Source organism: Tritonibacter scottomollicae (genome assembly GCF_003003215.1).
GTDB lineage: Bacteria > Pseudomonadota > Alphaproteobacteria > Rhodobacterales > Rhodobacteraceae > Epibacterium > Epibacterium scottomollicae.
This window is the reverse complement of sequence record NZ_PVUF01000005.1, coordinates 114,363-226,683: the sequence shown is the minus strand read 5'-3', so window position 1 is coordinate 226,683 and position 112,321 is coordinate 114,363. Positions and strand designations below refer to the sequence as shown.

Here is a 112,321-nt window from a genome sequence, read left to right as displayed (position 1 = left end):
TTCGGTACGGCTTGATTGTGCGACGAGCTCTCCAGTGTTTGCACGAATGCGCCCTTGTGCCGCTACCGCTTTCTTCGGCATTGCGTATTTGCAAGATTTGGCTGCCGGTCTTAACGAAGGTTACCACGCGTCACCCGATGTCGAGTGTACTCGGTCTGACTCGTTCACACCTGCCTTCATAATTTAGAACAGCCATGGCCTGTTTCCGCGTGATGATCGGAGCGTCAACAAAGGCCAATCCCCGCAAAACAAAGGGGCTTGCATTTCTGCAAGCCCCGATTTGCACTTTTGATGGACGTTAACGATTAAAAGAACGCCTGCAGGCCGGTTTGCGCACGCCCCAGGATCAATGCATGCACGTCATGCGTCCCCTCGTAAGTGTTCACCGTCTCCAGGTTCATCATGTGACGGATGACCTGGAACTCCAGGCTGATCCCGTTGCCGCCATGCATGTCACGCGCGTGACGGGCAATCTCAAGCGCCTTGCCGCAGTTGTTGCGTTTGACGATCGAAATCATCTCTGGCGCAGCATTGGCTTCGTCCATCAGGCGCCCGACACGCAGCGACGCCTGCAGCCCAAGCGCGATCTCGGTTTGCATATTTGCGAGCTTCAGCTGGAACAGCTGCGTGTTGGCCAGCGGGCGACCAAATTGCTGCCGGTCCAGGCCATATTGACGGGCCGCGTGCCAGCATGCCTCTGCGGCGCCCATTACGCCCCAGCTGATGCCATAGCGTGCGCGATTCAGACAGCCGAACGGGCCTTTCAGGCCTTCGACATGCGGCAGCAAGGCATCTTCGCCAACTTCCACGCCATCCATCACGATCTCGCCGGTGATCGATGCACGCAGCGACATCTTCTTTTCGATCTTCGGTGCGGACAGCCCCTTGGTGCCCTTTTCCAGAACAAAGCCCCGGATCTTGCCGCCATGGGCTTCGGATTTGGCCCAGACCACAAAGACATCCGCGATCGGCGAATTGGAGATCCACATCTTGGAGCCGGTGAGCTTGTAGCCATCAGCGGTCTTCTCGGCGCGGGTTTTCATGCCGGCCGGATCGGAGCCTGCGTCCGGTTCGGTGAGGCCAAAGCAGCCAATCCACTCGCCCGAGGACAATTTGGGAAGATATTTCTGTCGCTGCTCTTCGCTGCCATAGGCGTAGATCGGGTACATGACCAAAGAGCTTTGCACCGACATCATGGAGCGATAGCCGCTGTCGACACGCTCCACTTCACGCGCGACCAGACCATAGGACACGTAACCGCCACCAAGGCCGCCGTATTCTTCAGGAATAGTGGTGCCCAGCAGGCCCATCTCGCCCATCTCGCGAAAGATCTCGGGATCGGTGTGTTCGGTCTGATAGGCCTCGGTCACGCGGCTTTGCAGTTTTTCCTGTGCATAGGCGCGGGCGGACGCTTCAATCATGCGCTCATCTTCGCTGAGCTGGTCGGAGAGCCGCAGCGGATCCTCCCAGTTGAAGCGGCCTAGATCGGGCGCGTCTTTGGCGCGCAGGGTCGGTTTGTCGTCCAGCATGGGGAGCCTCCTCGGATATATGTTGCCGAGAGGTTAAGCGCTCCAGAGGGCGAAAAACAGCGAGACTTTGGAAAGTACCTATGACAAAAGATCATACATGACAGTCCCTCGACGATTTCTGCCTTCGATTGCTTCACTCCGCGCGCTTGAGGCGCTTGATCGCCTTGGCAGCGCCTCTGCTGCGGCGGGTGAATTGGCGCTGACACAGGGTGCCGTCAGTCGGCAACTGCAGGCGTTGGAACGACAAATCGGGGTGGAGCTGATCCTGCGTGATGGCAAGGCTCTGTCGTTGACACCCGAGGCCTCTGCCTATGCGGATGACATCCGCCAGGCGCTTGACCGCGTTGCACAGGCGACGTTGAAATTGCAGTCCGCTCCGCTCGCGGGCAGTTTGAATCTCGCCATCCTGCCTGCCTTTGGAATGCGATGGCTGATGCCGCGTTTGCCAGAATTCTCGCGCCGGTACCCAGATGTGACGATCAATATGTCGACGCGGCTTGCCCCATTCAATTTTGCATCCGAAGCGTTTGATGCAGCGATACATTTTGGACATTCGGATTGGCCTGGAACCGATGCACTCCTTCTCAAACATGAGCAACTTCTACCAGTCTGTGCGCCGGGCTTGTTGGGGCGGACACAGGTCAAGACACCGGCGGATTTATTGGAGTTGCCGCTTCTGCATATCCAGACGCGACCCAAAGCCTGGGCGGACTGGTTCGCGCGCCAAGCCGTGCCAGTGGACGGCAATTTGACAGGCACGACCTATGATCAATTCTCCACCATCAACCAGGCCGCACTACATGGGCTTGGTGTGGCGTTGATGCCGGATTATCTGGTGGAGCAGGATCTGGCGACCGGGAGGCTGATGTCTCTGCATCACCAGGCCGAGGATATTGGCGGCGCCTATTATCTGGTGTGGCCAAGGTCAAAGGCCCGAAACGCAGGTTTGATGCAGTTTCGTGAATGGCTGTCCGGGCAGGCACAACCAGAAGATCCCCTGCCCCGCTAACGACAACGGCCCCGGAAAAACCGGAGCCGTCTCAATCTCTTACAGGTGATTATTCAACCAAGCGCGTATCCGGCGCCGCGGACCGTGCGAACCGGGTCCTGACCGCCGTGCTGTGTCAAAGCTTTGCGCAGCCGTCCGATGTGGACGTCGACCGTACGTGTGTCGACATAGATGTCTCGTCCCCACACACGATCAAGCAGTTGCTCACGGCTCCAGACCCGACCCGGCTTTTCCATGAACGTGGACAGCAAGCGGAATTCAGTCGGGCCCAGCTTCAGGGCATGTTCAGCGCGGCTGACTTTGTGGGTTTCCGAATCCAGAATGATGTCGTCGAACTCCAGTCGCATACCAACCGTCGCAGGACGCACCCGGCGCAGCTGCGTGCGGACCCGCGCCATCAGCTCGATGACCGAATAGGGTTTGACCACATAGTCATCGGCACCGGTCTCGAGTCCGCGGACCTTGTCCACTTCCTCTGACCGGGCTGACAGCATGATGATGGGAATGCCACGGGTTTCAGTGCGCGATTTCAAACGGCGGCAAACCTCGATACCCGTCAGATTGGGCATCATCCAGTCCAATACGATGATATCGGGCATGTCCTCGTCCACGAGGAGCAATGCTTCTTCACCGTTTTCTGCCTTGATGACCCGGAAGCCGTCGGCCTCCAGATTATAGGCCAGCACTTCACGCTGGGCCAGTTCGTCCTCGACGACCAGTACAGTGGGCTGATCGGCTGCCATATCTTAGACCTCCTGGGTCGACACCGAAGTGGTATCGGCCTTCGTACGTTCTTCTTCCGGCTTGTTGCCGGTCACCAAATACACGACCTGCTCCGCCATCGCAGTGACATGGTCGCCCATGCGCTCAACGTTCTTGGCGATGAAATGCAGGTGCATGCAGGACGTGATGTTGCGCGGATCTTCCATCATGTGGGTCAGGAACTCGCGGAACAGCGCGTTGTACATCTGGTCCACGTCGCGATCGCGGTCGATGACATCGCGGGCCAGTTCGTGATCGCGCTGGATGTAGCTGTCCAGCGCATCCTTCAGCATCAGTTCGACTTCGCGGGCCATGCGGCGCAGGGCTGCGGCGCTGTCTGCAACGGCCGGGCTCTGGGCGAGAACGCTGGTACGCTTGGCCATGTTCTTGGCATAGTCGCCGATCCGCTCAAGGTGACCAGAGATTTTCATCACGCTGAGGACGACGCGCAGGTCAACTGCGGCCGGGGCGCGGATTGCGATCACCCGTGCGGCATCTTCGTTGATCAGCTCTTCAAGGCCATCGATCGCGGCGTCTTCCTTAACGACCTTCGCCGCAAGCTCCTCGTCGCGGGTTTCCAATGCGCGGGCGGCTTCCATGATGGCGGCCTCCACGAGGCCACCCATTTTCATGATCCGGGCCTGGATTGCCTCGAGGTCCCGATCAAATGCGGATGCAATGTGTTGCTCTTCCATCAGACTGTCTCTCTACCTTAGCCTATGCGGCCGGTGATGTAGCTTTCGGTGCGAGGATCTTCGGGGTTGGTAAAGATCTGACCGGTCGGACCGAATTCCACGAGGTTGCCAAGGTGGAAGAAGGCGGTTTTCTGGCTCACCCGAGCGGCCTGCTGCATGGAGTGTGTCACGATCACAACAGAGTAGCTTTCGCGCAGCTCGTCGATCAGCTCCTCGACCTGTGCGGTGGCGATCGGGTCCAGGGCCGAGCAGGGTTCGTCCATCAACAGGACCTCTGGCTCAGTGGCCACCGCGCGGGCGATGCACAGACGCTGCTGCTGGCCGCCTGAAAGGCCGGTGCCGGGGGACTGCAGACGGTCCTTCACCTCGTCCCAGATGGCACCGCGGCGCAGGGATCTCTCGACGATCTCGTCCAGGTCTGCCTTGTTCTTGGCAAGACCGTGGATTCGGGGACCATAGGCCACATTATCGTAGATCGATTTTGGAAACGGGTTTGGCTTTTGAAACACCATGCCCACCTGTGCCCGCAGCTGCACCGGATCGACGCGCTTGTCATAGATATCCTCGCCCTCAAGCAGGATGTCCCCGGTGACCCGGCAAATGTCGATCGTGTCGTTCATGCGGTTGAGGCACCGCAGGAAGGTCGACTTGCCACAACCGGACGGGCCGATAAAGGCCGTGACGGTCTTGTCTTCGATCTCCACATTGACGTCTTTGATGGCGTGGGTGTCGCCGTAGTAAACATTGACGTTCTGAGCGGCCATCTTGGTGCGTTGGGCTTCCACGGTACTATCCATTACTGTCATATCGTTCATTTGAGATGCTCCCCTTACCAGCGGCGCTCGAAGCGACGGCGCAGGATGATTGCGATGATATTCATGGTCAGGAGGAACGCCAACAGGATGATGATGCCGCCCCAGGCCTTTTCGTAAAAGCTCGCATCAGCGCGGGCCGCCCAAGTGTAGATCTGCGCCGGCATTGCCGAGTTCGGCTCGGTGAAGCCTGCGACGAACCCATCCGGATAGCCACGCGCGACAAAGCCGACCATGCCGATCAGCAACAGCGGTGCGGTTTCCCCCAGCGCCTGTGCCAGACCGATGATGGTGCCGGTCAAGATGCCCGGTGCCGCCAGCGGCAGTACATGATGGAATACGGCTTGCATCTTGGATGCCCCTACTCCCAAGGCCGCGTCCCGGATCGAAGGTGGTACCGCCTTCAGCGAGGCACGGGTGGAAATGATGATGGTCGGCAGCGTCATCAGCGACAGCACCAGACCACCCACCAGCGGCGCAGATTGCGGCAGATGCATGAACTGGATGAACACCGCGAGGCCAAGGATACCAAACACGATCGACGGAACCGCCGCGAGATTGGAGATGTTCACCTCGATCAGGTCGGTGAACCGGTTCTGCGGCGCGAATTCCTCCAGGTAGATGGACGCGGCCACGCCAATGGGCAGCGACAGCACCAGAACCACCAGCATCATGAAGAAGGAGCCCACAACGGCTGCGCCGATACCGGCCCCGCCTGGGTTGTCCACGCCGGAGTCGGCGCCAGTGATGAAGGTCCAGCTGAAGGCCTGCTTGATGATCTGGGCCTCTTCCAGCGCATCCACCAGATCCAGATCGCTGAGCTGCAGGAACCGGCTGTCCTGCAGGGTCTCGCGGTTCACGCGGCCCTTGTAGTAGCCGTCGACGCGACTGGAGGCGGCCAGCTCGAAGGGAACCGGCTTGCCCACATCGTCCGGAAATTCCTTGTAGTGCGCGCGCAGAGTGCCGCCGACCTTGCCGAGCAGCCGCTCGATCGCGGCTTCGTCAAACTCGACCGACATGCCGCGCTCTTCAAGTTTGCCCTGCAGGGCAGCGATGAAGAGGTTGGAATAGGCCTTGGTCTTGAACAGTTCGCTCTCGGCGGCGTCCATCTGGTCTTGGGTCAGGGTGAATTCGACATTGACCACGGTACGGGTAAAGGCCGGAGCGCCCGAGCGAATGATCGACACGAAGAGCACTGTCAGGAAAAACAGGCCGGTCAGGATCGCCACCATCCCGTAGGCGCGAAAGCGCTTTTCGGCGGCGTTGCGGCGTCGGGTGTTGGCGTCGGCTTGGCGCAGCGACCTGGCGCGCGCAGGGGGCGGGTTGTCCATGCTGGCATCGGTCATTCGTACTGCTCCCGGTATTTACGGACAATGTAGAGGGCGATGATGTTGAGACACAGGGTCAGCACAAAGAGTGTCATGCCGAGCGCGAAGGCGACGAGCGCTTCGGGGCTGGCGAAATCTGCGTCACCTGTCAGCTGGCTGACAATCTTGGCCGTTACCGTGGTCATCGCTTCAAACGGGTTGAGACTGAGTCGGGCCGCGGCCCCTGCCCCAAGTACCACGATCATGGTTTCGCCAATGGCACGCGAGGCGGCCAGCAGAATGGCGCCGACGATGCCCGGAAGTGCTGCTGGGATAACCACCTGGCGGATGGTTTCCGACTGGGTTGCGCCCAGGCCATAGGACCCATCGCGCATCGCCTGCGGCACGGCATTGATGATGTCGTCCGACAGTGAAGAAACAAAGGGGATGAGCATGATGCCCATCACCAACCCCGCAGTCATCACCGCGGTGCCGGCTTGCATCCAGCCCAGCCCCTCGTTGCCAAAGACCTTCAGCAGAAGCGGCCCCACGGTCAGCAGCGCAAAGAGACCGTAGACGATGGTCGGGATGCCTGCGAGGATCTCCAGCAGCGGCTTGGCGATCGACCGGATCCGCGGGCTGGCGTATTCGGACAGGTAGATCGCAGCAAAAAGCCCGATCGGAACCGCCACTGCAAGCGCCACGATGGAAATGTAGAAGGTCCCCCACAGGAGCGGCAGCACGCCCAGATCAGAAGAGCCGCCACGACCGGAAAAGCTCGGCGCCCAGTTTAGACCGAAGAAGAAATCGGATGCCGGATAGAGCTTAAAGAATTCCCATGTGTTGAAGACCAGCGACAACAGGATACCGACGGTGGTGAGAACGGCGATCGAGGCCGCGCCGACCAGCAGGGCGTGAATGCCGAGTTCAACCACATTACGGGCGCGAAACAGGGCGCGCGTCTCGCGCAGGGCAAACAGCGTTCCGGCCAGCGCCAGCACCACTGCAACAATCGACATGATCTGGTAGCCGGTCGCGTTCACGATCCGGTAGCGCTGGGCTGCGCGCAGAACCGGCTGTGTGACCTCCGTGGTCACGATCTGGCCGGCATCCTTGAGCACTTGGGACACATCGGTGAAATCCGCGCGGGCGTTGCGGGCAAACTCTTCGTCCATCACGCCCTGCGCCACGGCGTTGTCGAGCCCGTTTGCGGCGCGGCGGACCTCTGCCATGACCAGCCCACGCGATGAGCCATCGTCGATCACGTTCGCAGGGATCATGCCCGAGATGACGGAGTTAACATAGAGCGGCTGCACCAGGAGCCAGACGATCAACAGGACGAATGTCGGCACCATGGCTTTGAGCGCCACGTTCCAGCCGTAGTAGGACGGCAGCGAATGCAGCTCTCTGCTGTCGCCTCCCGCATTGGCCAGCGCCCGCGACCGGCCGAGCATATAGCCCACCGCCGCGATCACGAGCACGATCAAGATCAGCCAGAATAACGGCATCGTAACCCCCGAGGTCATGTTGTCTTTGAATAGATCCAGAAAGGGATCCGGGGCGGCGTTAAACACCGCCCCGGTCGTCAGTCAGCTGCTGAAATCAGCTGCCGGAGCCCATGGTGGTCGCATTGGCGACAGCTTCTTGGGTCTTTGCCAGTTCTGGGTCAGCCACCAGGCCGTAGTTGGCCAGCGGGCCGGAGGGGCCAGCGATCTCGTCAGCCACGAAGAACTGAGCGTATTCCTGCAGGCCGGGGATCACGCCGATGTGGGCTTTCTTCACGTAGAAGAACAGCGGGCGGGACACGGGGTATTCACCGGTGGAGATGGTCTCGGTGGACGGGGCCACGTCGGACATGGTCGCCACTTTCAGCTTGTCGGTGTTGTTCTCGTAGAACGCCAGACCGAACACGCCGATGCCGTTGGTGTTGGCGTCGATACGCGCCAGAGTTTCGGTGTAGTCGCCGTCGATGTCCACGGACTTGCCGTCCTGGCGCACGTCGAGGCAGGCATCTTCTGCTGCATCTTCGTCCATGCCGCCGTCGAGCATCGCCTGCATGGCGCCGGTTGCTTCACAGCCCTTCAGCAGGACCTTGTCTTCGAAGACTTCGCGGGTGCCGTGCTTGGTGCCGGGGATGAACATTGCGATTTCTGCGTCGGGCAGATCCGCGTTGAATTCGGCCCAGGAGTTGAAGCTGTTTTCAACCAATGCGCCGTCTTTCATCACCTGTGCGCCGATGGCGTTGTAGATGTCGGACGGTTCAAAAGCGGAGAACTCGGGACCGGACTGCTGGGAAGCAAACACGATGCCGTCATAGCCGATGCGGACTTCGATGATGTCGGTCACGCCAGCTTCGGCGCAAGCCTTGATCTCTTTTTCGCGAATTTGGCGCGACGCGTTGGCGACGTCGATGGTGTTTTCGCCAACACCTTCGCAGAAGCGCTTCAGGCCAGCGGAGGAGCCACCGGATTCAACGACCGGGGTCGGGAAATCGGTGTTTTCACCGAACACTTCTGCAACGATCGAAGCATATGGCAGAACGGTGGAGGAGCCAGCGACCTGCACCTGGTCACGCGCAGCGGCTGCGGTGGCCGATACAGCTGCGATTGCCAGGGTGGATGCGGTCAGTTTCACAAAGGACATCTACGTCTCCATGAGTTTAAGAAATTTACGATCACCCCCAAGATGATCTTGAGCCCCTCCTAGAAGGCTCAGGTGTGGCTTTTGTGACAGCTATGTAACAGTTACATGACGACCCGGGCCCTACCCTGAAAAAAAATCGAAATACTCACGAGAAATAGGGATTTGCCGCGCCGCACGTAGGGCACGCCTCGGGGAATGCGACGATGCAAAGATTAATCGGCTGTCACACAAGCCCCAGATTACGCCCGGTGATGCGACGCAGATGGGCCTGAAAGGCTTCGTTTGGGGTCAGATTCGCGCGTGTGACGCTGTTATTGCGGCAGGATGACCGTGAAGGTCGCACCCTTTCCAAGATCGCTTTCCACCCGCAACCGGCCACGGTGCCTGTTGATGATGTGTTTCACGATCGCCAGGCCAAGCCCCGTGCCACCCAGCTCTCGTGATCTGTGGTTGTCAGCACGATAGAAGCGTTCAGTGAGACGGGGCAGATGCACCGGGTTGATGCCGGGGCCGTCATCAATGACCTGCACCCGCACAGCCGGGCATCGCAGCGCCGGGTCGCGTTCCAGCACGGTCAGGGTCACGGAGACGTTTTCGCCGCCGTATTTCAAACCGTTTTCGATCAGGTTGGTGAAAACCTGCTGAATTTGATCGGCGTCCGCCGGAATGTCCACCGGCGTGTCCGGCGCCTCCAGCGTCAGGGACGTCCCGCCGGATGTGGCAAGCGGTTCCAGGGACTTGATGGTGGACTTCAAATGCTCCACCAGATCGATGCGCTCCTTGGGGCGCACGCGTTCCTCGCTCTCCACCCGGTTCAGCGACAGCAGATCCCCCACCAACCGGTTCATGCGGCTGGCCTCGCCTTCCATGATGCCGAGAAACCGATCCCGGGCGTTGGGGTCATCCCGTGCAGCCCCGCGCAGGGTTTCGATAAACCCCATGAGCGCGGTCAGCGGCGTGCGCAGTTCATGGCTGACGTTGGCCACAAAGTCCCGGCGCATCTGGCCAACGGTTTCCCGGTCGGTGATATCTGCAAAACAGACCAATACAGCACCGCCTTTGACCGCGCCGACGCCAGGAACATACCGCAGAGTGACCTCGAAAGTCGTGTCCTGTGCGCCATCGTTAGACAGGTGGCGCGCGGTGCGTGGCTGGCGGTCCAAAAGGCAGGTCTCGATCGCCGTGGTGACGCCCGGTTGACGCAGGATCGTGGCAAAGTGCCGCCCGACGATCTGCGGACCCAGAAGCGTTATACCCTCGACATTGGCCGCGATGAACCGCTCGGTCTGGTCGACCAAGACGGCTGGCATCGGTATCGCGGCCAGCAGACCGTCGATTAACTCTTGCGACATGAGACTCTGCCTCGTTGTTTTTGTCGTGGCGATCTGTTTAGCCGGGAAATGTAACTATGACGTGGCAGCCGTGATCGCGTCTTCGAAGATGCGGCAGAGCGTGTCTGGATCCTCCAGCCCGACCGAAACGCGAAAGAACCCCTCGTGCAAACCCAGCTCGGCGCGGTTCTCAGGCGACAGCGCCCGATGTGACGAGGAGGCGGGGTGCGACAGCGTGGTGCCCACATCCCCCAGCGTCGGCGCAAAGGACAGCCCCTCCGCGGCACGGGTGAAGGCATTGGCGGCGGCGCGCCCGCCATCGAGCTCAAAGCTGACCATGTTACAGCCCCTGCCCTTCAGCAGCGTTTCTGCACGCCCGTGATCGGGGTGGTCGTGACGCGTCGGATACAGCACACGCTTGACACCCGGCAGCCCTGCAATGTGGTCGGCCAGACGGGCGGCTGTGGCTTCGGCACGGTCAAAGCGCAGGTCAAACGACAGCAAACCGCGCTCCGCCAGCCAGCAGTCAAAGGGGCTTGGCGTCATGCCGGTGGTGACGGAAAACACCCGCATCCGGTCATTGAGCGCGGCATCCTTGGCGACCACATAGCCCAGCATCACGTCGGAATGCCCCGCCAGCAGCTTGGTCACCGAGTGAATCACGATGTCGGCACCATGATCAAACGGCTTGAACCCGCGCGGCGTGGTAAAGGTATTGTCGACGACCAGCAGGAGGCCGTGTTCGCGGCACAGCGCGGCAATCCCGTCGATATCCGCCACCGCCAGCGTTGGATTGGACACAGCCTCCACTAAGATGAGCTTGGTCTCGGGACGGATGGCGGCGCGGATGGCCTCCACATCGCCGGGGTTGGCCAATGTCGTCGCGATGCCGAGACGCGGCAGGTCTTCCTTCATCAATCGCAGGGAGCGGCCATATAGCTGATCGCCGCCGATGACGTGGTCGCCTGTCTGCAACAGCCCCATGAGCACGGCAGAGACCGCCGCCATGCCGGAACCGGTCACCACACCACCCGTTGCCCCCTCCATATCATCAAGACGGCGCGCGATCACATCGGCGTTTGGGTGCCCCTCACGTGAGTAAGTATAACCGTGTACGCGGCCCTCATACTGATCGTCCAGCGCATCCGGGGTCTCGGATGCGTAGACAACAGAGGGACTGAGCGGGGTGACCACGGGATGGCTGGCGCTCTCGGGCAGACCATGCGGACGCATGACGGAGGGGCGGGAATTCTTCACGGTCAAATCTCCTTCAGCTCCGCTTTGAAGCGGCGCATATTCTCCTGATAATGCAGGGCACTGTCGGTCAGCTTGGCGGCGAGGGCGGCGTCCACTTCGCGCACCACTTTGCCCGGTGCGCCCATGACCAGAGAATTATCAGGAATTTCCTTGTTCTCCGTGATCAGAGCGCCCGCGCCTATCAGACAGTTCTTACCGATCTTGGCACCGTTGAGAATGGTGGCCCCCATGCCGATCAGGGAGTTGTCGCCAATGATGCAGCCATGCAGCATGACCTTGTGACCAATGGTGCAGTTCTCACCAATGCTGAGGGGATAGCCCGCATCAATATGCATAACCACGTTTTCCTGCACGTTGGAGCCACGGCCAACGCGGATTTCCTCGTGATCGGCGCGGATGGTGACGCCGAACCAGACCGAGGCCCCATCCTCCAGCACCACCTGCCCGATCAGGTTGGCATCCGGGGCGATCCAGGTGTCGGGGTGGATCTGCGGCTGATGGGCTCCAAGGGCATAAAGGGTCATGACAGCTCCTCGAATTCCTGTTGCAGGGTGCGCGCGTGGTCGATCAGCGATGGTTGCTGCAGGCGGCGCAGACGTGTGGCCTTGATGATCGTCTTGAGGTTCTCTTCGGTCTCGTCGAGATCCTCGTTGATCAGCACATGGTCATAAGAACCCCAGTGCGAAATCTCGTCCCAGCTTTTCTGCATCCGGCGCTGGATGGTCTCGTCATCGTCCTGCGCCCGGTTTTCCAGCCGGCGCCGCAGCTCGGTGATCGAGGGCGGCAGCAGGAAAATCGACAGCGTGTGCTTGCCGAGATCGGAGTTGGTGATCTGCTGCGCGCCCTGCCAGTCGATATCAAACAGCACGTCCTGACCGTCGTTAATGGCGTGCTGCACGGGCCCTTTGGGCGAACCGTAGAAATTGCCGAACACATGCGCGTGCTCCAGCATCTCGCCATCGGCCACGTCATGTTTGAACGAGTCGACCGAGACGAAATGGTAATCCTGCCCGTCCACCTCGCCGGGGCGCGGTTTGCGCGTGGTGGCAGAGACGGAAAAGCTGATGTCGCTGTCCCAGGCCCGTAGCCGCTTTGCCAATGTCGATTTGCCCGCGCCGGAGGGCGACGACAGGATGATGAGAAGGCCCCGCCGCTGTGCCTGTTTCTGTGCCATGAGAGGGGTCGCTCCTTATTCTATGTTCTGGACTTGCTCGCGCATCTGGTCGATCACGGTTTTGAGTTCCAAACCCACTTCGGTCAAGGCCGCGTTCTGCGCTTTTGAACAGAGCGTGTTGGCCTCTCGGTTGAACTCCTGCATCAGGAAGTCCAGCTTTCGCCCGATCAGGCCTCCCTTGTCGAGCAGAGCGCGCGCGGCAGTGACATGGGCCGCGAGCCGGTCCAGCTCCTCTGTCACATCCGACTTCACCGCGATCAGCGCCAGCTCCTGCGCGACACGATCCGGATCGGCGCCTTCACTGTTCTGAATCACCCGGGCAAGGTTCGCTTTCAGCGCGTCCTCAATCTGCAGCTGACGATCCGCAGCGCGCTGGGCGGCTTGGTTGCAAAGCGTTTCAATACGGGACAGCTGATCTGTGAGCACCTGAGACAGTGCGGCGCCCTCGGTCGCGCGCATGTTAACAAAGTCATTCAGAAGTGAGTCGAATTCGGATAGGAGCATCTTTACCAGATGTTCGGTATTTTGCTCTGCGGAGGCCTGCTCCAACACGCCACGCATCTGAAGGATATCCGTTGCGCGAACGGGTGCGAGCACCAGACCGACCTGCTCGGCCTGTGCTTGCGTCGTGCGGACGGATGCAAGGGCGCTCTCCAATGCGGCGGTGTTGATCTGCATCTGTCCCTTGCCGTCCTCGGCTCGGCTCAGACGCAGGTTGATCGACACATTGCCACGGCCAAGCCTCTTGGATGCGCGCTTTTTCAGTTCATTTTCAAGACCTTCAAGCCAATCCGGCACCCGTGCGCGCAGGTCCAGCCCCTTGGCGTTGACCGATCTGATATCCCAGACCCAAGTATACCCGTCCTGTGCGCCCTGCCCGGATGCAAAGCCTGTCATGGAATGCAATGTCATCTGTGACCCTCCTTGATCCTGAATACAGGTGCAGGGCACCGGGTCAATGCCAGCCGCATAGCAGAACGCGCGAAGGCGGAGGGGTGCTATCCTAAAGTGTTAACCATTGATTAAACTATTGGTCCAAACTTTAGCTATATTGTGTCATGTTAACTCCAAGGTAACCAATTTGACGTTAACCCTTGGGCATGGGTCTCTTGCCAGGGTTCGATGTCGAAACCGGATGCAGAGGACATGAAAATGATTTTTCGCGGTCACGACGGCGCAGACAAGAAGACGGGGTTGGACAAGGTGGTAGCAATGGATCGCTTTCGCGCACGCTCTAACGTGTCGCCGCTGCGTCAGGCTGAGGCATACTGGTCCGCACTGCGTCGAGGCGATGAGATTCCCAGCCGCTCACAGGTTGATCCGCGTGGGCTGGAAAACATCCTGAGCCAGACTTTTATTCTGGAACGGGTCGCTCCGGGAATCGCCCGGTTCCGTCTGGCCGGCCAGCGCGTCAATGAACTCGCCGGGATGGAAGTGCGCGGCATGCCGCTGACGGCTTTCTTCACGGTAGATGCACGCAAGACCATCAGCGCCGCTCTGGAGCATATGTTCGAAGACCCCTCCATTCTGGAATTCGACCTAAAGACCGAAGCAACCCGCATGCGGGGCAGCCGCACAGCGCGTATGATACTGCTACCGCTGCGCAGCGATCTTGGCGATGTCAGCCGTGCGCTGGGCGTTCTGGTGTCCGAGGGTGCCGCAAGCCGTGTGTCGCAGCGCTTCAGCGTCGAAAGCTATGACGTGCGCAAAGTTGGCAAGGCCTCGGGTGACGCGCTGGACAAGCCTGAATTCAAGGCGACCCCGCGCGTATCCGAGCCAGGTTTACAAGACCGTCCGCGGCGCGACCTGTCGACCGGCAAGACGTCCGAGACGACGGGCTTTTCTGAGCCGCGCACGTCCTTTGAACGCAAGTCCACCAGCTTGATGGATGAGGCGAGATCACTGCTGGATCGGGCACGCCGTGAGAATGACGAGGCGTTGAAATCGACACGCACCCCGGTCAGAAGTGATACCGAAACCACCAGCTCCGTGACGCTGGAAACGGTATCGACAACCGAGGTGGAAAAACTGGTGTCCCGACCGCCGCGCGGTGGCAAGCTGCGCAAAGACGCATCACATCTGCGTCTGGTGGTTTCGCGGGACTGATTGCTAAAATTCTAGTCAAAATCGCGACTAATACGTATAAGTTTCAACCTACTGGACATAGACGTTGAAGCATTGACGCCCGGACACAGAATGTGTTCCGGGCGTTCTTTTTTTGTCGATTGTCTGGCCTTGCGGCGTCGGTAATCCCCACAAAAAAAAACGGCCCGCATCTCCATGCGGGCCGTCAATGCAACGATAAATCGGTTCTTATATCGCAGCGCGGCTTTCGCCCGGTGTCCGCAGGCGCGACAGTTCCTCGGCGACGAGGAAGGCCAGCTCCAGCGACTGATCCGCGTTGAGGCGCGGGTCACAAGCGGTGTGATAGCGATCACTGAGGTTTTCCTCCGTCACGTCCCGCACCCCGCCGGTGCATTCGGTGACGTCCTGGCCGGTCATCTCGAAATGCACACCACCGGGGATGGTGCCCTCGGCCTGGTGCACCCCGAAGAAGTCGCGCACTTCGCGCAGTACAGAATCGAAGGGCCGTGTCTTGTAGCCCGTGGCGGATTTGATGGTGTTGCCATGCATCGGATCGCAGACCCAGGTCACCTTGGCGCCCTCTTCCTTGACCGCCTGCACCAGACGCGGCAGGTGCTCACCCGCCTTGCCAGCACCGAAGCGTGCGATCAGGGTCAGCTTGCCCTCCTCGTTCTCCGGGTTGAGCTTCTGCATCAGGACCTTGAGATCCTCGGCGGTGGTGGTCGGACCACATTTCAAACCGATCGGATTCAGCACACCGCTGCAGAATTCCACATGCGCGCCGTCCGGCTGGCGGGTGCGGTCGCCGATCCAGATCATGTGACCGGAGCCTGCCAGCCATTTTCCGGAGGTCGAATCAAGACGGGTCAGCGCCTCTTCATATTCCAGTAGCAGCCCTTCATGGCTGGTGTAGAATTCCACCGTCTGCAGCGTATGCGCAGTGTCCTTGGTGACGCCTGCCGCCTTCATGAAGTCCAGCGTATCGGTGATCCGGTTCGCCATGTCGCGATAGGCCTCGGCCTTTTCACCTTCGGTAAAGCCAAGCGTCCAGGCGTGTACCTGATGCACATCTGCGTAGCCGCCGGTGGAGAAGGCGCGGATCAGGTTCAGCGTCGCCGCGGCCTGAGTATAGGCCTGCAGCATCTTTTTCGGATCCGGAATGCGCGCGTCGGACGTAAAGGCCAGCTCGTTGATGATGTCACCGCGATAGCTCGGCAGCTCAACACCGTCGATGGTCTCGGTTGGGGCGGAACGCGGCTTTGCGAATTGCCCGGCCATACGCCCAACCTTCACCACCGGCACCTTGGCGCCGTAGGTCAGCACCATGGCCATCTGCAACATCACCTTGAAGGTGTCGCGAATGCCATCGGCGCTGAATTGCTCAAAGCTCTCGGCGCAGTCACCGCCCTGCAGCAGGAAGGCCTCGCCACGTCCCGCTGCCCCAAGCTGGGACTTCAGGCGGCGCGCTTCACCGGCAAAAACCAGCGGCGGATATTTCCCCAATTGCGCTTCGACGGAGTGCAGCGCGTCCTGATCCAGATAGTCCGGCATCTGGACTCGCGGCTTGTTGCGCCAGTTCGTTTTTTGCCAATCGCTCATGGCTCATACTCCGAAAATAACTTTGGAACCCGGTTTTACGAAAGAAGCGTATATAGAAGAGCGCTAACAGTGGCCAGTTTAGAATTTCCACGTCTTGACCCCGGTGCTATCCTGTGAGCAGGTTTTTGAATTCGCGACGTTACGTCGCGCGGCTTTCCCAGCACCGTCTATGAAGACCCGTTTTGTAAGGACCCGAGCCATGCAAGCCAAGCCAGAGGCGCCACCTGAACTGACTTCAGATGGCAAACATCGCCGGTTTACGTTTGTTCTTCTGGATCAGTTCACGCTCCTGTGTTTTTCCGCCGCGATGGAATCGCTTCGGATCGCCAATCGCATGGCTGGTCAGGAGTTATATTCCTGGAACGTCCTAGGCGAAGGCGGGGAAACCGTAACCTGCTCTGCTGGAACGGTCTTTCAGGTCGAATCTGATCTGAATGAGCTGCAACGTGATGACACGATCATGCTCTGCGGCGGCATCGAGGTGCAAAAAGCCACCACAAAGCGGGTCCTGTCCTGGTTGCGGCGCGAGTCCCGCAAGGGGTTGACCATCGCTGGGCTCTGCACGGCCTCCTACACGCTGGCCAAGGCCGGCTTGCTGGATGGCAAGCGTGCGACCATCCATTGGGAGAACTCCGACAGTTTTGCCGAAGAGTTCGAGGAGGTCGATCTGACGAAATCGGTCTTCGTCATTGATGGCAACCGTATGTCAACCGCTGGCGGCACCTCTTCCATCGACTTGATGCTGAAGATCATCGCCGAAGATCATGGTGAGGAACTGGCCAACATGGTGGCGGATCAGCTGATCTATTCCTCTATCCGGACCGATCAGGACGTGCAGCGCCTGTCCATTCCGACCCGCATCGGGGTGCGTCATCCCAAGCTGTCGATGGTAATCCAGATGATGGAGAAACACATCGAAGAACCGATCAGCCCGTCCATCCTCGCCGAGGATGTCGGCATGTCGACGCGCCAGCTGGAGCGATTGTTCCGCCGTTATCTCAACCGCAGCCCCAAACGCTATTACATGGAGCTGCGTCTGCAGAAAGCGCGCAACCTGTTGATGCAAACCGATATGAGCGTGATCAACGTCGCGCTGGCCTGTGGCTTTGCCTCACCGTCGCATTTCTCCAAATGCTATCGCGCCCATTACGATACCACGCCGTATCGTGAGCGTGGCAGCAAGGGCGCGCGTCAGGTCACCTGAGCGTCATTCCGGGGTGATCCGGTAGAGGGCGCCCTCATACTCGGAGATAAACCATATCGACCCGTCCGGGGCCTCTCGCAGGTCGCGGACGCGGCCGGTCTGCGGCGCTTTCAACTTCTCGACCTCTTGCAGATTCGACCCAGAGAGCCTTGAAATGTAATCGAACTTCAAAGACCCTACGAAGATATCACCACGCCATTGCGGCCAGAGGGCGCCGGAGTAGATCATCATGCCGGAGGGCGCGATGGAGGGATCCCAATACCATTCCGGCTGCTTCAGTCCCGGCTTCTCAGCCCCCTCGCCGATCTTGCGACCCGAGTAATGCCGCCCATAGGAAATCACGGGCCAGCCGTAATTCTGTCCTCTCTCGATCAGGTTGACCTCGTCGCCACCTTTTGCCCCGTGCTCGACGCCCCAGAGCTGTCCGCGGTCGTCCATCGCCAAGCCCTGCGGATTACGATGGCCATAGGACCAGATCGCCGGGCGTGCGCCTTCAACGTTCACAAACGGGTTGTCGCCCGGAATGCGACCGTCGGGCAGGATCCGGATAATGGACCCCTGCTCGCGCGACAGATCCTGTGCGCTGGGGCGATCACCGCGCTCCCCCAGCGTCACAAACAGGCTGCCGTCTTTCGCTTCAACCAGCCGCGACCCGAAATGTCGCCCGCCGCGGGCTCCGGCTCGTGCCTCAAATATCACTTTCAAGTCAGTGACTTCTGAAAGGTCGTTGCTGAGTGTTCCGACGGCGACCGCGGTTCCCGCTCCTCGCCCCTGTGATTTTGCGAAGGTAAAGTAGACGCGTCGGCTCTGGGCGAAATCGCGTGCGGCAACGACATCCAAAAGACCGCCTTGCCCATCTGCGGCAACCTCCGGCGCGCCACGGACCTGCTGTTTGCTCCCCTCCTTGACGTACCACAGCGCGCCGTTGCGTTCCGTCAGAAGGACGCCGCCCTCAGACAGGAAGGTGAACCCCCAGGGAACGTTGAAGCCATCGGCGATCTTTTGAACGCGTAACGTTCCCTGACTGCTTTCCATCGCGCGCGCGCCGAAAGGTGCAAGCACCCCGGCGCCCAGGGCAAGAGTGATGATCAAGGCGAGACATCGAAACATCGGCTTTCTCCTTTGAAAGGCGGGTGTTAGCGCCCACATGTGAGGGCAGAAAAAAGCGGGTCTGATCGCTCTTCCCTTTCCTGCGGGGCTTGCATAGGGTTCCTGACGAACAACATTGTTCCAACAAGGGAGTTTTCAAATGAAAAAACTGCTGACTGCGACGGCGGCCATTGCGCTGAGCGCCGGCACCGCGTTTGCCGATGGCCATGCCAAAGAAGTTAAGCTTGGCGTTCTGTTTGGTTTCACTGGCCCGATCGAGTCCCTGGCACCGACCATGGCGGCTGGTGCCGAGCTGGCGATGGCTGAAGTCACCGAATCCGGCAAGCTGCTGGATGCTGCCAAAGTAACCCCGCTGCGCGCCGAAACAGGCTGCATCGACAATGGTCTGGCCACTGCCAACGCAGAAAAACTGATCGCGGATGGCGCCAACGGCATCGTCGGTGGCGACTGCTCCGGCGTGACGGGCGCGATCCTGCAGAACGTCGCCATTCCAAACGGCATGGTGATGATTTCGCCGTCTGCCAGCTCGCCGGGTCTGACCGCGATGGAGGACAACGGCCTGTTCTTCCGCACCACCCCGTCTGACGCGCGTCAGGGCGAGATCATGGCGTCGATTCTCGCGGATCGTGATGTCGACAGCATCGCCATCACCTACACCAACAACGACTACGGCAAGGGCCTGGCGGATTCGATCCAAGCCGCGTTTGAGGCCGGTGGTGGTGACGTCACGATCGTGACCTCGCACGAAGACGGCAAAGGCGACTATTCTGCCGAAGTGGCGGCACTGGCATCTGCGGGTGGCGATATCCTGGTTGTTGCCGGGTATCTCGACCAAGGTGGTCTGGGCATCATCCAGAGCGCACTCGATACCGGTGCATTCGATACCTTTGGTCTGCCCGATGGCATGATCGGTGATTCGCTGCCCGAAAACATCGGCTCGGACCTGAATGGCTCGTTTGGTCAGATCGCCGGCTCCGACAGCGAAGGCGCAGAGATCTTTGCCGAGATGGCGAATGAAGCCGGGTTCGACGGAACCTCTGCCTACTCGCCCGAAAGCTATGATGCGGCTGCACTTTTCCTGCTGGCCATGCAGGCCTCCGGCTCTGTGGATCCAAAGGATTACGTGTCCAAGATCACCGAAGTTGCCAATGCACCGGGCGAGAAAATCAACCCCGGCGAACTTGGTAAGGCGCTTGAGATCCTCGCCAATGGCGGCGAGATCGACTATGAGGGCGCCACTGGCGTCAACCTCATCGGCCCCGGTGAGAGCGCAGGCTCCTACCGCGAGATCGAAGTGCAGGACGGCAAGAACACGACGGTCAAGTTCCGCTAAGTCGGATCTCGTCGCGATATAGAAATCTGATCAGCCCGGGAGCCATATGCGCCTCGGGCTGTTCCAAATAATAGGGCCGCAGTAACTGACGGCAGGGGAAAAATGACATGATCGTCGTCGAGGATTTGCATAAGCACTTCGGCGGGTTCCACGCGGTTGACGGCGCTTCGCTGGAGATTGCAAAGGGCTCCATTACCGGTTTGATCGGGCCAAACGGCGCCGGAAAAACCACTCTTTTCAATGTTGTGGCAGGTGTATTGCCGCCAACCTCAGGCCGGGTCCTGATGGATGGCGAGGACATCACGGGCTTGCCGCCACATGAGCTGTTCCACAAGGGATTGCTGCGCACCTTCCAGATCGCGCATGAATTTTCCTCGATGACCTGCCGCGAGAACCTGATGATGGTTCCCGGCGATCAGTCGGGTGAGACGCTGTGGAACACCTGGTTTGGTCGCAAGCGCATCGCGGATGAGGAACGCGCCCTGCGGGCCAAGGCGGATGAGGTGCTGGAGTTCCTCACCATCAGCCATATCGCGGACCTGAAGGCGGGCGAGATTTCTGGCGGTCAGAAAAAGCTGCTGGAACTGGGCCGCACCATGATGGTCAACGCCAAGATTGTCTTTCTTGACGAGGTCGGCGCAGGGGTGAACCGGACGCTGCTGTATACCATCGCCGATGCGATCAAGCGCCTCAACGAAGAACGCGGCTACACCTTCGTGGTGATCGAACATGACATGGAATTCATCGGCCGTCTGTGTGACCCGGTGATCGTCATGGCGGAGGGCAAGAAACTGGCCCAAGGCGCCCTGGACGAGATTAAGGCCAACGAGCAGGTGATCGAAGCGTACCTGGGCACGGGTTTGAAAAATAAAGATAAATTGCAGGGGGCGGACGCATGAGCGAACCCTTTCTGATCGGCGACAGCATGACGGGAGGCTACGGCAAGGGGCCGGACATCCTGCATGACTGCACCATCGCGGTGAACTCCGGCGAAATCGCCGTCATCGTCGGTCCCAATGGCGCTGGTAAATCCACCGGCATGAAGGCTGTCTTTGGCATGTTGAACGTGCGCTCCGGCGCGGTTCGGCTCGCGGGCGAGGATATCACTCACCTCAGCCCGCAGGAACGCGTGGTCAAGGGCATGGGGTTTGTGCCGCAGACCAGCAATATTTTCACCTCGATGACGGTAGAAGAGAATCTGGAAATGGGCGCGTTCATCCGCACGGATGATTTCTCCGACACGATGGAGCAGGTCTATCACCTGTTTCCGATCTTGAAGGACAAGCGCTATCAGGCAGCGGGCGAGCTGTCAGGTGGGCAACGTCAGCAGGTGGCCGTGGGTCGCGCGCTGATGACCAAACCCAAGGTCCTGATGCTCGATGAGCCCACGGCGGGTGTCTCACCCATCGTGATGGACGAGCTGTTCGACCGTATCATCGAGGTCGCGCGCACTGGTTTGCCGATCTTGATGGTGGAACAGAACGCCAAGCAAGCGCTTGAAATTGCGGACAAAGGCTATGTTCTGGTGCAAGGCGCAAATGCCTATACCGGCACCGGGCAAGAGCTTCTGGCCGATCCCGAAGTGCGCAAATCTTTTCTGGGAGGCTAAGAGATGGATTTCCTCAACGCCTTCGTGGCGCTTTCAAACTTCGTGCTCATTCCCGGCATCGCCTATGGCAGCCAACTGGCGCTTGGCGCGCTCGGGGTGACGCTGATCTACGGGATTTTGCGGTTCTCAAACTTTGCCCATGGGGACACCATGGCATTTGGGACCATGGTCACGATCCTGTTCACCTGGCTGTTTCAGTCCTGGGGGATCTCTGCGGGGCCCCTGCCGACGGCGCTGCTCGCCCTGCCCATCGGGATTGTTTTCACCATGGCGCTTGTGGTGGTCACGGACCGGGCCGTGTTCAAATTCTATCGCGAGCAAAAGGCCAAGCCCGTGGTGTTCGTCATGGTCTCGCTTGGGGTGATGTTCATGATGAACGGGCTCGTGCGCTTTATCATCGGCCCCGGCGATCAGCGGTTCGGCGATGGCGAGCGTTTCATCATCAAGGCCCGGGCGTTCAAGAATATGACCGGCCTCGATGAGGGGCTTGCGATCAAGACTTCACAAGGCATTACAGTCATCACTGCAATCATCGTGGTGGCGCTGTTGTTCTGGTTCCTGAACAAGACCCGTACCGGTAAATCCATGCGCGCCTACTCCGACAACGAAGATCTGGCGCTGCTGTCAGGCATCAATCCGGAGCGTGTGGTGATCATCACTTGGCTGATCGTGGCGGCACTGGCGACGATCGCAGGCACGCTTTACGGGCTTGATAAGTCTTTCAAACCGTTCACTTACTTCCAGTTGCTCCTGCCGATCTTTGCGGCGGCCATCGTTGGGGGGCTTGGTAGCCCGCTCGGCGCGATCGCCGGCGGTTTTGTCATCGCCATGAGCGAGGTCATGATCACCTACGCCTGGAAAAAGGTCGGCGGGTACATCCTGCCCGAAAGCCTGGCGCCGGACGGGCTCGCGCAGCTCCTGAGCACCGATTATAAATTCGCGGTGTCCTTCGCGATCCTTGTCATCGTGCTGCTGTTCAAACCCACAGGTATCTTCAAGGGGAAAGCAGTATGAGCGATACTTTGAAACATACGCTTCTGTTCGTCGGCGTCGGCCTGCTGCTGGTGCTGGAAGGGACAACCACTGCCTTTGGTGTTTTCTCCGGCTCGTGGAATTCATCGCTGACGATCCTCAATATGGGTCTGATCTCCGCGATCATGGCGCTTGGGGTGAACCTGCAATGGGGCTTCGCCGGTCTGTTCAACGTCGGCATCATGGGCTTCACTGCGCTCGGCGGGCTTGCCGTGGTTCTCACCTCCATGTCGCCCACGCCGGGCGCATGGGAGGCGGGCGGCCAGCAGATCCTGCTGGCTCTGGTGCTTGGCGCCGCGACCATCGGCCTTGCGATCCTTGCCTACCAGAAAATGACCGCCGGGCTGGCACGCACTGCGGCCATGCTGGCCATTCTGATTGTCGGCTTTGTGATCTACCGTGCGGTTCTTGATCCGGGGGTTGAGGCCGTCGAGGGGATCAACGCCGCCCTTGAAGGCAATATTGGCGGTCTTGGGCTGCCGGTTCTGATGGCCTGGCCCTTGGGCGGTCTGCTGGCGGCGGGCGTCGCCTGGCTGATCGGCAAGACCGCGCTGGGACTGCGCTCTGACTACCTCGCGATTGCCACGCTGGGGATTGCAGAGATCATCATTGCAGTTCTCAAGAACGAGGACTGGTTGTCACGTGGCGTCAAGAATGTGGTCGGCCTGCCCCGCCCACTGCCCTACGAGGTCGATTTGCAAGCTGATCCGGCCTTTGTCGAAAAGGCGGCGTCCTGGGGTCTCGATGCAACCACCGCGTCAACGATCTATGTGAAACTGGGGTATTCGGCTCTCTTCGCGATCGTTCTGCTGGTGCTGCTGTGGATGGCGCAAATGGCGCTCAAGAGCCCATGGGGTCGGATGATGCGTGCGATCCGCGACAATGAGGTGGCCGCAAACGCAATGGGTAAGCACGTCACCCGCCGTCACCTGCAGATCTTCATTCTCGGATCTGCCATCTGTGGTGTGGCGGGCGCGATGATGACCACGCTCGACAGTCAGCTGACGCCGGGCACCTATAACCCCCTGCGGTTCACCTTCCTGATCTGGGTCATGGTGATTGTTGGTGGTTCGGGCAATAACTTTGGCGCGGTACTGGGCGGGCTTCTGGTCTGGTTCCTGTGGATCAAGGTCGAGCCGCTTGGCGTTCTGGTGATCGAAATGATCACCTCTGGCATGGCCGAAGACAGCGGGCTTCGCGCCCATCTTCTGGAAAGCGCGGCGCATATGCGACTGTTTACGATGGGCTTGATATTGCTCCTGGTTCTCAGGTTTAGCCCACGCGGTTTGATCCCTGAAAAGTAACAAAAAACGCCGCCCTCTGTGGGCGGCGTTTTCCGTTTTCCGCGTGCTTGCGCCCGGTCAGCGCCCCTTAAACAACCCGCCAAGGATGCCGCGCACGATGCGCCGTCCGGTTGTGCCTTTCAGCTCCTTGATCACTGCTTCTGACATGGCAGAAGCGATCGTATCTGCGCCCCCGATGCGGCGCGATGTGGACCGTCCAACCCGGCTGCCGCTGTAGCGACGGGCGGCGCTGAATTCTCGGACCATCGGGTCCGGAGCAGTCTCTGCCTGTTCTTCCGCCGCAGCCGCCTCGCGTGCCGCTGTTTCGGCGCGGGCCTTCAAAATCTCATATGCGGACTCACGGTCAACACTCGCATCATACTTGCCCGCCATGACCGAGGCCTGCATCACCGCCCTGCGTTCCGATGGTGTGATGGGCCCCAGTTGACTGGAGGGCGGCCGGATCAACGTGCGCTCGACCACGCCGGGCACGGCTTTTTTCTCCAGCATTGAGGTGACCGCCTCGCCCACGCCCACATCGCGGATGGCGCCCTCGGTCGAGAATCTGGGGTTTTCGCGGTATGTTTCTGCCGCCAGTTTCAGTTTTTTGCGGTCTCGGGCGGTGAATGCACGCAGCGCATGCTGGACCCGATTGCCCAGCTGACCAAGGATGTCCTCGGGAATGTCATCCGGGGATTGGGTGACGAAATACACGCCGACCCCTTTGGAGCGGATGAGGCGAGCCACCTGCTCGACCTTGTCTATCAAAGCCTTGGGCGCGTCGTCGAACAATAGATGGGCCTCATCAAAGAAGAACACCAACTTTGGTTTGTCCGGATCACCGACCTCTGGCAACGTCTCGAACAGTTCGCTCAGCAACCACAGCAGGAACGTTGCATAGAGTTTGGGCGAGGCCATGAGCTTGTCTGCGGCAAGCACGTTAACCATACCGCGTCCAAGATCATCACCTCGCATCAGATCCTGAAGGTCCAGCGCCGGTTCCCCGAACATGCTTGCCCCGCCCTGGTTTTCCAGAACCAGCAGCCGACGCAGGATCGCCCCGATCGAGGCGGTCGACACATTTCCATATCGCAACGACAGGCTATCGCGGTTCTCACCGACCCAAACCAGCAAGGCTTGCAGGTCCTTGAGATCCAGCAGCGGCAGCCCTTGTTCGTCGGCCAGACGGAAGGCAATGTTCAGGATACCCTCTTGCGCGTCGCTTAATTCCAGCAAGCGTGACAGCAGCAGCGGCCCCATTTCAGCGACGGTTGTGCGCATGGGATGCCCCTGGTCTCCGAAGAGATCCCAGAAGGTGACGGGCACCGAATGGTAGTCAAACGAGGTAAATCCTATTTTTTTCGCTCTTTTAACGAAGGGGTCGTGAAGCGCGGCATCCGCACTGCCCGATTTTGCCAAACCGGAGAGATCTCCTTTGACATCCGCCAGGATTACCGGCACGCCTTCGCTCGAGAAACTCTCCGCAAGGATTTGAAGTGTAACCGTTTTACCGGTTCCCGTCGCACCGGCAATCAGCCCATGCCGATTGGCATACTTTAGGCTGAGGTACTGTGGCGTTGCATAGCTTTCGCCCCCTCCGCCGATGAAAACTTCCTTTGGCATGCCTGCTGAACTCCTCAAGGCGCGTATTCACCCAAATACATTGTTAACCTTTGTCTGCCAGCGTTAAGAGGTCCGATGGTTCGAATGCGGTTGGATCAACGGACACTTCCTCCCTGTCAGACTGGCCGTGCCTTAGTGCACGGCCTTTTTTTGTCTCGACGCGAGGGTGCGACACAATCTGTCATAATTCCATAGTAGAACACCGCCAAAAGGGTGCTTTGGCTGTAATATCATTTTTTTTCTATTGGATGTTGACCGATACGATTTTCGCTCGTAACGTTCTGAACAATAACTAAGTCGGCCAGTCCGACGGGGAGATATCTACGTAAAAGGGGGCTTCGGCCCCCTTTTTCGATGTCTGGCCTGTCAGCGCTGTCTTTTGGAAGGTTGATTGAGTATCCAAGCTGTAGAACATCGGCGGAAATCAGTCATTTGCCCCATTTACTGCTGTTATTCCCCTGACACTTGCAGGATGCCATGTTAAATGGCGAAGATAGATTCAAACAAAAGAGGCATTCATGTTGAAATCCCTCAGCTCGGTCTCCCTTGCCCTCCTCCTCGCGGCGTCGCCGCTGGTTGCGCAAGAGACGACGGATCAGGACACAACCGATCAGACTGCAGAAACTGCAGAGCAAGATGCAGAAGCGCCCGCGCCGAATGCAGACCAGCTGCTGGATCTTGGCACACCCGCCGATGCGGCACTGCGCGTCGGGCAGCGGTACTCAAAGGAGAAATTCGGCGATTGGGATCTGGCTTGCGTCAACACCCAGTCGGATGAAGATCCTTGCTCGCTGCTCCAGGTTCTTGTCGACGAAGAAGGCGGCCCCGTGGCAGAAGTCTCGCTGTTCCGCATCGACACGTCCGGTGGCGGCCAAGCGGTGGCTGGCGCGACTGTGATCGCTCCGCTGGAAACCCTGCTGCCGGCAGGTCTGACCGTCTCTGTGGATGGCGCGCCGGGCAAGCGCTACAACTTCTCCTTCTGCAATAAAGCCGGCTGTGTCGCACAGATTGGCCTGACAGAAGCAGATATCAATGCGTTCAAACAAGGCAGCGAAGCGGTCTTCAGCCTGCGCCCTGCTCCTTCGCCGGAAACCACGGTCTCTGTGCCGATGTCGCTGAAGGGCTTCACCGCGGGCTTCAATGCTGTGGATGTCGTGAAGCAGTAAGAACCGGGTCCTGAAACAAAAACGCCCGCCCGAGGATCAAACCTCAGGTGGGCGTTTTTTGTTCTGAGTAGAGGGTCAGACTCGCTTCAGCGCCAGGACAGCGTTCAATCCCCCAAAGGCAAACGCATTGGAGAGCGCAACATCAATCGTTGCTTCCCGCGCCTCGTTCGGCACCACATCAAGCGCGCATTCCGGATCGGGCTCTTCATAGCCGATGGTCGGGGCGACAACACCGTCGCGCAACGCCATGATGCAGGCCAGCAGCTCCACCGCACCGGTGCCGCCGATCAGATGGCCATGCATTGATTTCGTCGAAGAGATCATCAGATTGTCGGCATGCGGGCCAAACACATCGGCCACGGCGGCGCATTCAGTCTTGTCATTGGCCGCGGTGCCAGTACCATGGGCGTTGATATAGCCCACGTCCTGCGCATTGATCTGCGCATCCTTCAGCGCGCCGGAGATTGCACGCGCGGCGCCCTGTTTGCTGGGCATCACGATATCGGCGGCGTCAGAGCTCATGGCGTAGCCGACGATTTCGCAGAGGATTTCTGCCCCGCGGGCCTTTGCATGTTCGTATTCCTCGAACACAAAGACCCCGGCGCCTTCGCCCTGAACCATGCCGTTGCGATTTGCGCTGAACGGGCGGCAGGCGTCCTTCGACATGACGCGTAGCCCTTCCCAGGCCTTCACCCCGCCAAAACAGAGCATCGATTCCGACCCGCCGGTCACCATCGCGGGGCTCATGCCGCTGCGGACCATCTGGAAAGCCTGCGCCATGGCATGGTTGGAGGACGCACAGGCGGTCGAGACCGTAAAGCTGGGCCCTTTGAGGTTATATTCCATGGACACATGGCTGGCCGCCGCGTTGTTCATCAGCTTGGGGACAACAAAGGGATGAACCCGGTTCTTTCCGTCTTCGTAGACGGAACGATAGTTGTCATCCCAAGTGGACACTCCACCCCCGGCGGTGCCAAGAACAACACCTGATTTCGCGGCCAGCTCGCCCGTGAACTCGAGGCCCGATTGACGGATCGCTTCACCCGCTGCAACCAGCGTAAATTGGGTAAAGCGATCATAGAGAACCATCTGTTGCCGGTTGAAGCGGCCTTCTGCCTCGAAATCGCGGACCTGACCGCCAATCTTGATGGCAAGCCGATCAACGTCACGAAAATCCAGGTCGCCAATGCCACATCGGCCTTCGCGCATGGATTCCATGGTTTTGGCAACCGTATGTCCGAGCGCATTGATGGTTCCGGCGCCGGTGATCACAACGCGTTTCATGGCAAGTCCTCTTGTCCGATGACACCCAGTGCGATCAGCTGTTCTTTTCGGCGACCAGTTTGTCGATCCCGGCGATGATGGCGGCGACAGTCGAGATATCGAAATCGCTCTGCTCAGGCTCGTTGGCGTTGAAGGGGATGGTAATGTCGAATTCTTCTTCGATCGCAAAGATGCTTTCAACGAGGCCCAGGCTGTCGATGCCGAGATCTTCCAGCGTGCTGTCGAGGGTTACATCCGAGGGCTCCAATACCGCCTGCTCAGCGATGATTGCGATGACCTTATCCTGCGTGCTCATGAGCGGCTCCTGCGGGAGATGAGATTGCCTGAGGTTTACTGACTGAAAGGTTATTTGAAAACAGCCTTTTTCAATGCGTCGAGATCGCGCATCAGCCGTGGCAGCCGGCGCTGTGCTTTGTACATTTCCGTATGGGTGTCCATCTTCACAGAAGGGTAGCCCATTACGACACGGCCCGCGGGCACATTCGACAGGATCTTGGTGCCGCCGCCGGCAATCACCCGGTCGCCGATAAAGAGGTTGTCAGCGACGCCGCATTGGCCACCCAGCACCACATTGTTGCCGACGTCGACCGACCCGGACAGACCCGTCTGTCCGCAGAGCAGGCAATCATCACCGATGCGGCAGTTGTGGCCGATGTGCACCTGGTTGTCGAGCTTGGTACCATTGCCGATCACCGTGTCGCGGATCGTGCCGTTGTCGATCGTGCAGTTGGCGCCGATTTCAACGTCATTTCCGATCCTTACAGACCCAAGTGAATGTATGCGAAGCCAGGGCTGTGTCTCTGTTTCGCCCTGATCGCCCATAGTCTTGCGCGCGTTCTCGACGCCAGAGGTCTCGGCCGTCACATAGGAAAAACCATCCGCGGCCACACGCGCTCCGGGCTGGGCACGAAACCGGTCCCCGATGGTGACCCGCGCCCCGATCGAGACCATTTCGCGAAGGTTGGCGTCCACGCCGATGGTCACATCCGCACCGATGAAACAATGCGCGCCGATCAGGCTCCCTGCGCCGATGACGGCGTTGGGGCCGACCACAGCAAGTGGGCCGATGGTGACATTCTGTTCGATCACGGCGGTCGGGTCGATGACCGCGGAGGGATGAATGCCTGGCGTTTCACGCTGCCCAGGGTCGAGCATACGCGTGACACCGCCCATGGCGAGGCGCGGACGGACGACAAAGATCGCGGCGTCCAGCCCCATGCCTTGCCAGTCGGCCCCCTCCCAGACGAGTGCAGCGCGGGCTGTGCCTGCAGACAGCGCCTCGGCGTATTTGGGTGACATCGCCATGGCGAGCGCATCAGGACCGGCGTCCTGTGGCTCTGCGGCTTCGGTGATGGTCAGATCAACTGCACCAGCGGCCTCGGCCCCAAGGGCATCGGCGATCTCACGAACGGTGTACATCGGGCCATTCCTCCAAAAGCGGATCCTGGCCCGAGACTTAGCCCTGAACGCCGGGAAGCGCCACCCCTGCCCGCTCCATCGCGGACCAGATCTTGGCGTCACGACCATAGATGTCACGGCGGAATTCTGCGCGCCCATCTTCAGACACAAAGGCGGTGCGATAGATCATGTGCACGGGCACCTTGGTCTCAAGCGTGACCTTGGTCTCCTTGCCGCTGTTCAGCACCTGGTGGAAGTACTGCTTCGGCGTGTCGGATTGCCGTGCCAGAAGCGCATACGCGAACTCGAACGGTTTCTGCAAGCGGATGCAACCATGCGAGAAGGCGCGCACTTCGCGCCCGAACAGGCTCTTTTGAGGCGTGTCGTGCAGGTAGATGTTGTATTTGTTCGGGAACATGAACTTGACCAGACCAAGCGCGTTGCGGCTGCTCGGCGGTTGGCGCATCGCGAACGGAAAGCTGCGCGCGGTGAACTGGCTGAAATCCACGTTGTTGCGATTCACAACCCGCCCCCGGTTATCGGTGATCTCGATGTAGCTGTGGGCGTTGGGGTTGTTTTTCAGCTTCGGCAGATATTCCTTGGTGATGATCGAACGCGGCACATACCAGCTTGGATTGATCACCATATGATCCATCACGTCAGAGAATTCTGGCGTGCGGCGATCACTACGATTGCTGCCGATGACGGACCGCGTTTCAAATGTGATCTCGCCGTCGTCGATGATCTTGGCTGCAAAATCGGTCAGATTCACCAGAATATGGCGGTCTCCGCGATCCGGAGTCAGCCAGCGCTCCCGCTCCATCGCCACCAGCACAGATTTGATACGATCCGTCACCGGGCGATTGATCTCATTCAGGGTGCCCTCACCCGCGACGCCGTCTACCGCAAGCCCGTGTTCATCCTGAAAACGGCGCACCGCATCCTCAAGCGCGAGGTCATAGCTGCGCGTCGCCGTGGGATTCAGATACCCCATGGCAACGAGCCGATTGCGCAGGGCGATCACTGTGGGGCCAGTGTCGCCGGGCTCCATCTTGCGGACGGGGACGATTGCCCCCCAGCCACCGGCGCTAAGAAGGGCCTCAAGCCGCATCTTCTCACGCATCAGCGCACGGTATTGGGGTGAGGCCGGCACAAGGTTCTGCAGAAACGCATAGGGGCGCTCGCTCGATATACCGCTCAGGAACCCTGTGGCGTCTACCTTATGCTTGCTCCGGACGATCCCTTCGTCGATCGAGGAGGGCGTATTCACCAGACCGGTTTGCAGGTCGGTTGCATAGTCGACCAGCGCCCGGCTCAGGGCCACTTCGACCGCGCCCAAATCGCGGGTCGAGCGAACATTTCGCATTTGCGCCACCAGTTCGGAGGCGCGGAGCGACATATCCGGAAGCCCATGCATTGAGGCCTCTTCCAGCGCCTGCATAAAGGCCTGTCGCCGCGCTTTGGCTTCGGGCGTGTCCGCAGTCCAAAGCGGCGCATAGCCGGTCTCGCGGTAGAAAGAGGCAACAGCCTCATCCTCCCAAGCCATTTCTGCCACGGCCTGACGGAACCCCGTGGACGACGCAGCCGCGTCGTCGGCGAAGAATACAGAGGCGCCCAGCACTGCAGCCAGAAGGCCACCGGTGATGAGGGAAGAGAACTTTGGTGCGCAGGCCAGCAACATCTTTCAATAAACTCCAAGATACAACGCAAGAGGTGCGGATAGACGTTATCCGAGTGTAGGTAAACGGGCCCCTTGCAAGTCCACTCACATTTGCATCAGGCGTACCGAAGGTGTGGCGATGATGCCGTCAGGCCCCAATAACCGCGAATTGTTCCATGCGATGAGGGGGAAAATGACCTCTCACCTCCCCTGTTGCGCAAGTTTCTGCCGAAAAAACGCCACATTCGGATGGCCCGCCATTCATTTGTTGGCAGCTGATTCCTGCTGTGCCATACAACAGCTGCGCAACAAAGGCGCGAAAAAGGTACCCGAAATATCGGGACCTGTGACCACAAAAGCGTATGGGACAACGCTCATCACAATGGCAGAAAAAAATACCGGGTTTTCCCGTCGAGCACTCTTGAAGGCATTTGCGGCCACAACAGTCGCAGCAGCCCCAACATACTCTCAGGCCGCCGGCTTCCTTCGCGGAGGCGGCGACATCCGTAGAATTCGCATGTATTCAGGCCGTACAGGCGAGCGTTTGGATATGATCTACTGGATTGATGGCAAGTATATCAAAGATGCCGTCAAGGAAGTTAATCACTTCATGCGCGATTGGCGGACCGATCAGGTCAAGTCGATCGATCTGCGCACGATTGACATCATGTCAGCGTCTCTGAACCTCCTCGAGGTCAACGAGCCCTACCTCCTGCTGTCTGGTTATAGAAGCCCGCAAACCAACGCGATGCTTCGCAGCCGGTCACGCGGTGTGGCCAAGAAATCGCTGCACATGTCGGGTCAGGCCGCCGATCTGCGTCTTGCCTCGCGCTCTGTTGGTCAGATGGCGCAGGCTGCTCAGGCGTGCAAAGCAGGCGGCGTTGGTCGCTACTACGGCTCCAATTTCGTGCATATGGATTGCGGCGTTGTCCGCACGTGGCGCGGCTGAACGTCAAGACTGCTGTCCTGTATTGGGATCGCGCGCTGTCATCTTACAGCGCGCCGTTTGTCGTTTTGGCGTGTGCGCCGCGTATTGAGGCCGGCTTGTTGTCGTAGAGATGAGCGTAACGAATTCGCGGATAACGCGTTTTTTTCATTGCAGACTTTTCGACATCCGCGTATATCCGCCCTCACAGACGCACCTGTAGCTCAGCTGGATAGAGCGCTGCCCTCCGAAGGCAGAGGCCAGAGGTTCGAATCCTCTCAGGTGCGCCATTACATCAAAACATTGACGGTTTTCGAAGCGCGCAGCCTTTGCTACCTCTTGGCAAGATGCTGTTAGTCTTGCGCGCGATACGTTCCATACAGCGCTGACAGACTGCGGTCGGCGACATTCTCAAAGTCGCAGGTCAAACTAAAACAGCGCCGCGAAGGGTGATGCAGCCCGACGTGATCCCTGTGCCGTGTACAGGCTGACACACGAGGGACTTGGGCACGATTTGTGCTACGTCAATGCGCGCAAGGCCTTCGCCATGTCTGCATAGCCTTCGTAGGCGTAGTGTGTATGCATCTGTTCATACCACTGCGCCCATGGCTCTCGCTGGTCCTCGGGGAAAACATCGGTCCATGTGCCCTTGTTGACGAGGATTTTTCCATCGTCCGTGCGGCTCACTTCGATCTTGTTTCCCTTCATGGTCCCTCGCCTTTTGCAGCCCATTTGTTTCCGTTTTCCTACAACGGCAGAGCGGCGGCGCCAAGTGTCGTATCCCCGTGTCAGCCCGCCATGCGCGGTGTGGTCTGATCCTGCGATAGCGTTGCGTCCAAGAGATCTTCGATCCGATTGATCGTGCCAGCACGCAATTCAAATTTGATCCGCGCGAAAGCCTCTGCAGGCAGAGCCGCGAGTTTACGTGCCTCCTTCAGTGCATAGCCGTGCAGGTCCTCCAAATCGTCAGCGATCACTTCGATGATTTGGGCATTGCGCGCCGCAATCGGACCGAGACGTTGCCCCGTCAACATCAGGCGCCTTTGCGTGTTGCTGTCCAGCGACGCCCGCGCAATCTCCATAAGCGCAATCGGATATTCGGAGCCAAGCTGAACCTCAGTCATCTCGAAACCTGCACGCGCGTGCGCGACACGCACATCGCTGGCAAGAACAAAGAACATGCCGGCGCCGGAGCAGAGACCGACAGAGGCGATCACCACCGGTTTCGGACATGCGTAAAGTGCAAGAAAGGCCGCGTTCAGATCCGCTCCAACCGCACTTGCATCAGGTGCAACGCCGGTTGAGAAATCCTTGAACGGGCTGCTGAGGAGAATGGACTTCACATCAGGATCGACGGACAGCTCTTTGATTTGAAGTGTGAAATCCCGCAGAAAATCCTGTGTTAGTTGGTTTTCCGGTGCGTGTCCAAGCTGCAGTTCAACCACCCCATCACCATGTAGCCGGCGGTTGAGCCATTCGTCGCGTTCCATATTGCCCCCAAAATTCCCGATTCAACGGCGTATGCAGAAAAAAGCTGTACGCCCACCACGTCCGACTCTGGACCTTGAGGTTTGCCAATGTGTTACCAACGCAGGGGAAGACGCGTTCAATTGTATGGGTTTGCGGCCCTAAAGATCCGGTTTCTCGAGCGCATCCAGCCCGGCGCGCGCGAACTGCGGAACATAACTGCCAAGCTTCTGCGCCTGTTCTGGATTGGACGCATTACCGTCCATAGCGCGTTTCAAAACCCCTTGCAGGATCGCCCCCATGCGAAAGAAACTGAACGCGAGATAGAAACCAAAATCGGGAATTCCCGTCAGGCCCCGCCGGTCGCAGTACGCCTGAACGAAGGCCGTGTCAGTGACCAGCCCCTCAGCGGCACGATCCACGCCGGCAAGCCCACGGCCGTCGCTGCCGGGCGGCATTTGCCACTGCATGATCACACCGGCGAGATCCGCATAGGGATGGCCAAGCGTAGAAAGCTCCCAATCAAGCAGGGCGCGGCACTGTCGCCCGTCCGGGCTGAAGATCATATTGTCGATCCGAAAATCCCCGTGTACCAGCGTTCGCTGACCATCATCTTCTGGCAGAGTGGCTTCCAATTCTCTGATCAGCGCGTTCATCGCATCGATGCGAACAGTCTGCGAGCTGTGGTACTGCTTGGACCAGCGGGCCAACTGCCGCGCGAAATAATTGCCGGGCGGCCCATAATCAGAAAGCCCGACGTCATCCACATCGATCATATGCAATTCTGCAAGAACGCGATTCATCTCATCCAGCGTTGCAGCTCTGTCAGCTCTGGGCAATTCAAGCAGCCGGGGTTCGCCGAACGTCCTGCCCTCGACATGATCCATGATGTAGAAGACAGAGCCAATCATGTCCTCGTCTTCACACAGGAGATGCACGGTTGGAACTGGAACCGCAGTCCCGCGCAGCGCTGTGAGGACGCGGAACTCCCGGTCCACAGCATGCGCTGATTTCAAAAGCGTTCCCAAAGGCTTGCGCCTCAGAACATATCTGTGGTCACCGGCCTGTAAGAGGTAGGTCGGATTCGACTGCCCCATTGCAAACTTTTGCGCAGTCACAGCCTCTGTGAACCCCGGCAATCTTCCCGAGACAAAGCGCGCGACGGCTTCGGTGTCGAGCTGCGCCGTGGAGGTACTCATGCGAAAACTCCTGCATCAACTGTCACTTGCAAGTGACCAGAAACAAACGAAACTCTCCAGATACCACGGCGTTACACGACACAAGTGCAGGGTTGGCTGCGATGGTGTTCTGCTCAATGCGAGCTCCCCGATACCCGATGATCCCCTGCTGGAACCTGACGCGCGCGGCGGACATCTGATGACGAGGATGTCAGCCGGACGGCCCCGGTACAACGTAGGGGGTGGAATGGCGACGTCACGTCATACCAGATCACACCCTCTGTCAGGATACGAGGTGCCCCCGTGCAGATGCCTCATGACTGACAGCCTTTCGCGCGTATTTCCCCCTCGACTCTCGCGTTTGGGTGGATCAAAATATTCGTGAAACTGGCTCTTCCTTTGCCAGCATGGCATTTTATGAAAAACATTAGCATGTTTCTAACGCCTTCAACCGGTTCGCGGTCTGGAGCAGAAGTGCAGAATACGTTCGTTGTGCCTGTGTTCGCAGGAGCTACGATCAACGGGTAAAGAAGAACACGATGGGCGATCACGCTGATACTGGTCGATGCCCTGAAAGGACAGAAAATGACGCGCGTATTGATCCTCAACGGCCCGAACCTGAACCTGCTGGGGACCCGTCAGCCGGAGGTCTATGGGTCCGAGACGTTGGAGATGATCGAGGATCAATGCCGACGCCACGGCACCACACTCGGGGTTGAGGTCAGCTGCTTTCAATCAAACCATGAGGGTGCGTTGCTGGATCAGATCCATGCAGCCAAAGGGACGCACGCCGGGATCATCCTCAATGCGGGCGCTTATACCCATACGTCCGTTGCATTGATGGACGCGATCTACTCGGTTGAGCTGCCCACGATCGAGGTGCATCTGTCGAACATTCATGCGCGTGAAGCCTTCCGGCAGACCTCCTACATCTCCAAGGCGGTGATCGGGCAGATCTGTGGTTTTGGGGCGTTCGGCTATCTGTTGGCCTTGGATGCGCTTGTTCAGCACTGTTCGGGCAAACAAGATCCATGATCACGTCCGAATATCTTCACTACGTTACGCAGTGCAATTCGATCGAAGAACTGTGGCATGGCCACGTCCGTCAAATGAGCCGGTTCGGGTTTGATCGGTTGATCTATGGCTATACCCTTTTCAAGACAAAGACGTCTCTCGGCGACCCTGATGACTTCGTCGTCCTATCGAACCACAGCCCCGAATACCTGAGCGGATTTTTGGGTGATGGCCTCTACTCTCACGCGCCGATGCTGACTTGGGCGCTGCAAAACGAAGGCTTTGCCAGCTGGGGGATTGCGCATGAGTTGGCCGCGCAAGGACGTCTTGATTGCAAGGCGCAGGCGGTTCACGATTTCAACCAGAAGATGGGCGTGCATGCGGGCTACACCATCAGCTTCAACTCCGCGACGGATCGGTTCAAAGGCGCCATCGCCCTGGCGGCACGCCGCGAATTGCGTCAGGCGGACGTGGATCAGATCTGGGCCGAGCATGGGCAGGACATCGTGTTGATGAACAATGTCGCCCATCTCAAGATCCTCACCCTGCCCTATAACGCCCCCAATCGTGGGTTGACGCGGCGCCAACGCGAAGTTCTGCAGTGGGTGGGTGATGGGAAGACGACCCAGGACATCGCGTTGTTGATGGGGCTGACCACCGCGACCATTGAAAAGCACCTGCGTCTTGCGCGGGAAGCCCTATCGGTCGAAACGACTGCTCAGGCGATCCTGAAGGCAGCTCTGCACAATCAGATGTACGCGATCGAATACTAAGCGCGCGGCTGTCGTCTATTGAAACGATCTGGTGACAGTTCGGCGAATATTTCATGCGATAAGCCTTTCACAAGGTAAGGAAAACAGCACTTCACCTACGGGTGTTTATGCGGCATTATACAACTGTTCCGTGAGTGGTGGCTTAGCCTAGGGACTTCGGGAAACGAACCTTGCTATTTCAAGGCTCTCTGACCTGTCTGGTTGTTGGCGTGTATTCTTCCGCGCCAACAGCCGGAGACCACTCCCTCCCTATTTCATCTCAGATCAGGTACTTGATAGCGCGCGCTTCGGTCGGCTGTCATTTCGAGCCGCTGTTAGCGTTCCGGCAGAAGGCCATCAATCGCACATAGAAAAACCCCGGCGCGACACGCGCACCGGGGTCAAATCAGCTCAATGCTGCGGCCTAGGCTTAGCCTTTTGCGGCTTTGGCCACCTCAGCTGCGAAGTCTTCTTTCTCGACTTCGATGCCTTCGCCAACTTCCACACGAACAAAGCCGGTGATGGTCGCGCCTGCTTCCTTCGCTGCCGCTTCCACGGTCAGGTCCGGGTTCACCACGAACTGCTGGTTCAGCAGGGTGGATTCAGCAACGAATTTCTTCATGCGACCGTCGATCATCTTCTCGATGACCTGCTCCGGCTTGCCGGATTCGCGCGCGATGTCGATCTGAACCTGACGCTCTTTTTCGACGATCGCCGGATCCATGTCTGCCTCGGACAGAGCCGCCGGGTTCACAGCTGCGATATGCATCGCGACCTGCTTGCCGATCGCCTCGTCGCCGCCGGTCAGTGCAACCAGAACGCCGATTTTGCCCATGCCGTCGGTGGCCGCGTTGTGCACGTAGGACACGACGGTTTCACCTTCCAGCTTCGCCATCCGGCGCAGCGCCATGTTCTCGCCGATGGTGGCGATCTTGTCGGTCACGGTGGTGGCGACAGTTTTGCCGTCCAGATCCGCTTCTGCCAGTTCTTCAACCGTGGACACGGTCAGGGCGGCTTTGGCAATGCCAGACACCATGGCCTGGAAATCGGCGTTTTTCGCAACGAAGTCGGTTTCGGAGTTCACCTCGACAGCAACACCGGTGCCACCGTCGACGACCACGGCCACCAGGCCTTCTGCGGCGGTACGGCCGGATTTCTTGGCCGCTTTGGCAAGGCCCTTGGTGCGCAGCCAGTCAACAGCGGCTTCCATGTCGCCGTCGTTTTCGACCAGTGCTTTCTTCGCGTCCATCATGCCTGCGCCGGTGGATTCGCGCAGTTTTTTCACCATTGCTGCAGTGATTGCCATCTTGGCCTCTCCTCAAGTCAAATGCGGTTTGGGGCAGGTCTAACCTGCCCCACATGTCAAATCGATGACACGCTGTCGGGTTAGGCGCTGGCTTCTTCTGCCACCGCTTCCTCGACCGGTGCTTCTTCCAGTGCGCCGAGGTCAACACCGGCAGCGCCCATCTGAGCGGTCATGCCGTCCAGAGCTGCACGAGCAACCAGATCGCAGTAAAGCGTGATCGCGCGGGCCGCGTCGTCGTTGCCCGGAATGATGTAGTCTACGCCATCGGGGGAGCAGTTGGTGTCGACGATGGCCACAACCGGGATACCCAGTTTGTTGGCTTCGGCGATGGCCAGTGCTTCTTTTTTGACGTCGATGACGAACAGCAGGTCAGGAACACCGCCCATGTCGCGGATACCGCCGAGAGAGGCTTGCAGCTTCTCCAGGTCACGCTCCATGTGCAGGCGCTCTTTCTTGGTCAGGCCGTCGGCGCCGGCTGCCATACGCTCATCGATTTCCTTCAGACGGTTGATCGACTGGGAAACGGTTTTCCAGTTGGTCAGCGTGCCGCCGAGCCAGCGGTGGTTCATGTAGTACTGTGCGGATTTCTCAGCAGCTTCGGCGATCGGCGCTGCGGCCTGACGCTTGGTACCAACGAAGAGAACGCGGCCGCCTTTTGCAACGGTGTCACGGATCGCGGTCAGTGCCTGGTCCAGCATCGGAACAGTCTGCGTCAGGTCCATGATGTGGATGCCGTTGCGCGCGCCGTAGATGAACGGACCCATACGGGGGTTCCAACGCTGCGTCTGGTGACCAAAGTGTACGCCAGCTTCCAGCAGCTGACGCATGGAGAACTCGGGAAGAGCCATGCTATTCTATCCTTTTCCGGTTTTATCCTCAGCGGGGGTTCAGACGCTTTCGCGGCCAACCGGCGGTCTGTCAGGGATGTCTCCCCCGATCAGGCCAAACCCCGCTTGTGGGTTCGATGGCGCGCGTATAAGCCAGCTTGGACAGGTGCGCAAGCGCAAAACCAACGTCTCAGCGCTGTTCCGGCAGCTGCTTGCGCATTTGCATGTGCCCCTTGCGCACTGTCTCCTCGCAATAAGCAGCAAGCGCCTTGCGATCCTGAAACGCCTGCACGGCAACAGGGGCGTGGTAGGTGAGCTCCACCCTGCCCTGCGGCTGGGTCGCGAGCACCTTCAGCAGGTGGCTGCCAAAATCCATATCTCCCCACCAGCCGTAAAACCGGCGCTCGGCGCCCTTTGGGGCATGAAACACCACCGAAACCGGCTGCACATACAGGATATCACGCAACTCTGGCTCAAACAGTGAAGCAAACAGGGTCGTCTTGAACGGTAGCACCCGCAGACCGTCGGTTGAGGTGCCTTCCGGGAAGAACAGCAACTTATGTCCTGCTTTCAGACGCTGTGCGAACAGCGCCTTCTGCTCGTTGGATTTCTTGCGATCACGTTCGATGAATACCGTGCCGGTGGCGCGCGCCAGCCAGCCAATGCCGGGCCATGCCGCCACTTCGGACTTGGACACGAAATAGATCCGTTTGCGTGCGTTGAGGGCAAAAATATCGAGCCATGACGTATGGTTCGCGACAATGATACCGGGGTGATGCATCCGCGCGCCCTTGGTGTCAAAGCGCAAGCTCAGGATGCGAAATGCATTGCGGCAGACAAACATGGTGATGAAGGGCGTGACCGGCCGCTGCACCCCACAAATGGGACGTTCAATCAGACGCACCAATAGCAAGAGCAACAGGCAACCAAAGACCAGTATCGCCAACGCGGTGCCACGCAGACCGACCCGCAGCCATCCCATCGGCGTAATCCGAACCTGTTCCGGCGGTGTCTCACTCTTCCAGCTGACGGTCATTCAGCGGCGGTCCCGCGCGTATAGAGGCGGCTTTGACGTTCGTTCATCCGCGCAGTGTCGAGGATCAGGCAGACGTCAGTGGTGTTGAACGCGTGATCCACATAGGCCCCATCCCCCACAAATCCACCGAGCCGCAGGTAGGCCTTGATCAACGCGGGTGTGTCCACCATCGCGGCGCGGCGATCAATCTGATCCCCGTCCACCAGGTTCATCGGCTGGTAGGCTCTTGAACGTACGCGCAAATCTTCGGGCGCCAGATGATTGGCATGCAGCAGCGACAGGGGTTGCGCCAGGGCCTGCGGATCGGTGCCGTGAAAAGAGGCAACCCCGAACAGAACGTCGATCTGGTGATCCGCGACATAAGCGGCCAGCCCGTTCCAGAGGTGAAACATCGCCATACCGCCGCGATACTCGGCATGCAGACAGGATCGGCCCAGCTCAAGAAGTTTGCGCCCGGAGCTGCGCAATGCCGACAGATCATATTCATCTTCGGAGTAGAACTGGCCCAGCTTTTGGGCCTGATCGCTGCGCAGCAGGCGGTAAACTCCCACCACTTCGCCCAAGCGGTCATCGCTGACAAGCATATGGTCGAAGTACGGGTCAAACTTGTCCCGCTCCAATCCGGCCTCATGGTCCACCATCGCACCACTGCCGCCCAACTCACGCACGAAGACCTCGTAGCGTAGGGCCTGCGCGGCTCGCAGGTCCTGCTCAGTTTCGGCAATTCTCACGGAAAACTCTGGCGCGCCGTCCTGCATGGCTCTGCTTTATCCTTACTTTTTGGCGGGCAAATAGCGCATAGGCATATTCGCGCGCAAGATATATGCACACTTGTATGCGTTTGGTTAACGTTTCATAAACCGTTTTTACGGATCAAAGACTGGAACAAGGGCAATGCGCGCGCCATCGAAAACGACCTTGCCCTGGTCGGGAAAGTTGACAGTAATCTTGCCGCCCACGTTTGACTGCACCTGCCCCAGCCCCCATTCCGGGTGGTCGGGGTGTCGGGCAAACATGCCGGGTGCGAAGATGGTATTCAGGTCGTTCATGTTTTGAATGGCCCTATTGGAGGAATGTTATGGGTGTAGATAGCGCCAATTTGGCCGCATTGGTAGGTTCACGGATCTGTCACGATCTGATCAGCCCGGTTGGGGCGATCAACAACGGTCTGGAGCTTTTGGGCATGTCCAATTCGCTCGAGGGGCCGGAACTGGAGCTGATCTCCGACAGCGTCAACAATGCCAATGCTCGCATTCGGTTTTTTCGCGTCGCCTTCGGTGCCGCCGGTGAGCAGGAACTGGGCCGCATGGAGATCGCAAGCGTGCTCGGCGATGTCAGCAAAGGCGCGCGTATCAACTACAACTGGTCCTCGCAGGAGGCTGCAGCACGGCGTGATGTGCGGATGGCGTTTCTCGCTGGTCTGTGCCTGGAAAGCGCCCTGCCCTATGGCGGAACAATCCAGATCCTTCGCAGCACGGATGGCTGGACCGTGACCGGAGAAGGTCGCAAAATCAATGTTGACGAAAACCTGTGGGCCAGCCTCACAACCGACGCTGCCGAGGTGGAGATTACCCCGGCCCTCGTGCAGTTCGCTCTGTTGCCGGCTGCGGCGCGCGAGGCAGACAGGCAATTGTCATTCAATCAGAGCCTTGAGAAGATTTCGATCAGCTTCTGAAGCCCTCGCTGATACAATAAGAAACGCCGCTGAATTCCAGCGGCGTTTTTTGGTTTCGGCGTATTTGCTTGGCTTTAGGTGCGAACTGTACCGTCACCGCGCACAAGGTATTTGAAACTGGTGAGCTGCGCAGCCCCCACCGGACCGCGCGCATGCATCTTGCCAGTGGCAATTCCGATCTCTGCCCCCATGCCGAACTCGCCCCCATCTGCAAACTGGGTGGAGGCGTTGTGCATCAGGATCGCGCTATCAAGCTCGGTAAAGAACTGCGCCACCGCCGCGTCATCCTCGGTGATGATGCAATCGGTATGGGCCGAGTGATGGGTGCGAATATGAGCGATCGCCGCGTCGATGTCGGCAACCTTCTTGGCGGCGATAATCGCATCCAGGTATTCCTTGCCCCAATCCTCTGCCGTGGCGATCTGCATATCGTCGGGACCGGGCAGACCTTCCTCGGCGTGGATTTCCACCCCGCCCATCGCCAGCAGGTCCAGCACGTCCTTGCCGATGCTCTCTGCCACATCCTGATGGATCAGCAGGCATTCAGCCGCGCCGCAGATACCGGTCCGGCGGGTCTTGGCGTTCAGGACCACGTCGATGGCCTTTTTGCGATCCGCGTGTTTATCGATGTAGATATGCACGATGCCCTCGAGGTGGGCAAAGACCGGCACGCGGGCTTCGCGCTGCACCAGCCCGACCAGCCCCTTGCCGCCACGCGGTACAATCACGTCCACATGATCGGTCATGGTCAGCAGTTCCTGCACCGCCGCGCGATCCCGGGTCGGCACCAGCTGCACCGCGTCTTCCGGTAGCCCGGCCGTGCGCAGACCTGTGACAAGGCAGGAATGGATCGCCTGCGCCGAATGCAGGCTCTCGGAGCCACCGCGCAGGATCACCGCATTGCCGGACTTGAGGCAAAGCGCACCCGCATCTGCTGTCACGTTCGGGCGGCTCTCGTAGATCACGCCGATGACGCCAAGCGGTGTGCGCACCCGTTGAATGCGCAGGCCCGTGGGCTGGGTCCATTCCTCTAGGACGGCACCAACCGGATCCTCCTGTGCAGCCACGGCCCGAAGTCCATCAACGATGCCCTGAATACGCGCCTCGTCCAGCATCAGCCGGTCCATCATCGCCGCGGACAGCCCCTTGTCGCGGCCAAACTCCAAGTCCCGGGCGTTGGCGGCAATGATGTCGGCGCGCGCGGCCCAGACGGCCTCTGCGGCGGCGTTCAGTGCCTGTTCCTTCTGCGCACCGCTTGCGGTAGCGAGATGTTGTGCCGCCTGTTTCGCACGCCTGCCGATCTCCGCCATCAGCGCGGGGATGTTGTCGAGATCTTTCATGTCATATGCCCTTTTCTTTCCCAGGCGGGGTTCGAGACTCTCCGCCACGTCATGCGCCGGAGAAAATTCTCGCTGTCCTTAGAATGACAGGATCAAAGGGTCATGTCATCCCGGTGGATCAGGGCCGCGCGTCCCGCGTAGCCGAGGATGTCCTCGATCTCTGCGGAGCGGTGCCCTTGAATGGCCCGGGCTTCTTCCGCTGTATAGCGGCTCAGCCCCTGCCCCAGTTTGCGCCCGTCTGGGCCGAGGATGGCCAGCGGTTCCCCGCGGCCAAAATCGCCCTCCACATGACGCACCCCTGCGGGCAATAAACTGTTTCCATTGGCCAGCGCGGTCGCCGCGCCTTCGTCGATGGTGATCACGCCACGGGTTTTCATCGCGGCAATCCAGCGTTTGCGGGCCACCTGCGGGTCGCCTTGTGCGGTGAACCACGTCGAAGGCGCACCCTCTTCCAGGGCACGCACCGGCGACATCACAGACCCTTCGGTGATCGCCATGGCACAGCCTGCCGCGGTTGCCATCTTGGCCGCCAGCAGTTTGGTGATCATGCCGCCCTTGGACAGGCCCGAGACCCCGTCGCCCGCCATCGCCTCGATCTCGGGCGTGATGGTGTCGATCCGGTCAAAGCGTTTGGCACCCGCATCAAGCGCGGGATTGGCGCTGTAGAACCCGTCCACATCCGACAGAAGGATCAAGACATCAGCCTCCACCGTCACCGCGACCTGTGCTGCCAGCCGATCATTGTCGCCATAGCGGATCTCATCGGTGGCGATGGTGTCGTTTTCATTGACGATGGGCACCGCGCCAAGGCCGATCAGCGTCTCCAATGTGGCGCGGGAATTGAGGTAGCGGCGGCGGTTCTCGCTGTCCTCCAGCGTGACCAGCACCTGCGCCGTGGTGATCCCATGCGGGGCAAGGACTTCCTCATATGCGCGGGCCAGGCGGATCTGTCCGACGGCGGCGGCGGCCTGGGATTGTTCCAGCGGCAGCTCCGCAGATGGCAGTCCCAGTACCCCACGCCCCAGCGCGATGGAGCCGGAAGAGACCAGGATCACATCCTTGCCCTGCGCTTTCAATCGCGCCACGTCCTCGGCCAGCGTCAGGAGCCAGTCCTGACGCAGGGAGCCGCTGCTGCGGTCAACCAGAAGCGCCGAGCCGACTTTGATGACGACCCGTCGGGCCGTGGTCAGGGCTGCCAAGGAGAGTCCTCCTCCTCAGATGCCTCCGCCTGTTTGATCCGCAGGCGATCATCGTCGATCTGGGAGCGGACTGCGCGCAGCACACCATCCAGACCTTCGCGGCTGACGCTGGACATCATCATCACCGGCTCGCCAACCTCTGCTTCGAGCGCGGCACGGGCTTCGGCACGTTCCTCGTCATCCAGCGCGTCGATCTTGTTGAGCGCGGTCACGCGGGGCTTGTCGGCCAGTTCGCCGCCATAGGCCTCCAGCTCATTGATGATGGTGCGGTAATCTTCGGCCACCGTCTCCGAGGTGCCATCCACCAGATGCAGCAGCACGGCGCAGCGTTCCACATGGCCGAGGAACCGGTCGCCAATACCACGACCCTCATGCGCGCCTTCGATCAGGCCGGGAATATCGGCCATCACAAATTCGGTGTTATCAATCCCCACCACGCCCAGGTTCGGGTGCAGAGTGGTAAAGGGATAATCGGCAATCTTCGGCCGCGCGTTGGAAGTCGACGACAGGAAGGTCGATTTGCCGGCATTCGGCAGCCCCAGCAGACCTGCATCGGCGATCAGTTTCAGCCGCAGCCAGATGGTGCGTTCAACGCAATCCTGGCCGGAATTTGCACGTCGCGGCGCCTGGTTGGTGGAGGACTTGAAGTGCAGGTTGCCAAAACCGCCGTTACCACCCTTGGCAAGCAGGAAGCGCTCGCCGATCTCGGTCAGATCCGCCAGAACGGTTTCTTCATCTTCATCAAGGACCTCGGTCCCCACAGGCACCCGCAGGACAATGTCTTCGCCGTCCTTGCCGGAGCGCTGACGCCCCATGCCCGACTGGCCGTTCTTGGCAAAAAAGTGCTGTTGATAGCGGAAATCAATCAGGGTGTTCAGGCCGTCGACGACCTCAACCCAGACCGAACCGCCCTTACCGCCATCACCGCCATCGGGACCGCCGTATTCGATATACTTCTCGCGTCGGAAGCTGATGCATCCGTTCCCGCCGGCGCCGGAGCGAATGTAGACCTTTGCCAGATCGAGGAATTTCATGAGTGGGCCTCAGTGTTAGAGCTGGATCGCCAATACTTGAATTCAGGGGATGGCTCAACCCTGCGTCTATTGATGTCTGTGCATGGCTGTGGCGCGCCTCGCGCGGGTCAGGCCATGGATCAAACACGCGAGCCCGCCGCCTGACGCGCCCGCGTTGATTTGGGTCTTTTGGCCTTACAGCTTGCGGCTGTAGGTCCAGGTCGGCACGTTTGCATCGCGCGCAACGGAGAAATCCTCCGCATCGCCCAGATACTCAAACCCGCAATGGGTCAGAACCCGTGCCGAGGCAGGATTATCTTGAAACACGCTTGCGAACATGGCGGCATCGCCCAGGGGGTTGGTTTCCACCAGCAACTGAACAGCCATAGACGCCAAGCCGGTGTTCCAGAACGGCGGTGCCACCCAATAGCCAACCTCCGACTGGTTGCGATCCATGGATTTCAGGGAGATCACCCCCATCAGCTCGGCGTTGTCATCTTTGGTGCCGTCAATGGCCCAGGTGAATTCCCCCTTCTCCGCTTCCATCGCGCGCTTCACATAGGCTTCGGCGGCGCCAGGCGGATAGGGGTGCGGGATCGGAGCGGTCATCTTGGCAACCCGCGCGTCCCCTGCATAATAGGCAATCAACCCGGCATCCGACGGACGCAGGGGGCGCAGGTCAAACCGATCTGCGTTGATTATGGCCTGTTGATCCAGTTGATCCAAATCCATGACCTCGATCCTCCTCAATACTCATAATATCGGCAGAACAAGGACTTGCTCCTCCATCCCGTTGCCGATGAAATGGGACGCGCCGGTTCAAGAAACAAGGCAGGCCGTGCCTCAGGTCTCTCGCAGCTTTGAAAATTCCCATCAAAAACGAAAAGAGGGACCGGTCGTATAACCGATCCCCCTGAAGTTTTTACTACCCTTAGGTTCGGCTTACTCAGCGGCCTCCGCCGCCGGGAGAACCGAAATAAAGGTGCGGCCCTTGAGGCCTTTGTGGAAGGTCACGTTGCCGTTGGCGATTGCAAAGATGGTGTGATCTTTGCCGATGCCAACGCCTTCGCCCGGCCAAAACTTGGTGCCGCGCTGACGCACGATGATGTTACCGGAGATGGCCGACTGACCACCATACAGTTTCACGCCAAGACGGCGACCTGCGGAGTCGCGACCGTTACGGGACGAACCGCCTGCTTTTTTATGTGCCATTCTTGTCTCTCCTTAGCCTTGAGCCAGCTCTTTGGCCTGCTCAACCCACTCGGGTTTGATCTTGACGGCCTCGATACCAGCAATGTCGTCTTCGGACAAGGCTGCGATCTGAGCGAAGGTGGTGAGGCCGGCGGCCTGCAACTTCGTGGCAGCAGCGGGACCAACACCGGTCAGCTGGGTCAAGTCGTCGGAACCAGCGGCTGCGGGCGCAGCAGCTTTGGCAGCCTTGGCTTTGGGCGCTTTGGCAGCCGGAGCCGCGTCGCCTTTACCAGTGGCCGCTTTGACGCCGGAGGCATCCGCACCAGAGGCCAGGATCTCGGTGATCTTGACCAGGGTCAGCTTCTGACGGTGACCGACAGTCCGCTTGGAGGAGTGCTTACGACGACGTTTGACGAAGTTGATGACCTTGTCACCCTTGATCTGATCGACCACTTCCGCCTGAACGGCAGCGCCGGACACGAGCGGAGCGCCGACAACGGGGCTGTCGCCACCGATCATCAGAACGTCATTGAATTGTACGGTTTCGCCAGCGTCTGCAGACAATTTTTCTACGCGGAGCATATCGCCCGCCTGAACTTTGTACTGCTTGCCGCCAGTCTTCAGGACTGCGAACATTTCAGTCTTTCCTTTTCTCACCGCGTCCTTCGGTCCCCCTTTCGGGGTGTTTGCGACAGGGCCGTGCCCTCTCACCTCGAACAGCGCGCCCCTTGATCGGGGCGGTATGACAATAAACCCCGGCGCGGAGACTCCGGGCCGGGATGCGGGCTTTTGACCTTGATGCAGCCCTAAGTCAACCCGTTATCCACAGCGCATACGTAAAAAGGGGGCAGCCGCCATGCCCGGCCCTTGATCACAGATCCTGAACCGGTTGCAGCTCCCGCATGCGGTGGGCAAGTTCTTCAAAGCGGTTGGCCTGAATCTCATATTGGATCGCATTGAGAAGCTCGTAGACCTCCTGCATCAACGGGTCCTCCAGCGCATCTACGTAGGCTGCGACCTCGTCGGCCGAAAAGTCCCTATAGGTATAAGCAGAGTTCGCAAGGCTGGACGCGGCCATGCTGCGGCGCATCTCGCCTTCCTGTGCCTTCATCAGCGCGCGCAACCCATCCGCATCGATCCGCATGTCAATCACACCCGCTGCCGAGGCTGCCATCAGAAAGCGGAACTGGATCTCCTGCACCGCCCGGATTGCCGTGTCAGTGCCCCCGATCGCAGTGTTCATGTCCCGATAGAGGGCGACTCGCGGGTCACTGTTCTCTACCAGGTCGCTGATCAGCTGCTCACCCGCCTCACGCGCGGCGGTGGCGTCCTGGTTTTGATGGGATGCATTCTCCGCGACAACCAGCCGCTGACCGAGGTCCGAGGCGTAGAATTCCGCTGCGTGGAACAGCGCCTCCGAGGACAGCGTGTCCTCAAGTATATCCAGCGCCATCGTCTGCATCAGATCCGGAGCAAAGACCTCCTGCGTCAGGCGCTCCCACTCCAGACCGAAGTCGCCAGCATCCGCACCCAGCATCGCCGGTGCATCGCTGGCGGATTGGGCAATGCTCTCGAGTGCGACGTCAAAGCCCGTCACCTCGAGGAAGGCTTTGATCTGATCCCGCTCCGCAGCGCGCGCCGGATTGGGCTGAAAGAGAACGAGACACGCGGCAAGCGCGCAGAGACTGCGCAAGAGAGGCGCGACACGGGTGGCGGGGCGGCGGAACGCTGTGCGAGTGATGATCATAGTGGAGAATGTAGGGGCTTGCTTCGCCGGCGCAAAACAAAATCCCACTTTCTTGAAGTAACTGTGATTTCGCCCCTTGCACGTGGTGAAAATCACCTTTAAACGCCCTCACACCCCCCGCGGAGAGGTGCCGGAGTGGTCGAACGGGGCGGTCTCGAAAACCGTTGAGCCTTCACGGGTTCCCAGGGTTCGAATCCCTGTCTCTCCGCCATTATTCCCCACGATATTCAAAGTGAGTTGTGAGCTTCACTGAGTAGCGTGCGGGCACGTCACAGACATGTCTCAGCAGATAACTCGACCTGAATCCTACGCGCGACGACTTAGAGTCTCGCGCGTCTCGATTTGCTCCGCGGCCTTGATCGCACTGCATTGTTTGCAAAATCTGGAACGCGCGGCGGTCTCCACAACGCGAGAATGAACCACAATAGAAAAAGCCGGGTTTGTCACCCGGCTTTTTGCATATCTCAAAGGCTGCGGATCAGGCGCGACGGCGACGACCGCCACCGCGACCACCACGACCACGGACTTCCTCGCCCTCTTTGACTGGGGCCTTGTTGAACTTGATCCAGTCGCCACCATGCGGGTCGTTGTTGGTCAGCAGGTTGGCAGCACGGATCGCCTCCATCTCCTTGCCCGCACGCGGCTTGGTGGAGCCGAGGCCGAACAGGCTCACAAAGGTCTCGTCATCGATGTCTTCGGGCAGGATGATGCCAGCGGCTGCAACCTGTTCCTTTTTCTCGGCGATCGCCTTCTGGTTCACAGGCAGCGCGACCGGGTTCATGATCGCAGATGTCATGCCCGCGCCCATGGCCATCGGCAGGAAGGCGTTGTTGATGCCGTGACGGTTCGGCAGGCCGAAGGAAACGTTGGACGCCCCGCAGGTGGTGTTCACGCCGAGTTCCTCACGCAGTTTCCGCACCAGGGCAAAGACCTGCTGGCCCGCGGTCGCCATCGCGCCGATCGGCATCACCAACGGGTCAACCACGATGTCATGCGCCGGAATGCCAAAGTCAGCGGCGCGCTGCACGATCTTGCGGGCCACTTCAAAGCGGACTTCGGGATCCTCGGAAATGCCGGTGTCGTCGTTGGAAATGGCCACCACAGGAACATTGTACTTCTTCACCAGCGGCAGCACGTGTTCTAGACGTTCTTCTTCGCCGGTGACGGAGTTCAGCAGCGGACGGCCTTCGGCGGCCTGCAGACCAGCCTCAAGTGCGGCGGGAACAGAGGAGTCGATGCACAGCGGCGTGTCGGTCAGACCTTGCACCAGCTCGATGATCTTGGTCATCAGCGGCGGCTCGGTCTCATTGGGGTTCGGGTTGGAATTGTAGACCACGCCCGCGTTGATATCGAGGATGTTGGCCCCCGCCATCACCTGTGCGAGCGCGTCTTTCTCCACGGTGGAGAAATCGCCTGCTTCCAGCTCCGCAGCCAGCTTCTTGCGGCCGGTGGGATTGATCCGCTCACCGATCACGCAGAACGGCTGGTCAAAGCCCAGAATGGCGGTTTTTGACTTAGATTCTACGACAGTACGGGTCATTGATTATCCTTGCTGTTTGACAGGCTGCGTGGACTCGCCGCCATTGTTGATGGCCCAGGTGGCATTGGTCTTGATGCCACCCAGGGGGAAGAAATGCACATTGGTGATGTTGAAATCCGGGTTCGCCGCCTTGTAGGCCGCAAGTTCGGTCAGCACCTCGGTGGGCTCGTAAGGCAGCATCAGCTTGGTGACATCCATCGCACGTTTCTGCAGCACTTTCAGCGACGGGCCGACGCCACAAGCGATGGCGAATTTGATCAGAGTTTGCAGCTTGGCGGGACCGGCGATGCCGATGTGGATCGGCAGATCGATGCCCGCGTCCTTCAGGCCATTGGCCCAGGCGATGATTGGCTTCGCCTCAAAGGCGAACTGCGTCGCCAGTGCCATCTTGGCATCCGTGCGCTCGGAGAATTTCTGTTTCCAGGACAGCGCTTCGGAGACGTTTTTCATCGAGCCATCGGGGTCGATGTCCTTGTTGCCTTCCGGGTGGCCCGCCACATGCAGATTGGTAAAGCCCGCCTTGTCGAAGAGGCCGGTTTCCAGCAGCTGCATGGAGCTGTCGAAATCACCATGCGGTGTCGCCACGCCGCCCGCCAGCATCAGCGCCTGCTTGACGTCCGCCTCGCCCTGGTAGCGCGCGATCCAGTCGGCCAGAGTGGCTTCGTCCTTGATGATCCGTGCCGGGAAATGCGGCATCACCGGGAAGCCGTCGTCGTTCAGGCGTTTGGCGGTCGCGACCATTTCCTCGATCGGGGTGCCTTCGATATGGGCGATATAGACGCGCGTTCCGGCGGGCAGCAGCTCGCGGAAATCCTCGACCTTCTGTGCGGTGCGCGGCATGACCTCGATCGAATAGTCCTGCAGGAAGCTTTCGACCTGCGGGTTGACGGTGAATTCGGTCTCGGATGCGCGTTTCTTGAAGTTCAGCAAAGCCATGGCGGCCTCCCATAGTGAAGTGAGGGCTGTCATGCCCAGCCGTCGTTCGCGATCAGGTCCTTCAGGCGGTCCTGGTCGTAGTCCTGCTCCAGACGGGCGGCTTCGGCCTCGGCAACATCGCCGGGCTCCCCCTCCACACTGAAAGGTTTGGCCTTGCGCCATTCCGCAAGGTAGGCATCGCTGTCCTTGGCGTTCACCTTCATGGCCGCGCGATCAATGGCCTGCTCGAACCGTTCCTCGAGCTGACGTTTCGCGCCGCGTCGCCCCTTGCCCACGATGACCTGAGCCGGGATGTCGCGCCAATATACGATGGTGACGTCTGGCATTGCCGTTCCTTTCCGATACGCCTGTCGTACCGTGTTTCTAATCCGCCGCAGGTCGCCAGGTACGTCGGATTTCGACAACAAAGGTGGGATCAGCGACCTTTCCACTTCTAAACGAGTTCCATCAGAACACGGAATACCGCTTGGCCGCTTAAAAATTCTCAACAAAATTGTGAACACGCTCGCGCTGCGGTTGCCGTTTTCTTCACGATTTCAACAGCGCGCCGTTTCACAGTCCCTTGCAGAGTTGTCACTGCGAACGTACTGTTGGGCTAACACGATAATCGGAGGGCGTGAATCATGGCGCCCAGGCGTTCCAAAGGTACAGGAGCGTTTCCCAAAGCGGTAGAAACCCCTGTACCAGCCCGGCCGGATCCGGATGCGCTCTATGCGGCGCTGGATCTTGGTACGAATAGCTGCAGGATGCTGATTGCCCAGCCAAAGGGCAGCGGCTTTCATGTGGTCGACAGTTTCTCGAAGTCGGTGCAGCTTGGCTCCGGCCTGGAGAAGACTGGGCGCTTGTCGCGCTCGTCCATGGCGCGCACCATTCAGGCGCTGCGCATCTGTCAGCAGAAAATCTCTCGCAACCGCGTAAAGCGCATGCGCCTTGTCGCGACAGAGGCCTGTCGACGTGCCAAGAACGGGCGCGACTTCATGCGTCAGATCAAACGCGAAACTGGCCTGTCCATGGATATCATCCAGCCCGAGGAAGAAGCGCGTCTGGCAGTGATCTCCTGCGCTCCGCTGGTCTCAACCAAGACCGAACAGCTCTTGGTGGTGGATATCGGCGGTGGCTCGACCGAATTGGTATGGATCGACATTTCCTCCATCGCGCGCCGGGATCGTCCTTCTGCCATCATGCGGTTGCATGCAGGGTTCCACACGTCGGACAGCCCCTTTCCGGCGGCCAAGGTAGTGGACTGGATTTCAGTGCCCCTTGGTGTGGCCACGCTCAGGGATCAATTCAACGATGTAGAAGATGACGCGGCCCGGTTCGCGTTGATGAGCTGGTTTTTCGAGGAAAACCTCGCTGATTTTGCCCCCTACAAGGATGAGCAGGCCCGTGAAGGGTTCCAGATTGTCGGGACCTCAGGCACCGTCACCACGGTCGCAGCCTCGCATCTTGGCCTCAAACGCTATGACCGGACGAAGGTTGACGGGCTGCGCATGACGTCAGATCAGATCGACAAGGTGATCCGCAGCTACCTGGAGCTTGGCCCGCAAGGCCGTCGCCGGGATCCCCGCCTTGGGGAGGACCGGCAGGCGCTGATCATGTCCGGTGCCGCAATCTTGCAGGCGTTGCTGCGCTGCTGGCCGACGGACCGATTGTCGGTTGCAGATCGAGGTTTGCGCGAGGGGCTGCTCTATGCCCAAATGAGCGCCGATGGCGTTCTGGAAGACGGCCCTTTCTGAACGCTTTGTAGCCCCTTGGTCTGTATTGACACTGGCAAAGGCCCCGCACCGTACTTGATCCCCGGCGCGCGAACCGTTATCTGCACCCATCCTTTGGAGGCTGAGTTGATGGCGAAGAAACCGACTGGAAAGAACACGTCTGGCCGCGGGCAGCGCGATCTGACCGTGAAGGTCAAGACTGCGCGCGGACGTAGGCTCAGCTCGACTCGCTGGCTGCAACGGCAATTGAACGACCCTTACGTGAAACGTGCGCAGATCGAAGGCTATCGTGGACGTGCGGCGTTCAAGATCATGGAACTCGACGACAAGTACCGCTTTCTTGTGCCCGGTGCGTTGGTTGTGGACCTTGGCTGTGCCCCCGGTGGCTGGGCGCAGGTGGCGGTGCCCCGCGTGAATGCGCTGGGAGAGAAATCCGGCAAGGCGGTCGGGCGCATCGTCGGCATCGACCTGCAGGAGCTTGAACCCCTTGCGGGCGCAGAATTCCATCAGCTCGATTTCATGGATGAGGGTGCAGACGATCAGGTCAAGGAATGGCTTGGCGGCAAGGCCGATGTGGTCATGTCCGACATGGCCGCCTCCAGCTCTGGTCACAAACAGACGGACCACCTGCGCATCATGTCGCTGTGTGAAACCGCTGCCTATTTCGCCTTTGACGTATTGACCGAGGGCGGCACCTTTGTGGCGAAGGTTCTGGCCGGTGGTGCCGAAGGAGACTTGCAAAAGCTTCTGAAGCAGAAGTTCAAGGCGGTCGCGAACGTAAAACCCCCCTCATCGCGCGCAGACAGCTCTGAGAAATTTGTCGTCGCTACCGGATTTCGGGGCTGACCTCAGCGCGGCATGAATCGAAAGCCCGGCTTACGCAAAGAGCGGATCGCCTGATCTTTCAAGCTGTTGATTGCCTGTGTTTCGGATTTGGACGCCCGCTGGGACGACGTTTCATTGCGCAGCGCCTGCCCCGCCGGGCAGGCAGAGAGCCGCGCCAGCTTCAGCAGCTTCTGCCGGCCCTGTTCTGATGATGTCTTTTTCATAACCACGCCCCGTTTCAATCGCACCACCAAGGCATGATGGCGAACCGCGACGCAGCCGTGGTCGAAATGGGGCGAAACCGGCGTGCTTGCGGACAATTGTTACGGAGTTGGCGTCATCCCTTGTCGGCGTATCGGTCGGTTTGCAGAACGCCATTGATCTCCGCGCCAAGGATCAGGATCGCGGCATTCAGGTAGAGGAAGATCAGCGCGGCCATCGCCCCGGCCAAGCCGGCATAGGTGGCAGAGTAGCTGGCGAAGCTGGACACATAGAGCGCAAATCCCGCGCCTGCTCCCCACCACAGGAGCAACGTGAAAACCGCTCCGGGCATGATATGAAGCAACGACGCGCGGCGTGGCAGCAAGACGAGGTGATAAAGAAACACCGCCGCAACCGGCACCACGGCAACCACCAACCCGTTGGTGCCATTCTCCCAGCCGCGAAGAAAGTCGAGATCGGGAAAGAACCGTGCCACAAAACGGGCACCCAGCGGCAGGAACAGCTCGAACACTGCCGCGAGCAGCAGCCCTGCCCCGCCCATGACAACCAGCCCCAGCGAAATCAGCCGGTGTTTCCAGAACGGCCGCGTCTCATCCTGACCATAGGCACGCAGCAACGATACCCTGATCGCATCGACACCATTCGAGGCAAAGTAGAGCGCAAATACCCCGCCGAGCGTCATCAAGCCGGTGCCGGAGGTTTCCAACACCGCATAGACCTCGCGCGTGATTGGCTCTGCCACGGATGGTGGCCAGCTGCCAAAGACGAGATCCACGACGTCCCCGACGACCACTCTATGCGAAAACAGACTGGCGATCGCACCGCTGAGGGCGACTGTGAACAGGACAAAGGGGAACAGTGCCATCATCATCGACATGGCAATATGGCTGCTCAAGACCCAGGCGTTCTTGTTGTTGAACCGCGCCACCGCGCGGCGCAGGATCTTAAAGGCCTGCATAGATCGCCGTCCTGCTGCCATGTTGAACTCCTGAGCGTTGAATTGAGAAGAGACTTATGTGTGGCTTCGAAAGGGACTGTCTGGCCGTCCAGGTCGCATGACGGCGACCAGAAACGCGGTGCTTATGCCAAACGCCAACATCCCGGTCATGGCGGCGAAAGAGGCAAAGATCCGATGCTCAGCATCAAGCACAATGTCGCCGTAGCCAAGCGTTGTGTAGGTGGCGATGGAGAAATAAACGGCAGCGTTCCATGTTTCGAATGTCTGCGCCTTCAGGATCAGAGCCGCCGACCAGATCCAGATCTGTGCCGTGTGCGCCCCAACCACAAACCCGATGGAAATGAGTAGCGTGACAAGCTGCTGCATGTTGCCGCGTCGCTGACCGAAACGCGCCTTGTGGCGGCGCAGGGTATCTCCACACCACAACAGCATGATGGTTTCGAGAACCAGACAAAGGCCAAGGAACAAGCTGCCCCAAAAAATCTGCTGGATCAATGTCATGACAGGGTATTCACTTTCCGCTCGGTCCAGAGGCGTATGCGTTGTCGCAACTTAGAAATTGGGGCTTGAACATGCAACGTCTGCATTACATCCATAAGACAAGATCTTGGTTCAAGGGGCGTCCTCATGCTTTTGTCGGTTGACGGTCTGACCCGGTGTTATCCGGGACAGAACAGGAATGTCCTGCGCGGCGCGTCCTTTGATCTGGCGCGTGGAGAGAGTGTGGCCCTCACCGGAGACAGCGGATCTGGCAAGAGCACGCTGCTGCACATGCTGGCCGCATTGGATCGGCCGGACGGCGGACGCATCATGTTTGATGGCAATGACATCGCCGGTCTGACCGACAAGGCCGCCTCGGACCTGAGACGACGGCGGATCGCCTTGGTCTTCCAGCAGTTCAATCTGGTCCCTGCCCTCACCGTCGCGGAAAATCTGGCGCTACATGCCCGTCTGGGCAAACGCTACGATCCCGATTGGACCAAAGAGCTTAGTGATCGTCTTGGACTGTCGGATCTCGCGGATCGCTACCCGGAGCAGATTTCCGGCGGTCAGCAGCAAAGGGTGGCGATCGGACGCGCGCTGGCGGTCCGCCCGGATCTGTTGCTGGCGGATGAGCCGAGCGGGAACCTCGATGAAACCGCCAGTGCCGAGGTGCTGCGGCTGATGCTGGAGCTGGTCTCGGAGGCAGGAAGCGCGCTGTTTCTCGTCACGCATTCGCATGACATCGCAGCGCGATGCGCGCGACACCTTCATCTGAGCGGTGGCCGCGTTGAGGCGGCAGCCGGATGAACGTGACCCTGCACAGTTTCCTGCGCCATTGGCAGCGTGCGCCGTTTCAACTGGTGTTGCTGCTGGCCGGGCTGGCGCTGGCGACTGCGCTTTGGTCCGCGGTCCAGGCGATAAATACGGAAGCGCGTGCCTCCTACGCACGCGCAGTTGACGAACTCGGCGCCAGAGACCTGCCGGTGTTGACCGCGCCTGAGGCGACGATCTCACTGGATCACTATGTGCGGCTGCGGCGTGCCGGTTGGCAAGTGAGCCCGGTTCTGGAAGGCCAATGGCAAAGCGGGTCAGAGGCTGTGACAGTGCTGGGGGTCGATCCGCTGAGCTACCCCGGAGCGCCTGAAATGTCGCGCGCCGCCGAAGACAACGATCTGGACCTGCTCGCACTTCTGCGTCCGCCCGGTGTGCTGTTCGCGCATCCAGAGACCCTGCCCGATCTCGACGGACCCTATCATCTGCTGCCAATGGAACAGCTGCCACCGGGCGTTGTGCTGACCGACATTTCCCTGGCAGAACGTCTGCTGGACGATGTAGGGCGCCTCTCTCGCATTGTGATTTTGCCGGATCAACCGGCAAGCCTGCCGCCGCTCGATCAGATCGTGCCCGAATTGCAGCAAAATGCCGCTTCCGACAGTGCCATGGCAGACCCGGAACGCCTGACGCGCAGCTTTCACCTGAACCTAACTGCTTTTGGTCTGCTGTCGTTTTGCGTGGGCCTGTTCATCGTTCAGGGCAGCGTCACCCTCAGCGTAGAGCAGCGACGCGGCAGCATTCGCACATTACGGTGCCTTGGGGTATCGGCGGCCACGTTGATGCAGGCGCTTTTTCTGGAATTGATCCTCCTTGCGCTGCTGGCGGGGGCCGTCGGTCTGGTGATCGGCTACGGGCTTGCGGCGCTGTTGTTGCCGGACGTCAGCGCCACGCTGCGTGGTCTATACGGCGCGCCGGTCGAGGGCAGCCTGACGCTGCGCCTGTCTTGGGTTCTGTCCGGCCTGGCGATGGCTGTACTCGGCACCTGTATCGCCAGCTTGCAGGCCTTCATCGCGCTGCGCCGGATGACACGCAATTTGTCCGACGCCGCGGTGACGCGTAGCGCGGGGCGGACATATGCCATGTGCGGGGCGGCCTCTGTTTTGCTGATCGCCACAGGCTGGGCTGCGCTCAATCTGGTGCAGGGCCTGTTGGGTGGCTTCATGTTCCTTGCGGGACTGATGCTGGGTGCGGCTTTGCCGTTGTCGCTGGTTTTCTATGGCTTGAGCAGCGGCCTCTTGCGCCTGACACGCGCCCCATTGCTGCGCTGGATGGTGGCAGACAGTCGCCTGCAGCTGCCGGGTCTGTCGCTGTCGCTGATGGCGCTGCTGCTCGCGGTTGCCACCAACATCGGGGTCGGCACGATGGTGTCCAGTTTCAGACTGACGTTTGTCGAATGGATCGATCAAAGGCTGGCGGCCGAGATATATGTGCAGGTTGAAACACCTAAGCAAGCAGAGCGGGTTCTGAACTGGGCAGATCGCAATGGTGCAAGGGCGTTGCCACAATTTCGCAGTGACAGCCGGACGGCAACGGCTCCACTGCGGATTTACGGCGTCGTGGATGATCCCCTCTATCGAGACAATTGGCCAATGGTGCGCGGGGATGGGAATTCCTGGCACCGCGTCTATGAGCAGGGCCAAGTGCTGATCAATGAACAACTCGCCCACCGAGAGGCGCTGCGCATCGGTGATGAGGTGGCGCTCACCCCAACATGGACCGCCAGAATTGCCGGGATCTATTCCGACTACGGCAACCCGGACGGACAAGCCACTGTCGCCCTTGCCACTCTGCAAGACAGGGCCAGCCAGATCGCGGTCACGCAGATCGGGCTGGTCTCTCCACCCGGCGTCAGCCTAGGCGCGCTTGCAGGTTCCCTGCGGCGCGACCTCAACCTGCCCGCCCGTGCGGTGGTGGAGAAGAATACGGTGCGGTCGGCCTCCATCGGTATTTTTGACCGGACCTTCGTGGTGACCGGCGCGCTGAATATCCTGACACTGGCTGTTGCGGGGTTTGCAATGTTGACCAGCTTCCTCAGCCAATGGAACCGGCGGCTACCGCAGCTCGCGCCGGTCTGGGCGATGGGCGTCACACGCCGCCAGTTGGCGCAATTCGAACTGCTGCGCAGCCTGAGCTTTGCCGTGCTGACATTCCTGCTCGCCCTCCCGCTTGGTCTGTTTCTGGCATGGGTGCTGCTCAATATCATCAATCTGGAGGCCTTTGGATGGCGCTTGCCGATGTTCCTGTTTCCATCCGACTGGGGGCGGCTGTTTCTGCTCACCGGCGTGGCGGCCGCGCTTGCCGCATTGGTGCCGGTCGTCAGGTTGCTACGGCTGTCCCCTGCCACTTTGCTGGGAGTATTTGCCGGTGACAGATAGATCCAATCTGCTGCGCACGCTCGTCGCGCTTTTGTCCCTGCCAACCCTCGCTGTGGCGCAGGGCTATGCCAATCTTGGCAGTGAGGCCGAGGGGTTTGCCGTGCCCAGCCCAAATGGCACTTTGTCCTTTCCAGCGGATCATGCGGCGCACCCGGACTACCGTATCGAATGGTGGTATCTGACGTCGAACCTGCGCACCAATTCTGGCGAGGATCTGGGCATCCAGTGGACCTTGTTTCGCTCCGCACTTGCGCCCGAGAACACAGCGGGCTGGCAAAGCCCGCAGGTCTGGATGGGGCACGCTGCGGTGACAACCGAAGACGATCATCTCTTTGCCGAGCGGATCGCACGCGGGGGCATTGGTCAGGCGGGTGCACGCACGGCCCCCTTTTCTGCCTGGATCGACGATTGGGAAATGTCCTCGACAGACGCAACATTGGATCGCCTCCGGCTGAAGGCGCGTGCGGATGCATTCTCTTACGATCTGCAACTCAACGCGCACGGCCCGCTGGTCCTGCATGGTGAGCAAGGGTATTCGGTGAAATCAGCGGATGGTCAGGCCAGCTTCTACTATGCTCAGCCTGCCTATTCCGTGACCGGAACCGTGACGCTGCCGGACGGTCCGGTCGAGGTAACCGGGGATGCCTGGCTGGACCGCGAATGGTCGAGCCAGCCGCTGGCCCCTGATCAGGATGGCTGGGATTGGTTTTCCCTGCGTTTTGATGACGATACGAAACTCATGGGATTTGTCTTGCGCGGCGCACGTGCGGATTTCACCTCCGGCACCTGGATTTCAGCAGAGGGCGAAGCAGAGCCATTGGCGCCCGGCCAGTTTGCGGCGGTACCGCAGCGGTGGTCGGATGTGGGCGGGCGTGACATCCCGACAGCATGGCGTGTCTCCCTGCCCGCCCGCGACCTGTCTGTCACGGTAGAGGCGCTCAACCCGCAAGCCTGGATGGGGACGACGTTTTCCTATTGGGAAGGACCTGTGCGGGTCACCGGCAGCCATAATGGGACCGGTTATCTCGAAATGACCGGCTACGATGACTAGTTCCGCGGCAGCAGTTCCTCGGCACGGTAGTAGGCGCGCGCGGCTCTGTGATGTGGTGCAGCCTGGTACTCCCCCACCATTGCCGGGGCCTTTAGCTGATAGAACGCGGGATGGGCACGGCGCAGCATGTCCAGCTCGGAAAATACCGACCGGACCAGTTCATGCACGACCTTCAGACGTTTTTGCCGCGTGGTGACCAACGTCGCCGCAAAGCCGAACGATTTTACCGGCAGCGGATTTCCACGATAGAGATTTGCGGGAATTTGCGTGAAGTTGAAAAACTTGTTCCCGGCAATCACCGCACGAATCTCCGGCTCGTCCAATGGAATCAGCACGGAATCACAAGCCGTCGTCGCCTCCTCGACAGAAGCGGACGGATGACCAACGGCAAATACCATTGCATCAAATTCACCCGCGCACAGACCGGCGGATTGCTGTGCGGCAGAAAGCTCATAAACTTCGGAAAAACTATCGAAGGTCCAGCCGAGTGAATTCATCAAAGCCAGCATTGTCGCCCGCTGACCGGACCCGGGATTGCCGATATTGACCCGCATTCCACGCAAATCGGAAAAGGTGCTGATCCCCGCATCCGCGCGCGCTACAACGGTGAATATTTCCTCGTGCATGGAAAATACCGCGCGCATGTCGGAAAATGGAAGGCCACGCCACAGCGACGGCGTCCCCTCATAGGCCAAGGCCTGCCAGTCCGATTGCACGATCGCAAAATCCACGCGCCCATCCCGCAAGGCCTGTAGATTGGCGACCGAGCCATTGCTCACCTCGGCGGTGCACCGAATGCCATGGCGTGGGCGATCCTTGTTGAGTTGACGGCAAATCGCTGTTCCCAAAGGATAATACAGCCCCGAAACAGACCCGGTTCCAATCGTGATGTAATCCTCGGCATGCGCATGTTGCGGGGTGCTTCCAGCAGTCGCGATGACCATTGCCGCCAGCAGCGCCGTCGCCTTGCCGATCACATTCATGCCGTCCCCCACCCCGATCTTCGCGCGCAAACTTTCAAATGTGTCAAATTCTGTCAATGCTATTGGTGCGCCATGTTTAATTCGCCCCGCCAGTGTGCGCCTTCACTCCAGCACTGACGCGACGCGATGTTAGCGCCCGTCATAAAAGCGTTAATGAAGACTTGTAGCTGAGCACTCGTATCTCCGGAATCAACTCCGGCGCCGCATTCGAGCCAAAACGCTCGCACGTGCGCCATTGGCTGAACCGGCGAAAACGAGTGCGATGCTGCAACATTCTCTTTTCTGGAATGCTGCCAGCTTCTCGATGTTTGAACACCAAAACAAGCTCCGCTCACGGGGCACAGACTTGGAGATGTCGATGACATTTTGGAAAATTGCAGCGATGAATGCCGCTGTTGCCATCTCGGCCACCGCGGCCTTCGCCGAAACCGAAATCACGCTCTGGCACGCAATGGGCGGCCAGCTGGGCGAGACGGTCAACCAGATCGCCGAGGATTTCAACGCGTCTCAGGATGACTACCAGATCACGCCTGTGTTCAAAGGCTCTTATGAAGAGACCCTGACCGCAGGTATCGCCGCCTTCCGCGCCGGTGAACAGCCCAACATCATGCAGGTATTCGATGCCGGCGCCGCAACCGTGATCGGTGCCAAGGGCGCGACCATCCCGGTGCAGGATCTGCTGACCGACAATGGCGTCGACTTCGACATCAACGACTATATCTCCGGCGTGCGCTACTTCTACGCCGACAGCGATGGCAAGATGATCGGCATGCCGTTCAACTCCTCCTCGCCGATCATGTATTTCAACGTTGATGCGCTGGAAAAAGCTGGCGTCTCCGCACCAAAAACCTGGGAAGAGTTCCAGACCGTGACCGCGCCTGCCCTGAAGGACGCAGGCTACATCGCGCTGTCGCAGTCGCATCTGCCTTGGATCTTTACCGAGAACTTCCATAGCCGTCACAACCTGCCGTTTGCCACCAACAACAACGGCTATGACGGCGCCGAAGACACCAAGATCTTGGTCAACAATGACGCCATCAAGGCCCATTTCACCGCTCTGACCGAGTGGAAGGAAAATGGCCTGTTTGAATGGTATGGCACTGGCTGGGGCGACAACCAGCAGCCCTTCGAGGACGGTGATGTCGCAATCTGGCTCGGCTCTTCCGGCTCCTTCGGCGGGTTGATGTCCAAGGATCTCGGCTTTGAGTTCTCCGCCACCGTGCTGCCCTATTGGGAAGGTGTGACCAGCGAGCCGAAGCAGACCTTCATCGGTGGCGCGTCGCTGTTTGCAATGTCCGGTCATGACGCCGAAGAAAACGAAGCTGCGGCAGAGTTCTTCAAGTATCTGACCTCCCCCGAGGTTCAGTATTTCTGGCACCAGGAAACCGGCTATGTGCCGATCACCGAAGCCGCCTATGAGTTGGCCAAGGAAGACGGCCACTATGACCGTTTCCCGGCTGCCGAAGTCGGCATCCAGCAGCTGTCCCTGCCCGGTGGCGACAACACCAAAGGCTACCGCATGGGCTTTTACGTGCAGATCCGTGACGTGATGAACCGCGAATACGGCCGCATCCTGTCCGGTGAAACCTCGGTCGAAGACGCCTTCAGCAACATCGAGAACGAGGCCAACGACCTGCTGGCCCGCTTCGCCAAGACCCAAGGCTAAGCACTCTCCAACCTTCGGGGCAATCCACGTTGATCGCGTGGATTGCCCTCATTCTTTTTGCCCATGGAATACCCCTCATGAAACGTGCCGGATTTACCACTGTCTGGCTGCCCGTTGCGCTGCTGCTGCCTCAGTTGATGATCATCGCGATCTTCTTCTATTGGCCGGCTGCCTGGGCGGTTCAGTCATCTTTCTACCTTCAGGATCCCTTCGGGTTCGGATCCACCTTCGTGGGGGTCGAGAACTACACCGACCTGATGACCAATATCGAATACGCCAAGGTGGCGCGCTTCACTCTCATTTACACAGCGCTTGTCACATTCTTCTCTCTGGCGCTGGCGTTGCTGCTGGCGGTGAAGGCGGATGCGGTCATCAAGGGCGCGAAATCCTATCGCACGCTGCTGATGTGGGTCTATGCCATCGCGCCGCCGGTCGCCGGTTTTCTCGGGCTGATGTTCTTCGACCAACGCAACGGCCCGCTGACCGAGATGTTCCAGTTCTTCGGCTGGGACTTCCGCCTGGGTGCGGATTACAACTCCACCGCCACCGCCATGGTGATCGTTGCGGTGTGGAAGCAGATCCCGGTCAATTTCATCTTCTTCCTCTCCGGCCTGCAGTCGATTCCCAAATCGGTGCGCGAGGCGGCCCTGATCGACAACCGCTCTGCCTCCGGTCGGTTCTGGGATGTGACCTTTCCGCTGCTCGCGCCGACCGCCTTCTTCCTGCTGATCATCAACATCACCTATGCGCTCTTTGACACCTTCGGCATCATCGACACGCTGGTGCGGTCCGAGCCCGGCAACAACCCGGTGACACTGGTCTACAAGGTCTTTGTCGATGGGTTCCGCGGCAATGATCTGGGCGGCTCTTCCGCGCAATCGGTGATCCTGATGATCCTCGTTCTGGCGCTCACCGTGTTCCAGTTCCGGCTTATCGAACGCCGGATCCATTATACCTGAGAGGGAGACGAAAATGGCTGACATGACCCACACCGGCGCCCTCTCCCCGACGGCCCCACGCCCCCGCAAGCCCATCAAGCTGCGCCATATCGTAGATCACGCGGTGCTGATCGCAGGCGCGCTGTTCATGGTCTTTCCGGTTGCTCTGGTGCTGATGACCACCAGTTTCGAAGACGTTGATATCGTCAAGAACGGCCTTCAGGTCGGCCTTGAGGGCAAGATGCTGGAGAACTTCGAGGCGGCAATGTTCGAAGCCTCCGGTTTCAGCAAATCGATTACCGGCACTAAGATGCTGATCAATTCGTTGATCCTTGGCTTCGGCTTTGCCATTGGCAAGATCGCGATCTCGATGATGGCCGCCTATGCGATCGTCTACTTTCGCCTGCGGTTTGCGACCTTTGCCTTCTGGATCATCTTCACCACGCTGCTGCTGCCGTTGGAGGTGCGTATTCTGCCCTCATATGAGGCGATCCAGAGCCTCGGGCTCGCCAATACCTACACCGGGCTGATTGTTCCGCTGATCGCCTCGGCCACCGGCACCTTCTTCTTTCGCCAGTTCTTCCGCTCAATCCCCGAAGAATTGGTAGAGGCCGCCCGTATCGATGGCGCGGGGCCAGTGAAATTCTTCATCGATATTCTGGTGCCTCTGAGCAAGACCATGATCGCGGCGATCTTCATCATCATGTTTGTCTATGGCTGGAACCAGTACCTTTGGCCCACCCTGATCACCACGGATGAAAGCATGTTCACCCTGGTGCGCGGCATCAAACAGATCGTGCAGGTCCTGGGCCAGACAGGCGCAATGATCCCTGAATACGGCAAGGCGCTGGCGCTGTCTTTGATCGCAATGATCCCGCCCGTAGCCATCGTCATCTTCTTCCAGAGCTGGTTCGTCAAGGGCCTGACGGAATCCGATAAATAAGGAATGAAACCAATGGCACAGGTCACCCTGAAGCAAGTTCGCAAAACCTATCCCAACGGCCATCAGGCTGTTCACCCCTGCTCTATCGAAATCCCTGACGGTGAACTTGTCGTCCTTGTCGGGCCCTCCGGCTGTGGCAAGTCCACGCTGCTGCGCATGATTGCCGGTTTGGAGGATATCACCGATGGGGAGCTGATGATCGGCGCCAATGTGGTGAACGACAAGGACCCCGCGGATCGCAACATCGCCATGGTGTTCCAGAACTACGCGCTCTATCCGCATATGTCCGTGGCAAAAAACATGGGCTACGGGCTGAAGAACCGCGGCGCCTCCAAGACAGAAATCGATGCAAAAGTGCAGGAGGCCGCACGTATTCTGAACCTCGGCGAGTATCTGGAGCGCCGTCCGAGCCAGCTTTCAGGTGGTCAGCGTCAGCGTGTTGCCATGGGCCGTGCCATCGTGCGGGATCCGGAGCTGTTCCTGTTTGATGAACCACTGTCAAATCTCGATGCGAAACTGCGCAACCAGATGCGGATTGAGATCCGGGCGTTGCAGCAGCGCCTCGGGGTGACCTCGGTCTACGTGACCCACGATCAGGTCGAGGCGATGACCATGGCCGACCGTATCATCGTCCTGAATGCCGGCCGGGTCGAACAGGTTGGAACCCCGACCGAGATCTACGAACAGCCCGCTTCGACCTTTGTGGCAGGCTTCATGGGCGCGCCGCCGATGAACCTGATGACCGCGCAGATCGCGGCAGGCCGACTGCAGCTCAATGAGGAAACCGTGCTGCCGCTCGACCCGCCGGCCATAGCGCTGGAGACTGTCCTGGTTGGCTACCGCCCCGAGGATGTTCGCCTTGGCGGTGATGGGTCCGTTGTGCTGCAAGTCGAGATTGTCGAGGAACTGGGCGCTCATCGCCTGCTGCATGGCACATTGGGCGGGCAGCCCTTCTCGCTCAGCGTAGGCAAGGATGAGCAGGCCGCAACAGGCCCGCAGCCCATCACTCTGCCGCGGGATCGTGTGCATTTTTTCCACCCAGAGCGCGGCAGCCGTATCTGAGATCGATGACCTAAAAGGCATGGGCCGGATATGACACTCCGGCCCATTTGTTGTGCTATCCAAGAGTATTCGAAGACGGGCCATCGGGGCTGCGCGTCGAATTCAACCGCGACAGCCATCAGGCCGAGGTGCCTGTGGCGGCAATTGAGCAACGTTGGCCCGAGCATCAATATAACAACCAACAATGCGATAATCGCAACTTTAGAGAGTCAGATGATTGCGATATACGATATAAGGAAAGAAGACGTGATATCGCATAAGAGGGCTCATGGACGAGATAAACAGAAAATGGATTCGAGAGCGCCTAACGGGAGAACGCGGTGAGCAGGCAAGAATGTCGAGTGTCACAGGCATTTCTACCGATAAACTTGCCAAGATTCTCAACGGCACACGGCGGGTTCAGGCAGATGAAGCGCCAAAGCTGTTCAAGTATTTTCAGGCTCAGGGGGTGAAGTTCGAAGAAGATCGACGCCGATCACTCCTGGACATATGGTCTCAATTAAGACCGGAAGAGCAGGATTTTTTGATAAGATCTGCAAAAGGCCTTCTCTCTCAAAGTCCGGGCGCTCATCCTCCAGAAGAATAAAAACAAAGACCGCAGCGCTCAGCTCAGAAGTCAGTTGTTTTTCAATGACATCGTTCTGTGTCGTTTTGCAGTCATGCATCCTGTACAAAGTCCAAAAGATCTAGCAACACGCTTCAGTGCCAGATGACTGTGTTGACACCGCGCGACATCGTCAACTACAACTCAAAATTGTTGAAGATATTCAAGGGCTGTGGATGCTGACAGAGGGGCTGGTCGCCAAATGGCGACAACTTATCGCCGAAGATCCAAGGTCGATCGCCGAAATTTGCAGAGCGATCAACAAGGATCGTTCCTGGTACAACACGCTGAAGCCCGGACGAGACCCCGGCGCCTTCACCGTGATGGCCTTGGCGAGAGAACTCCGCGTTCCGATCCACGAGCTGCTCGAAGAGGAAGGGGCGATTTCCCTGTCATCGGACTCCTGTTACTCCGAACAGGTAAACCAGCAAGCATCCAAGGTTCTATCAGATGTTTTTCGCGTGGCTCACAATCGGTTACAAAAATATGGACACGAAGCCACCGCTGCATCAAATTCGACTTTGCCGCTTCTCTTGCAGTGGTGGCACGATCAAAGAGGCTGCCTGATTGGTCACGATATGCTGGCCGACCGCTTTGATATCATCAAAGCACCGGAGACCGGAGATAAAATCGTAACACCTGCGAAAGTCGGCGCCCGGAGCCTTGCCGCGCAGATGCTGGGAACAGACTCCGCTGACGCGCTCCTCCAACTCGTCAGAACCTTTGATCGAGAGTCGCAAGAGCGGTTGATTTCTAGCTATCGGGAAGTCTCTGACAGCGGACGCCCCGCCCTCTCGGCGCCAATCTCGGCTCGGATAACGACACCTCATGACGCCAAATCAATACATGTAGAATATTTTCGACTGCAACTACCTGTGGTTGCACCGAGCGGGGACAAATTTGTACTGTCATACTGCTTTCCCGTCTGAGCTTAAGTGGCGGGCGACCTTAGATCTTCGGGTGAGGCAGAATAGAAAGCTGCCGCGTCGAATAGGTCCTGACGGGAGATTGCAACAAGATATTCCTGACTGCTGCGCCGCTCAACGCATTTTGTCCAAGTTTGCGGCCCCACATATTGCCGCGTAAATCCGTATCGACTGGCCTTGCCCCTCATAACATCTTGTTGGCGCACAAACCCATAGATCCAGTCGGAGCGCCATTTCAGGTATGACAGGGCGAACAAATAGTGGAACACCAAGCGCCAATCCACCACGCCTTTTCGCCAGCCTTCTGCCAGGAACAGCTCGCCCAGGTAAACGACCCTTCCCCGAATTTCTCGACTTGCAGCCCCAGAAAACCCCGAGACAGGTGATGTTTCTCCGTTCGTGTACATTCTGGAATACGTTTCCTGCCAGTGCTTTGCGAGCGCATCCTCACCCAGATCCAAACACCGCGCGGCGACGCCTCCGATCTCCTGTCCGTCCACCTCGAACATGATCGCAAAGCTATCAACAGGGCTCATGTCATGCCATTTCGGAGACATCATCGGGTGGTTTGGTGGCTTCCCAAGAGCCGCCATTCTACGTTCGAAATCAATAATTGACGGAACTGGCAACAATTCAACTGAGCTTGCAGACAGGCCCGCAAGGCAGTTATGTGATAGCGTTAATAGATTGTGCTCTTGCAATATACACCTCAGGCATTTTGTGTTTCTTTCTGCTCGCCTTACGCAAGCATCAATCATGAACACCGTTCCATATCGCAACTTAAAAACTATCCCTACCCCCTGAGCGGCGGCGTTTATCGGGACTAAAATTGCGATTACAGCAATACCTAGACGATCAAATGTTGCGATTTTCGCAGATAAAAATGCAGCGGAAAACACATCGTGCCTGAGCGCGCACACTCCCACTGTCGGCGGAGCCCCTCGCTCCAGACCGGAGAGATGCCAAAGCGGCAGACTGGGGCGTCATAGATCAACCGTGGGAGCAGGCTGCGGCACGCGCGCGAGGTTTGAGCAGAATGCGTGAACAAAGCGGATAAACACACGAGGAGCCAAAAAGGCTAACTTTACGCGTCATTTTCACGGAGAACCTTGAAAAATCAAGGTGGTACCCAAGGCCGGACTCGAACCGGCACGACCGTTAAGTCGGGGGATTTTGAATCCCCTGCGTCTACCATTCCGCCACTTGGGCATGTGACGTTTCCTATCGCCACTTTTTATTGAGGTCCAGAGGCAAATTTGATCGTAGCGCCATAAATCTGATGGTTTTCTCACATGTCGCAAACTGTTGAGTTGACGCTTTGGCGACCGCGTGCGACGTCGGCTCTGACTTCACCCAACAAGGTTTTGCTCTTTCAAATGTTGCGTCCACTTTATGATCGGACCATGGCGCTGGCTGACCATCCGCGCGCGCTCTGGTGCTTGGCGGCAGTCGCATTCATCGAAAGTTCGGTGTTTCCGATCCCGCCAGATGTGCTGATGATCCCGATGATTTTGGCGCGTCCATCTCGCGCTTGGCTGATTGCCTTGGTTGCGCTGGTGGCCTCGGTTGCTGGCGGGCTCCTGGGCTATGCCATCGGTGCCTTTTTCTACGACAGCGTCGGTCAGCCAGTGCTGGAGGCGATGGGCAAGGCTGACAAGATGGCCGAGTTCAATACCCGTTTCAATGACTTCGGCTTCTGGGCTGTGCTGATCGCGGGTGTCACGCCGTTTCCCTACAAGGTCATTACCATCATGTCCGGGTGGACCGGCATGCCGATCCTGACGTTTGTGGCAACCTCGATCCTCGCGCGGGCGCTTCGGTTCTTTCTCGTGGCGGGGTTGCTGTGGCAATTCGGCGCGCCGGTGCGCAACTTCATTGAAAAGCGCCTTGGCCTAGTGTTCACCGTTTTCTGCCTGCTGCTCTTCGGCGGCTTCTTTGCCTTGAGGTATCTATGACCTTCAGTCGTTTTCTCATTCTGCTCGCCGCTGGCGGCTCCGCTGCGCTACTTTTGGGCGCGTTCGGGTTTCAGTACATTGGCGAGCTTGCGCCCTGCAAGATGTGCATCTGGCAGCGCTATCCCCATGGGGCAGCCGTCGGCATAGGTGTTCTGGCGATGCTGATCCCCGGCGCCGTCCTGCCCTATCTCGGAGCGCTGGCCGCACTGGCGACATCTGCCATCGGTGCCTTTCATGCCGGTGTCGAACAGGGCTGGTGGGAAGGTCCGACCACTTGCACCTCCGGTGCGATCGACGGGCTCAGCGCCGATGACCTGATGAGCCAGATCATGTCGGCGCCGCTGGTGCGTTGCGATGATATCCCTTGGGAAATGCTGGGCCTGTCGATGGCGGGCTGGAACGCTGTGATCTCGCTGGGGCTGGCCGCGCTCTGGTTTGCCGCCGCCCGTCACACCCGCTGAGGCTTAGGCGCGGCTGTCCTTCTTGGTGGCCAAGAGCAGATTGGTCTCGCTGGACACCACCCCGTCGAACATGCGGATCTTGGCCAGCGCCTCGTCGAGCGTTTCCAGCGTGGCGGTGCCCAGCTCCACGATCAGATCCCAACGCCCGTTGGTGGTGTGGACCGCGCGCACCTCCGGCAAGCCCTGCAGCTGCCGCGTGATGCGCGACGTGCCGCGGCCTTCGATGCCGATCATCATCAGGCCGCGCACGGGATCTCGTAGCACATCTTCCTTCAGCACCACGGTGAACCCGAGGATGTCGCCCCGCGACTGAAGCCGCTCGATCCGGGTGCGCACCGTGGTGCGCGACAGTTCCAGCTGCATGGCCAGATCGGAGAGTGAAGCGCGCGCATCATGGCGCAGTGCCGAGATTAGTCGCTCATCCGTTTTGTCCATAAGGGCCTCCGTTTTGTGATATCTCTTCTCTTTATGAGCAATTTGCCCTCTGTTTTCCACCTCAAATCGGAGAAATATCAAGGGCAACCCAAATCAAGGAGATCCTGCATGTCTTCTCGCCACTGTATTCTCGTAGGCGCGCCCGTCGACAGCGGCAAGCGTCGCACCGGCTGTCTGATGGGGCCGGATGCCTATCGCACCGCTGGTCTCGCCGCCGCGTTGGAGAGCCTTGACCACACGGTTGAGGATATCGGCAACGTCACCCCTGCCCCGCATGCGCCCGATGACGGCACCGGCCCGCTGCACGAGCCGAACCTGACCCGCGCCTGGACCGAGAGCCTGTCGGAGGCCGCCGAGGCCGCCATGGCGCGCGGCCTGCCGATCTTTCTCGGCGGAGATCACGCGCTGGCCCTGGGCACCGTGCGCGGTGTTGCCAATCATGCTGCGAGTGAAGGCCGCCCGTTGTTTGTGCTCTGGCTGGATGCACATAGCGACTATCATTCACTCGACAGCAGCGACTCGGGCAATCTGCACGGCTGCCCGGTGCGCTACTTCACCAATCAGGCGCAGTTCGATGGGTTTCCGCCAGTGCCGCATCCGGTGCCACCGGAAAACGTCTGCATGATCGGACTGCGCTCCGTCGACACGGCTGAACGCGAGGCAATGGAGCAGGTCGGCATTCAACGCCATGACATGCGCGATATCGACGAGAACGGCATAGCCCGCCCGCTGACCGCATTTCTGGACAAGGTCGCGGCGCAGAACGGCATGTTGCATGTCTCGCTCGACGTGGATTTCCTTGATCCTTCCGTCGCGCCCGCCGTCGGCACCACTGTCCCCGGCGGCGCCACCGTGCGCGAAGGCCATCTGGTCTGCGAAATCCTGCACGACAGCGGCCTGATGACCTCGATGGATCTGGTGGAGCTGAACCCCTTCCTGGACGAGCGCGGCCGCACCGCGCATCTGATGGTGGACCTCTGTGCCTCTGCCATGGGCCGTCGCGTATTTGATCGCCCGACACGGAGCTACAATACATGACGACGCTTCAGGCCCCAGCGGCGGTGGTCATGGTCCGCCCGCATCACTTCACCTCGAACCCGGAAACCCGCGACGACAATGCGTTCCAGACCCTCTCGGACGCGAGCGCGGACAATATCGCAGCCCGGGCTCTGGCAGAGTTCGACGCTGCAGTTGCGGCCCTGCGCGCGGCAGGTGTCACTGTGCATGTGTTTGATGATGCCGGACAGGAGACACCAGATTCGGTGTTTCCGAACAATTGGTTTTCCACACACGCTGGCGGTCATGTGGCGGTCTATCCGATGTTTGCCGGCAACCGGCGTAAGGAGCGGCGCTGGGACGTGATCGAGATGCTGAAACGCGACTACCGCGTGCAGGACGTGATCGACTATTCCGGGCTGGAGCAGGATGATCTGGCGCTGGAAGGCACCGGCGCCATGGTGCTCGACCACATCGGGCGCATCGCCTATACAGTCAAATCCAACCGCGCCGATCCGGTGCTTCTGGAACGTTTCTGCACCCATTTCAACTTTGAACCAATGGTCTTCGAGGCAAAGGACGCCGAAGGGCGCGATGTCTATCACACCAATGTTCTGATGGGCATCGGCACCGACTATGCGCTGATCTGCCTGCAGATGATCCCCGACCCCGCCCGTCGGGCCGAAGTCACCCGGCGGCTGGAGGAAAGCGGGCGCAGCGTCATCGACCTGACCCCGGAGCAGATCGCAGAATTCCTCGGCAATACGCTGGAACTGACCGGCCACCGACGCCTGCTGGCCCTGTCAGCGCGCGCCATGGAGGCGCTGCGCCCCGAGCAGCGAGCGGTGATCGAACGCTCGGCAGAGCTGTTGCCGCTCTCCATCCCAACACTTGAAACGGCCGGTGGTTCGGTGCGCTGCATGCTGGCCGGCATCCACCTCAGCCCCCGCGAAAGGACATCGAAATGACCCAACCCTCCGACAAGGCCCTTGTTCCTTTTGTCAGCGTCGACAACATGATGCGTCTCATTCATCATGTAGGCATCGAGGATATGCTGCGCGATCTTGCCGACTATATCGAGGCCGACTTCAAACGCTGGGAACTGTTCGACAAGACCCCTCGCGTGGCCAGCCATTCCGATGTGGGCGTGATCGAGCTGATGCCGACCTCCGATGGTGAGGCCTATGGCTTCAAATACGTCAACGGTCACCCGAAGAACACCTCCGAGGGGCTCCAGACCGTGACCGCATTTGGTCTTCTGGCGGATGTCTACACCGGCTATCCGGTGCTCTTTACCGAGATGACCATCCTCACCGCGCTGCGCACTGCGGCGACCTCGGCGATGGTGGCCAAACACTTGGCGCCCAAGGGCTCGGATACCATGGCGATGATCGGCAATGGTGCGCAGTCGGAATTCCAGACCCTCGCGATGAAGGCGATCCTCGGGCTCAAGGCTGTGCGCCTGTATGACACCGACCCCAAGGCCAGCGAGAAATGCGCGCAGAACCTCTCCGGTCTGGGCGTTGATGTCACAATCTGCAGCACGCCGGAACAGGCCATCGAGGGGGCGCAGATCCTCACCACCTGCACCGCCGACAAGCAATGCGCCACCATCCTCAGCGACAACATGGTCGGCAGCGGCGTGCATATCAACGCCATCGGCGGCGACTGCCCGGGCAAGACAGAGCTGGCCGCCGGCATCCTCAGCCGCTCGGACGTATTTGTGGAGTACCCGCCCCAGACCCGCGTCGAAGGCGAGATCCAACAGATGCCCGAGGATTTTGCTGTCACCGAGCTGTGGGAAGTGATTTCCGGCACCAAGCCGGGCCGCACCGGCGACCGTCAGATCACCCTGTTTGACAGCGTCGGCTTTGCGATCGAGGATTTTTCCGCTCTGCGCTACATTCGCGACCGCATCAAGAGCACGGATTTCTACATCGACCTCGACATGCTGGCCGACCCGGATGATCCGCGTGATCTCTTTGGCATGGTGCAGCGCGCCAAGATCTGACGCGCGCATGACAAAGCGCGCCTTGCGAGGCGCGCTTTGTGTTTCAAAACAACGGGATCAAGCTTCCAGCTCGCTGTCCCAATACAGATAGTCCATCCAGCTTTCATGCAGATACCCGGGCGGAAACTTGCGGCCCGTGTTACGCAGCTCCTCTGCGCCCGGACGGCGCGGCGGTTTGCGCAGGGACATGCCGGCGCGATGCAGCGACTTTGACCCCTTTTTCAGATTGCAGCTCGAACAGGCTGCAACCACATTCTCCCAGCTGGTGACCCCACCGGCGGCACGCGGCACCACATGGTCAAAGGTCAGATCGCCCCTTGCGCCGCAGTACTGGCAGTGAAATTCATCCCTCAAGAATAAATTAAAGCGCGTGAAGGCCACGCGCTTTTGGGGTTTTACATAGTCTTTGAGCACAACAACCGAAGGTATTCGGATCTCGGTACTCGGACTGCGCACGACCTCGTCATACTCGGCCACGATGGCGACCCGATCCAGCCAGGCGGCTTTCACGGCATCCTGCCACGGCCAGAGTGACAGAGGATAGTATGACAAAGGACGATAATCCGCATTGAGCACCAACGCCGGATGCTGCTTCAGAGCGCCTGGCTCCCTTACGAATTCTGTCCTGAAGTCTCCGTCCATCAACGTCTTCCTCGCCCTGCTTGCCTCGATACGGCACCAGAGCGGGGAACCCGCCCCAGCATATGTTTGACTATATATCGTGGCGGGGACCTGACAAGCCCCAACGATACACCAGATATCGCGTGGAATAAGATGATTCCGTTACAGATGCGTGACAGTTATCCACAGCCCAAAAATCCGTCATTCCGCAAAGCGGCATCTACCGGTCGCGGCACCGCGTGCTTGCGCGGCTCTGCTGTGCGGCGTAGGACCAGGCCCATGACCCGATTGATCCGCTTCAACAAGCCCTTTGATGTTCTGCCGCAATTCACTGATCGCGGCACTGAAGGCGCCGCCCGCCCGACGCTAAGCACCTATATAGAGTGTCCCGGTGTCTATCCCGCGGGACGGTTGGATCGCGACAGCGAGGGGTTGATGTTGCTGACCGACACAGGTCGGCTGCAGGCTTGGATCAGCGATCCCAAGCACAAGATGGAGAAGACCTATTGGGTTCAGGTCGAAGGGCAACCGTCGGACGACGACATCAAGTGCCTCCGCCAAGGTGTTGAACTAAAGGATGGAATGACCCGCTCTGCGAAAGCGCGTCTGATGAGCGAACCGCCTGGGCTCTGGGCCCGTACCCCGCCGATCCGGGAACGCAAATCCGTGCCCACCTCCTGGCTGGAGTTGAAGATCACCGAGGGCAAGAACCGACAAGTCCGCCGCATGACCGCAGCTGTCGGATACCCGACCTTGCGGCTGATCCGCTATGCGATCGGCGCCTGGACCCTGGACGGGCTGGCGCAGGGCACATGGGATGACCTGGATCCGCCGCGCGTTCCGGGCCCGCCAAAGCCCTCGCAAAAACCACCGCGCCGAAAGCCAGAGCCACGAGATACGGAAAACGGCGCTTCAAGGCCTCCCTCAAAGCGCCGCAAACCACGATCCAAATCAACGCGCTAGGGTCAGAGGCTCAACTTGTCGCGCATGAAGGCCAAGGCCACGCTCAGCCCATCGGGCGCGATCCCATGACCGGTGCCCTTCATCACATGGGCAAACACATCCTGAAAGCCTGCTTCCTGCAGCGCTTCGGCCGCCTGTGGCAGTGATTGCGGCGGCACCACGTCATCCTCATCGCCATGCACCAGAAGCACCGGCATCCGGCTCACGACCTCATCGCTGAAGGTGTCCGGCGACAGCAGGCGACCGGAGAAGGCAACAATCCCCGCCACCGGATCTTCGCGGCGCGGTGCCACATGCAGCGCCATCATGGTGCCTTGCGAGAAGCCCAGCAGAACCACCTGTTCTGGCAGCAAATCCTCGTCGACCATGAATGCATCGAGAAAGGCGTTGAGGTCATCCACTGCTGCCGACATGCCGCGCATGGATTCTTCTTCCGAGGAGCCGTCGATCCACGGGATCGGGAACCACTGAAACCCCATCGGTGCCCCAGCGCAGGCCTCCGGCGCATCGGGGGCGACAAACAATGTGTCCGGCAAATGTTCGGCCAGAGGGTCGGCGAGCCCGAGGAGATCCGCCCCATTGGCACCATAGCCATGCAGAAATACCACCGCAGAACGTGTGTCACCAGAGAGCGGCTCTTTGCGGCCGGCAGTCAAAACGCGTGTCATCGGATCCCTTCCCTGTCCTTTGCCACATGGTAATAGGCCCACAATAGCCGCGCCGCAACCGATCGCCACGGCGACCACGCGTCGGCCATGTCTCGCAGGGCACGTTCCTTCGGGCGTTCGGGCAGATCAAACAACAGCCGCGCGCTTTCCTGCAGGGCCAAATCACCCGGCGCAAAGACATCCGCACGTCCCAAGGAGAACATCGCGTAAATCTCTGCTGTCCAGACACCAATGCCCGAAACTTGCGTCAGCTCTGCGATCACATCCGCTGTAGGGATGCCGCGTAACGCATTGAAATCAATGCGCGCCTCCGCCAGTGCGCGGGCGTATCGGATCTTCTGGCGGCTGAGGCCGACGGCACGCAGATCGTCATCCGTTGCCCAGAGGATCTTGCGCGGGCCCGTGAGCTTTGCATCCCGCAGGCGGTTCCAGATCGCATTGGCCGACGCCACTGAGACCTGCTGGCTGACAATGGCGCTCAGAAGCTGCGCAAACCCATCGGGCTTACGTCTGAGCGGCAATGGCCCGGTCACCGAAAGCGCCTGCGCAAAGCGCGGATCCCGCGCTGCCAGCCATGCGGCCCCCTCAGCCACACAAGCGGGTGTTTCGATAATGCGACCAACCGTCATATGGAGGGTCTCGCCAAAATTGTATTGGTGCATATCACGCTGCTTGTTCCTTCACCTGTTCAGGGCTACGCAATTGCCATGACTATGACCGCTCCTGCCCCCGACGACCATATTGCAAAGCGCAATGTCCTGATTCTTGTGCTCGCACAGGCCTTTCTGGGCGCGCAGATGCCGATGATTTTCATCGTCGGCGGTCTGGCTGGTCAATCGCTTGCGACCAACCCCTGTCTTGCGACGCTGCCGATTTCGCTGATCGTCGCAGGCTCGATGCTCTCGGCCACGCCAATCTCGGCGATCATGCAGCGCTTCGGGCGCCGCGCCGGATTTGCCATTGGCGCCACGGGCGGCGCGCTGGGTGGCTTGATTGGCGGCTACGGTCTCTACCTCGGGTCCTTCCCGGTGTTCCTCGTGGGCAGCGCCCTCACCGGTATCTATATGAGTGCGCAGGGCTTTTACCGCTTTGCCGCCGCCGACACTGCGTCAGACAGCTTCCGTCCAAAGGCGATCTCCTACGTCATGGCCGGTGGTCTGTTGTCCGCCATCGTCGGCCCGCAACTGGTGAAAGCCACCAGCGATGCCTTCGTCATTCCCTTCCTCGGCACTTATATGGCGGTGATCGCGGTGAATGTGCTGGGCGTTGGGCTCTTTGCTTTCCTCCGCATTCCTCGCCCCGAAGCCCCCAAGGAAGACGCCCCTGCAGGGCGCAGCCGGTTGGAACTGCTGAAAACGCCGACGATCGCCGTGGCGGTGATCTGTGCCATGGTCTCTTACGCGTTGATGAACTTGGTGATGACCTCAACACCGCTCGCAGTGGTCGGTTGCGGTTTCAGTCAGAACACGGCGGCGGACGTCGTGACCTGGCATGTTCTGGCGATGTATGTGCCGTCCTTCTTTACCGGCCACCTGATTGCACGGTTCGGCGTTGAGAAGATCGTGGGCGCCGGGCTGGTGATCCTTGCGGGCGCCGGTGCGGTTGCGTTGCAAGGGGTCGAGCTGGGCAACTTCTTTATCGCGCTGATCCTGCTGGGTGTGGGCTGGAACTTTGGCTTCATCGGCGCGACCACTATGCTGGCGGGCGCACATGAGGCCCATGAGCGCGGTCGCATGCAGGGTCTCAACGACCTGATGGTGTTTGGTGGCGTGACCGTCGCCTCTGTGGCCTCTGGCGGGTTGATGAACTGCTCTGGCGGCAACCCGGTCGAGGGCTGGGCCGCCGTCAACATGGCGATGGCGCCCTTCCTGGTGCTGGCGGGTGGCGCGTTGATCTGGTTGGTGCTCAAACCCAAATCCGCCACCGCCTGATCGCAGTTTGCACCGGGGGCGTGTTACCAGCGCCCGGTGCCGGCCTGCCACATCAAGGACACCCGTCTGCGAAACTCACTGACACCAAGCGCGCCTGCGCCCACCCGCTCCGGCTCCGCTCGAATCTGCTTCAGTAGGGCTTCCGCTTGCCAACCGGGCAGCAAGGCTGCGCTTGCCGCGGCGGAGATTGCCCGCCGATCGCGTCTGGCGGCGGCAAGCCGGTCCAATCCACGCTCGGCCAGACGGACAATCCCGGCGGTCGTGCCATCCAACAAGGGCACGCGTTTCTGCGCCTCCAGCTCAGGAATAGCGCGCAGATAGGCCGCAAGCCCCGCCGCATAGGCGTAGTCGCGCACCACGCGCTCTTCGGCCTCCCCCAGCGAGGCCGCCGCCATCCACATCAGGCCGCCCGCGGTGGCGTGGATATAAGCGTCAAACGCCGCCTCATCCTCGAACGGATCGCGGTAGATATCCCAGCGCCGCGCCTCCGCCATCGCATCAATGACCTGCGCCGCCTCGTGGTTGACCAGCCGCGCCAGCGGTGTCGAAACATAATGCCGGCGCACCTGCCCACCGGATGCGATCTCCGCCCCGACATCGCGCCACCATTGCACACGCATCTCGGCAATCATGCTCTCCTGACTGGCCCAGGGCGCGCGCGACATCTCGATGTTAAAGGCATAGAGCGCAAACAGCAGCGGCCGCGCCTCAACCGGTGCGGCCATAGCGGCCATAAAGCGATCCGGATCGCCTTTCTGAACCGCTTCGGCGCAGGCGATCAGATCATCGTCAAACTGCATCCACCACCTCGGCCGCATCGCGCAGAAGCTTCCAGTTCATCGCATCCAGCAGCGCATCGAAAGACGCATCCAATATGTTCGGGCTGACGCCAACCGTCGACCAGCGCCGCCCTTTGCCGTCTTCGCTGTCGATGATGACGCGGGTCACAGCCTCGGTGCCGCCCTGGGTGATCCGCACCTTGAAGTCGACCAGCCGCATGTCGTCCAACACCTTGGAATAGCGCCCCAAATCCTTGCGCAGCGCCTTGGCCAGCGCGTTCACCGGGCCACGGTCGCTGCCGGTCTCGTCGAGGGATTCGCTGACGGAGAGCAGCTTTTCTCCGTCGACCTTGACCACCACGACGGCCTCCGACAGGCTGACCATGCGGTCGTATTTGTTTTTGCGCCGCTCCACGGTGACCTTGTAGCGCTTGACCTCAAAGAACTGCGGCATCTGGCCCAGCTCATCCCGTGCCAGCAGCTCGAACGAGGCCTGCGCGGTGTCGTAGGAATAACCTTCGGTTTCACGCTCCTTCACGCGCTCCAGAATGCGCCCCAGCGCGGGATCGCCCTTTTCGACCTCGATACCGGCCTCAGCCAGACGGCGGCGCAGGTTCGATTGCCCGGCCTGATTGGACATCGGGATGATGCGGCTGTTGCCGACCACCGCAGGCTCAATATGTTCATATGTCGAGGGATCCTTGAGGATCGCACTCGCATGCAGACCCGCTTTATGTGCAAAGGCCGAGGCCCCCACATAGGCCGCCTGTTTCTGCGGCACCCGGTTGAGGATCTCGTCCAGCATCCGGCTTACCGTCGTCAGCCGCGCCAGCGCGCCCTGCGGCACTCCGGTCTCATAGGTGCTGGCGTATGGCTCTTTCAGCAACAAAGTCGGGATCAGGGTGGTGAGATTGGCATTGCCGCAGCGCTCGCCCAGACCGTTGAGCGTGCCTTGGATCTGGCGCACGCCCGCATCCACCGCCGCCAGCGAACAGCCAACCGCGTTTTCTGTGTCGTTATGGGTGTGAATGCCCAAATGGTCGCCCGGCAGCCCCGCAGCGATCACCTCGGATACGATGCGGTGGACCTCATGCGGCAGCGTCCCGCCATTGGTGTCGCACAGAACAACCCAGCGCGCGCCCGCCTCCAGCGCCGCACGACAGGCCGCCAGCGCATAGTCTGGATTGGCCTTATAGCCGTCAAAGAAATGCTCGGCATCAAACAGCGCCTCACGTCCCTGCGCCGCGATATGCGCCACCGACTGGGCGATATTGTCGAGGTTCTCTTCAAGCGTGATCCCCAGCGCAGCAGTCACATGATAGTCATGCGACTTGCCCACCAGACAGACGCTCTTGGTGCCCGCGTTCATCACCGCCGCCAGCACATCGTCATTCTCTGCCGAGCGCCCTGCCCGCTTGGTCATGCCAAAGGCCGTAAGCGTCGCGCGGGTCTCGGGTGCCTCATCGAAAAAGGCACTGTCGGTCGGGTTGGCACCGGGCCAGCCGCCCTCGATGTAGTCCACACCTAGGTCGTCAAGCGCCTGGGCGATCTGCTTTTTTTCTAACGTGGAGAATTGCACCCCCTGCGTCTGCTGCCCGTCGCGCAGAGTGGTGTCATAAAGGTAGAGCCGTTCCGTCATTCCAGCCCCTCCAGCTTGGCCGCGTCAAACCCTGTGCCGGGCACAAGTTCCACACCGGTTTTTGACATGCGCACTTCCAGCCCCGCCTCGGTATAGGCGGCCTTGAGGCGATCCACCTCGGCAAAGTCCTTGGTTTCCATCGCCGCTTGGCGTGCCGCAAACAGCTGTGCCTCATGCGCAGAGAGATCGACAACAGGCCCTTTGGCCCATGCGCCCATGTCTTCGCTCAAAAGCCCCAGCAACTGTCCCGCCGCCAGCAAACCGGCGGCATCGCCCGCAGCTGCCAGCTTGTGCATCTCTGCAATGGCGCCAGCGGTATTGAGATCATCCGCCAGCGCGTCAACGACCGCGGCAGCAGCGCTGGCGGTGGGCTCGATGCCCGCCGTCAGTGCCCGCCACTTGCGCAACGTCGCCTCGGCCACCGCGGCCTTCTTCTCGGTCCAGTCCATCGGCTTGCGATAATGGGTCTGCAGGAACACAAACCGCACGACCTCACCCGGCACACCCTTGTCCAGCAAATCACGCACGGTAAAGAAATTGCCCAGGGACTTGGACATCTTCTTGCCCTCGACCTGCAGCATCTCGTTGTGCAGCCAGTAGCGCGCGAACTCCCCCTTGGGGTTGGCGCAGCAGCTTTGGGCGATCTCGTTCTCATGATGCGGGAACATCAGATCATTGCCGCCACCGTGAATGTCGAAACTCTCGCCCAAGAGATCATGGCTCATCGCCGAGCATTCGATATGCCAGCCCGGACGCCCCCGTCCCCAGGGGCTCTCCCACCCCGGCTGTTCCGCATCCGAGGGTTTCCACAGCACAAAATCCATCGGGTTTTTCTTGTAAGGCGCCACTTCCACCCGCGCCCCCGCGATCATGTCATCGACCGACCGGCCCGAAAGCTGACCATACCCCTCGCGCCAGGAGTCCACCGCAAACAGGACATGGCCTTCGGCAGCATAGGCATGGCCGCGGTCGATCAGATCCGCAATCATCGCAACCATCTGCGGGATATACTGCGTCGCACGCGGCATATGCGTCGGCTCCAACGCGCCAAGCGCGCCCATGTCGTCGAGGAACCACTGGGTGGTCTCGGCGGTGATCTCACCGATCTCGCGGCCACTTTCGGCGGCGCGGGCGTTGATCTTGTCATCCACGTCGGTGAAGTTGCGCGCATAGGTCACGTGATCCGCGCCGTAGACATGGCGCAGCAGCCGGAACAGCACGTCGAACACAACCACGGGCCGCGCATTGCCGAGATGGGCCCGGTCATAGACGGTCGGGCCGCAGACATACATCCGCACGTTCTGGGGATCGATCGGCGCAAAGGCCTCTTTCGACCGGCTCTTGGTGTTGTGCAGTTTGATCGTCGTCATGTCAGCTCCTTCGACAACAAGTCGGCCCAGCAGCACGGCGGGATACGGCTCCCCCACAGCGCTGCGCGCAGCGCGGGCTTAGCAACTTGTCATATGGAAGGGAACGACAGAAACCAGCCCGCTGAAAATCAGCAGGCAATACAGATGATAATCAGGGTTTCAAATCGTGCCATGACTGTGGGCGTAGCACAGCCAGTGCGATCCGCCAAGCATTTCTGCGAAGCAAGGAGATGCGTTACCGGCGCGCGGGTCAAAAACGGAACGACGCTGTGAGGGCGAGCTGCCGGTTCTCCGGTGACAGCGAATAGCCGCCCTCGCCATCCTCACGTCCAAACACGCTGCCCCGCAGGTAGACCTGCGATGACACTTCCACACCCCACCCAAGCCCCAGCGCACCCGGCGCCAGTCCGGCAGCTCCGATCCTCGGCTGAACAATTTGCAATCCGCTGCGGAAGGGCGGCGTGGTGTGGACCTGTCTCTCCGCAGCTGGCGAACGCCGTGCGCCGCCCTGCCACAGATTCGAGCCACCGCCCGGCGTGCCGCTTGCCTGATGCTGCGGGAAAGCGCGCGGCTCGGCAGCTGTGGACGGCATATCGCGGATCTTCATAAGGGCCGTTGGTGGCTGCAGCGCCATCTGTGGCGGTACGGCGATCGCGCCGAGAAAACGACCTGACCAATCATGCTCCACCTCTCCGGCCCAAAGCGCGCTGACGGACAGAACAAGCGATCCGACGCCGAACCCAAACGCCAGCCCAGACCGGATCGAGCAGAGCGGCGAGATCAAGAGCGGGAGGGACATCATGGGAGTGCCTTTCATCTGGCAGCGCCGGCGTTTTGCGGGAGTGTTGTCAATGCGAGTGGGATGCAGAAGACGACCGCGTCCCCCCATCAGCACAGTCGTCCATTATGCTTAACACTTCGTTCAAGTTACGCGTTGGCGAGAACAATTTAACGCTCAGACCACTTGCTGCGCTCTGAGCCTCTCTCCCCCGGACACCAGTCCAGACAACAGCACCCAGCGCGGCATTCATCTCCCCCTGTAAGCACATGACAACACACAAAAAGACCCCCTCTGAAACAGAGGAGGTCAGGTTCGCCGATCAGGCTCGTTTCGTTGACCGCCCGGTGTTTTTTTCTTGCCTGGTCCTTCTCGGCGTATGGAGTGAGCGCACCCACTCCAGACAGGTGTCAAAGGCCCGGGTCGGGTGCCTTTGATCCATGCGAAAGGGCGCTTGGAACGCCGCTTCCTGTTTCGTCGGGGATGTGACGCCCAAACGGGCCTCCCACTCCCCTACGCATCGCCCAAGGTGGTGTGCCTTCGGATGCGGTTCGCAGCCCCGGCGCAGGTCGCGCCGGGAGATCTCGTCAGCTGCAGCCCGAGGTGGAGCCGCAGGTGTTGCATTTCATGCAGGTGCCGTTGCGCACCAGTGTGTAGTTGCCACAGTCGCCGCAGGGATCGCCCTCGTAGCCCTGCATTCTGGCCTTGGTGCGCGCATCCATGCCGCCCGCCATCGCAGGCGCTTCGGAGGTTTCCGGCACCAAGGTCTGCAGTGCCGAAACCGGATCCTTGCTGCCGTCAAGCGCGGTCACCGCGATGCTGGTCTGGCCACCCTGCAGCACCACCAGCTCCTGCGGCAGGCGTTTGCGCAGATAGCCGCTGGAGGAAATCTGCTTCAGCACCTCCAGCGATTTCGAGGCCGCGCCGTCGCTCAGCTCGGAGAGGTTGGAGACCCCTTCTTCCGCTTCGCCCCGGCCCAGATCATCAAAACTTGCGCCCTCGGGCTTCACATGCGCCAAATCGGTGCGGTCGAGGTAGCTCACCGCCAGTTCGCGGAACACATAGTCGAGGATCGAGGTGGCGTTCTTGATCGAGTCGTTGCCCTGCACCATGCCGGCGGGTTCGAATTTGGTGAAGGTGAAGGCATCGACAAACTCCTCCAGCGGAACCCCGTATTGCAGCCCGACCGACACGGCGATGGCGAAGTTGTTCATCATCGCCCGGAAGCCCGCGCCTTCCTTGTGCATGTCGATGAAGATCTCGCCAAGGTTGCCGTCCTCATACTCGCCGGTGCGCAGATAGACCTTGTGCCCGCCAACAACCGCCTTCTGCGTATAGCCCTTGCGGCGCTGCGGCATCTTGGTGCGATGCGACTTCATGATTTCCTTGATGACAACTTTCTCGACGATCTTCTCGGCGAGCGTCGCTGCCTTTTCCGGCACCGATCCGCTCTCGAGGATCTCGGCGGCCTCGTCGTCATCTTCCACCAATGCGGCGGCCAGCGGTTGGCTCAGCTTGGACCCATCACGATAGAGCGCATTGGCCTTCACGCCGAGCGACCAGCTCAGCTCATAGGCCTTCTGACAATCCTCGATGGTGGCATCATTGGGCATGTTGATGGTCTTGGAGATCGCACCGGAGATAAAGCTCTGTGCGGCGGCCATCATCTTGATGTGGCTGTCAACGCCCAGATAACGCTTGCCTTTTTTGCCGCAAGGGTTGGCACAATCGAAGATCGAGTAATGCTCTTCCTTGAGGTGCGGCGCGCCCTCCAGGGTCATGGTGCCGCAGACATGATCGTTGGCCGCGTCGATGTCCGCCTTGGTAAAGCCCAGATGGCGCAACAGATCAAAGGCGGCATCGTTCAGCTTGTCCGCTGGAATGCCGAGGACACCGGTGCAGAACTCTTCGCCCAGGGTCCATTGGTTGAACACGAACCGGATGTCGAAGGCGCTTTCCAGCGCGGCGTCGACCTTTGCCAGCTCATTGGGGCCAAAGCCATGTCCGGTCAGCGAGGTGTGATTGATCCCCGGCGCGTTGCCAATGGAGCCATGGCCGACCGCATAAGACACGATCTCTTCGATCTGCGCGGAGGAATAGCCGAGCCCTTCCAGCGCCGAGGGCACCGAGCGGTTGATGATCTTGAAATAGCCGCCGCCTGCGAGTTTCTTGAACTTCACCAATGCAAAGTCCGGCTCGATCCCGGTGGTGTCGCAGTCCATCACCAGACCGATGGTGCCAGTGGGCGCGATCACGGTCGATTGCGCGTTTCGATAGCCGTGTTTCTCACCTAAGGACACCGCCTCGTCCCAGGCGCTCATCGCCAGTTCCGTCAGCCGTGCATCGGGGCAGTTTTGCAGGTCCAGCGGCACCGGCTTCACGGTGAGCTTATCATAGCCCTCGGTGGCACCGTAGGCAGCGGTGCGGTGGTTGCGCATTACCCGCAGCATGTGATCGGCGTTGCGCGCGTAGCTCGGGAACGGCCCCAGTTCGGATGCGATCTCGGCCGAGGTCGCATAGGCCACACCGGTCATGATCGCGGTGAGCGAACCGCAGAGTGCGCGCCCCTCGTCGCTGTCATAGCTGTAGCCCATATTCATCAACAGGCCGCCGATGTTGGCATAGCCCAGACCCAGCGTGCGGAAGTCATAGGACAGCTGCGCGATTTCCTTGGACGGGAACTGCGCCATCATTACCGAGATTTCCAGCGTCAGCGTCCACAGACGGCTGGCATGCATGAAGTCCTCGGCCTGAAACACGCCGCCCTTATAGAAGGTCAGCAGGTTCAGCGACGCCAGGTTGCAGGCGGTGTCGTCGAGGAACATATACTCCGAACAGGGGTTCGAGCCGCGGATCTCGCCATCTTCGGGGCAGGTGTGCCACTCGTTGACGGTGTCGTGGAACTGGATGCCCGGATCGGCGCAGGCCCAGGCGGCATGGCCAACCTTCTCCCACAGATCCCGTGCTTTCACGGTCCGCGCGACACGTCCGTCGGTCCGGTTGATCAACTCCCAATCGGCATCCTTTTCAACCGCATGCAGGAATGCATTGGTGACCCGGATGGAGTTGTTGGAGTTCTGGCCGGAGACCGAGGAATAGGCCTCGGAGTCCCAATCGGTGTCGTAGGTCGGGAACTCGATACTGTCATAGCCCTGACGGGCGTAATCCAGCACGCGTTTGATGTAAGTCTCCGGAATCGCGACCTTCTTGGCTTCGCGGATCGCTTGCTTCAGGGCCGTGTTCTCGGCAGGATCATAGGCGTCCTCTGCCAGACCGTCCCAGCTCCGGAGGGCTGCAAAGATGCCGTTCAGCATCTTCTCGTGCATTTTCGAACCGGCCACGATGGAGGCGACTTTTTGCTCCTCAATCACCTTCCAGTCGATGAACTGTTCGATATCGGGGTGATCGGCGTCCACGATCACCATCTTCGCTGCTCGACGGGTTGTGCCGCCTGATTTGATCGCGCCGGCGGCCCGGTCTCCGATCTTTAGAAATCCCATGAGGCCCGAGGACTTGCCACCGCCAGAGAGCGTTTCGCCCTCGGCCCGCAGATGGCTGAAGTTGGTGCCGGTACCGGAGCCATATTTGAACAGGCGCGCCTCGCGCACCCAGAGATCCATGATGCCACCATCTTGCACCAGATCGTCCGAGACGGACTGGATGAAGCAGGCATGCGGTTGCGGATGCTCATACGCACTGTCGGATTTGGTCAGCTTGCCGGTCTTGTAGTCGACATAATGGTGCCCCTGTGCCGGGCCGTCGATGCCATAGGCCCAGTGCAGGCCGGTGTTGAACCACTGCGGGCTGTTGGGCGCCGCGCGTTGGCTTGCCAGCATGTGACGCATCTCGTCGAAATAGGCGCGGGCGTCCTCTTCGGTGGTGAAATAGCCGCCCTTCCAGCCCCAATAGGTCCAGGCGCCGGCCAGACGGTCAAACACCTGTTTGGAAGAGGTCTCGCCACCCATCTCAACGTCGTCATCCGCCGGAACCGAGCGCCACAGGAATTCCGGAACGCCTTTCTCGCGAACCTTCTTCAGGCGGGACGGGACACCGGCCTTGCGGAAGTACTTCTGTGCAATGACATCGCTGGCCACCTGGCTCCAGGACGCGGGCACTTCGATGCCCTCGAGACGGAACACGATGGAGCCATCCGGATTGCGGATTTCGGACGTCGCCCCGATGAAATCCAAAGACGCGTAAGCATCCTGCCCTGCTTCTGTGAAACGACGTTCGATCTTCATGGTTACACCTGTCCCAAATAGTCCGGCTTGCGGTTTCGGCGCTGTTACGCCTGCATCAAATGCCACGCAATGCGCAGAGAAAACCTCTCGGGCGGCGTCGGCTGTTCCAACGCGCGCAGACCATGTGCTGGTCTGAATTTAACGGTTTTACACTTAGCACTGCGGATGGGAGCGGCTGCTCAATCACATCAAGATTTAGTGGCGCCCCCTAGCGGCACATACAATGTCGCGTAAGTCACCCAAGGTGGTCAACGTGAAAATTCAAATTTTACGGGGCACAATTGAGTTGACCAGTTTAACGGTTTGGAGGGTCGCCACTGCGATATGATTCATCCACATCCCCGGCTGCCGCAATCCCCGCTTGACCGTTTGGTTAACGAAAGCTGAAAACTCACGCATTGCGAGGGGGTTGCTGTAACGAGGTCATCCACCTGAATGCCGCGACGGGTTTCGGCGGCTCCGGAAACCCGCATGCCACGCCTCATAATCGGCTACGCCGACAAGTTGCGGTCCTTTTGCAACGCTTGTCAGTCGGTGGCCGCAGATCGCAAATTTTTCGTGCGTTCATCACGCGTCCGGCAGGTCAATTTGATGCTCTGTCGCGTCAACTTCTAAACGAAAGGTAAATACCAGATGTGCCCGCAGCGTGACGACGCGTCCGCAAGCCTTGGTGTGATTCTTTGATTCTGGTGATGAACCGACACCCTGCCTTTAGACACGGCCAGACCCTAGGGGTGCGTGCGACGCGCGCTCTCCCCCGGAGGCGGCTCGGTTCACTTTCGTGAACCAAGGGACAGGGATTTCTTACAAGAGAGGAAGAAGTGGTCGGGGCGGCGAGATTCGAACTCACGACCCCCTGTACCCAAAACAGGTGCGCTACCAGACTGCGCCACGCCCCGGACCGTGCGTCTTCCTAGCTGTGAAGTTTGGGATTGAAAAGCCCTAACAGGACCATTTTGCAGTTTCAGGCGAAAAAACTTCATGCCGCATCTCGCTACCGACGGAGATGCCATAGGACTCGACGATGCCAGCGTTGACTTCGAGCACCACAAACACCTGATCTCCACCGAAAATGGAGGTCAGATCGCCCGGCACAGCATTCTCATGGATACTACTCACGACACCATCCGCGCCAACAAAAATCATGTCGAGCGGGATCAGGGTGTTCTTCATCCAAAAGGCCACGCGCTGCGGTCGGTCATAGACGAACAACATACCGGAACGCGCGGGCATTTCAGCGCGATGCATCAACCCCGTTGCCCGGCTGTCCGGTGTATCAGCGATTTCTACGGAAAACCGCGCCTGCCCCCACGGACCGCGCAGGTCGACATGATCGCGCGCGCAGGTGGCGCTGGCGCTTGTGGCTGCCAGCCATACCAGGGCGGCGCCGAGATATGTCGCCACCGCCTTGCGCATTTAGCTTCTATGCTCCGGGTCGCCCATGGCGGCCTCCCAAGCCAGGACTTCCACGGCCATGTGACCGCGTTTGCCATCAATGACGCGCATCGCCAGCGCCTCGCCGGATTGTACATCTGACAGGCCGGACTGACGCAGAACCTCGACGTGCAGGAAAACATCCTCGTCGCGGCCGAATATGTTGGCAAAGCCAAAGCCCTTGGCCTTGTCGAACCATTTAACACGCGCAGGCTCCAGCGGCGTGCTGCTGATTTCGTCCGCGTTCATCTCTGCAAGGTCGCTGAGGACAGGTGTGTCCTCGCGTTCCGGCGGCGTGATCGCAATCACTTCGACCGCTTGCACACCGCGATCAGTGCGATGGGTGACAACCTCGATCCCGGCCCCATCCGCGATGGAGCTCTGACCGAAATTGCGCAGGACATTTACATGCAAAAGGATGTCCGGACCATCGTCAGGACAGACGATAAATCCATAGCCTTTTGCAGGGTCAAACCACTTCACTAGTCCACGGACATGCTGCAAACTGCTCAAGTCTTCGGCCATTTGCGAATTCCACCGGTTCGTTTGTTATTTCCGTGTTGCTCGCCTAACTGCGCGATTTTCGCATGAAGTTTCAAGAGCAAAATAGTCGGAAAATGTTGGATATAAGAAAATGTGACGTAGCGTGAACTTACGGGCTAAGGCGCGTAATTGTCCAATCATCCTCTGCACTTCCCCGCCGCCAGACAAAGCGGTCATGCAGCCTGAACGCACCATCTGCCCAGAATTCGATCTCGATCGGCATCAGGCGGTACCCTCCCCAGAAATGGGGACGTTTGGGATTCGTGCCCTTGGTCGCTGTCACCTTGGCGACCTCGGCCAGCAGTGCATTTCTGGACGACAGAGGCCGGGATTGCTGGGAGGCCCAGGCCCCAAGACGGCTCTTCAGGGAGCGGGATTCGAAATAGGCATCCGCCTGCGGTCCGTCTTCGCGCTCGATATGGCCGCGGACCCGGATTTGCCGGCGCAGCGATTTCCAATGCATCACGAAGGATGCCGTGCCGCTGGCGTCAAGTTCCTGGGCCTTTGCGCTCTCGTAGTTGGTATAGAAAACGAAGGCGGCGTTTTCAATTTCCTTCAGCAATACCATGCGGCTATTGGGCATGCCGGAGGCATCCACGGTCGCCAGCGCGATGGCATTGGGGTCATTGGGTTCCGTGGCCTCAGCTTCCGTCAGCCACTGGCGCGCGATTTCGAACGGGTCATCTCCCGCGAACAGTCCTTCTCGGTCCGACATTCTGTACCTTGTCCTTGCTTGTTGAGGCAGACCTTAGTGACCTTTGTGCCCGATTGAAAGACTGGGCATCGGTGTACACCCTTGATGCAAGTGTCGCAGCGGGCTAAAGGACATTCTATTATACTGATCACAGGCGGAGAACCTGCATGTCTAGTCAACTGATGGCCGGAAAACGTGGCCTGATTATGGGCCTGGCCAATGATAAATCCATCGCGTGGGGCATTGCAAAAGCCTGCGCCGAGGCCGGGGCGGAGCTTGCGTTCTCCTACCAGGGGGATGCGCTCAAGAAGCGTGTCGGCCCGCTCGCGGAGCAACTGGGCAGCGATATCGTGCTGCCCTGCGATGTTGGCGACGAAGCCTCGATCGATGCGCTGTTCGCCGCGCTTGAGGAAAAATGGGGCAAGCTGGATTTCATCGTCCACGCGATCGGCTTTTCGGACAAGAGCGAGCTGCGCGGCCGCTATGTCGACACCAGCCGCGCGAACTTCCAGATGACCATGGATATCTCGGTTTATTCCTTCACCGCCGTTGCCAAGCGCGCGGAGAAGATGATGGATGCGGGTGGCTCCATGCTGACGCTGACATACTATGGCGCCGAACAGGTGATGCCACATTATAATGTGATGGGCGTGGCCAAGGCGGCGCTGGAGGCATCGGTCAAATACCTGGCGGAGGATCTGGGCAAGGACGGCATCCGCGTCAACGCGATCTCTGCCGGCCCGATCAAGACACTGGCGGCCTCCGGCATTGGTGATTTCCGCTACATCATGAAGTGGAACGAGTACAATTCGCCCCTGCGTCGCAACGTGACCACTGATGACGTGGGTAAATCCGCGCTTTATCTTCTGTCGGATCTGGCCTCTGGCGTGACTGGCGAGAACCTGCACGTGGATGCGGGCTATCACGTGGTCGGCATGAAGGCCGTGGACGCACCGGATATCGAGAAAGGCTAATCCCAGATGACCACCAAGGACCCGAACCGCCTGCCCCATGAGAAGGGGTTTCACATCTCATGGGACCAGATCCATCGCGACAGCCGCGCGCTGGCGTGGCGTCTGGACGGGCTCGGGCCCGACGAGGGTCACTGGCGCGCCGTTGTGGCGATCACCCGGGGCGGCATGGCCCCCGCAATGATCGTCGCGCGTGAGCTGGACATTCGCACTGTCGATACAATCAGTGTGAAATCCTATCACTCTGGCGGCGGCAAGGCCGATCAGCGGCGCGAGGCCGAAGTGCTGAAAAGCCCGGATGCCGACATGATGGGCGACGGCACCGGAATTCTGATTGTCGATGATCTTGTCGATTCCGGCAAAACGCTCGAACTGGTGCGTGACCTCTATCCGAAGGCCCATCTGGCGACTGTCTACGCCAAACCTCAGGGTGAGCCGCAGGTGGACACGTTCATCACCGGCGTCAGCCAGGACACATGGATTTTCTTTCCGTGGGACATGGCGCTGCAATATGTCGAACCCTATCGCGGCACCGACTGATCCGCGCGATTAGGTTGAAAGTTTCAAAAGGCGCGCCCTGCCCGGTGCGCCTTTTTTCTGTTCTGCGTCTGCTTTCAACCTCTTGCGTCCGGGAGTTGAAATCGCCCTAATGCCGCCTGCGCCTCGACGCCATGACCAACACAGGAAGCTGCCGATGAAGACCGCCCGAACCCAAGCCACCTTCGTCTCTCCGATCGTGGAATCGCGCCGGTGGCTCGCGGGTGTGACCTTTCCTGACGATCAGCCCTTGTTGAACCTCAGTCAGGCCGCCCCTGCAGACGCACCGCCTGAGGGGCTGCGACAGGCGATGGCAGAGGCTGTTCTGAACCAGACCAGTGCGCATCTATACGGTCCGGTGCTTGGGAATGAGGATCTGCGCGCGGCGCTGGCGGATCAGATGAGCCGTCACTACGACGCTCCGATTGCCCCATCCAATATCGCCATCACCTCAGGCTGCAATCAGGCCTTTGCCGCCACGATCCAGAGCCTCTGTGCCGAGGGGGATGCGGTGATTCTGCCGACGCCGTGGTACTTCAATCACAAGATGTGGCTGGACATGCAGGGGGTCACGACCCTGCCCTTGCCTGTCGGCGAGGGGATGCTGCCGGAGGTCGCACAGGCGGAGGCGCTGATAACGGATCGCACCCGCGCCATCGCCTTGGTCACTCCAAACAACCCCTGCGGCGTTGAATATCCGGCAGCGCTATTGGCTGCGTTCTTTGACCTCGCGCAGCGTCATGGGCTGACCCTGATCGTTGATGAAACCTATCGCGATTTCGACAGTCGCAGCGGCGCACCGCATCGTCTGTTGCAGCGCGAGGACTGGCAGGACACCCTTGTCCACCTCTATTCCTTCTCCAAGGCGTATCGCCTCACGGGGCATCGCGTTGGCGCCATCGCCGCCGGTCCTGATCGCCTGTCCGAAATGGAGAAATTCCTCGACACCGTCACCATCTGCCCGGCACAGCTGGGGCAGATCGGGGCAAAATGGGGCATCGAGAATCTGGGCCAGTGGCTGGCGGGGGAGCGAGCCGAAATCCTGGATCGTCGCGCCGCAATTCAGGACGGCTTTGCCCCTCTGGCGGCGAAGGGCTGGCAACTTCTCGGCCTTGGCGCCTATTTCGCCTATGTGGCGCATCCCTATGAGGAGAGTTCCGATGTTCTTGCGCAGAGGCTTCTGCGCGAGGCCGGGATGCTGCTGCTCCCCGGCACCATGTTCACCCCCACCGAGGCGCCCGAAGGCCACCGCCAGTTCCGCATTGCCTTTGCAAATGTCGACCGTGCAGGCATTGCGGACATGATCTCGCGCCTCGCTAATTTCGACGGATGACAGACGCGGACTGACATCCCCGTGCATCCCCATGTGCACGTTGCCCTCTATGCTTGCCCCTGCCGGGGCAGACGCGTATTCAGGGCAGCAACAGGAGACCGCCGACCCAGTCGGCGCAATTTGGCCGCCCGGCTTCAACGCTGCGGCGCGCCACCAAAAGACGACATAAAGGGCCGCAGGCATGAAACACCTTTCCAAGACCTTCGTTTGGATCCTCATGGGTCTGTTGTTCGTGGGGCTTGCCGGCTTTGGCGCGATCAACGTGTCCGGCACCACGCGCACGCTGGCCACCGTGGGCGAGACCGACGTCAGCGTTGACGACTACGCCCGTGCGCTGCAGCAGGAACAACGCGCCATTCAGGCTCAGTCCGGCCAATCGGTACCGCTGTCGCAGCTGATTTCCATGGGCGTGGATCGCGGTGTGCTTTCTGGCCTTGTCACATCCGCCGCTTTGGACAACGAGATGCAAACGCTCGGGATTTCCGTCGGGGATGAGACCTTGCTGAAGGAAATCACCCAAATTCAGGCGTTCCAGGGTTCTGACGGTGCGTTCAGCCGTGACAACTATCGCTTTGCGCTTGAAAACGCCGGCCTCTCCGAACCCGAGTTTGAAGAGGACATGCGTGCCGAGACCGCCCGTACGTTGCTGCAAGGGGCCATCGTCGGCGGCACGCGCATGCCTGCGGCACTGGGCGAAACGCTGACCGATTATATCGGAGCGCGCCGCAGCTTTGCCTATGTGCGGCTTTCGGCAGAGGATGCGGTCCTGACGGCGGTCGAACCGACCGAGGAAGAGCTGCGTGCCTATTACGAGGCCAACACCGACGCCTTCACCCTGCCCGAGACCAAAGTCATCACCTATGTGGCCCTGCGCCCCGATGCTCTGGTCGACGAGGTCGAAGTGGACGAGACCGCCCTGCGCGCGCTTTATGAGGAACGCGACGCAGAGTTCAATGTCCCGGAGCGTCGCCTGGTTGAGCGTCTGGTCTTTGCCGATCAGGACGCCGCAGACACGGCCAAAGCGCAGCTGGACGTTGGCGGAACCACCTTTGAGACACTGGTACAGGACCGCGGCCTGAGCCTGTCCGACATCGACATGGGCGACGTGGCACAGGACGACCTTGGTGTCGCCGGCGAAGCGGTGTTCGCGGTTGAGATGGGCGACGTGGCCGGGCCACTGCCCTCCGATCTTGGCCCCGCGCTCTACCGTGTGAACGGCCTGCTGGAAGCAAGCTTCACCAGTTTTGAGGACGCACTGCCCGCTCTGCGCGAAGAGCTGGCGCTTGACCGTGCCCGCCGGGTGATCGAGTCGCGCGCCGAAGGAATTGACGATCTTCTGGCCAGCGGTGCCACGCTCGAAGAACTGGCCGCGGAAGAGAACGGTCTTGCCGTGGGTCGCATCGACTGGACCGCCGATACCACCGATGGCATTGCCGCCTATGACACCTTCCGCACTGCGGCCGAGGCGGTCAGCGTCGAGGATTTTCCGACTGTTGATTACCTCGACGACGGCAGTGTCTTTGCGCTGCGCCTTGACGAGGTGTTGGAGCCGCGTCCCGAACCGTTCGACAGTGCCCGTCCAGCGGTGACCGAGGCGTTCAAGGCAGACCGTGTTGCCAAGGCGCTGAAGGCACAAGCAGATGAGCTGAAAGCTGTGATCGAAGCCAATGACGGCCAGTTCCCGGAAGATCGCGACGTCACCGAGCAAACCGGCCTGACACGGACTGCCTATCTCGACCAGACCCCGGTTGACCTGATGAACGAGGTCTTTGAAATGGAAGTTGGCGAAGTCCGCGTGGTGTCCGATGCGGAGGGTACGGTTGTTGTGCGCCTCGACGACATGCTGCCGCCGGACGACAGCGACGACATGCAGTTCCTGACACAGGCGCTGAGCGAACAGCTCGATCAGTCCCTGTCGAACGAGATCTTCCAGATCTACATGCAGGCGGTTCAGACCCGCGCACGTCCGCAGGTCAACCAACAGGCGGTGAATGCAGTTCACGCCACTTTCCAGTAACTCCTAAGTTCGAGGCGCATGCTCTCATGGCTCTGATCCCCGACTTCGACACATTCGCCAAAGCCTATGAGGCGGGCGAAAACCAGGTGGTCTACACGCGGCTTGCAGCCGATCTGGATACGCCCGTGTCTCTGATGCTGAAACTCACCGGCGCGCAGAAGGATGCCTTCATGCTGGAATCGGTGACCGGCGGCGAGGTGCGCGGGCGCTATTCCATCATCGGCATGAAGCCGGACCTGATCTGGCGTGCGCGGGGCGAACAGGCAGAGCTGAACCGGGCGGCCCGGTTTGACCCGGAGGGGTTTGAACCCCTGACGGGCAATCCGCTCGACACTTTGCGCGCGCTTCTGGCCGAAAGCCGGATCGACCTGCCGGATGATCTGCCGCAGGCAGCCGCAGGGCTGTTCGGCTATCTGGGCTATGACATGATCCGTCATGTGGAGCATCTGCCCAATGTGAATCCCGACCCGCTTGGCCTGCCGGATGCGGTGATGATCCGCCCCTCTGCGGTGGCAGTTCTGGACGGGGTCAAGGGCGAGGTCACGGTGGTCTCTCCCGCATGGGTCAGCGACGGGCAATCGGCGCGCGCAGCCTATGCGCAGGCCGCCGAACGGGTAATGGATGCGGTGCGCGATCTGGAACGCGCCATGCCCGCCGAAACCCGCGATCTGGGCGAGGCGCTGGAGGTCGGCCCGCCGGTGTCGAATTTCACCAAGGACGGCTATATGGCCGCCGTGGAGAAGGCCAAGGATTACATCCGCGCCGGGGACATCTTTCAGGTGGTGCCCGCGCAGCGCTGGACGCAGGATTTCCCGCAGCCACCCTTTGCGCTTTATCGCTCGCTCCGGCGCACCAACCCCTCGCCGTTCATGTTCTACTTCAATTTCGGCGGTTTCCAGGTGATCGGCGCCAGCCCAGAGATCCTCGTGCGGGTCTTTGGCGATGAGGTCACCATTCGCCCCATCGCAGGGACCCGTCCGCGCGGAGCCACCCCAGAAGAAGACAAGGCGCTGGAACAGGATCTGCTGGCTGACAAGAAAGAGCTGGCCGAGCATCTGATGCTCCTGGATCTGGGCCGCAATGACGTGGGCCGCGTCGCCAAGATCGGCACAGTGCGCCCCACCGAAGAGTTCATCATCGAGCGTTACAGCCATGTGATGCATATCGTCTCCAATGTTGTCGGCGAGCTGCACGAGGACAAAGACGTGCTGGATGCGTTTTTCGCCGGCATGCCAGCGGGCACCGTCTCTGGTGCGCCCAAGGTGCGCGCAATGGAGATCATCGACGAGCTGGAACCGGAAAAGCGCGGCATATATGGCGGCGGTGTCGGCTATTTCAGTGCCGGGGGCGACATGGATATGTGTATCGCCCTGCGCACTGCGATCGTGCAGGATCAGAAGCTTTATATTCAGGCAGGCGGCGGCGTGGTCTACGACAGCGACCCGGAATCTGAGTATATGGAGACCGTGCATAAATCCAATGCGATCCGGCGCGCGGCCGCGGATGCGGCACGCTTCACCGGCAACGGAAATCGTTGATCTGATTAGACATTCCAGACAAAAAAACGCTCCCGGAAATCTCCGCGGAGCGTTTTTTGTTTTATCATGAATAGCAGGTGCTGATTACTGCGAGATCGGGTCCAGAAGGCGTTTCAGGCTGGTGGACACGGGCACCAGCTCCACCCTGCTGGCGCGGTCCTGCAGCCCCCAGATCAACAGAGCAGAGATAGTGTCGGGTTTCAGTCGGCCCAGCATGATCACCGCGCCTTCCTGTCCGGACCGAAACGCGGCCTGATCGAGGAACCTGCGCATGGCGCGCGGATCCTGCCCTGCGCCGTCAAAGTCGCGGAACACCACACCGGCAGGGTTCCCATCGCGCAGCGCCATCTTCTGCACCGTGTTCAGACCGTTGTCCTGCAGCACCAACCCATAGCCGAGATCGGCGGCGATGGTGGCCACCTGATCGGCAAGTGGCCGGTTGCCCTGCACCCCGCCGTCGTTGCCTTCCAGCACACCGACCACTTCAGGCAGGCGATCAAACCAGACCGGCAGGGCAACTTCGGCGTCCTGCGGAGTCGCATCACGGGACAGATCCGCCAATACAAGCACCTCAAACCCTGCGGCGCGCCGGGCGGCCATGCGCTCCTCGGCCTGCGGATCGCTGGGATCGATGGCAAATGTCAGCGGATAGGGAAAGGCCTCTAAGGCCTCGGCCCCCACTGCGCCCTCTTCCTCAATCAGAATGATGGACATCAGCGGCAATCCCGGTGCGGGATCAGCCGGTTCCGCATTGCGCCGGAACGGCGGCTCCTGATCAGCCGTTGCAGTTTCCTGCGCCGCGTCCCGCTCGGTCAGCGGCAGGACGCGGGTGCCAATGCTGGGGCCTTCGTCCTCGGCTGTGTCGGTTCCGGCCTGCGGCAGCTCTGAAATGCTGAGGTCGAGGTCTTCGTCGTCGGACGCATTCTCGTCGCTGCCGACCTGCGGTGTGGGCGTTGGCTGCGGTGTCATCACGCTGGGCGGCGCGGTGATTTCTGGTGCCGCGTTGATCGTGGGCGGCTGGATCGCTGCCTCGTCAAGCTGAAGCGGTGCCTCACTGTTGCCGGAGGCGCCGTCCACAGCAGGAACATCAAGCTCCACATCGGGAGCCGCAAGCACGGGCTCCTCAGTGGGTGTTGGGGCGGGTGGCTGCGCGCTGTCCTCGACCACATCGGGCGACACATCCGCCGTCGGCGTATCCAGCCCATCGCCACCGGGCGTGGTCTCCACGGATGCATCAGATGCGACCTGAACATCCGGCGTTGTCCCGGCGCCCTCATCAGGGCTGATCTGTGCCGCGTCCTCATCTGGAACCGTCACCTCGGGGCGCGCTGCGGACTGCGTGTCGATCTGGTCCGGCGCATCATCGAGCAGGCCCGCATCCTGAGCCGGCGCCTCGGGCGCGGTCTCGACCAGATCCGCATCACTGCCGGGGGTGTCCTGTGGCGGCGTGGGTTCGACCCGTTTGGCAAGGATCGTTTCCGGTGTCTGATCCGAGACATGCACCACCTGCGGCAATGGTCTCGACAACGACCACACCGCCGCCCCTGCAACCGCGACCAGCGCCCCCACGCTTACGCCTCCCAGAAATCCTCGCATGCCTGTTTCGCCCTCTGTCCTGTGCCCGTGGTCTGACCTTCTGTGAGACGCCTGAACGCTGAACATCTGCCCCTCATGCCACCTGGCAATCCGGATGTGCCCTTGACGCTGCCGCGCATCCCTGAACATGTATGGTCCGTCACACTATACTGCGGCGCGGCCCCCGCCCGCCACCCATAAAAGAGCGTCCCAAGATGTTGCTGCTAATCGACAACTACGACTCCTTCACCTACAACCTCGTGCATTATCTTGGCGAGCTGGGCGCCGAGATCGAGGTCTGGCGAAACGATGCGTTGGATGTGCAGCAAGCCATGGCGATGAAGCCCGCCGGCATCCTGCTGAGCCCCGGCCCCTGCGATCCCGATCAGGCGGGCATCTGCCTCGCGCTGACCGAAGCGGCCGCCGAGACTCGCACGCCGCTGTTGGGCGTTTGCCTTGGTCATCAGACCATCGGTCAGTCCTTTGGCGGCAAGGTGGTGCGTTGTCATGAGATCGTGCACGGCAAGATGGGCAAGATGCATCACACCGACAAGGGCCTCTTCAAGGGGCTGCCTTCGCCGTTCGATGCCACCCGCTATCACTCGCTGGTGGTGGAGCGCGAGAGCTTTCCGGAGTGTCTGGAGATCACCGCAGAGCTGGAAGACGGCACCATCATGGGCCTGCAGCACAAAGAGCTGCCCATCCACGGCGTTCAGTTCCACCCGGAATCCATCGCCTCCGAGCATGGGCATGCGCTCCTGCAGAACTTCCTGAATGAGATGAAGGTCCCGGCATGAGTGATGCGCTGAAACCTCTGATCGGTCTGGCCGCAGATCGCGCCCTGACCCGTACCGAAGCCGAAACCGCCTTTGCCGCGCTGTTCAATGGCGAGGCCACGCCAAGCCAGATCGGCGGCCTTCTGATGGCCCTGCGCACCCGGGGCGAGACAGTGGATGAATATGCCGCCGCTGCCGCCGTGATGCGCGCCAAATGCAACAAGGTCACCGCGCCTGCAGGGTCGATGGACATTGTCGGCACCGGCGGTGATGGCAAGGGCACGCTCAATATCTCGACCGCGACGGCCTTCGTGGTGGCGGGCACGGGCGTGCCTGTGGCCAAACACGGCAATCGCAACCTGTCGTCCAAATCCGGTGCGGCAGATGCGCTGACCGAGATGGGCATTCAGGTCATGGTCGGCCCGAAAGTGGTTGAAAAATCACTGAAAGAAGCGGGCATCTGCTTCATGATGGCGCCGATGCATCACCCGGCGATTGCCCATGTGATGCCCACCCGCCAAGAGCTCGGCACACGGACGATCTTCAACATTCTCGGCCCCCTGACCAATCCGGCGGATGTCAAACGCCAACTGACGGGGGCGTTCACCCGCGACCTGATCCGCCCGATGGCAGAAACCCTGCAACAGCTCGGTTCGGAGAAGGCATGGCTGGTGCATGGGTCTGACGGCACCGACGAGCTGACCATCACCGGCGTCAGCTGGGTTGCAGGCCTCAATGAAGACGGCAGCATTTCCGAATTCGAGGTCCACCCGGAAGAAGCCGGCCTGCCCGAACATCCCTTCGAGGCGATCGTGGGCGGCACCCCTGCTGAGAATGCCGAGGCGTTTCGCGCGCTTTTGAACGGCGAACCCTCCGCCTATCGCGACGCCGTGCTGTTGAACTCCGCTGCCGCACAGGTGGTGGCGGGCACCGTGTCCTCGCTCAAGGAAGGGGCCGAGCGCGCCGCCGAAAGCATCGACAGCGGTGCGGCCCTTGGTAAGGTCACGGCGGTTGCACGGATCACCTCGGAGGCCAGCTAATGGCCGCGCGAGACCTCCACACAGACCCCCGACCCGCCGTCGGGGGCTGGGCGGACCTGCCGTTCTTTGACACACACTGGCCTGATATCGAAGCAAAGCTCGCAGCTGAGGCGCGTGAGATCCTACCGCCAGCACACCAGCGCTTTGCGGCGCTGGATCTGACCTCGCCAGAAGCCACCCGCGTGGTAATCCTCGGCCAGGACCCCTATCCCACACCGGGGCACGCCCATGGGCTGTCATTCTCGGTTGAACCGGATGTGACACCCCTACCCCGATCCCTGCGCAATATTTTTCAGGAGATGCGCGACGACATCGGCAGCAGCCCTGAAACCGGCGATCTGCGCCCATGGGCTGAACAAGGCGTGCTCCTGCTCAATACGGTGCTGTCGGTGCCTGCGGGTGATGCCAATGGCCATAAAAAACTGGGCTGGCAGGCGCTTGCGCATCAGGTGCTCGATCATAGCTCTCGCCGCCCGACGGCCTATGTCCTCTGGGGCAACCAGGCGCAGGCGCTTGAAAAACACATCCGTCCCGGCGATCACCTGATCCTGAAGACGGCCCATCCTTCGCCCCTGTCGGCGCGGCGCGGCTTTTTTGGATCGCGTCCGTTTACACGGATCAATGACTGGCTCTCCGCCCGCGGCGAGCCGCCCATCTCGTGGACAGCCCCACGGACCTATTCAGGGAGCCCCGCTGATGACTGAGACCATTCTGGACAAGATCAAAGCCTATAAGCTCGAAGAGATCGCCGCCGACAAGGCGGCCAAACCGCTTGCGGAGGTCGAGGCAGAGGCGCGTGCAGCCGATCCCGTGCGCGGCTTTGCCGACCGTCTGCAGCAGGCCACACACGAGGGCTACGGTCTGATTGCCGAGATCAAAAAAGCCAGCCCTTCCAAGGGTTTGATCCGCGCTGATTTCGACCCTGCCACCCTTGCGCAGGCCTATGCCGATGGCGGTGCCACCTGTCTGTCTGTGCTCACCGACACGCCGAGTTTTCAGGGTGCCAAGGAATTCCTTGTCGAGGCCCGCGCCGCCTGTGATCTTCCCTGCCTGCGCAAGGATTTCATGTATGACACCTATCAGGTCGCCGAGGCCCGCGCGCTTGGTGCCGATTGCATCCTGATCATTCTCGCATCCGTCTCGGACGAGCAGGCCGCAGAGCTGGAAGCCTGTGCCATCGAATGGGACATGGATGTGCTGCTGGAAGTCCATAACGAGGACGAGTTGAACCGTGCCAGCCATTTGAAATCACGGCTGATGGGCATCAACAACCGCAATCTCAACACCTTTGAGACCTCGCTGGACACCACCCGCCACCTGTCGCGTCTGGTTCCGCCAGAGCGGGCGATCGTCTGCGAGAGCGGTCTGAACACGCCCGAGGATCTCTCAGATATGGCCCGCTATGGTGCGCGCAGTTTCCTGATTGGCGAGAGCCTGATGCGTCAGGACGATGTGACCGCCGCCACCCGAGCGCTGCTCGCCAACCCGCTTGTTCCCGGCGTCTGAGGAGGCCTGCCCATGTCGCTCACACATTTTGACCAGAAGGGCGACGCCCATATGGTGGATGTCTCCGACAAGGATGTGACCGCACGCATTGCCGTGGCCGAGGGTCACATCAAGATGGCGCGCGAGACATTTGATATCATTACGGAAGGGCGCGCCAAGAAGGGCGATGTCTTGTCGGTTGCGCGGCTCGCTGGCATCATGGGTGCCAAGAAGACCTCCGAGCTGATCCCGCTATGCCATCCGCTGCCCATCACCAAAGTCACGGTCGAGTTGACGCTCGACCCTGATCTGCCCGGTGTACGTGTCGAAGGCACGGTCAAGACCACCGGCCAGACCGGCGTCGAGATGGAGGCGCTGACAGCGGTCTCCACCGCTTGCCTCACGGTCTATGACATGGCCAAGGCGGTGGACAAGGCCATGGAAATCGGCGGCATCCGCGTGCTGCTGAAGGACGGCGGCAAGTCCGGCCGCTACGAGGCCTGATCATGATCTCCGTCGCCGAGGCCCGCGCCGCCCTGCTTGATCTGGTCTCTCCCGTCGAGGTTGAAACTATTCCATTGGCGCAGGCGGCGGGCCGGGTGCTGGCAGAGCCTGTCACTGCCCGTCGTGATCAGCCGCCCTTTGATGCCTCCGCCATGGATGGCTATGCCGTGAACGCCGCCGAAGTTGAGCTTCACGCGATGTTCAAGGTCATTGGCGAGGCTGCGGCCGGGCATGGTTTTGAGGGCAGTGTCGGTGCTGGGCAAGCGGTGCGGATCTTTACCGGCGCGCCGGTGCCGGACGGCGCCGATTTTGTGGTCATTCAAGAGGATGTAGTACGCAAGGGCGACCTCATCACGATCAGCTACGATCCGGGCGATAGCGCCAATATCCGCGATCAGGGCCGCGACTTTCGCGCAGGTCAGACGGTCGACGCCCCGCGCCGCCTGCGCCCTGCGGATATCGCGCTTCTTGCGGCCATGAACATAGCCGAAGTCCCTGTGCGCCGCCGTCCCGTAGTGGCACTGATGTCCACCGGGGATGAGCTGGTCATGCCCGGAGAGGTTCCCGGTCCGGATCAGATCATTGTCTCCAATACCTTCGGCCTGAAGGCGATGTTCGAAGAGCACGGCGCCGAGGTCCGCATGCTGCCGATCGCCCGCGACACCGACGCCTCGCTGCGCACCGCCTTTGGTCTTGCGGCGGATGCGGATCTAGTGGTGACCATCGGCGGGGCCTCGGTGGGTGATCACGATCTGGTGGCGGGCGTTGCCGAAAGCCTCGGGTTGCAGCGCGCTTTCTACAAGGTGGCCATGCGCCCCGGCAAACCGCTGATGGCCGGTCGTTTTGGCACAGGCGCCATGGTGGGCCTGCCGGGCAATCCAGTCTCGGCGATGATCTGCGGTCGGGTCTTCGTGGTATCGATGCTGCAGGCCATGCTCGGCCTGTCGACTGCAGAAGAGGCACCCGCGCAAGCGTCGCTTGCGGTGGCACTCCCCGCCAATGGGCCACGCCAGCATTATATGCGTGCGACCTGGACCGATCAGGGATTGCAGGCCTTTGACAGCCAGGACAGTTCGCTCTTGTCGGTTCTGGCGCAGGCCGACGCACTGATCGTGCGCCCGCCTCATGACCCCGCGCGCAACATCGCGGACCAAGTGGAATACCTGCCCCTCTAAGGGAGCACTCCCGCGAAAATCCTGTTGGCGGCACGACTTGCCAGGGCTTTTTATGTTCCCCTTATGATCCGACCCGTTGACACAAAACGAGAACATGAATAGAACATGACTAAAGGTATCGTGCAGAGAGGCCAGCCATGCTGACGAAAAAACAGCTTCAGCTTTTGGAGTTCATTCATAAGCGTCTGCAAAAGGACGGCGTCCCGCCAAGCTTTGATGAAATGAAAGTAGCGCTGGATTTGCGCTCCAAGTCCGGTATCCACCGCCTGATCACGGCGCTGGAGGAACGCGGCTTTATTCGCCGCCTTGCCCACCGTGCCCGCGCGATTGAGGTGATCCGCTTGCCCGACAGTCTTGGCGGCGGTCAGGACAGTTTTGCACCGCAAGTGATCTCTGGCGGCAGGTCGGACTCTGCGCCAGAACCGGAGTTGAAACCCGCCCCGAATACCGGCGCCACCGAGCTCGCGGTCATGGGCCGTATCGCTGCCGGGGTACCGATCGAGGCGATCAGCCAAGCCTCCGCGCATGTGGCGGTCCCCAACGGGATGCTGTCCAGCTCGGGCGAGCATTTTGCACTCGAAGTGCGTGGCGATTCGATGATTGATGCGGGCATCAATGACGGTGACGTGGTGGTTATTCATGAAACCGCAGCGGCCGATAACGGCGATATCGTTGTGGCGCTTGTCGAAGGGCATGAAGCCACGCTGAAACGCTACGTGCGTAGTGGTCGCATGATCGAGCTTCAGGCAGCCAACCCCGCTTACCCAACGCAAACCTATGCTGAAGATCAGGTGAAGGTGCAGGGGCGTCTCGTTGGACTGATCCGCACTTACTGAGTATCTCGGGCCGCTTGTACTGTGCGGTCTTAGGCAAGCAATGGCTCCGATTTGATCGGGGCCTTTTTGCGTTGCGGGCCCCTTTGGTTCGGCATGTCCTCTCACTTAGTCCGATGCGGCGACCACAGACGTGGCGATTGTTGATGCGCGGCAATCATTTTCCCGCCGTCGAAATAGGCAATACTGCCGCTCGCGCGTAGCTGGGCCGGAGTGAGCCAGTCGCAGCCACCTTCGGGCCGATCAGCCGCAACTGTCAGCACGATGACTTCCTCTCGTAGACAGGTCGCCTTTAGCTGAGCCAACCCTGTCTTGCCGATCACATGGATAAACCGCCGCCCCTGCCACTCAAATGTCTGAACGCGCGCGGAGCTGTCACCCTGCCCGCGCGCAAAGGCGCGTTCCTGATCGACGCCATCGCCATCATTCTCCAGCCATATCCCGGCGACAAAGCTCTTGCCGCGCGCACGCGACAGGGCGCGGCCGTCCTGTGTCATCACTCCGATCAGGCCGCCATCCGCAGCGATCAGCACCTGCGGGCGTTGCGACTGCGGCCAGGCCAGCAGCGCAATGCAGACTGGCACCACGCCCAGCCAGCGAAGCCGTCCTTGCCACAGCAGGACCAGCAATGCGCCTGAGATCAGAACCGGAAGGATCCAGTCATCCGGCGCCACAACATAGCCGCGTGCCCCCGGCCATCGTGCGACTGTTTCGGCCACGGTGAGGATCCAGCCGATCCCTTGCGACATGATCCAGAACCCAACGCCGCTTGCCCCGATGGGCGCGAGGCAGATTGCAAGAACCGCGCCGGGCACCACCACTGCGCCCATGAACGGCACCGCTGCCAAATTCGCAATCAAGCCATAGTGCGAGACCATGTTGAAATGCGCCGCGCCAAAGGGCGCAGTTGCCAGTCCCGCAACAAGCGAGGACAGCACCAACCCCGCACACCAGCGCCATAAGGTCGTCCATGAGCCGCCGCGTCGCGCCGCAAAGAGCGGTTGCACTCCCCTGAACACCACGACAAGCGCCAAGGTTGCTGAGAAACTCATCTGAAACCCGGCGCTCAGCAGACTCTCCGGTCGACGCAAGAGCACCAGAATCGCTGCCAGTGCCACCGCCCGTACCGAAATGGCGCGGCGGTCCAGTACCACTGCGACCAACATGACGGCGACCATGAGAAAGGCCCGCTCGGTCGCGATATTCGCGCCAGACAGCAGCAAATAGCCAAAACTCGCCACCAACGCAAAAAGAGCTGCGATTTTCTTGATTGGCCAACGGAGTGCGATGATCGGCGACAATGCAAAAGCGCGGCGCAGACTGGCAAAGATCACCCCGGCGAACAGTCCCATATGAAGGCCGGATATTGCGAGCAGATGCGCCAGATTGCTGGCGCGCAACGCATCCGTGACAGCACGCGGCACATGGGCTCGATCACCAGTGATCAGCGCCGCACCGACACCGCCGGTCCGGTCGGGCATGGCACTGCGCACCCACTCAGACACCTGTGTGCGCAGCGTTGCGATGGGTAACGCCTCCGGCCTCTGCGTGCGCAGCACCGGCACGCGAGTATATCCGACAGCGCCGAGCTGCAGAAACCAGGCATGGCGACGAAAATCAAACCCACCGGGTTCCGCTGGCCCTTGCGGCGGGGATAGATGCGCCGTTGTCATGACCCAGTCCCCGGGCGCCGGCGCCGTGCCTTGCATCAGGGAGACCCGGACCCGCGCCGGGGTACGTGCCGGAGAGACATCATCCAGCCGCACATGTCGCAGCGTGATCCGCACCGCATCGGAGGCGGAGCGATCCACCGCGACGACCTGACCCTCAACCGCGCCATAGTATCGAAACGTCAGAACCGGCGCGCCAATCTGATGCGCCCGTTCGCCCATGTAGCTGAACCCAAGCCCCACCAGGATCAAGGCGGCAGCCAGCAAACCAAAACCGTCGCCCCGCCGCGCTGGCCATATGAGCAGGCCACACCCGAGAAGAACAATGCCATACTGTCGAAAATCAGGTTCTGCCGGGGCGATAAAATACAGGCCAATGCCAAGACCAAAGAACACCGGAACCCAAGGGAACAAATGCCCCCTCTGGGCCTGCAACACTGCATCTAGGGCGCTCAGGATGCGCACGCTTGCTCCCTGCCTTCTGGCTCGGTACACAGGCGACAAACGTAGGCCCTCCAAGGTTTCCAAAAGGTAAATGCCCCACATGTCCCAACCGGTCGTCACCCGCTTCGCCCCCTCTCCCACCGGCTTTCTGCACATCGGCGGCGCGCGCACCGCGCTGTTCAACTGGCTCTATGCCCGGGGCCGTGGCGGCAAGTTCCTGCTGCGGATCGAAGACACCGACCGGGCACGCTCCACACCCGAAGCCACCGCCGCCATTCTGCAGGGCATGGCTTGGCTGGGCCTGGATCACGACGGCGAAGTGGTGAGCCAGTTTGAGGGTGCAGCGCGCCACGCGGAGGTGGCCAATCAACTGCTGACCGAGGGCAAGGCCTACAAGTGTTTCTCCACGCAGGAAGAAATCGCCGCCTTCCGCGATGCCGCAAAGGCCGAAGGCAAATCGACCCTGTTTCAGTCCCCGTGGCGTGATACGCCCGCGTCTGAGCATCCTGACGCGCCCTATGTCATCCGCATCAAGGCACCGCGTGATGGCGACACCGTGATCCGGGATGAGGTGCAGGGCGATGTGACCATCAAAAATACGCAACTGGACGACATGATCCTGCTGCGCTCCGATGGCTCGCCTGTCTATATGCTGGCGGTGGTTGTGGACGATCACGACATGGGCGTGACCCATGTGATCCGGGGTGACGATCATCTCAATAATGCGGCGCGCCAGATGATGATCTATCAGGCGATGGGGTGGGACGTGCCGGTCTGGGCACATATTCCGCTCATTCATGGACCGGATGGTAAAAAATTGTCGAAGCGTCACGGGGCACTCGGGGCGCAGGAATACCAGGCGATGGGCTACCCGGCGGCGGGCATGCGCAACTACCTGGCGCGTCTTGGTTGGTCCCATGGGGATGACGAGTTCTTTACCGATGCACAGGCCAAAGAGTGGTTTGACCTCGGCGGAATCGGCAAAAGCCCGGCCCGATTTGACACCAAGAAATTGGAGAGCCTTTGCGGCCAACATATTGCAATTGCTGATGATGCTGCGTTGCGGCAGGAAATCGAAGCCTATCTTGCGGCTGCCGATCAGCCCGCTCTGAGTGACGTACAGTCACGCGGGCTCGAAGCTGCCATGCACTGCCTCAAGGACCGGGCGAAGACCTTCCCTGAACTCCTTGAAAAAGCGCATTTTGTGCTTGCTTCACGCCCATTGGAGCGGGATGCGAAGGCGGAAAAGGCACTTGATCCTGTATCCCTTGGTATACTGACTGAATTGACGCCGCATCTGCAAAATGCTAGCTGGTCGCGAGACGAACTTGAGGCCGCCCTGAATGAATTTGCCGCGGCCAAAGATACGAAGTTTGGCAAATTGGCTGGCCCCCTTCGGGCTGTGCTTGCAGGCCGCGCGGTAACGCCTTCGGTCTTCGATATGATGATTTGCCTGGGCCGGGATGAAACTCTGGCCCGGCTCAAGGACGTAACAGGCTGATTGCCCGCTGGGATCTGACGTTAAGATCTGGGTAAGCCCGTTCGGATAGGACTTCGCCTGCACTATAATCGGTGCGGGCGCCCCGCTGCGCGGGACGGGCCACCCGCCCTCTCTGCGCCTGTAACAGGAAGGGACATCTATGACCGACACACAGAAAACTGCCCAGCTCAGCCTGAATGGTGAGACTTACGAGCTTCCCATCTTCTCGCCGACGGCGGGGCCCGATGTTCTGGACATCCGCAAACTCTACGCTCAGGCGGGCGTCTTCACCTATGACCCGGGCTTCACCTCCACGGCGAGCTGTGACAGCACCATCACCTATATCGACGGCAACGAAGGCGTGCTGCTGCATCGTGGCTATCCGATCGACCAGCTGGCGGGGAAATCCCACTACCTGGAGGTCTGCTACCTGCTACTCTACGGTGAGCTGCCGACCGCGACCCAGCTTGAGGATTTTGAAACCCGTGTGACCCGTCACACCATGGTCCACGAGCAGATGCACAACTTCTTCCGCGGCTTCCGCCGTGATGCGCATCCGATGGCGACGATGGTTGGCGTGGTTGGTGCAATGTCCGCCTTCTACCACGACTCCACCGACATCGCAGATCCGTGGCAGCGTGAGGTCGCGGCAATTCGCCTGATCGCCAAGCTGCCCACCATTGCAGCGATGGCCTATAAATACTCCATCGGTCAGCCGTTTGTGTATCCGCGCAACGATCTGGATTACGCGGCGAATTTCCTGCACATGTGCTTCTCGGTTCCCGCGGAAGACTACAATGTCGACCCGATCCTCGCCCGTGCCATGGACCGGATCTTCACCCTGCATGCGGACCACGAGCAGAACGCATCGACCTCGACCGTGCGTCTGGCCTCCTCGTCCGGGGCCAACCCGTTTGCCTGTATCGCAGCTGGCATCGCCTGCCTCTGGGGTCCTGCACACGGTGGCGCCAACCAGGCCTGCCTGGAGATGCTCAAGGAAATTGGTTCGGTCGAGAATATTCCGGAGTATATCGAACGCGCCAAGGACAAGAACGATCCGTTCCGTCTGATGGGCTTTGGTCACCGCGTTTACAAGAACACCGACCCGCGCGCCAAGGTGCTGAAGCAATCCGCCGATGAGGTTCTCGAACTGCTGGGTGTCGAAGACAACCCGCTCCTGCAGGTCGCCAAGGAGCTGGAGCGCACAGCGCTGAACGACCCTTACTTCATTGAGAAGAAGCTGTTCCCGAACGTCGACTTCTACTCGGGTATCATCCTCGAGGCGATGGGCTTCCCGACCTCCATGTTCACGCCGATCTTTGCGCTGTCGCGCACCGTCGGCTGGATCTCCCAGTGGAAAGAAATGATCGGCGACCCTCAGAACAAGATCGGCCGTCCGCGTCAGCTCTATCTGGGTGAAACGCCGCGCAATTACGTGGATATCGAAAACCGCTAAGTTCGGTTTCTTTGATTTGCCAAGACCCCGTCCGGCTTTCCGGGCGGGGTTTTTCTGTGCTGCCCCCTGTTCCAGCTAAAATGGTCGCGCCTAGAATGTTCGCCGCAAAAACAGGTCGGCCGCCATTGTTGTGAAAACGGAAACTTTGAGTTTTCCTAAATGAAGCATTAAATTGACCCTTTTTTGGTTTTTTGCAGTAAACAGATCGTAAATTTGAGGGTCCAAACCAGGGACTCAATTCCGTATTTCGATTTTGGCTTGGTGCCTCAATCGTACTCATGAGGTAGTACAATGTTGCTGATGGCATTGATTGGATCGCTGGCCGTTGTTGGCGCCTTCGTCGCGTTTGACGGCGATGATGATGGAAACAACGACGACGTTGGCACCGGTGATGATCCCGTTGAAAAAGTGGACGTCAACACTGCGTTGCTCGGTACGGATGACACTGATCTCGTGTTCGGGACCGACGACTCAGACCAGATCTCGCTTGGTGACGGCGATGACAGAGGCTTTGGTGGCGCGGGCGACGATACAATCAACGGTGACGCCGGCGCAGATGCGCTTTGGGGCAACGAAGGGTCGGACGACCTTTACGGCAACGACGGAACCGATGACATGTATGGTGGCTCCGGTGACGACTTCATCTCGGGCGGTGCCGGCGCTGACATCCAGGAAGGCGGCGCTGGCAATGACCGGATGACCGGCGGCAGCGGTCTGGACGTCATGATGGGCGGCGACGATGACGATGTCATGAACGGCAGCCTTGGCCAGGATTACCTGCAGGGTGACGCGGGCGACGACAGCCTGAATGGCGGCTACGGCAGCGACGGGCTGCATGGTGGGATCGGATCCGATACGCTGGACGGTGGCGCGGGCAACGACCTTCTGAATGGCGGCACAACTGAGCTTGACCCCAGCCGTTCCTCCCCGATCACCTTGCGCCAGGACTTCCTTGAGGGCGAGCGCGTCAATACCGTCGGCGATCAAAGCTATCGCATCGTGGATGATGGAAACCGCGATGTGCTGATTGGCGGCGACGGCGATGATCGGTTGATTGGTGGTGCCGGTGACGAACTGACCGGCGGCGACGGGGATGACCGCTTCGAGGTTGGCTACTGGCTGGAGGCCGGAGACCGCGCGACCATCAACGACTTCAACGTGGATGAAGACGTGATGCTCTATCGCTACGCGGGCGATGTCGCGCCCGAATTGGCACATGACACCGTGCTCAACTCCGATGGCACCACCGATGTGGAAGTCACCGCCAATGGCGAGGTCGTGGCCTATCTTGAGAATGTCGGTGACGGTTTTGATCCCGAAAGCCACCTGATCCTGCGTCAGAGCACGGCGGCCTGATCGCACGGGCACCATATGTGCTTGGAATGACAAAAGCCGCTCCGGTTGGAGCGGCTTTTTTAGTGGCCTGCAACGATGCGCGCTGTCAGCGCCCTTCGAAATCCGGCTTGCGCTTTTCAACAAAAGCGGTGACGCCTTCCATAAAGTCACGACTACGGCCCAGCTCCCCTTGCAGATGCGCCTCCAGCGACAACTGATCCGGCAGGCTGTTGCCCGTCGACTGACGCAGCGCCTGCTTGATGGCGCCAAAGGCCATTGAGGGGCCGGTGGCCAGATAGGTGGCGCGCGCTTTCCAATGGGCTTCGAACTCCGCATCCGGGATCGCTTCCCAGATCATGCCCCAATCGCTCGCCTGACGGGCCGAGATCTTGTCGGCAAACAAGGCCGCGCCCATCGCCTTGGCCAGCCCCATTTGACGCGGCAGGAACCAGCTGCCCCCCGCATCCGGCATCAGACCGATCTTGGCAAAGGCCTGCAGAAAGTAGGCGCTCTCCGTGGCAATCACCACATCCGCCGCCAGCGCAAGGTTGGCCCCTGCCCCCGCAGCCGGTCCGTTTACCGCCGAAATCGTCGGCACGGGGCAATCGTAGATCGCCTCCAACATCGGGGTATATTCATCGCGCAGGGTACGCTCCAGATCAATTTGACTGCCACCGGAGGACGCGTCCTTGAGATCCTGACCGGTACAGAACGCGCTGCCCGCCCCAGTGAGCACCACCGCCCGCGCCTCGGTGGCGGCGGACTTCATCGCATGGGTGATTTCCGCCCGCATCTGGCTGGTCAGCGCATTCATGCTCTGCGGGCGGTTCAACGTGACGGTCGCCAGCCCGTTGTCGAGAGAATACTGGATGTCGCGGTAGTCCATGCGTGAAATGTCCCTGTTCGATTTATACGCATGTTGACCTAAGCATCCGGGGGCGAAAAGACAAACGCCGCGTCAGGCAATATCGGGATTTTCCCGCGTTTTCCGGCGTGCCTCAAGGTCTGCCATCAGCGCCAGCCCATGCGGATCCATCGCCCGCTCGACCCTGGCATAGTTGGAGCCGTCGCGGTCACGGGTCAAAAGCTGCATCTCGACCAGGCTGCGCCGGACCTGAGCCGCGTCCCGAAACAGGGTTTCCTCGTCGATCAGGGCGCTGATTTCGCGCTCGCTCCAGCTCTGGCGCGCGGGCAGTCGCGCCCAGATCACCCAGAGGCACAGCTCGCGCACGCCGCGTTTGGTCGGCCAGCTCTGCCAGCGTCCGCGCTCGTCGAAATAGCGTGCCGCGCGCTCGATCCGCTTGCGGTCGATTTCCGGGCCGGGCGGGTTCTGGCTGCGCAGCTGTTGAAAATTGCGGTAGCCCGCCGCGCGCGCCACATGGTTCAGCATTTCCACATGGCCGGGGCTTTCGGGAAGCTTGGCACGCAGCTGTTTGGCAAAATCCGACACATCGGGAATGGTCAGACGGATCACATCCTTGGACATCATGTCCTCCGTTTTCAGGATGCCGGACATGGCCTGCGCCATGCGGATGTCCGCCCTTGTCCAGAGGCACCCCGATTGGGAGTCCAATGACCTCAGAAAACTCGCAGGTTTAGCGCGTGGCGGAGCCTTGGTGAACTGCGGACCAAACCCTGCATAGCAAATCCCGCAGATCCCGGCAATCCATCACCCGCATGCACACGGGCGCACTCACTCGTCGAGAATTTCTTTCAGCCGCGCCTGCTCGGTCTCGCTCAGCCCACGGTCTTCCGGCGCACCACCCGCAACAGAGCGTTTGCGCAGATACATCAGTGCCACCGCCAGGGCCAGCACCAGCATCATCGGCCCCGCGGCCCAAAGCAGCCAATTGGCCCCGCGTGTGGTCGGCTTCAGCAGCACATATTCACCGTAGCGATCCACGATGAAATCCATCGCCTCATCATTGCTGTCGCCCGCAACCAGTCGCTCGCGCACCAGCAGCCGCAGATCGCGGGCCAGATCGGCGTTGGACTCGTCGATGTTCTCATTGCGACAGACCAGACAGCGCAGCCCTTTGGAGAGGTCGCGCGCCCGTTCTTCCAGCACCGGATCCTCCAGCACCTCGTCCGGCTGCACCGCAAGCGCGGGCGTCATCGACAGCAGCAGTACCGCCATTACGGCCTTGAACATGCGGATCATTCTGCCGGCGCCCCCTGTGCGGTGGTCTTCTTCGCCCCGGCGGCAACGCGGAAACGGCGGTCCGAAAGGCTCAGCAGGCCGCCAAGCGCCATCAGCAGGCAGCCGCCCCAGATCCAGTTGGCAAAGGGCTTGATATAGGTGCGCATGGTAAAGCCACCGCCCGCCTGCGCATCGCCGATCACCACGTAGAGATCACGGGTGAAGCGGTAATCGATTGCCGCCTCGGTGGTGGGCATCTGCGCCACCGGGTAGACGCGCTTTTCCGGGCGCAGGGTCGCGATGTCGCGTCCGTTGCGGGTCACCTCGACCACGCCCATTGTGGTAAAGTAGTTGGGGCCGCGCCCCTCCTCCACATCGGTCAAAACCATCTGGTAAGGGCCGACATCGAAGGGCTCGTTGAGGTTGGCCACCCGGATGTCCTCGGTCTGCCATGCGGTCAGGCCCGCGATCGCAAAGATCGTCACGCCCATGCCCGCATGTGCAACTGATTTGCCCCAGTCGGCCCGTGGCAGCCGCATCAAGCGTGCCAGCTTGTCTGATCGTCCAGCGCGCTGCCACAGATCCATCGCGGCCCCGCTGACGATCCAGGCGCCCAACAAGGCGCCCACCGGCCCCAGCAGGCTCTTGTCGGCTTGCATCGCCCAGATCAGCCCCGCAAGCGCCAGCGACAGAGCCGCCGCATAACGCAGCCTCCAGAGCGTCTTGCCAAATTTCGCGCGCTTCCACGGCAATACCGACCCCACAGGCAACAACAGCCCGAGTGCCACCATGAAGGGCGGGAAAGCCGCGTTGAAGAACGGCGCCCCAACCGACAGTTTCCGGTCAAAGGCCATCTCGGCCACCACCGGCCATAGAGTGCCGACAAAGACCACGAAGCAGCTCACTGCAAGCAACAGGTTGTTGGCCACCAGCGCGCTTTCCCGGCTGACCATGGAGAACACGCCCTTGGCCTCCATCGCCTGTGCCCGCTGCGCAAACAGCGCCAATGCACCGCCGGTAAAGAACGCCATGATTGCCAGAATCACCACGCCGCGTTCCGGGTCATTGGCGAACGCATGCACCGAGGTCAGCAAGCCGGAGCGCACGATGAACGTGCCGATCAGCGAGAAGCCAAAGGCGAGGATCGCCAGCAGGATGGTCCAGCTTTTAAGGCTCTCGCGCTTTTCCACCACGATAGCCGAATGCAGCAGCGCGGCGGACAGCAGCCACGGCATGAAGGAGGCATTCTCCACCGGGTCCCAGAACCAGAAACCGCCCCAGCCAAGTTCGTAATAGGCCCACCAGGACCCGAGCGCGATGCCGATGGTCAGGAAGATCCAGGCCGCCAGGGTCCAGGGCCGCACCCAACGGCCCCACGCGGCATCCACGCGGCCCTCGATCAGGGCAGCAACCGCAAAGGAAAACGCCATCGAGAGGCCAACATAGCCGAGGTAGAGAAACGGCGGGTGAAACGCGAGACCGGGATCCTGCAACAGTGGGTTCAGATCCTGCCCGTCAAACGGCGGATTTCCAAGCCGCAGGAAGGGGTTGGAGGTAAACAAGATAAACCCGAAAAAGGCCACACCGATGGAGGCCTGCACACTCAGCACGCGCGCCTTGAGCGTTGGCGGCAGCCCGCCGCCCCAGATCGAGGCCGCAGCGCCAAACAGGCTGACGATCAGCACCCAGAGCAGCATGGAGCCTTCGTGGTTCCCCCACGTACCGGAGATCTTGTAGAGCATCGGCTTGGCGGAATGGCTGTTGAGCGTCACCAACCGCACCGAGAAATCCGAGGTCACAAAGGCCCAGGTCAGCGCGCCAAAGGAAAAGGCGGTGAACAGGAACTGTGCCTGTGCGGCGGGTTCCGCCACCGCCATCCATCCGGGCCAGCGTTTATGCGCACCGATCAGGGGCACGACCGTCTGCACGATGGCGATCATGAAGGCAAGGATGAGGGCGAAGTGACCGAGTTCTGTAATCATACCTATTTCTATATCCGCGACGCCCGCCCACGCCAATCACATTTGCCCGCGTCCCGCCGCCGCAGGCAGATGCGGTTCACGCGTCGCGCTCTTGATGCCATTCGGCCAGGGCCGGATTGCTATGACTTTGGTTTTCCTTTGTATTTGCAGAGCCTTGCGCGACATCTCCAAGCTGTTCAATGTTATGAACCGCCTGTGGCACCCGCGCGAGGCTGCGCGCGATGCCTTCTTGAAAGGCCTGCGTCTTGGCCTGACTGCGTGCTCCGAAATAGAATGACACAACAATCCCCAGAAGCCACCACAGAGGTTCCGGCACCAAGGCGATGCCCTGCATGCGTGCGGCGAACCACAGCGGGTCTACCATCGCCGCGACCATAAGCCCCAGCGTGCCGAGCGCCAGCATCGGGCGTGGCAGCCGGTTCACCCCGTCGATAAACCGATCAAAGCCGCTCTTGTGCGTGCCCGAAAATTCCGCCGCGAATTGTGCCAATGCGGCGCCCTGAAGGTCATGGGCGCGCACGGCGGCCTGTTCGCTGTTTTCGCGAAACACCTCGACGGTCTCGCGGATCACATTGCGGCGATTGCCAAAGAGCATCTCCCAAAGCGTTGACAACATGAAACCTCCTCAGCGCCAGTTGGCCGTGCGGGATTGAAACTCTTCCGTGCTCAGGTGGTAGCGCGGGGCGATGAATTCCTCGGCACGGCGTATCCAGCCGCCCTTGCCGCCCGCCCGCGTGCGGGCATACTTGCGACTGCGCGGACGACGGTCGGCAAGGTCGAAGTAGTAGTTGCGCCGGGCGATCCCGTAGGCGTTGACCAGCGCCTCCATGTTGATGCGCCCTGCTGCCTGTGTCGCCTTGGCGGTTTGCGGTCCC

Annotated in this window: 108 protein-coding genes and 4 tRNA genes (1 of these 112 running past the window's edge); 48 read left to right on the top strand and 64 right to left on the bottom strand. The window is 60.1% G+C overall.

Features of this window, described 5'->3' with window-relative positions; all coding sequences use genetic code 11:
* Positions 1-305: 305 nt before the first annotated feature.
* Positions 306-1,529 carry an acyl-CoA dehydrogenase gene (locus CLV89_RS10845; protein WP_207796913.1) on the bottom strand — a complete coding sequence of 408 codons (1,224 nt, stop codon included), beginning with the start codon at positions 1,527-1,529 and terminating at the stop codon, positions 306-308.
* Between the two features lie 97 nt (positions 1,530-1,626).
* Here CLV89_RS10845 and CLV89_RS10840 point away from each other — a divergent pair, with 97 nt between their 5' ends.
* The gene (locus CLV89_RS10840) at positions 1,627-2,538 is read left to right on the top strand and encodes a LysR family transcriptional regulator (RefSeq protein ID WP_106163675.1); all 912 of its coding nucleotides are present in this window, start codon (positions 1,627-1,629) and stop codon (positions 2,536-2,538) included.
* A 53-nt stretch (positions 2,539-2,591) separates the two neighbouring features.
* On the opposite strand, the gene phoB is transcribed toward CLV89_RS10840, so the two are convergent.
* The 11 genes from phoB to CLV89_RS10785 all read right to left on the bottom strand — a co-directional run bounded on the left by phoB (position 2,592) and on the right by CLV89_RS10785 (position 13,431).
* A complete protein-coding gene (phoB, locus tag CLV89_RS10835; protein WP_106163674.1) occupies positions 2,592-3,281 on the bottom strand; it encodes a phosphate regulon transcriptional regulator PhoB in 690 nt (229 codons plus the stop codon).
* Between the two features lie 3 nt (positions 3,282-3,284).
* Positions 3,285-3,995 (bottom strand): phosphate signaling complex protein PhoU, encoded by a 711-nt coding sequence (gene phoU, locus CLV89_RS10830; RefSeq protein WP_106163673.1) that lies wholly within the window; start codon positions 3,993-3,995, stop codon positions 3,285-3,287.
* A 17-nt stretch (positions 3,996-4,012) separates the two neighbouring features.
* Positions 4,013-4,810: a phosphate ABC transporter ATP-binding protein PstB gene (pstB, locus tag CLV89_RS10825; RefSeq protein WP_106163672.1), complete on the bottom strand. Its 798-nt coding sequence runs from the start codon at positions 4,808-4,810 to the stop codon at positions 4,013-4,015.
* Between the two features lie 14 nt (positions 4,811-4,824).
* Complete coding sequence (gene pstA / locus CLV89_RS10820) at positions 4,825-6,153, bottom strand: phosphate ABC transporter permease PstA (RefSeq protein ID WP_106163671.1); 1,329 nt, start codon at positions 6,151-6,153, stop codon at positions 4,825-4,827.
* A complete protein-coding gene (pstC, locus tag CLV89_RS10815) occupies positions 6,150-7,622 on the bottom strand; it encodes a phosphate ABC transporter permease subunit PstC (protein WP_106163739.1) in 1,473 nt (490 codons plus the stop codon). Before pstC ends, pstA begins: the two co-directional genes overlap by 4 nt.
* 94 nt (positions 7,623-7,716) lie before the next feature.
* A complete protein-coding gene (locus tag CLV89_RS10810) occupies positions 7,717-8,757 on the bottom strand; it encodes a substrate-binding domain-containing protein (RefSeq protein WP_106163670.1) in 1,041 nt (346 codons plus the stop codon).
* 311 nt (positions 8,758-9,068) lie between these two features.
* On the bottom strand, positions 9,069-10,109 hold the full coding sequence (locus tag CLV89_RS10805; RefSeq protein ID WP_106163669.1) for a sensor histidine kinase: 1,041 nt from the start codon (positions 10,107-10,109) through the stop codon (positions 9,069-9,071).
* A 54-nt stretch (positions 10,110-10,163) separates the two neighbouring features.
* Complete coding sequence (locus CLV89_RS10800; RefSeq protein ID WP_165798120.1) at positions 10,164-11,321, bottom strand: trans-sulfuration enzyme family protein; 1,158 nt, start codon at positions 11,319-11,321, stop codon at positions 10,164-10,166.
* 26 nt (positions 11,322-11,347) lie between these two features.
* On the bottom strand, positions 11,348-11,869 hold the full coding sequence (locus tag CLV89_RS10795) for a gamma carbonic anhydrase family protein (protein WP_106163667.1): 522 nt from the start codon (positions 11,867-11,869) through the stop codon (positions 11,348-11,350).
* Positions 11,866-12,519 carry a guanylate kinase gene (gmk, locus tag CLV89_RS10790; RefSeq protein WP_106163666.1) on the bottom strand — a complete coding sequence of 218 codons (654 nt, stop codon included), beginning with the start codon at positions 12,517-12,519 and terminating at the stop codon, positions 11,866-11,868. Before gmk ends, CLV89_RS10795 begins: the two co-directional genes overlap by 4 nt.
* Positions 12,520-12,534: 15 nt before the next feature.
* On the bottom strand, positions 12,535-13,431 hold the full coding sequence (locus tag CLV89_RS10785) for a YicC/YloC family endoribonuclease (RefSeq protein WP_106163665.1): 897 nt from the start codon (positions 13,429-13,431) through the stop codon (positions 12,535-12,537).
* 240 nt (positions 13,432-13,671) lie between these two features.
* Between CLV89_RS10785 and CLV89_RS10780 the strand changes: the two genes are divergently transcribed.
* A complete protein-coding gene (locus tag CLV89_RS10780; RefSeq protein WP_106163738.1) occupies positions 13,672-14,625 on the top strand; it encodes a PAS domain-containing protein in 954 nt (317 codons plus the stop codon).
* A 207-nt stretch (positions 14,626-14,832) separates the two neighbouring features.
* On the opposite strand, the gene CLV89_RS10775 is transcribed toward CLV89_RS10780, so the two are convergent.
* Complete coding sequence (locus CLV89_RS10775) at positions 14,833-16,203, bottom strand: class II 3-deoxy-7-phosphoheptulonate synthase (RefSeq protein WP_106163664.1); 1,371 nt, start codon at positions 16,201-16,203, stop codon at positions 14,833-14,835.
* Positions 16,204-16,402: 199 nt separating this feature from the next.
* Between CLV89_RS10775 and CLV89_RS10770 the strand changes: the two genes are divergently transcribed.
* The gene (locus CLV89_RS10770; RefSeq protein WP_106163663.1) at positions 16,403-17,407 is read left to right on the top strand and encodes a GlxA family transcriptional regulator; all 1,005 of its coding nucleotides are present in this window, start codon (positions 16,403-16,405) and stop codon (positions 17,405-17,407) included.
* A gap of 3 nt (positions 17,408-17,410) precedes the next feature.
* Here the strand turns inward: CLV89_RS10770 and CLV89_RS10765 are convergent, their stop codons facing one another.
* Positions 17,411-18,517 carry a PQQ-dependent sugar dehydrogenase gene (locus tag CLV89_RS10765; protein ID WP_106163662.1) on the bottom strand — a complete coding sequence of 369 codons (1,107 nt, stop codon included), beginning with the start codon at positions 18,515-18,517 and terminating at the stop codon, positions 17,411-17,413.
* Positions 18,518-18,656: 139 nt separating this feature from the next.
* Here CLV89_RS10765 and CLV89_RS10760 point away from each other — a divergent pair, with 139 nt between their 5' ends.
* The 5 genes from CLV89_RS10760 to CLV89_RS10740 all read left to right on the top strand — a co-directional run bounded on the left by CLV89_RS10760 (position 18,657) and on the right by CLV89_RS10740 (position 23,795).
* Entirely contained in the window at positions 18,657-19,850 is a 1,194-nt protein-coding gene (locus CLV89_RS10760; RefSeq protein WP_106163661.1) for an ABC transporter substrate-binding protein, read from the top strand.
* 107 nt (positions 19,851-19,957) lie between these two features.
* Entirely contained in the window at positions 19,958-20,749 is a 792-nt protein-coding gene (locus tag CLV89_RS10755) for an ABC transporter ATP-binding protein (protein ID WP_106163660.1), read from the top strand.
* The gene (locus CLV89_RS10750; RefSeq protein WP_106163659.1) at positions 20,746-21,459 is read left to right on the top strand and encodes an ABC transporter ATP-binding protein; all 714 of its coding nucleotides are present in this window, start codon (positions 20,746-20,748) and stop codon (positions 21,457-21,459) included. Before CLV89_RS10755 ends, CLV89_RS10750 begins: the two co-directional genes overlap by 4 nt.
* 3 nt (positions 21,460-21,462) lie before the next feature.
* Entirely contained in the window at positions 21,463-22,473 is a 1,011-nt protein-coding gene (locus CLV89_RS10745; RefSeq protein ID WP_106163658.1) for a branched-chain amino acid ABC transporter permease, read from the top strand.
* Positions 22,470-23,795, top strand: coding sequence for a branched-chain amino acid ABC transporter permease (locus CLV89_RS10740; RefSeq protein WP_106163657.1), 1,326 nt, complete (start codon positions 22,470-22,472; stop codon positions 23,793-23,795). The genes CLV89_RS10745 and CLV89_RS10740 overlap by 4 nt, the downstream gene beginning before the upstream one ends.
* Before the next feature lie 57 nt (positions 23,796-23,852).
* Here CLV89_RS10740 and CLV89_RS10735 read toward each other — a convergent pair whose 3' ends face one another.
* On the bottom strand, positions 23,853-25,397 hold the full coding sequence (locus tag CLV89_RS10735; RefSeq protein WP_106163656.1) for a helicase HerA-like domain-containing protein: 1,545 nt from the start codon (positions 25,395-25,397) through the stop codon (positions 23,853-23,855).
* A gap of 518 nt (positions 25,398-25,915) precedes the next feature.
* Here CLV89_RS10735 and CLV89_RS10730 point away from each other — a divergent pair.
* The gene (locus CLV89_RS10730; protein ID WP_106163655.1) at positions 25,916-26,563 is read left to right on the top strand and encodes an invasion associated locus B family protein; all 648 of its coding nucleotides are present in this window, start codon (positions 25,916-25,918) and stop codon (positions 26,561-26,563) included.
* 75 nt (positions 26,564-26,638) lie between these two features.
* Here the strand turns inward: CLV89_RS10730 and CLV89_RS10725 are convergent, their stop codons facing one another.
* Genes CLV89_RS10725 through CLV89_RS10710 form a run of 4 tightly spaced genes read right to left on the bottom strand, consistent with a single transcriptional unit; the run spans position 26,639 to position 30,926 of the window.
* Positions 26,639-27,847, bottom strand: a complete 1,209-nt coding sequence (locus CLV89_RS10725; RefSeq protein ID WP_106163654.1) for a beta-ketoacyl-[acyl-carrier-protein] synthase family protein — start codon at positions 27,845-27,847, stop codon at positions 26,639-26,641.
* Between the two features lie 34 nt (positions 27,848-27,881).
* A complete protein-coding gene (locus CLV89_RS10720) occupies positions 27,882-28,142 on the bottom strand; it encodes an acyl carrier protein (RefSeq protein WP_106163653.1) in 261 nt (86 codons plus the stop codon).
* Positions 28,143-28,192: 50 nt separating this feature from the next.
* Positions 28,193-29,266, bottom strand: coding sequence for a UDP-3-O-(3-hydroxymyristoyl)glucosamine N-acyltransferase (gene lpxD, locus CLV89_RS10715; protein WP_106163652.1), 1,074 nt, complete (start codon positions 29,264-29,266; stop codon positions 28,193-28,195).
* A gap of 37 nt (positions 29,267-29,303) precedes the next feature.
* Positions 29,304-30,926, bottom strand: coding sequence for a L,D-transpeptidase family protein (locus tag CLV89_RS10710; RefSeq protein WP_106163651.1), 1,623 nt, complete (start codon positions 30,924-30,926; stop codon positions 29,304-29,306).
* Between the two features lie 361 nt (positions 30,927-31,287).
* Between CLV89_RS10710 and mepK the strand changes: the two genes are divergently transcribed.
* Complete coding sequence (gene mepK, locus CLV89_RS10705) at positions 31,288-31,854, top strand: peptidoglycan L,D-endopeptidase MepK (RefSeq protein WP_106163650.1); 567 nt, start codon at positions 31,288-31,290, stop codon at positions 31,852-31,854.
* Between the two features lie 189 nt (positions 31,855-32,043).
* Positions 32,044-32,120: transfer RNA gene (locus CLV89_RS10700), tRNA-Arg, on the top strand.
* A 229-nt stretch (positions 32,121-32,349) separates the two neighbouring features.
* On the opposite strand, the gene CLV89_RS10695 is transcribed toward CLV89_RS10700, so the two are convergent.
* From CLV89_RS10695 to CLV89_RS10685, 3 genes are all read right to left on the bottom strand, one after another.
* The gene (locus CLV89_RS10695) at positions 32,350-32,538 is read right to left on the bottom strand and encodes a hypothetical protein (RefSeq protein WP_106163649.1); all 189 of its coding nucleotides are present in this window, start codon (positions 32,536-32,538) and stop codon (positions 32,350-32,352) included.
* Between the two features lie 80 nt (positions 32,539-32,618).
* Entirely contained in the window at positions 32,619-33,320 is a 702-nt protein-coding gene (locus CLV89_RS10690) for an enoyl-CoA hydratase/isomerase family protein (protein WP_106163648.1), read from the bottom strand.
* 138 nt (positions 33,321-33,458) lie between these two features.
* Positions 33,459-34,496: a phosphotransferase family protein gene (locus tag CLV89_RS10685; RefSeq protein ID WP_106163647.1), complete on the bottom strand. Its 1,038-nt coding sequence runs from the start codon at positions 34,494-34,496 to the stop codon at positions 33,459-33,461.
* A 564-nt stretch (positions 34,497-35,060) separates the two neighbouring features.
* Here CLV89_RS10685 and aroQ point away from each other — a divergent pair.
* Together aroQ and CLV89_RS10675 are read left to right on the top strand one after the other, a co-directional pair.
* Entirely contained in the window at positions 35,061-35,510 is a 450-nt protein-coding gene (gene aroQ / locus CLV89_RS10680) for a type II 3-dehydroquinate dehydratase (RefSeq protein ID WP_106163646.1), read from the top strand.
* Positions 35,507-36,262: a LuxR family transcriptional regulator gene (locus CLV89_RS10675; protein WP_106163645.1), complete on the top strand. Its 756-nt coding sequence runs from the start codon at positions 35,507-35,509 to the stop codon at positions 36,260-36,262. The genes aroQ and CLV89_RS10675 overlap by 4 nt, the downstream gene beginning before the upstream one ends.
* 409 nt (positions 36,263-36,671) lie before the next feature.
* Here the strand turns inward: CLV89_RS10675 and tsf are convergent, their stop codons facing one another.
* The 5 genes from tsf to CLV89_RS10650 form a co-directional block, all read right to left on the bottom strand.
* The gene (gene tsf / locus CLV89_RS10670) at positions 36,672-37,547 is read right to left on the bottom strand and encodes a translation elongation factor Ts (protein WP_106163644.1); all 876 of its coding nucleotides are present in this window, start codon (positions 37,545-37,547) and stop codon (positions 36,672-36,674) included.
* Positions 37,548-37,627: 80 nt separating this feature from the next.
* Positions 37,628-38,395 carry a 30S ribosomal protein S2 gene (gene rpsB, locus CLV89_RS10665; protein ID WP_106163643.1) on the bottom strand — a complete coding sequence of 256 codons (768 nt, stop codon included), beginning with the start codon at positions 38,393-38,395 and terminating at the stop codon, positions 37,628-37,630.
* 169 nt (positions 38,396-38,564) lie between these two features.
* On the bottom strand, positions 38,565-39,410 hold the full coding sequence (gene olsA / locus CLV89_RS10660) for a lyso-ornithine lipid O-acyltransferase (protein ID WP_106163642.1): 846 nt from the start codon (positions 39,408-39,410) through the stop codon (positions 38,565-38,567).
* Positions 39,407-40,168 carry an L-ornithine N(alpha)-acyltransferase gene (gene olsB, locus CLV89_RS10655; RefSeq protein WP_106163641.1) on the bottom strand — a complete coding sequence of 254 codons (762 nt, stop codon included), beginning with the start codon at positions 40,166-40,168 and terminating at the stop codon, positions 39,407-39,409. Before olsB ends, olsA begins: the two co-directional genes overlap by 4 nt.
* Before the next feature lie 108 nt (positions 40,169-40,276).
* The gene (locus CLV89_RS10650) at positions 40,277-40,459 is read right to left on the bottom strand and encodes a DUF3553 domain-containing protein (protein ID WP_106163640.1); all 183 of its coding nucleotides are present in this window, start codon (positions 40,457-40,459) and stop codon (positions 40,277-40,279) included.
* Positions 40,460-40,488: 29 nt separating this feature from the next.
* Between CLV89_RS10650 and CLV89_RS10645 the strand changes: the two genes are divergently transcribed.
* Positions 40,489-41,085, top strand: coding sequence for a histidine phosphotransferase family protein (locus tag CLV89_RS10645; RefSeq protein WP_106163639.1), 597 nt, complete (start codon positions 40,489-40,491; stop codon positions 41,083-41,085).
* A gap of 74 nt (positions 41,086-41,159) precedes the next feature.
* On the opposite strand, the gene CLV89_RS10640 is transcribed toward CLV89_RS10645, so the two are convergent.
* From CLV89_RS10640 to CLV89_RS10610, 7 genes are all read right to left on the bottom strand, one after another.
* Positions 41,160-42,425, bottom strand: a complete 1,266-nt coding sequence (locus CLV89_RS10640; protein WP_106163638.1) for a glutamate-5-semialdehyde dehydrogenase — start codon at positions 42,423-42,425, stop codon at positions 41,160-41,162.
* Between the two features lie 92 nt (positions 42,426-42,517).
* The gene (proB, locus tag CLV89_RS10635) at positions 42,518-43,624 is read right to left on the bottom strand and encodes a glutamate 5-kinase (RefSeq protein ID WP_106163637.1); all 1,107 of its coding nucleotides are present in this window, start codon (positions 43,622-43,624) and stop codon (positions 42,518-42,520) included.
* The gene (gene obgE / locus CLV89_RS10630) at positions 43,612-44,658 is read right to left on the bottom strand and encodes a GTPase ObgE (RefSeq protein ID WP_106163636.1); all 1,047 of its coding nucleotides are present in this window, start codon (positions 44,656-44,658) and stop codon (positions 43,612-43,614) included. Before obgE ends, proB begins: the two co-directional genes overlap by 13 nt.
* A 174-nt stretch (positions 44,659-44,832) precedes the next feature.
* Complete coding sequence (locus CLV89_RS10625) at positions 44,833-45,369, bottom strand: GNAT family N-acetyltransferase (RefSeq protein WP_106163635.1); 537 nt, start codon at positions 45,367-45,369, stop codon at positions 44,833-44,835.
* Between the two features lie 210 nt (positions 45,370-45,579).
* Entirely contained in the window at positions 45,580-45,849 is a 270-nt protein-coding gene (rpmA, locus tag CLV89_RS10620) for a 50S ribosomal protein L27 (RefSeq protein WP_106163634.1), read from the bottom strand.
* 12 nt (positions 45,850-45,861) lie between these two features.
* Positions 45,862-46,464: a 50S ribosomal protein L21 gene (locus CLV89_RS10615; protein ID WP_106163633.1), complete on the bottom strand. Its 603-nt coding sequence runs from the start codon at positions 46,462-46,464 to the stop codon at positions 45,862-45,864.
* A gap of 235 nt (positions 46,465-46,699) precedes the next feature.
* Positions 46,700-47,575 (bottom strand): DUF2059 domain-containing protein, encoded by an 876-nt coding sequence (locus CLV89_RS10610; RefSeq protein WP_106163632.1) that lies wholly within the window; start codon positions 47,573-47,575, stop codon positions 46,700-46,702.
* 121 nt (positions 47,576-47,696) lie between these two features.
* Here CLV89_RS10610 and CLV89_RS10605 point away from each other — a divergent pair.
* Positions 47,697-47,786, top strand: a tRNA-Ser gene (locus CLV89_RS10605).
* A 267-nt stretch (positions 47,787-48,053) separates the two neighbouring features.
* Here CLV89_RS10605 and CLV89_RS10600 read toward each other — a convergent pair.
* From CLV89_RS10600 to CLV89_RS10590, 3 genes are read right to left on the bottom strand one after another with little or no spacing between them, the layout of a single operon-like run.
* Complete coding sequence (locus CLV89_RS10600; RefSeq protein ID WP_106163631.1) at positions 48,054-49,115, bottom strand: methyltetrahydrofolate cobalamin methyltransferase; 1,062 nt, start codon at positions 49,113-49,115, stop codon at positions 48,054-48,056.
* 3 nt (positions 49,116-49,118) lie between these two features.
* Positions 49,119-50,051, bottom strand: a complete 933-nt coding sequence (locus tag CLV89_RS10595; RefSeq protein ID WP_106163630.1) for a methylenetetrahydrofolate reductase — start codon at positions 50,049-50,051, stop codon at positions 49,119-49,121.
* A gap of 29 nt (positions 50,052-50,080) precedes the next feature.
* A complete protein-coding gene (locus CLV89_RS10590; protein ID WP_106163629.1) occupies positions 50,081-50,377 on the bottom strand; it encodes a virulence factor in 297 nt (98 codons plus the stop codon).
* A 297-nt stretch (positions 50,378-50,674) separates the two neighbouring features.
* Here CLV89_RS10590 and CLV89_RS10585 point away from each other — a divergent pair, with 297 nt between their 5' ends.
* Both CLV89_RS10585 and CLV89_RS10580 read left to right on the top strand, forming a co-directional pair.
* Positions 50,675-51,787: a Ppx/GppA phosphatase family protein gene (locus CLV89_RS10585; RefSeq protein WP_106163628.1), complete on the top strand. Its 1,113-nt coding sequence runs from the start codon at positions 50,675-50,677 to the stop codon at positions 51,785-51,787.
* A 108-nt stretch (positions 51,788-51,895) separates the two neighbouring features.
* Complete coding sequence (locus CLV89_RS10580; RefSeq protein ID WP_106163627.1) at positions 51,896-52,612, top strand: RlmE family RNA methyltransferase; 717 nt, start codon at positions 51,896-51,898, stop codon at positions 52,610-52,612.
* A 2-nt stretch (positions 52,613-52,614) separates the two neighbouring features.
* Here CLV89_RS10580 and CLV89_RS10575 read toward each other — a convergent pair whose 3' ends face one another.
* The 3 genes from CLV89_RS10575 to CLV89_RS10565 form a co-directional block, all read right to left on the bottom strand.
* Entirely contained in the window at positions 52,615-52,815 is a 201-nt protein-coding gene (locus tag CLV89_RS10575) for a hypothetical protein (RefSeq protein WP_106163626.1), read from the bottom strand.
* Between the two features lie 113 nt (positions 52,816-52,928).
* On the bottom strand, positions 52,929-53,792 hold the full coding sequence (locus tag CLV89_RS10570) for a YihY/virulence factor BrkB family protein (RefSeq protein ID WP_106163625.1): 864 nt from the start codon (positions 53,790-53,792) through the stop codon (positions 52,929-52,931).
* 33 nt (positions 53,793-53,825) lie between these two features.
* On the bottom strand, positions 53,826-54,272 hold the full coding sequence (locus CLV89_RS10565) for a potassium channel family protein (RefSeq protein ID WP_106163624.1): 447 nt from the start codon (positions 54,270-54,272) through the stop codon (positions 53,826-53,828).
* Positions 54,273-54,398: 126 nt separating this feature from the next.
* On the opposite strand from CLV89_RS10565, the gene CLV89_RS10560 reads away from it, so the two are divergent.
* From CLV89_RS10560 to CLV89_RS10550, 3 genes are read left to right on the top strand one after another with little or no spacing between them, the layout of a single operon-like run.
* Complete coding sequence (locus CLV89_RS10560; protein ID WP_106163623.1) at positions 54,399-55,061, top strand: ABC transporter ATP-binding protein; 663 nt, start codon at positions 54,399-54,401, stop codon at positions 55,059-55,061.
* Positions 55,058-57,463 (top strand): FtsX-like permease family protein, encoded by a 2,406-nt coding sequence (locus tag CLV89_RS10555; RefSeq protein WP_106163622.1) that lies wholly within the window; start codon positions 55,058-55,060, stop codon positions 57,461-57,463. Before CLV89_RS10560 ends, CLV89_RS10555 begins: the two co-directional genes overlap by 4 nt.
* Positions 57,453-58,514, top strand: a complete 1,062-nt coding sequence (locus CLV89_RS10550; RefSeq protein ID WP_243394984.1) for a lipocalin-like domain-containing protein — start codon at positions 57,453-57,455, stop codon at positions 58,512-58,514. The genes CLV89_RS10555 and CLV89_RS10550 overlap by 11 nt, the downstream gene beginning before the upstream one ends.
* Here the strand turns inward: CLV89_RS10550 and CLV89_RS10545 are convergent.
* The gene (locus CLV89_RS10545) at positions 58,511-59,497 is read right to left on the bottom strand and encodes a TAXI family TRAP transporter solute-binding subunit (protein ID WP_106163736.1); all 987 of its coding nucleotides are present in this window, start codon (positions 59,495-59,497) and stop codon (positions 58,511-58,513) included. The two genes, CLV89_RS10550 and CLV89_RS10545, sit on opposite strands and share 4 nt — an antisense overlap.
* Positions 59,498-59,855: 358 nt before the next feature.
* Between CLV89_RS10545 and CLV89_RS10540 the strand changes: the two genes are divergently transcribed.
* From CLV89_RS10540 to CLV89_RS10515, 6 genes are all read left to right on the top strand, one after another.
* Positions 59,856-61,163: an extracellular solute-binding protein gene (locus tag CLV89_RS10540; RefSeq protein ID WP_106163735.1), complete on the top strand. Its 1,308-nt coding sequence runs from the start codon at positions 59,856-59,858 to the stop codon at positions 61,161-61,163.
* A 77-nt stretch (positions 61,164-61,240) separates the two neighbouring features.
* Positions 61,241-62,122, top strand: coding sequence for an ABC transporter permease subunit (locus CLV89_RS10535; RefSeq protein ID WP_106163621.1), 882 nt, complete (start codon positions 61,241-61,243; stop codon positions 62,120-62,122).
* Between the two features lie 13 nt (positions 62,123-62,135).
* The gene (locus CLV89_RS10530) at positions 62,136-63,044 is read left to right on the top strand and encodes an ABC transporter permease subunit (protein WP_106163620.1); all 909 of its coding nucleotides are present in this window, start codon (positions 62,136-62,138) and stop codon (positions 63,042-63,044) included.
* 12 nt (positions 63,045-63,056) lie between these two features.
* Positions 63,057-64,106, top strand: coding sequence for a sn-glycerol-3-phosphate ABC transporter ATP-binding protein UgpC (ugpC, locus tag CLV89_RS10525; RefSeq protein WP_106163619.1), 1,050 nt, complete (start codon positions 63,057-63,059; stop codon positions 64,104-64,106).
* A 268-nt stretch (positions 64,107-64,374) separates the two neighbouring features.
* On the top strand, positions 64,375-64,692 hold the full coding sequence (locus CLV89_RS10520; RefSeq protein WP_106163618.1) for a hypothetical protein: 318 nt from the start codon (positions 64,375-64,377) through the stop codon (positions 64,690-64,692).
* 116 nt (positions 64,693-64,808) lie between these two features.
* Positions 64,809-65,639 carry a hypothetical protein gene (locus CLV89_RS10515; RefSeq protein ID WP_133166716.1) on the top strand — a complete coding sequence of 277 codons (831 nt, stop codon included), beginning with the start codon at positions 64,809-64,811 and terminating at the stop codon, positions 65,637-65,639.
* A gap of 2 nt (positions 65,640-65,641) precedes the next feature.
* Here CLV89_RS10515 and CLV89_RS10510 read toward each other — a convergent pair whose 3' ends face one another.
* Both CLV89_RS10510 and CLV89_RS10505 read right to left on the bottom strand, forming a co-directional pair.
* Positions 65,642-66,394, bottom strand: a complete 753-nt coding sequence (locus CLV89_RS10510; protein WP_207796912.1) for a hypothetical protein — start codon at positions 66,392-66,394, stop codon at positions 65,642-65,644.
* Between the two features lie 365 nt (positions 66,395-66,759).
* Positions 66,760-66,845, bottom strand: a tRNA-Leu gene (locus tag CLV89_RS10505).
* Positions 66,846-67,012: 167 nt separating this feature from the next.
* Between CLV89_RS10505 and CLV89_RS10500 the strand changes: the two genes are divergently transcribed.
* The gene (locus CLV89_RS10500; RefSeq protein ID WP_106163734.1) at positions 67,013-67,591 is read left to right on the top strand and encodes a YqaA family protein; all 579 of its coding nucleotides are present in this window, start codon (positions 67,013-67,015) and stop codon (positions 67,589-67,591) included.
* The gene (locus CLV89_RS10495) at positions 67,588-68,052 is read left to right on the top strand and encodes a disulfide bond formation protein B (RefSeq protein WP_106163615.1); all 465 of its coding nucleotides are present in this window, start codon (positions 67,588-67,590) and stop codon (positions 68,050-68,052) included. The genes CLV89_RS10500 and CLV89_RS10495 overlap by 4 nt, the downstream gene beginning before the upstream one ends.
* 3 nt (positions 68,053-68,055) lie before the next feature.
* On the opposite strand, the gene CLV89_RS10490 is transcribed toward CLV89_RS10495, so the two are convergent.
* Positions 68,056-68,487, bottom strand: a complete 432-nt coding sequence (locus CLV89_RS10490) for an Lrp/AsnC family transcriptional regulator (protein WP_106163614.1) — start codon at positions 68,485-68,487, stop codon at positions 68,056-68,058.
* 108 nt (positions 68,488-68,595) lie between these two features.
* Between CLV89_RS10490 and rocF the strand changes: the two genes are divergently transcribed.
* From rocF to CLV89_RS10475, 3 genes are read left to right on the top strand one after another with little or no spacing between them, the layout of a single operon-like run.
* The gene (rocF, locus tag CLV89_RS10485; RefSeq protein ID WP_106163613.1) at positions 68,596-69,525 is read left to right on the top strand and encodes an arginase; all 930 of its coding nucleotides are present in this window, start codon (positions 68,596-68,598) and stop codon (positions 69,523-69,525) included.
* Positions 69,522-70,451: a citrulline utilization hydrolase CtlX gene (ctlX, locus tag CLV89_RS10480; RefSeq protein ID WP_106163612.1), complete on the top strand. Its 930-nt coding sequence runs from the start codon at positions 69,522-69,524 to the stop codon at positions 70,449-70,451. Before rocF ends, ctlX begins: the two co-directional genes overlap by 4 nt.
* Positions 70,448-71,494 carry an ornithine cyclodeaminase gene (locus CLV89_RS10475; RefSeq protein ID WP_106163611.1) on the top strand — a complete coding sequence of 349 codons (1,047 nt, stop codon included), beginning with the start codon at positions 70,448-70,450 and terminating at the stop codon, positions 71,492-71,494. Before ctlX ends, CLV89_RS10475 begins: the two co-directional genes overlap by 4 nt.
* Positions 71,495-71,551: 57 nt before the next feature.
* Here CLV89_RS10475 and CLV89_RS10470 read toward each other — a convergent pair whose 3' ends face one another.
* Positions 71,552-72,136 (bottom strand): HNH endonuclease, encoded by a 585-nt coding sequence (locus tag CLV89_RS10470; RefSeq protein ID WP_106163610.1) that lies wholly within the window; start codon positions 72,134-72,136, stop codon positions 71,552-71,554.
* A gap of 258 nt (positions 72,137-72,394) precedes the next feature.
* Between CLV89_RS10470 and CLV89_RS10465 the strand changes: the two genes are divergently transcribed.
* The gene (locus CLV89_RS10465; RefSeq protein WP_106163609.1) at positions 72,395-73,078 is read left to right on the top strand and encodes a pseudouridine synthase; all 684 of its coding nucleotides are present in this window, start codon (positions 72,395-72,397) and stop codon (positions 73,076-73,078) included.
* 2 nt (positions 73,079-73,080) lie between these two features.
* Here the strand turns inward: CLV89_RS10465 and CLV89_RS10460 are convergent, their stop codons facing one another.
* On the bottom strand, positions 73,081-73,746 hold the full coding sequence (locus CLV89_RS10460) for an alpha/beta hydrolase (protein WP_106163608.1): 666 nt from the start codon (positions 73,744-73,746) through the stop codon (positions 73,081-73,083).
* Entirely contained in the window at positions 73,743-74,375 is a 633-nt protein-coding gene (locus CLV89_RS10455) for a DNA-3-methyladenine glycosylase family protein (protein ID WP_106163607.1), read from the bottom strand. The genes CLV89_RS10460 and CLV89_RS10455 overlap by 4 nt, the downstream gene beginning before the upstream one ends.
* Positions 74,376-74,453: 78 nt before the next feature.
* Between CLV89_RS10455 and CLV89_RS10450 the strand changes: the two genes are divergently transcribed.
* A complete protein-coding gene (locus CLV89_RS10450; protein WP_106163733.1) occupies positions 74,454-75,677 on the top strand; it encodes an MFS transporter in 1,224 nt (407 codons plus the stop codon).
* 23 nt (positions 75,678-75,700) lie between these two features.
* Here the strand turns inward: CLV89_RS10450 and CLV89_RS10445 are convergent, their stop codons facing one another.
* The 9 genes from CLV89_RS10445 to pdxH form a co-directional block, all read right to left on the bottom strand.
* Positions 75,701-76,477 carry a squalene/phytoene synthase family protein gene (locus CLV89_RS10445; RefSeq protein WP_106163606.1) on the bottom strand — a complete coding sequence of 259 codons (777 nt, stop codon included), beginning with the start codon at positions 76,475-76,477 and terminating at the stop codon, positions 75,701-75,703.
* Complete coding sequence (cimA, locus tag CLV89_RS10440; RefSeq protein WP_106163605.1) at positions 76,467-78,095, bottom strand: citramalate synthase; 1,629 nt, start codon at positions 78,093-78,095, stop codon at positions 76,467-76,469. The genes CLV89_RS10445 and cimA overlap by 11 nt, the downstream gene beginning before the upstream one ends.
* Entirely contained in the window at positions 78,092-79,465 is a 1,374-nt protein-coding gene (cysS, locus tag CLV89_RS10435; RefSeq protein ID WP_106163604.1) for a cysteine--tRNA ligase, read from the bottom strand. Before cysS ends, cimA begins: the two co-directional genes overlap by 4 nt.
* 250 nt (positions 79,466-79,715) lie before the next feature.
* On the bottom strand, positions 79,716-80,282 hold the full coding sequence (locus CLV89_RS10430) for a hypothetical protein (RefSeq protein ID WP_207796911.1): 567 nt from the start codon (positions 80,280-80,282) through the stop codon (positions 79,716-79,718).
* Positions 80,283-80,830: 548 nt separating this feature from the next.
* Positions 80,831-84,484 (bottom strand): vitamin B12-dependent ribonucleotide reductase, encoded by a 3,654-nt coding sequence (locus CLV89_RS10425; protein WP_106163602.1) that lies wholly within the window; start codon positions 84,482-84,484, stop codon positions 80,831-80,833.
* Between the two features lie 822 nt (positions 84,485-85,306).
* Positions 85,307-85,383 (bottom strand) — tRNA-Pro (locus tag CLV89_RS10420).
* Positions 85,384-85,426: 43 nt separating this feature from the next.
* On the bottom strand, positions 85,427-85,900 hold the full coding sequence (locus CLV89_RS10415) for a DUF192 domain-containing protein (protein WP_106163601.1): 474 nt from the start codon (positions 85,898-85,900) through the stop codon (positions 85,427-85,429).
* Positions 85,901-86,443 (bottom strand): cold-shock protein, encoded by a 543-nt coding sequence (locus CLV89_RS10410; protein WP_106163600.1) that lies wholly within the window; start codon positions 86,441-86,443, stop codon positions 85,901-85,903.
* Between the two features lie 127 nt (positions 86,444-86,570).
* Complete coding sequence (gene pdxH / locus CLV89_RS10405; RefSeq protein WP_279327899.1) at positions 86,571-87,206, bottom strand: pyridoxamine 5'-phosphate oxidase; 636 nt, start codon at positions 87,204-87,206, stop codon at positions 86,571-86,573.
* Between the two features lie 116 nt (positions 87,207-87,322).
* Between pdxH and fabI the strand changes: the two genes are divergently transcribed.
* The 5 genes from fabI to trpE all read left to right on the top strand — a co-directional run bounded on the left by fabI (position 87,323) and on the right by trpE (position 93,551).
* A complete protein-coding gene (fabI, locus tag CLV89_RS10400; RefSeq protein ID WP_106163598.1) occupies positions 87,323-88,129 on the top strand; it encodes an enoyl-ACP reductase FabI in 807 nt (268 codons plus the stop codon).
* A gap of 6 nt (positions 88,130-88,135) precedes the next feature.
* Positions 88,136-88,666, top strand: coding sequence for a xanthine phosphoribosyltransferase (gene gpt, locus CLV89_RS10395; protein ID WP_106163597.1), 531 nt, complete (start codon positions 88,136-88,138; stop codon positions 88,664-88,666).
* A gap of 154 nt (positions 88,667-88,820) precedes the next feature.
* Positions 88,821-89,996: an aminotransferase gene (locus CLV89_RS10390; protein WP_106163596.1), complete on the top strand. Its 1,176-nt coding sequence runs from the start codon at positions 88,821-88,823 to the stop codon at positions 89,994-89,996.
* 181 nt (positions 89,997-90,177) lie between these two features.
* A complete protein-coding gene (locus CLV89_RS10385) occupies positions 90,178-92,013 on the top strand; it encodes a peptidylprolyl isomerase (RefSeq protein WP_106163595.1) in 1,836 nt (611 codons plus the stop codon).
* A 26-nt stretch (positions 92,014-92,039) separates the two neighbouring features.
* Positions 92,040-93,551: an anthranilate synthase component I gene (gene trpE, locus CLV89_RS10380; RefSeq protein ID WP_106163594.1), complete on the top strand. Its 1,512-nt coding sequence runs from the start codon at positions 92,040-92,042 to the stop codon at positions 93,549-93,551.
* Between the two features lie 84 nt (positions 93,552-93,635).
* On the opposite strand, the gene CLV89_RS10375 is transcribed toward trpE, so the two are convergent.
* Entirely contained in the window at positions 93,636-95,147 is a 1,512-nt protein-coding gene (locus tag CLV89_RS10375) for a divergent polysaccharide deacetylase family protein (RefSeq protein ID WP_106163593.1), read from the bottom strand.
* A 194-nt stretch (positions 95,148-95,341) separates the two neighbouring features.
* Between CLV89_RS10375 and CLV89_RS10370 the strand changes: the two genes are divergently transcribed.
* The 7 genes from CLV89_RS10370 to lexA all read left to right on the top strand — a co-directional run bounded on the left by CLV89_RS10370 (position 95,342) and on the right by lexA (position 100,942).
* The gene (locus CLV89_RS10370; RefSeq protein WP_106163592.1) at positions 95,342-95,923 is read left to right on the top strand and encodes an anthranilate synthase component II; all 582 of its coding nucleotides are present in this window, start codon (positions 95,342-95,344) and stop codon (positions 95,921-95,923) included.
* Positions 95,920-96,942 carry an anthranilate phosphoribosyltransferase gene (gene trpD / locus CLV89_RS10365; RefSeq protein ID WP_106163591.1) on the top strand — a complete coding sequence of 341 codons (1,023 nt, stop codon included), beginning with the start codon at positions 95,920-95,922 and terminating at the stop codon, positions 96,940-96,942. The genes CLV89_RS10370 and trpD overlap by 4 nt, the downstream gene beginning before the upstream one ends.
* Positions 96,942-97,646, top strand: coding sequence for a uracil-DNA glycosylase (locus CLV89_RS10360; RefSeq protein ID WP_106163590.1), 705 nt, complete (start codon positions 96,942-96,944; stop codon positions 97,644-97,646). The genes trpD and CLV89_RS10360 overlap by 1 nt, the downstream gene beginning before the upstream one ends.
* Entirely contained in the window at positions 97,639-98,448 is an 810-nt protein-coding gene (trpC, locus tag CLV89_RS10355) for an indole-3-glycerol phosphate synthase TrpC (RefSeq protein ID WP_106163589.1), read from the top strand. Before CLV89_RS10360 ends, trpC begins: the two co-directional genes overlap by 8 nt.
* 12 nt (positions 98,449-98,460) lie before the next feature.
* Entirely contained in the window at positions 98,461-98,931 is a 471-nt protein-coding gene (gene moaC, locus CLV89_RS10350) for a cyclic pyranopterin monophosphate synthase MoaC (protein ID WP_106163588.1), read from the top strand.
* A gap of 2 nt (positions 98,932-98,933) precedes the next feature.
* On the top strand, positions 98,934-100,106 hold the full coding sequence (locus CLV89_RS10345; protein WP_106163587.1) for a molybdopterin molybdotransferase MoeA: 1,173 nt from the start codon (positions 98,934-98,936) through the stop codon (positions 100,104-100,106).
* A 137-nt stretch (positions 100,107-100,243) separates the two neighbouring features.
* Positions 100,244-100,942, top strand: coding sequence for a transcriptional repressor LexA (gene lexA, locus CLV89_RS10340; protein ID WP_106163586.1), 699 nt, complete (start codon positions 100,244-100,246; stop codon positions 100,940-100,942).
* 101 nt (positions 100,943-101,043) lie between these two features.
* Here the strand turns inward: lexA and CLV89_RS10335 are convergent, their stop codons facing one another.
* On the bottom strand, positions 101,044-103,074 hold the full coding sequence (locus CLV89_RS10335; RefSeq protein WP_243394983.1) for a ComEC/Rec2 family competence protein: 2,031 nt from the start codon (positions 103,072-103,074) through the stop codon (positions 101,044-101,046).
* A 79-nt stretch (positions 103,075-103,153) separates the two neighbouring features.
* Here CLV89_RS10335 and gltX point away from each other — a divergent pair, with 79 nt between their 5' ends.
* The 3 genes from gltX to CLV89_RS10320 all read left to right on the top strand — a co-directional run bounded on the left by gltX (position 103,154) and on the right by CLV89_RS10320 (position 107,345).
* On the top strand, positions 103,154-104,554 hold the full coding sequence (gene gltX / locus CLV89_RS10330) for a glutamate--tRNA ligase (protein ID WP_106163732.1): 1,401 nt from the start codon (positions 103,154-103,156) through the stop codon (positions 104,552-104,554).
* Between the two features lie 139 nt (positions 104,555-104,693).
* Entirely contained in the window at positions 104,694-105,989 is a 1,296-nt protein-coding gene (gene gltA / locus CLV89_RS10325; RefSeq protein WP_106163584.1) for a citrate synthase, read from the top strand.
* A 291-nt stretch (positions 105,990-106,280) separates the two neighbouring features.
* A complete protein-coding gene (locus CLV89_RS10320; RefSeq protein ID WP_106163583.1) occupies positions 106,281-107,345 on the top strand; it encodes a calcium-binding protein in 1,065 nt (354 codons plus the stop codon).
* An 85-nt stretch (positions 107,346-107,430) separates the two neighbouring features.
* Here the strand turns inward: CLV89_RS10320 and CLV89_RS10315 are convergent, their stop codons facing one another.
* From CLV89_RS10315 to CLV89_RS10290, 6 genes are all read right to left on the bottom strand, one after another.
* The gene (locus tag CLV89_RS10315; RefSeq protein WP_106163582.1) at positions 107,431-108,210 is read right to left on the bottom strand and encodes an enoyl-CoA hydratase-related protein; all 780 of its coding nucleotides are present in this window, start codon (positions 108,208-108,210) and stop codon (positions 107,431-107,433) included.
* Between the two features lie 72 nt (positions 108,211-108,282).
* Positions 108,283-108,852 carry a DUF2087 domain-containing protein gene (locus tag CLV89_RS10310; protein ID WP_243394982.1) on the bottom strand — a complete coding sequence of 190 codons (570 nt, stop codon included), beginning with the start codon at positions 108,850-108,852 and terminating at the stop codon, positions 108,283-108,285.
* A 165-nt stretch (positions 108,853-109,017) separates the two neighbouring features.
* Positions 109,018-109,485: a cytochrome c-type biogenesis protein gene (locus CLV89_RS10305; protein ID WP_106163581.1), complete on the bottom strand. Its 468-nt coding sequence runs from the start codon at positions 109,483-109,485 to the stop codon at positions 109,018-109,020.
* Positions 109,482-111,446, bottom strand: a complete 1,965-nt coding sequence (locus CLV89_RS10300; RefSeq protein ID WP_106163580.1) for a heme lyase CcmF/NrfE family subunit — start codon at positions 111,444-111,446, stop codon at positions 109,482-109,484. Before CLV89_RS10300 ends, CLV89_RS10305 begins: the two co-directional genes overlap by 4 nt.
* A 76-nt stretch (positions 111,447-111,522) precedes the next feature.
* The gene (locus tag CLV89_RS10295; RefSeq protein ID WP_106163579.1) at positions 111,523-112,062 is read right to left on the bottom strand and encodes a holin family protein; all 540 of its coding nucleotides are present in this window, start codon (positions 112,060-112,062) and stop codon (positions 111,523-111,525) included.
* Between the two features lie 9 nt (positions 112,063-112,071).
* On the bottom strand, positions 112,072-112,321 hold the 3' portion of the coding sequence (locus tag CLV89_RS10290) for a holin-associated N-acetylmuramidase (protein ID WP_106163578.1). 359 nt of this gene lie beyond the right edge of the window; 250 of the gene's 609 nt are visible here — the last part of the coding sequence; the start codon falls outside the window, past its right edge; it ends in the stop codon at positions 112,072-112,074.

Bases quoted from the DNA above. Each gene is read 5' to 3' on its own strand.
- CLV89_RS10845 (WP_207796913.1), bottom strand. From the start codon at position 1,529: ATGCTGGACGACAAACCGACCCTGCGCGCCAAAGACGCGCCCGATCTA.
- CLV89_RS10840 (WP_106163675.1), top strand. From the start codon at position 1,627: ATGACAGTCCCTCGACGATTTCTGCCTTCGATTGCTTCACTCCGCGCG.
- phoB (WP_106163674.1), bottom strand. From the start codon at position 3,281: ATGGCAGCCGATCAGCCCACTGTACTGGTCGTCGAGGACGAACTGGCC.
- phoU (WP_106163673.1), bottom strand. From the start codon at position 3,995: ATGGAAGAGCAACACATTGCATCCGCATTTGATCGGGACCTCGAGGCA.
- pstB (WP_106163672.1), bottom strand. From the start codon at position 4,810: ATGAACGATATGACAGTAATGGATAGTACCGTGGAAGCCCAACGCACC.
- pstA (WP_106163671.1), bottom strand. From the start codon at position 6,153: ATGACCGATGCCAGCATGGACAACCCGCCCCCTGCGCGCGCCAGGTCG.
- pstC (WP_106163739.1), bottom strand. From the start codon at position 7,622: ATGCCGTTATTCTGGCTGATCTTGATCGTGCTCGTGATCGCGGCGGTG.
- CLV89_RS10810 (WP_106163670.1), bottom strand. From the start codon at position 8,757: ATGTCCTTTGTGAAACTGACCGCATCCACCCTGGCAATCGCAGCTGTA.
- CLV89_RS10805 (WP_106163669.1), bottom strand. From the start codon at position 10,109: ATGTCGCAAGAGTTAATCGACGGTCTGCTGGCCGCGATACCGATGCCA.
- CLV89_RS10800 (WP_165798120.1), bottom strand. From the start codon at position 11,321: ATGCGTCCGCATGGTCTGCCCGAGAGCGCCAGCCATCCCGTGGTCACC.
- CLV89_RS10795 (WP_106163667.1), bottom strand. From the start codon at position 11,869: ATGACCCTTTATGCCCTTGGAGCCCATCAGCCGCAGATCCACCCCGAC.
- gmk (WP_106163666.1), bottom strand. From the start codon at position 12,519: ATGGCACAGAAACAGGCACAGCGGCGGGGCCTTCTCATCATCCTGTCG.
- CLV89_RS10785 (WP_106163665.1), bottom strand. From the start codon at position 13,431: ATGACATTGCATTCCATGACAGGCTTTGCATCCGGGCAGGGCGCACAG.
- CLV89_RS10780 (WP_106163738.1), top strand. From the start codon at position 13,672: ATGATTTTTCGCGGTCACGACGGCGCAGACAAGAAGACGGGGTTGGAC.
- CLV89_RS10775 (WP_106163664.1), bottom strand. From the start codon at position 16,203: ATGAGCGATTGGCAAAAAACGAACTGGCGCAACAAGCCGCGAGTCCAG.
- CLV89_RS10770 (WP_106163663.1), top strand. From the start codon at position 16,403: ATGCAAGCCAAGCCAGAGGCGCCACCTGAACTGACTTCAGATGGCAAA.
- CLV89_RS10765 (WP_106163662.1), bottom strand. From the start codon at position 18,517: ATGTTTCGATGTCTCGCCTTGATCATCACTCTTGCCCTGGGCGCCGGG.
- CLV89_RS10760 (WP_106163661.1), top strand. From the start codon at position 18,657: ATGAAAAAACTGCTGACTGCGACGGCGGCCATTGCGCTGAGCGCCGGC.
- CLV89_RS10755 (WP_106163660.1), top strand. From the start codon at position 19,958: ATGATCGTCGTCGAGGATTTGCATAAGCACTTCGGCGGGTTCCACGCG.
- CLV89_RS10750 (WP_106163659.1), top strand. From the start codon at position 20,746: ATGAGCGAACCCTTTCTGATCGGCGACAGCATGACGGGAGGCTACGGC.
- CLV89_RS10745 (WP_106163658.1), top strand. From the start codon at position 21,463: ATGGATTTCCTCAACGCCTTCGTGGCGCTTTCAAACTTCGTGCTCATT.
- CLV89_RS10740 (WP_106163657.1), top strand. From the start codon at position 22,470: ATGAGCGATACTTTGAAACATACGCTTCTGTTCGTCGGCGTCGGCCTG.
- CLV89_RS10735 (WP_106163656.1), bottom strand. From the start codon at position 25,397: ATGCCAAAGGAAGTTTTCATCGGCGGAGGGGGCGAAAGCTATGCAACG.
- CLV89_RS10730 (WP_106163655.1), top strand. From the start codon at position 25,916: ATGTTGAAATCCCTCAGCTCGGTCTCCCTTGCCCTCCTCCTCGCGGCG.
- CLV89_RS10725 (WP_106163654.1), bottom strand. From the start codon at position 27,847: ATGAAACGCGTTGTGATCACCGGCGCCGGAACCATCAATGCGCTCGGA.
- CLV89_RS10720 (WP_106163653.1), bottom strand. From the start codon at position 28,142: ATGAGCACGCAGGATAAGGTCATCGCAATCATCGCTGAGCAGGCGGTA.
- lpxD (WP_106163652.1), bottom strand. From the start codon at position 29,266: ATGTACACCGTTCGTGAGATCGCCGATGCCCTTGGGGCCGAGGCCGCT.
- CLV89_RS10710 (WP_106163651.1), bottom strand. From the start codon at position 30,926: ATGTTGCTGGCCTGCGCACCAAAGTTCTCTTCCCTCATCACCGGTGGC.
- mepK (WP_106163650.1), top strand. From the start codon at position 31,288: ATGGCAGAAAAAAATACCGGGTTTTCCCGTCGAGCACTCTTGAAGGCA.
- CLV89_RS10695 (WP_106163649.1), bottom strand. From the start codon at position 32,538: ATGAAGGGAAACAAGATCGAAGTGAGCCGCACGGACGATGGAAAAATC.
- CLV89_RS10690 (WP_106163648.1), bottom strand. From the start codon at position 33,320: ATGGAACGCGACGAATGGCTCAACCGCCGGCTACATGGTGATGGGGTG.
- CLV89_RS10685 (WP_106163647.1), bottom strand. From the start codon at position 34,496: ATGAGTACCTCCACGGCGCAGCTCGACACCGAAGCCGTCGCGCGCTTT.
- aroQ (WP_106163646.1), top strand. From the start codon at position 35,061: ATGACGCGCGTATTGATCCTCAACGGCCCGAACCTGAACCTGCTGGGG.
- CLV89_RS10675 (WP_106163645.1), top strand. From the start codon at position 35,507: ATGATCACGTCCGAATATCTTCACTACGTTACGCAGTGCAATTCGATC.
- tsf (WP_106163644.1), bottom strand. From the start codon at position 37,547: ATGGCAATCACTGCAGCAATGGTGAAAAAACTGCGCGAATCCACCGGC.
- rpsB (WP_106163643.1), bottom strand. From the start codon at position 38,395: ATGGCTCTTCCCGAGTTCTCCATGCGTCAGCTGCTGGAAGCTGGCGTA.
- olsA (WP_106163642.1), bottom strand. From the start codon at position 39,410: ATGACCGTCAGCTGGAAGAGTGAGACACCGCCGGAACAGGTTCGGATT.
- olsB (WP_106163641.1), bottom strand. From the start codon at position 40,168: ATGCAGGACGGCGCGCCAGAGTTTTCCGTGAGAATTGCCGAAACTGAG.
- CLV89_RS10650 (WP_106163640.1), bottom strand. From the start codon at position 40,459: ATGAACGACCTGAATACCATCTTCGCACCCGGCATGTTTGCCCGACAC.
- CLV89_RS10645 (WP_106163639.1), top strand. From the start codon at position 40,489: ATGGGTGTAGATAGCGCCAATTTGGCCGCATTGGTAGGTTCACGGATC.
- CLV89_RS10640 (WP_106163638.1), bottom strand. From the start codon at position 42,425: ATGAAAGATCTCGACAACATCCCCGCGCTGATGGCGGAGATCGGCAGG.
- obgE (WP_106163636.1), bottom strand. From the start codon at position 44,658: ATGAAATTCCTCGATCTGGCAAAGGTCTACATTCGCTCCGGCGCCGGC.
- CLV89_RS10625 (WP_106163635.1), bottom strand. From the start codon at position 45,369: ATGGATTTGGATCAACTGGATCAACAGGCCATAATCAACGCAGATCGG.
- rpmA (WP_106163634.1), bottom strand. From the start codon at position 45,849: ATGGCACATAAAAAAGCAGGCGGTTCGTCCCGTAACGGTCGCGACTCC.
- CLV89_RS10615 (WP_106163633.1), bottom strand. From the start codon at position 46,464: ATGTTCGCAGTCCTGAAGACTGGCGGCAAGCAGTACAAAGTTCAGGCG.
- CLV89_RS10610 (WP_106163632.1), bottom strand. From the start codon at position 47,575: ATGATCATCACTCGCACAGCGTTCCGCCGCCCCGCCACCCGTGTCGCG.
- CLV89_RS10600 (WP_106163631.1), bottom strand. From the start codon at position 49,115: ATGACCCGTACTGTCGTAGAATCTAAGTCAAAAACCGCCATTCTGGGC.
- CLV89_RS10595 (WP_106163630.1), bottom strand. From the start codon at position 50,051: ATGGCTTTGCTGAACTTCAAGAAACGCGCATCCGAGACCGAATTCACC.
- CLV89_RS10590 (WP_106163629.1), bottom strand. From the start codon at position 50,377: ATGCCAGACGTCACCATCGTATATTGGCGCGACATCCCGGCTCAGGTC.
- CLV89_RS10585 (WP_106163628.1), top strand. From the start codon at position 50,675: ATGGCGCCCAGGCGTTCCAAAGGTACAGGAGCGTTTCCCAAAGCGGTA.
- CLV89_RS10580 (WP_106163627.1), top strand. From the start codon at position 51,896: ATGGCGAAGAAACCGACTGGAAAGAACACGTCTGGCCGCGGGCAGCGC.
- CLV89_RS10575 (WP_106163626.1), bottom strand. From the start codon at position 52,815: ATGAAAAAGACATCATCAGAACAGGGCCGGCAGAAGCTGCTGAAGCTG.
- CLV89_RS10570 (WP_106163625.1), bottom strand. From the start codon at position 53,792: ATGGCAGCAGGACGGCGATCTATGCAGGCCTTTAAGATCCTGCGCCGC.
- CLV89_RS10565 (WP_106163624.1), bottom strand. From the start codon at position 54,272: ATGACATTGATCCAGCAGATTTTTTGGGGCAGCTTGTTCCTTGGCCTT.
- CLV89_RS10560 (WP_106163623.1), top strand. From the start codon at position 54,399: ATGCTTTTGTCGGTTGACGGTCTGACCCGGTGTTATCCGGGACAGAAC.
- CLV89_RS10555 (WP_106163622.1), top strand. From the start codon at position 55,058: ATGAACGTGACCCTGCACAGTTTCCTGCGCCATTGGCAGCGTGCGCCG.
- CLV89_RS10545 (WP_106163736.1), bottom strand. From the start codon at position 59,497: ATGAATGTGATCGGCAAGGCGACGGCGCTGCTGGCGGCAATGGTCATC.
- CLV89_RS10540 (WP_106163735.1), top strand. From the start codon at position 59,856: ATGACATTTTGGAAAATTGCAGCGATGAATGCCGCTGTTGCCATCTCG.
- CLV89_RS10535 (WP_106163621.1), top strand. From the start codon at position 61,241: ATGAAACGTGCCGGATTTACCACTGTCTGGCTGCCCGTTGCGCTGCTG.
- CLV89_RS10530 (WP_106163620.1), top strand. From the start codon at position 62,136: ATGGCTGACATGACCCACACCGGCGCCCTCTCCCCGACGGCCCCACGC.
- ugpC (WP_106163619.1), top strand. From the start codon at position 63,057: ATGGCACAGGTCACCCTGAAGCAAGTTCGCAAAACCTATCCCAACGGC.
- CLV89_RS10520 (WP_106163618.1), top strand. From the start codon at position 64,375: ATGGACGAGATAAACAGAAAATGGATTCGAGAGCGCCTAACGGGAGAA.
- CLV89_RS10510 (WP_207796912.1), bottom strand. From the start codon at position 66,394: ATGATTGATGCTTGCGTAAGGCGAGCAGAAAGAAACACAAAATGCCTG.
- CLV89_RS10500 (WP_106163734.1), top strand. From the start codon at position 67,013: ATGTTGCGTCCACTTTATGATCGGACCATGGCGCTGGCTGACCATCCG.
- CLV89_RS10495 (WP_106163615.1), top strand. From the start codon at position 67,588: ATGACCTTCAGTCGTTTTCTCATTCTGCTCGCCGCTGGCGGCTCCGCT.
- CLV89_RS10490 (WP_106163614.1), bottom strand. From the start codon at position 68,487: ATGGACAAAACGGATGAGCGACTAATCTCGGCACTGCGCCATGATGCG.
- rocF (WP_106163613.1), top strand. From the start codon at position 68,596: ATGTCTTCTCGCCACTGTATTCTCGTAGGCGCGCCCGTCGACAGCGGC.
- ctlX (WP_106163612.1), top strand. From the start codon at position 69,522: ATGACGACGCTTCAGGCCCCAGCGGCGGTGGTCATGGTCCGCCCGCAT.
- CLV89_RS10475 (WP_106163611.1), top strand. From the start codon at position 70,448: ATGACCCAACCCTCCGACAAGGCCCTTGTTCCTTTTGTCAGCGTCGAC.
- CLV89_RS10470 (WP_106163610.1), bottom strand. From the start codon at position 72,136: ATGGACGGAGACTTCAGGACAGAATTCGTAAGGGAGCCAGGCGCTCTG.
- CLV89_RS10465 (WP_106163609.1), top strand. From the start codon at position 72,395: ATGACCCGATTGATCCGCTTCAACAAGCCCTTTGATGTTCTGCCGCAA.
- CLV89_RS10460 (WP_106163608.1), bottom strand. From the start codon at position 73,746: ATGACACGCGTTTTGACTGCCGGCCGCAAAGAGCCGCTCTCTGGTGAC.
- CLV89_RS10455 (WP_106163607.1), bottom strand. From the start codon at position 74,375: ATGACGGTTGGTCGCATTATCGAAACACCCGCTTGTGTGGCTGAGGGG.
- CLV89_RS10450 (WP_106163733.1), top strand. From the start codon at position 74,454: ATGACTATGACCGCTCCTGCCCCCGACGACCATATTGCAAAGCGCAAT.
- CLV89_RS10445 (WP_106163606.1), bottom strand. From the start codon at position 76,477: ATGCAGTTTGACGATGATCTGATCGCCTGCGCCGAAGCGGTTCAGAAA.
- cimA (WP_106163605.1), bottom strand. From the start codon at position 78,095: ATGACGGAACGGCTCTACCTTTATGACACCACTCTGCGCGACGGGCAG.
- cysS (WP_106163604.1), bottom strand. From the start codon at position 79,465: ATGACGACGATCAAACTGCACAACACCAAGAGCCGGTCGAAAGAGGCC.
- CLV89_RS10430 (WP_207796911.1), bottom strand. From the start codon at position 80,282: ATGAAAGGCACTCCCATGATGTCCCTCCCGCTCTTGATCTCGCCGCTC.
- CLV89_RS10425 (WP_106163602.1), bottom strand. From the start codon at position 84,484: ATGAAGATCGAACGTCGTTTCACAGAAGCAGGGCAGGATGCTTACGCG.
- CLV89_RS10415 (WP_106163601.1), bottom strand. From the start codon at position 85,900: ATGCGCAAGGCGGTGGCGACATATCTCGGCGCCGCCCTGGTATGGCTG.
- CLV89_RS10410 (WP_106163600.1), bottom strand. From the start codon at position 86,443: ATGGCCGAAGACTTGAGCAGTTTGCAGCATGTCCGTGGACTAGTGAAG.
- fabI (WP_106163598.1), top strand. From the start codon at position 87,323: ATGTCTAGTCAACTGATGGCCGGAAAACGTGGCCTGATTATGGGCCTG.
- gpt (WP_106163597.1), top strand. From the start codon at position 88,136: ATGACCACCAAGGACCCGAACCGCCTGCCCCATGAGAAGGGGTTTCAC.
- CLV89_RS10390 (WP_106163596.1), top strand. From the start codon at position 88,821: ATGAAGACCGCCCGAACCCAAGCCACCTTCGTCTCTCCGATCGTGGAA.
- CLV89_RS10385 (WP_106163595.1), top strand. From the start codon at position 90,178: ATGAAACACCTTTCCAAGACCTTCGTTTGGATCCTCATGGGTCTGTTG.
- trpE (WP_106163594.1), top strand. From the start codon at position 92,040: ATGGCTCTGATCCCCGACTTCGACACATTCGCCAAAGCCTATGAGGCG.
- CLV89_RS10375 (WP_106163593.1), bottom strand. From the start codon at position 95,147: ATGCGAGGATTTCTGGGAGGCGTAAGCGTGGGGGCGCTGGTCGCGGTT.
- CLV89_RS10370 (WP_106163592.1), top strand. From the start codon at position 95,342: ATGTTGCTGCTAATCGACAACTACGACTCCTTCACCTACAACCTCGTG.
- trpD (WP_106163591.1), top strand. From the start codon at position 95,920: ATGAGTGATGCGCTGAAACCTCTGATCGGTCTGGCCGCAGATCGCGCC.
- CLV89_RS10360 (WP_106163590.1), top strand. From the start codon at position 96,942: ATGGCCGCGCGAGACCTCCACACAGACCCCCGACCCGCCGTCGGGGGC.
- trpC (WP_106163589.1), top strand. From the start codon at position 97,639: ATGACTGAGACCATTCTGGACAAGATCAAAGCCTATAAGCTCGAAGAG.
- moaC (WP_106163588.1), top strand. From the start codon at position 98,461: ATGTCGCTCACACATTTTGACCAGAAGGGCGACGCCCATATGGTGGAT.
- CLV89_RS10345 (WP_106163587.1), top strand. From the start codon at position 98,934: ATGATCTCCGTCGCCGAGGCCCGCGCCGCCCTGCTTGATCTGGTCTCT.
- lexA (WP_106163586.1), top strand. From the start codon at position 100,244: ATGCTGACGAAAAAACAGCTTCAGCTTTTGGAGTTCATTCATAAGCGT.
- gltX (WP_106163732.1), top strand. From the start codon at position 103,154: ATGTCCCAACCGGTCGTCACCCGCTTCGCCCCCTCTCCCACCGGCTTT.
- gltA (WP_106163584.1), top strand. From the start codon at position 104,694: ATGACCGACACACAGAAAACTGCCCAGCTCAGCCTGAATGGTGAGACT.
- CLV89_RS10320 (WP_106163583.1), top strand. From the start codon at position 106,281: ATGTTGCTGATGGCATTGATTGGATCGCTGGCCGTTGTTGGCGCCTTC.
- CLV89_RS10315 (WP_106163582.1), bottom strand. From the start codon at position 108,210: ATGGACTACCGCGACATCCAGTATTCTCTCGACAACGGGCTGGCGACC.
- CLV89_RS10310 (WP_243394982.1), bottom strand. From the start codon at position 108,852: ATGGCGCAGGCCATGTCCGGCATCCTGAAAACGGAGGACATGATGTCC.
- CLV89_RS10305 (WP_106163581.1), bottom strand. From the start codon at position 109,485: ATGATCCGCATGTTCAAGGCCGTAATGGCGGTACTGCTGCTGTCGATG.
- CLV89_RS10300 (WP_106163580.1), bottom strand. From the start codon at position 111,446: ATGATTACAGAACTCGGTCACTTCGCCCTCATCCTTGCCTTCATGATC.
- CLV89_RS10295 (WP_106163579.1), bottom strand. From the start codon at position 112,062: ATGTTGTCAACGCTTTGGGAGATGCTCTTTGGCAATCGCCGCAATGTG.